Below are 115,343 nucleotides of genomic sequence, written 5' to 3' on the forward strand. Positions count from 1 at the left end.
CGGACTTGAGGTGGGCTTCGGTGGGGAGTCGGTCGGGGGAGTCGTGGGCTTCGGTGGGGAGTCGGTCGGGGGAGTCGAGGTCGGGGTGGGCTTCGGTCAACCCGCTGGCCAGGGTGGGGAGTTCGGTCGATCTGTGGGGGAGGGGGGTGGGTTCGGTCGGTCCGTGGGGCAGGGTGATGAGTTCGGTCGGTCCGTGGGGCGGGGTGATGAGTTCGGCCGGTCCGTGGGGCGGGGTGATGAGTTCGGTCAGTCCGTGGGGCAAGGCGATGAGTTCGGTCAACCTGTGGGGCAAAGCGATGAGTTCGGTCAACCTGTGTGGCAAAGCGATGAGTTCGGCCGGTCCATGGGGCAGGGGGGCGAGTTCGGTGAGGTGAGCGCCGCGCCGGTCCCGGGCGCGATGGATGCGGCACCGCAGGAAGACGTACCCCCGTCGCTCTTCCACGTGCACCTCGCCTTCGGCGGCGGCGACGGCAGCGGCGGACGCGCCGAGAGCGATGTGGGCGGCGGCGGTACCGGAGGCGGCTGTTGTCCCGACGGGCCCGGCGGTGCCGACGTGCTCGCGGTCGTCGCGGACGGCCGGATCACCATCGAGGAGCTGCGTGCCCGGCCCCCGCTTCCGCTGGACGACCTCGCGGCGCTCGCCGCCCGCATCGAGGGCCCGCTCAACGACGCGTTTCGCGGCCTGGTCGACCGGCACGGGGCCGCGGATTCGCTCTGCCGCGGCGGCGGTCCCGCCCAGGAGCCGCCCGGCGCCCGCCGGGGCCGCCCGTCCGCGCGACGCGGCAGCGCGGTGCGGAACGTCGCGGCGGACGCGTACCGCGGGGCGCTCGACGACGGCGAGGACCCCGTGCTCGCCGTGATGCGCGCGACGGGGCACAGCCGCCGCAAGTCGCTGCGGCTCATCGCGGGGGCGCGGGATGCCGGGCTCCTGATGCCGGGCCGCCACCGCCGCTAGGGGGCCGCGGCCGGGGGAGTCGGCCGCTGCGGGCCGCTGCTCCGCCCGCCCCCCCCCGCGGCAGCTGACCGACAGAGCGGCCGATCAGCCCTCGATCCTCAGCCGCCAGCCGCCAGCCGCCAGCCGCCAGCCGCCAGCCGCCAGCCGCCAGCCGCCAGCCGCCAGCCGCCAGCCGCCAGCCGCCAGCCGCCAGCCGTCAGCCGTCAGCCGTCAGCCGTCAGCCCTCCACCTCTCAACCCATCCCGCGCATCCGATTGATCTCACTCGTCTGCTGCGCGATGACATCGTTGGCCATCTCCTCGACCAGGAGGTTGTTGCCCTGGGAGAGCGCGTCGGTGGCCATCGTCACCGCGCCGGTGTGGTGGGTGATCATCAGCTTCAGGAACAGCTCGTCGAAGGCCGCGCCCTTGGCCGCGCGCAACTGCTTGAGCTGGGCGGGGGTCGCCATGCCCGGCATGCCCGCGTGGTCCTCGTGCCCGCCGTGTCCCGGCTTGCGGGACTCCGTCCCGGACCTGCCCTTCTTGGCGTGTACCTTCAACCACCGCTCCATCGCGCCGATTTCGGGCTTCTGGGCGGCGGTGATGCGGTCCGCGAGCCGCTTCACCTTGGTGGACTCCGCCCGCTTCGGGACGAGTTCGGTCATCTCCAGGGCCTGGCTGTGGTGCGGGATCATCTTCTCGACGTACTCGAAGTCGGCCGAGTTCGGGCTGTCGTCGTCGGTTCTCTTCTTCGTGGCGTCCTCGGCGGACATCGTCGCCGCCGTCTCGCCCGGCTTGCCCGGGGCGATCACCGAAGGCCCGGACGATGAGGGGGATGTGGCCCCCTTGTCCGACCCTGATCCGGATTCCGAGTCGCAGCCGCCGATGGCGAGGACGACGGCCGCGAGCAGCCCGGCCGTGGCGCAGGCGCGGACGGTGGACGTACGGGCGGCGGACGTACGGCGGTGGGGCACGGCGACCTCCTGTGGCACGCGGGGTGGTTGGGTACGTCCTAGCACGCCGATGAGCATCAGTGATCAGAAATGTTCATTACGACTGCGTTGCCGTCTGTTGTTTTGTACATGAGGAGCACGATACTGCGGGTGTCCGTGAACCGTTCGCCCCCGAACGGGCACAAGGGAGGACGCAGTGACCCTGTTGAACGAATCCAGAACGCGCCGCAGACGCCTGGGAGTTGTCGCGGCCGCTGCCGGGCTGCTGGCCGCGCTGCTGACCGCGGCGCCCGCCGGGGCGACCCCGGACCCGGGTGACACCCCCAAGGCCCCCAAGAAGGTGTCCAGGAGCGACGCCGCCGACACCAAGAAGGCGATATCCGACGGCAAGATTCCCGCGCCGGACGAGATCGTCCACTCCGACAACATCGAGCACCTGACGAACATCCCCAAGGACGCGCTGCCGGGCACGAACTCGGACCTCGCCTTCCAGGGCAAGTACGCCTTCGCGGGCAACTACGACGGCTTCCGCATCTTCGACATCAGCAACCCGAAGAAGCCGAAGACGGTCGCGCAGGTCCTGTGTCCCGGCTCGCAGAACGACGTGTCGGTCTCCGGCGACCTGCTGTTCCTGTCGACGGACTCCTCGCGCAGCGACAGCTCCTGCTCCAGCACCACGCAGCCCGCCACGGAGAAGTCCTCGTGGGAGGGCATGAAGGTCTTCGACATCAGCGACAAGAAGAACCCGCGGTACGTCGCCGCCGTCGAGACCGCCTGCGGCTCGCACACCCACACGCTGGTCCCCGAGCGCCGCAACGTCTACGTGTACGTCTCCTCGTACGCGCCGAGCGCCGCGTTCCCCGACTGCCAGCCGCCGCACGACGGCATCTCCGTCATCAAGGTGCCGCGCAAGGCCCCGCACAAGGCCGCGGTCGTCGGCTTCCCCGTGCTGTTCCCGGGCGAGGGCCCGGACGGCGGCGGCAACCCGGGCGGGCCCACCAACCCGGGCGTCTCCAAGACCACCGGCTGCCACGACATCACGGTCCTGCCCTCCAAGGACCTGGCGGCGGGCGCCTGCATGGGTGACGGCATCCTGTTCTCCATCAAGGACCCCGAACGCCCGAAGGTCATCGACCGCGTCCAGGACAATGTGAACTTCGCGTTCTGGCACTCGGCGACCTTCAACCAGCGGGCCGACAAGGTCGTGTTCACCGACGAGCTGGGCGGTGGCGGCGGCGCCACCTGCAACGCCGAGATCGGTCCGAACCGCGGCGCCGACGGCATCTACGAGATCAAGGGCTGGGGAGACAAGCGCAAGCTCGTCTTCAAGAGCTACTTCAAGATCCCGCGCCACCAGGCCGACACCGAGAACTGCGTGGCCCACAACGGCTCGCTGATCCCCGTCAAGGGCAAGGACCTCATGGTCCAGGCCTGGTACCAGGGCGGTGTCTCCGTGTGGGAGTTCACCGATTCGGCCAAGCCCAAGGAGATCGCGTACTTCGAGCGCGGTCCGATCTCCGCCGATCAACTCGTCGGCGGCGGCTCCTGGTCGGCGTACTACTACAACGGCCACATCTACTCGAACGACATGGTCAAGGGCTTCGACGTGCTGAAGCTCAACGACAAGCGCACCAAGCCCGCCGAGCGGGTCCGGATGCACGAACTGAACGTGCAGACGCAGCCGGAGTACTTCGGCTGGGACGACTGACACCCGGAACCCGTCCCGGCACCTTTGATCCGGAGGTGCCGGGACGGGTTCCCTGCTGTCACCGATGCCGTACGGGGGGCGCGAGGCCCGTCAGGGAACGCGTTCCGCGACCTTGGTCGCCCGCTGGAGCAGCGCCTCCAGCGGGCCGCGCCGGAAGAACCGCGCCCACAGCGCCGCGAACACGGTGACGCCCGCGACGAAGCCGAGGAGCACCAGCGTCGACTGCGGCAGTTCGTCCTCGCCGAGGAGGCGGATGGCGACGATGTGCAGGACGTACGCGGTCAGCGACATGCTGCCGACCGCGATCACCGGACCTGCCAGGCGTCGGAAACGCGGCAGCGCGTCGACGGCGAGCAGACAGGCGGCGAGCACGGCGACGGCCACACCGGTGTTCGCCACGATCGACAAGGTCGTCTCGCTGTGCGGCGCGGCGACGAACAGCCAGCCCCAGGTGTCCTCCTCGGGCCAGCCCGCGACGTCCGACCACCAGGCCGTGCCCGTCCCCCCGGCCTGGAAGCCCGCGTCGCGCAGGGCGTGCGCGGCGCCGGGCAGGTGGTGCAGCGCGAACCAGGACCCGCCGTAGCCGAGCACGGCCAGGCCCACGCCGGTGGCGGCGAGGCGGATCCGGACCGCGGTGTCCGCCAGGTCGAGCCGCGCCACGGCCATGCCCGCGATGACGAACGGCAGCCAGGACAGCGCCGGGTAGGAGCCGGTGAAGAGCAGCGAGACCAGGCCGTCCGCGGTGCGCGGCCAGGCCAGGGGGCCTGTGGCGCCGCCGCCGAGGGCACCGTCGTCGTAGACCGCTCGCACGATGAAGTACAGGAGTTGGGGGAGCACGAGCGCCGCCACCACGGCGATCTCGGCGAGCGTCCGTGCCGAGAGCCGGTACAGCGGCAGGACGAGCAGGAAGTACAGGCCGTAGAAGGCGAGGATCACCTCGACCGGCGTGCCGGTCATGGTGAGCGCGGTGCCGAGGGCGAGGAGCACGACGGCGCGGAGCGCGACCTTCGCCACGGCCTGGCGGCCCGCGCGGCCGGTCTTCGGCGCCCGGCGCCCCGTCATCAGGACGACGGAGAAGCCCGCGAGGAACGCGAAGAGCGCGGACGACCGGCCGTGCGCCAGTTCCATCACGAACCCCCGCACGCCGCCCGCCGTCGCGGGGTCGGGCCCCACATGGGCCGCGTACATGCCGAAGACAGCGAGGCCACGGGCGAGGTCGACGCCTATGAGACGGCCGGTCGACCGCGCGTCGGCCACCGGCGGCGCGGGCAGGGCCACGGCCGGTGCCACTGCGTTCTGTGTCATGCCCGCAAGCCTTGGCGGCGGGCGTCGCGCGCAGTATCCGGCAGTCGTCCGGCACCGCTCCGCCGCCTGGCCCGCCGCTCCCCCCGAACGGCTGGAACCCCCACGCCGGGTGGCTGCCGTACGGGGCCGCCCCCGTGCGCCGCCGACGCCGCCGCCTAGAGTCGTCCGGGGACGATCACGAGGGCGGTCCCCTCGCGGACGGCCGGTCGGCCGCCCCGCGGGACGACGACGGCGAGGCGGGACAGCGTGATCCGGGTAGTGGTGGTGGACGACGAGGCCCTGGTGCGGTCCGGGTTCGAGCTCATCCTCAACGCGGCCGACGACCTGCGTGTCGTCGCGACCGCCGCCGGGGGCAACGCCGTGGACACCGTGCGCCGCGAGCGCCCCGACGTCGTGCTCCTCGACATCCGCATGCCGGAGGTCGACGGCCTCACCGTCCTGCGGGAGCTGCGGGCGCTGCCCGAGGCACCCGTGGTGGCGATGCTGACCACCTTCGACACCGACGAGTACATCGTGACCGCGCTGCGCTCCGGGGCGGCCGGGTTCCTGCTCAAGGACACCGAGCCCGACCAGCTCGCCCAGCTGGTGCGCACCCTCGCCGCGGGCGGCGTCGTGATGTCGCCCAAGGCCTCGCGCTCCATGATGCGCGCCCATCCGGGGCCCGGCGGCGGCGCGTCCGGCGCCGACCGGTCCCGCGTGGAGCGCCTCACGGGCCGCGAGCGGGCCGTCCTCGTCCTCATCGCCGAGGGCCTCACCAACGCCGACATCGGCACCCGCCTCCACCTCAGCGCGGGCACCGTCAAGGACCATGTGAGCGCCATCCTCACCAAGCTCCGCGTCACCAGCCGCGTCCAGGCGGCCCTGCTCGCCGAGCGCGCGGGACTCCTGGACGCGGAGGGCCGGGCGGCGGACCCGCGGTGAGCGGGCGGGCGGACGACGAGGGGGCGTCGCGGCCGACGGCGGAGCCCGGGGCGGCGGCGGACGACGAGGAGGCGCCGCGCTCCACGGCGGACCGCCGGGCGTCGATCCCCGCGGCGGGCCGCCGGGCGTCACCGCCGTCGGCCGACCGGCCGGGAACGCTCGCGGCACTCAAGGCCACGTGGCCGCGCCGTCTCCCGCCCTCCCTCATCGACCTGGTCATCGTCGCCGGCGCGGTGATCGACATGGGGTTCACCACCGACTTCTACGACGAGACCCCGGAGGCCCTGACCGCGGCGGCGGTGGCCTGCGCCGCGCTGGTCCTGCGGCGCCGGTTCCCGCTCGCCGTCGTCCTGCTGACGCTGCCGTCCAGTCTGATGGTCGAGCTGACGGTGCCGCCGTTCGCCGCCCTGTTCACGCTGGCCGACCGGACGCGGGACCGCAGGCTCCTCGCGGCGTGTGCGACCCTGTCGGCCGCCGCGTCCGCCTTCCCCTGGCCGCCGGATTCGCTCACGTCCGACGACCAGACCGGAACCCTGATCTACTTCGTCTACACACTGACGACCGCGGCCGCCCCCGTGCTGCTCGGCCAGCTCACCCAGGCGCGCCGGGACCTCTCGCGGCGCCTGGCCGAGATCGACCAGGTGCGCGAGCACGAGCGGGCGCTGCACGCGCAGGCCGTGCTCGCCCGGGAGCGCGCGCAGCTGGCCCGCGAGATGCACGACGTCGTCTCGCACCAGGTGTCGCTGATCGCGGTGCGGGCGGGCGCCTGGCAGGTCGCCGCCAAGGACACCGACTCAAGGGAGGCGGCCCGCACGATCCGCTCCCTGAGCGTCAACACCCTCGACGAGCTGCGGCACATGGTCACGCTGCTGCGCGCGTCCGACGGCCGCGCCACCGAGCTCACGCCGCAGCCCACCCTCGCCGACCTCCGGGCCCTGGTCACCTCCAGCGGCATCGAGGCGGAGCTGACCGGCGCGCTCCCGCCGGACATCGCGACGCCCGCGCAGCGCACCCTGTACCGCACCGTGCAGGAGGCGCTCACCAACGTGCGCAAGCACGCGCCGGGCGCCCGCGCCCGCGTCCACCTGTGGGACGACGGCACGGAGTTCGGCGTCACGGTCACCAACGGCCCGCCCGCGCGCCCCTCCCTGCCCCTGCCCGGCTCCCAGCAGGGCCTCATCGGCCTGCGTGAGCGGGCGGACCTGCTGCACGGCACGTTCCACGCGGGCCCCACCCCGGACGGCGGCTACCGGGTCAGGCTCGGCGTCCCGAACACGGACGGCTGAGCCCGCCACGCCCGCACCCGTCGCCCGCTGAGACCGGGCCGACGGGCAGCCACCGCCATCGCGTACCCCGGTCGAGGCAGCTGGCGGCAGGGGGACGGGTCATCGGTCGCCGCCCGGCCGGAGCGTGCTGAACCAGCGCACCACCTCCGCCGTGGCCCGCACGTTCGAGCCGAGGTGCCGTGACTTCTGGTGGTCGACGGCGCCGAGGTCGACGACCGGCACCCGCATTCCGCTCTCTTGAAAGGCCGCGGCGCAGTTGGCCGTGTTCCGGACGGTCGCCTGCTCATCGCCTCGCGCCATGTAGAGCCGGGTCGGGGCCGCGGGTTTCCAGTCCTTGCACACGCTGTCGGTCGCCCGCAGCCCGGCCGCGAGGCCGCCCTTCGGGTGGGCCAGCAGGTCACGCCCGTACGGCGTCAGCAGTTCGGCCGGCGTGCGGGGCAGCGCGCTGATCATCTGCGGACCGGTGTGCATACCGTCGAACAGCTCCGCCACGGCGGGGTCGCGGAACACCTCGCCCGGGTTCTCGTACACGTCGTGGACGCGGTCGAAGGCGACCAGGGTGTACGCGGCATACACCACGCTCCACCTCGGCTCCAGCTCACCGTCACCCGCGAGCAGCGCCGGGATCTCCGCGCCCCCGAAGTCGTAGGCCCCGCTGATGGGGGCGAGGGCGCCGAGCCTGAAGTGCCGGTCCTCGCCTGCCTGGAGGGCCCTGCCGAGCCCGAGCGCGGCCGACGCGCCCTGCGAGAAGCCGGTGACGAGGACGTCGCGGTCCAGGGTGCGATCGGTGCGCGGGGCGAACCGGCGGGCGGCGCGGAGCAGATCCAGGGAGGCCGTGGTCTCGGACGGCACATCCATCCACGGGTGCTTGCCCGGGCCCGTGCCCATGCCGAGGTAGTCGGGTGCGACGGTGGCGAAGCCCGCGGCGGCGTACGTGATGGCGGGGCCGGTCAGGAACACCTTGCGCTGCATGGAGGGCGCGTCGACGCGGTGGACGCCGGTGCCGTGGGCGAACGAGACGGTGCGCAGACGTCCTTGGACCCCACGCGGGACGGTGAACAGCCCACTGGCGGTGGTGGGTCGGCCCTTCGTGTCGACGGTGCGGTAGACGAGGCGGTACGCGTCCACGCCATGGCGGGCGGCGCCGGGGTCGTACCCGGAGGCGGTGAGCTCGGCTGCGGAGTCCTTGGGCGACGTGAGGGTGTAGAGCAACTCGGCGGAGAGCAGGGTGCCGCGCTGGCGGGCGTGGGGTGCGGGTGCGGCGGACGTCGGTGCTGCGGGTCCGGCGTCGGCGACGCCCGCCCCGGCGAGGATCGCGACGGCGATGGCGGCGGCGGTGGTGACTTGGCGGCGACCGTGGCGGTGGCGATGCGGGGTCCGAGCGACTGGCATGGTGCGATCTCCCTGACGTCCTGCTGATCCGGAACGAGTTCAGCCTCGGTCGGGAGGGGGCCTTGACGCACTGGTGCACGCCCCCGGGCTTGGGGGAGTGGTAGGCCCCAAGCCCGGGTCGCGGTGGTTCACGCCTCGCGCTCGGTCACGCGCCGCTGCTTCATGTTCCCGCGTCCGACTTTCCGCGCAGTTTCACGGACGCCGTGCTCGCGTTCTTGATGGCCGTCTCGATCTGGGACATCGAGGAACTGGACGTGAGTCCCGGCACCTTCGCGGTGTTCAGGGCGTAGAGCGTGAACGTGTACGGGTGCGAGGAGCCGCCCGGGCACGGGCCGAAGTACTGACGGGAGTTGGCGCCGCTGCCCATGGCCTTCTGCTTCGCGCCGTCGAGGCCGGGGACGTCGAAGCCCGGCCCCAGTTTCTCGGGGAGCGCGGAACGGGCTGCGGGGACGTCCCAGAGGGCCCAGTGGAGCTTGTTGCCGTTGCCCGCGACGTCGGCGAAGACCACGGCGTAGGCCTTGGCGCCGGTGTCCCCCGCACCCCAGGCCAGCGGCGGTGAGGTGTCCTGGCCCGCCGAGCCGTCCCCGGCGCAGGTGTACTTGTCGGGGATGGTGGCGTTGTCGGCGAAGGCGGTGCTGGACAGCTTGAACGCGCCGGGCCCCGGGTCGGGCCCGCCGGAGTGGACGATGTCGATGAGCAGGATCCGGTCGTTGCCCGCCGTGCCGTCCTTGTCCGTGGACGTGGTCAGCCAGATGTCGCCGTCCGGATCGGCCTCCACGGTGCGCAGCCGGTCGTACGTCCCCTGGAAGTACGTCTTCTGCTCGACCAGGTTGGAGCCGGAGTCGATGCGCAGCCGGTAGACGCGCTCACCCTTGGTCGTGGCGACGAAGACGTGGTCGTTGATGATGGTCAGGCCGCTGGGGGAGGCGGACGCCACCGGCCAGGTCTTCTTCGGTGCGGTGTAGCCGGAGCAACTGCCGCTGGTGCCCTCGCAGTGCGGCCAGCCGTAGTTGCCGCCCCGCTGGATCAGGTTGACCTCGTCCATGGTGCCGTCGCCGAACTCCGCCTGCCAGAGGCGGCCCTTGGAGTCGAAGTCGAGGCCCTGCGGGTTGCGGTGGCCGATGGACCACACGGCGTTGCCGTACGGATTGTCCGAGGGGATCGATCCGTCCGGGTTGATGCGCAGGATCTTGCCGTTGAGGGAGTTCTTGTCCTGCGCGCGGGAGTCGTTCTGGGCGTCGCCCATCCCGGCGTACAGCTTGCCGTCGGGGCCGAAGCGCAGCCGCCCGCCGTTGTGGAAGCGGCTCTTGGCCATGCCGTCGAGCAGCACCTTGTAGCCGCTGAGCGTGTCGTTCTCCAGCGTCATCCGGGCGATGCGGTTGCCGTCGGACGAGGTGTGCAGGAAGTACACGTAGTGGTCGGTGGCGAAGCTGGGGGAGACCTCCACGCCCATCAGGCCGCCCTCGCCGCCCGTGGTCTGGGAGTCGGGCACCTTCCCGAGCTGCGTCTTCTGGCCGGACTTGGTCAGCCGGTGGACGTTGAAGGTGTTCCGCTCGGTGAAGATCCCGGAGCCGTCCGGCAGGAACGCCACGCCCCAGGCGACGTCCACGCCACTGGCGAGGGTCTTCACGGTGCCCGGGTCGGGCGTGCCGCCCGGCTGTGCACCGGCGGTGGTGACGCTGATCTCCGGGCCGAACGCCGACTTGTTGCCCTTGGCGTCGAAGGACCGGACCTTGAACGTGTACGTCGTGTCGGCCGTCAGGCCCGCGACGGTCGTGGCCGCGGTCTCCGAGGTGCCCGCGGCGGCGCCGTCGCGGTGGATCTCGTACCCCGTGACCCGCACGTTGTCCGTGGACGGCGTCCACGCCAGGTCGACGCTCGTCCCCGTCTTGCCCGTCGAACGCAGCCCCTCAGGGACGCTCGGCGGCTCGTCGTCGGGTGGCGCGGGCAGCGTGGCGACGGTGACCGCATTGCTGGCGTCGGAGACGTTGGAGGCGGCGTCGCGCGCGAAGACGGTCCAGTCGTAACTGGTCTCGGGCGTCAGGCCGGTGACCGTGGTGGCCAGCGTGGCGCCGTCGACCTGTTTCATGAGCTGGCCGTGCTGGTACACGTCGTAGCCGGTGACCTTCACGTTGTCGCTCGCCGCGGCCCAGGCCAGCGACACGGACGTGGTGGTCGGTTCCTTGTCCTTGCGCAGGTTCCCCGGGGCTGTCGGCTTCTCGGTGTCGGCCGGGCCCTGCGGGGTGACGGTCAGGCTGTCGAGGTTGGGGCCGTCCACGCCCGCGGTGGCGGCGCGGATCTTGTGGGGGCCCGAGGTCAGGTTCGTGGTGACACTGGCGGTCTTCCACGTGGTCCAGGCGCCGGTGCCGGGGAAGGAGAGGTTGTCGGCGGCCTGGGTGCCGTCGACCGTGATGTCGAGCGGCCGGTCGGCGGAAGTGCCGTTGGCGTACCGGAAGTCGAGTTTGGTCGGGCCGGGCCGTTCCGCCTCGACGGTGAACTCGACGTACGCGTCGGACACCACGTCGAAGTTCACGAAACCGGTGCCGGTGTGCCCGGTGTGGTTGGACTCCACCTTGCCCTTGACGACCTGGGCGGACTCGGCCTCGTAGGGGGCGGCGCGGGGCAGGGGAGCGGAGTGGGCGGCGGGCAGCGCCACGCAGAGCGCGGCGGTGGTGGCCACGGCAGCCAGGGCGCCGAGCGCCCTCGACGGCCGGGGGCGGATGCGTCTCACGGTGTCCTCCGGGGAGAGCGGGGGGTGCGGGGGAGAGGGCTCACGGGGAGGTGGCTCCGTACCTGGACCGTTAGGAAACTTTCCTGTCGAGCGAGAGAGCACGCTAAACCTCGGATGTGTACCTGTCAACGGATCGCGTGCGCCTCCGTGCTCGCGGTCGTGACGGCCCCTCATATGCCGGAACGCCCCGAGGAGTTGACCGACAGCGTCAGGCGCGGGTGGGTGGCGGGCCGGACACCGGGCGCGACCCACACGTCTTGACCGGCCCGCGCCGACACCCCGAGCTCACCCCCGCACCCGCACCGTCACCGAACGCACCACCGGGGCATGCGCGTTGTTGAACGCGCGGATCAGGAACGTGTGCCGCCCCGCCCGCAGCCGCGCCGTCGTCGTCCAGGGCGCCGCCGCCCTCCGCCTCGCCGACGACCGCCCCGAACTCGCCGCCGACGCACTGGCCGCGGGTGCCGCGTCCGGCCGGAACGTCCTCGCCTCCCTGGGCCGACTCGTCGCGGTCGTCGGCGACGAGTCGGCCGGTGGCGCACCCCACGAGTCCCTCCCGCACCTCTGCGCGGGCCTGGCCCGCCTCGGCTTCCCCGTCACCCGTACCGCCGAGGGCCGCCCCCGCCCCGTGCCCGGCGTCACCTCCGTGGTCGCGTACCGCATCGTGCAGGAGTCCCTGACGAACGCCATGCGGTACGCGGCCGGGGCGCCCGTCGCCGTACACCTGCGCGACGGCGCCCGTGAGCTGGCGATCACCGTGAGCAACGGACCGCCGCCGGGCGGGACATGGGTGGGCCGGGACGCCCCGCTGGGTTCGGGCCGGGGCCTCGCGGGCATGCGGGAACGGGCCGCGAGCGTGGGCGGCGGGCTGAGCGCCCGGCCGACCGGCGACGGCGGCTGGACCGTCGAGGCGACGCTGCCGATCCCCGGCGCCCACCCTCGGACCCGGGCCCCATCGCGGACGCGGCGGCCTTCGCTCTGTGCACCGTGCTGCCGCTGCTCCTCGCGACGACCTCACCGGACCCACTCCTGCCCGACCTCACACCCGCACAACGCGCCGCCCTGGCCGCCCTGTTGGCGGTCCACGCGGCCCCGCTGTTCCTGCGTCGGCGCGCCCCCGCCACGGCGCTCGCGGCGATGCTGACGGTGAGCCTCGGCTGGTCGGCGGCGGCCGCCCTGGGGCTCTTCGGCGTCGGCTGGCTCGGCCCGCTCGCCCTGGCGTGGACGGCGGAGCTGACGGGGCTGCACGCGGTCGGCGCGTACGGTCCCGTGCGTGTGACCTGGCCCGCCCCCGTGGCGGTCGGCCTCGCCGGCGGCCTCGCGGCCGGGCTCGCCGTGGCGGGCGATCCGGCGGAGTCGGCGGGCCCCGGCACGGTCGCGCTGCTCGCGGCCCTCGGGCTCGCCACCGTGCCCTGGCTGCTGCCCGTCTGGGCGCTCGGCCTCCTGACCCGGGCCCGGCGCGGGTGGCCCGTGGGAGCAGCGGCTGCTCGACACCGTCGCCGCGCGGGTCGGCGAGGCGGTGACGGGGGAACGGCGGCGCGTCGCGACGGGCCTGCACGCGACCGTCGTGGAGCACACGGTGGCGCTCGTCCGGCTCGCGGAGGCGGGTGTCGCCGGGGCGACGGACACGAGGGTGGCGCTGGAGGGCGTCACGGGGGCCGCGCGCAGGGCGCTCGCGGGGCTGCGGGAGTTGCTGGACGAGCTGGAGGAAATGGAGGAGCGGGGCGTTGCCCCGCCGAACGCCCCTGCTTCGCCCTGCCAGGAGCCCCGCGCCCCCACCCTGAAGGAGACACACGCATGACGGTTCGAGTGGTCGTGGTCGACGACCAGGCGGTGGTCCGTGCCGGGTTCGCGGCCGTCATCGACGCCGAACCCGACCTCACCGTGGCCGGTCAGGCGGCGGACGGTGCCGAGGCGTTGGAGCTGGTCCGGTCCTGTCGCCCCGACGTGGTCCTGATGGACATCCGCATGCCCGGCATGGACGGCCTGACGGCGACCCGCCTGCTGACCGAGCCGACCCGGGTGAAGCAGGAGGCCCGGGTGAACCGGGTGAACCAGGCGAACCGGGCCGACCGGCCGGACCCGGCCGACCCGCCCCCACGCGTCCTCGTGCTCACCACCTTCCGCCGCGACGAATACGTCTTCGCCGCCCTGCGCGGCGGCGCCTCCGCTTCCTGCTCAAGGACTGCGAACCCCAGGAACTCGTCGACGCCATCCGCACGGTCGCCGCCGGTGAGGCGCTGCTCGCCCCCGAGGTCACCCGCCGCCTCATCGACGCCTTCGCCACCGGCGCCGTCGTCCCGCGGGCGCGCCCCGACGGCCGCCTCGACGTCCTCACCGCGCGGGAGCGGGACATCCTGCGGGAGGTGGCCCGCGGCCTCAGCAACGCCGAGATCGCCGAAGCCCTCGGCATCGGCCGCTCCACCGTGAAGACGCACATGAACGCCCTGCTGGCCAAGCTGGCGCTGCGGGACCGCGCCCAGGCGATCATCTTCGCGTACGAAGTGGGCCTCGCGAGCCCGGACGGCACCGCATGACAGAGAGCGACCGAAGACGTCTGCGCCGTGCCCCGGACCCAGTGGCAGCCATGGGTCCGGGGCTGTCGAGCGCTCCCAGGCACGCGCTGACCCCGTCAGGTCAGGAGCGCGCCGCGAAGGGGGATCGGCCGACCGGCTACCGCATGGTCAAGAGGTGCTCCGAGGCGTACCGGCAGTGTCCCTGCGGTACTGCGCGGGCGACCCCTTCGTGCCCTCGTCCTCGTACGACCCGGCCTTCCCCCGGTCCACATGGAACGTCGTCAGCGTGCTGACCGGCGAGCGCGGGTCGCGGCGGTCGCCGATGACCCGCATGTGGGCGCTGAACCGCTCCGGCGTGACCTCGTACACGTCGTAGCCGTACCGGTTGCCCTCGAAGTACTTCAGGTGCGGATTGGCCTTGCCCATCACGGGGCCGTTGGCGGCGTTCCACTCGGGGGAGTAGGCGCCGGACGTCACCGAGTGGGCGGTGAACTCCGTCCCGACCAGCGGGGATTCGGGTTCGTCGAAGTCCGTGCGGACGTCGTCGACGAACGCCGAGTGCCAGTCGCCGGTGATGACGACCAAGTCCTCCAGGCCGCTCTTGTGCACGTGCCCGAGGACCTCCTTGCGCTCGGCGAGGAAGCCGTCCCACTGGTCGGTGAACATGTACGAGCCGCCCGGCTTGCCCCGCAACTGGCTCAGCATGATCGAGTTGGCCCAGACGTGCCAGGCGTCGGGGGCGCGGTCGACGGTCTTCTTCAGCCAGGACTTCTGCTCGGCGCCGAGGATCGTGCCGTCGGGCAGGTTCTGCGCCGAGCGGTACGAGCGCAGGTCGAGGACGGCCAGTTCGAGCAGGTCGCCCCAGCGGCGCACGCGGTGGATCTCCGGGTCGGGCAGGGCGGACCCGCCGAAGGAGTCGCGGTGCGGCATGTGCTCGAACCACGCCTGGTACGCGGCCGCGCGGCGCCGCATGAACGGCGCGCCGCCACCGGTGCCGCTGTAGTCGTTGACCACCTCGTGGTCGTCCCAGGTGAGGAACCACGGATGGGCGGCGTGCGCCTCCCGCAGCGACTTGTCCCCCTTGTACAGGGCGTGCCGCTTGCGGTAGTCGGCGAGGGTGAGGATCTCCGGGCCGTCGTGGTCGCGCACGTGCTTCTCGGGTACGCCGCCGACCTGGCCGTGCTCGTAGATGTAGTCGCCGAGGTGGACGACGAAGTCGACCTTCTCGCGGGCGATCCCGCGGTGCGCGGCGTAGAAGCCGTCGTGGAACGCCTGGCAGTTGGCGGCGGCGAAGGTCACCTTGGCGACCCGGCCGCGCGGCGCCGTCTTCGTACGCCCGACGCGGCTGGTCCTGCCGAGCGCCTTGAACGCGTACCAGTAGTGGCGGCCCGGCGCGAGGCCGCTGACCGGCACGTGCACGCTGTGGCCGAGCGTCGCGGACGCCGGTGCGGTGCCGCGGGCGACGACGCGCCGCAGCCCGGGGTCCTTGGCGACGACCCAGTCGACCTCGACGACCTCGGGAAGTCTCTGCTCCGCGGCGAGGGGTTCGGGCGCGAGTCTGGTCCACAGCACCACGGAGTGGGGCTGCGGATCACCGGAGGCGACACCGAGCGTGAACGGCGCCCGGTCGTACTCGGCGCCCAGGTTCTCGGCCGCCTCGCGGGCCTGCGCCGGAGTCAGGCCCGGGGCGAGCGGCCAGGCGAGGCTGAGCGCGCCGACGGCCGCGGCGGACTTGAGCAGGTCACGGCGGTTGACGGTCATCAGCGGCCTCCGGCGGGCGTCAGAGTGAGGGAAATGGCGTCCGCGTAGCCGTCGTTGGAGGTTCCGCCGCCGCTGCGGGTGAAGACGAGGAGGACCCGCGCCGAGCGGGCCGTGGGCGGCACGGCCGCCGCCGCCGTCCGCTCCAGGAGCCCCGTGCGGCCCTCGCGGTCGGCCTGGCCGACAGGACCGAGGACGCTGAGCGCGACGGGAGTGCCCTTGGCGTCGCGGAACTCCACGGAGAGACGGGCGCCGTCCTCCTGCGTCGCGAAGCCGCCGAGCCAGGCCGCCACGGTGTACCGCACCTTGCCCGCGTCGACGGCGCGCCGCCCCGTCGGGCCGCTCCGGGGCAGGGAGATGTCCTGGACCAGCGAGGTCCGCGGGCTGTTGCCGCCCGAGAAGAACCGGCTGCCGCGCCGGGCGGGGCCGGGGTCCGAGGCGGTCGGGTAGCCCCCGCCGAGGCTGTAGGCGATGAGCGCCGGGGCTCCCTGGGCGACCTTCCAGCCGCGGACCGTCGGGACGGGGTCGGCCGTGCCGCCCGCCCCGCTCTCCGCGTCGCCGTTGACGACGAGATTCACGCACGCCTCCTGTTGATCGGTGAGTTGAGCGCGGTCAGCCCACCAGCCCCGCATGAACCAGGAGAAGCGTTTCGGCAAATTCTGTTACCGGCCCGCCCCCGGTGCGGGGGGGCACCTCCGTTCCCGTGACGCCACGACCACAGCGGGCTAGGTTGAGGCGCCAAGGGGCCGACCGACCAGGGGGGAGTCGTCATGACGTACGACGTGTCGCTCATCAACAGCAACGTGCCGCACTCCGCGCGCATCTGGAACTACTGGCTCGGCGGCAAGGACTGCTACGAGGCCGACCGTCAGGTCGGCGACGAGATCCGGGCCGCCAACCCGGAGATCACGGAGATCGCCCGCGCCCAGCGCGGCTTCCTGGCGCGCGCCGTCACGTACCTCGTCGCCGAGGCCGGCATCCGCCAGTTCCTGGACGTCGGCACCGGACTGCCTACCGCGGACAACACCCACGAGGTCGCCCAGCGGGCCGCACCCGAGACCCGGATCGTCTACGTCGACCACGACCCGATCGTCCTCGCCCACGCCGCGGCGCTGCTCACCAGCTCCCCCGAGGGCGCGACGGACTACATCCAGGCCGACCTGCGCGACCCCGGCACCATCCTGGAACGCGCCGCCGCCACCCTGGACTTCACCCGGCCCATCGCCCTGATGCTGCTCGGCATCACCGCCCACCTCACCGACGACTCCGCGTACGCCGTCGTGGCCCGCCTGACCGACGCCCTGCCCGCCGGCAGCCACCTCGTCCTGTGCGACGACACCGAGGTGATCCGGCCCGAGCAGATGCGCCGGATGATCGAGCAGTGGAACGAGGCGGGCGACAATCCGCGCGTCAACCGCAGCCCCGAGGAACTCGCCCGCTTCTTCGACGGCCTGGAACTCGTCGAGCCCGGCCTGGTCTCCGTGTCCCGGTGGCGCCCGGCGCCCAGTGGCGCCGAGCCGCCCGCGGAGGTCGACGACTTCGGGGGCGTCGCCCGCAAGCCCTGACCCGCACCACGGGCACGCGGCAGCGCGGCCGGGTGCCGCGCGCCCGGGCCGGTCACTGCCGCGCGGCAATTTTCATCTTTCCCGCCCGCGCGTCAACCTGGCGCGCCCGAGATGACTCTTCCTTCGCAACGGCCCTCGCCTTGACCAACTGACCAGGGGGCCAGAACAAGGAGGGGAACTGTGCGTACGCACAGATGGAGAAACGCCGCCCTTGCGACGAGCATGGCCGGAGTACTCGCCGCCACCGGAGCGACCGCCGTCGCCGAGACGGGCAGTGCCCAGGCCACGCCGCAGGTGCCCGACCTGCGCGCCGACGTGAACCGTGACGGCACCGTCGACGTCGAGGGCACCGGCGACACCGCCGGCGAGAACACCTGGACGGCCGGCCGGGGCGCCATCGTCCTGCCGAACGTCGACGACGACGCCAAGCGCTGCCCCGTGAAGGACGCGCAGGGCAGGCCCCTGACGGACGCCAAGCTGGCCAAGTGCAACGACGCGTCGGACACCAAGGTCAACGGCGCGCGCGACGCCGCCGACCTGGCCCGCCTCAAGACCGTGCCGATGCCCAAGACCCCGGCGGGCAGCCACGGCACCGTCAAGACGGTCGGCACGGGCGCCAAGAAGGCACGCCTGTTCATCAAGCGCGACGGCCGCTGGTCCCTGCTGCGGCCCACCGACCGGCTCACCGCCAAGGAGCTGCGCACCGGCGTCGAGCTGGGCATCGAGGCCACCGACGTGGTGCGCGACGCCGCCAAGTGGGACGGGAAGGTGAAGGTCCGCTTCACCGTCACCAGCGGCGGCACGTCCACCGCCGACGACGTCGTGCTGCGCACCGCCCCCGTGCTCACCCACCACCACCTGCAGCGCGCCGAGGAAGTCCTCGTCACCGAGGTGCAGGGCGAAGGCCCCTACAGCCGCGCCCAGCAGAAGTTCGTCAAGGACTTCGCGAAGAAGGTGAAGGACGCCGGGATCAGCAAGCCCCTGACCAAGTTCACCAAGTACGCCGACCCCTGGGCGCAGGACTTCGTCGAACCGGCCTACGCGAGCGCGCCGGGCCCGGGCGGCAAGCAGCACACCATGCGGGTCCTCATCCGCTCCGCGCAGCCGGACCGGGACGCCGGACGCGAGCTGTTCGAGAAGCTGCGCGGACCGGACGTGGGCGTGGTGCAGGTCAGCGGGGTGCGCGACAGCGAGGAATGGACGCTCAACTCCATGGGCAACCTGGAGACCATTCCGCCGTACACCCTGAACGGCAAGAGCTACCCCGCCGGACGCATCATCCAGGGCTACCGGGCCGACTCCGGCTCCAAGCCCGCCAAGGCGATGCGCACGTTCCTGTCCTCCCAGGGCGTGCAGGCGCCGCTGCTGCTCGACACGTCCTGGCTGTCGGTCGGCCACGTGGACGAGTTCGTCCAGTTCCTGCCCGCCGACACCCCGCGCGGCTGGCGCGTCGGCGTCGCCGACCCGGCCCTCGGCGTGGAGCTCCTCGCCAAGGCCAAGCGGGACGGCCACGGCGCCAAGAAGATGTTCTCCGTGCCGCGTTCCCCCGACGTCCCGGCGCCCAAGGAGACCATCGACCAGGTCCTCGCCTCGTCGAAGTTCCAGGCCGACAACAAGCTGGCGGCCGACCGCATCAAGGCGAACCTCGCCATCCTCAAGCGCGAGACCGGCATCACCGACGACGAGATCGTCAAGGTGCCCGGCCTGTTCACACGCGACGGGGACGAGAGCGCCGCCGCCACCGGCAGCCGCAAGCTGCGCCGCATGGGCCCCGACCGGCTGCAGAAGTTCAACCAGCTGCGCGGCGCCGACGAGGCGAAGGACCGGGGCGGCCAGGGCTCCAGCCAGAATGACGGCGGCACCGCGCGCCAGGCTCCCACCCGTACGCACAGCGCGTACGTACCGGGCGCCGTCAACGGCGTCCTGCTCAGCCCGACCCGCTACCTGGCGCCCCAGCAGTGGGGCCCGGTCATCGGCGGCCGCGACATCTTCACCGACGCCGTGACCTCCGTGTACGCCAAGGCGGGCTTCACCACCACCTACATCGACGACTGGTACACGTACCACCTCGGTATGGGTGAGGTGCACTGCGGCACCAACACACTGCGCGACGCCACCGCGCCGTGGTGGCCCAAGGCGTAGGGCCGTCCCCGCGGGACCGGCGCGCCACCAGGGGTGCCGGTCCCGCCCCCGTCTCCGGCTCCCGGACCGCCTCTGCCGTCGGCGAATCTGCCGACGGCCGAGAAACAGGCCAGGTCACCGCGTCGCGATCCACAGTGGTCCCACCGACCGCACCACGACGAGGAGGCCGTGCGATGACATCGCCGTACACCCTGCCGCACCCGACCGGGACGGCGTCCCCACGCGCCGAGGACGGGGACACGCCCGCCAACCGGTTCGACGACCAGCTCGCCGCCCAACTCCTGGGCCAGCGCATCGTGTTCCTCGGCACCCAGGTCGACGAGGTCTCCGCGAACCGGGTCTGCGCCCAGCTCCTGCTGCTCTCCGCCGAGGACCCGCGCACCGACATCAGCCTGTACATCAACAGCCCCGGCGGCGGTGTGTACGCCGGGCTCGCGATCTTCGACACGATGCGGCTGATCCCGAACGACGTGTCCACGCTCGCCATGGGATTCGCCGCCAGCATGGGCCAGTTCCTGCTCACCGTCGGCACCCCCGGCAAGCGGTACGCGCTGCCGAACGCGCGCGTCATGATGCACCAGCCGTCGGCCGGTGTCGGCGGCAGCACCGCGGACATCGCGATCCAGGCGGAGAACCTGGAGTTCACCAAGCGGACCATCGAGCGGATCACCGCGGAGCACACCGGGCAGACCCCGGAGACCATCGCCCGCGACGGCGACCGCGACCGCTGGTTCACGGCCGAACAGGCCAAGGAGTACGGCATGGTCGACCACGTGGTGACGTCGCTCGCCGACGTCCGCCCGGCGGCCTCGAAGCGACGGATGGGACTCCAGTCATGAGCCAGTACACGATCCCGACCGTCGTCGAGCGCACCCCGCAGGGCGAGCGCGCGTACGACGTCTACAGCCGGCTGCTGTCCGAGCGCATCATCTTCCTCGGCACCGAGATCGACGACGGCGTCGCCAACGTCGTCATCGCCCAGCTCCTCCACCTGGAGTCGGCCGCCCCCGAGCACGAGATCGCGCTCTACATCAACTCGCCCGGCGGCTCCGTCACTTCCCTCATGGCGATCTACGACACCATGACCTTCGTCGGCGCGCCGATCTCGACGTTCTGCGTCGGCCAGGCCGCCTCCACCGCGGCCGTACTGCTCGCGGGCGGCGACCCCGGGCGGCGGTTCGTCCTGGAGCACGCCCGGGTGCTGCTCGGTCAGCCCGCCAGCGGCGGACAGCAGGGGACCGTGTCGGACCTGAGCCTGCACGCCAAGGAGATGGTCCGGATCCGCGCCCAGGTGGAGGAGGTCCTCGCCCGGCACACCCACCACGACGTGGCGACGCTGCGCGCGGACACCGACCGGGACAAGGTCTTCACCGCGCAGGAGGCGGTCGCCTACGGATTGGCCGACGAGGTCGTCAGCCGCCGTCGGGCGGTGGCGGTCTGAGGGGTGCGGCCGCCGCGTACCGGGTGACGACCGGCGCCAGATAGTCGGCGCCGGGACCGGTCAGCTCCGCCAGCTCGGCCCGGGAGCCGACGAGCGCGATCCGGTCCAGCTCCGGCTCGCGGCCCCCGGCCGTCTCGGCGGCCACCAGAGCCGCGAAGCGCTCCCGCAGCACCGAGGCCGGTCGGGGCGGGGCGAGGAACAGGACGCCGACGCCGCCGTGCGCCCCGCGCGTCACGAGCCACAGGCGGAGGTTCTCGGCACTCGTCTCGACGCCGGTCTCCTCGGCCAGCTCCCGGGCGGCGTGCCCGCGCAGCGCGTCCAGGTCGAGGGCCCGGCCCTCGGCGGGCGGTTCCACGCAGCCGCCCGGCAACTGCCAGCGGCCGGGCACGGACGTCGCCCGCCCCATCCGCCCCACGATCATGCGACCGTCCTGGGTCGGCTGCACCACGTCCACGAAGAAGGGGGACAGCCGCGCGGTGGCCCCCGGGACCCGGCGCAGCGCGTAGCGCCGGTACGTCGTCCTGGCCCAGGTGAGGACCAGTCCGCGCGGCCCGTCCGGGGCCAGCCCCGCGCCCGCCGCCACCGGCCCGTCGAAGAGGCTCGGATTGGCCCGGACCGCCTCGTCCCAGACACGGTCCATGGCCAGCCGCTCCCACGGCGGCAGTTCGGGCGCGGGGGTCTCGACGAGACGGACGCGGTGTACGTCGAAGAGCTCGACGCCGGACGGGGGCGAGACGGGTCCGGGCGTGCCGTCCGGGGTCGGGGGCACCTAGGCGGCGAGGCGGAGCCGGGCCCGGTGCGCGCCGTGGTTCGTGGCGCCGCGCGGAGCTGTGAGGGGGGTGGTGACCATCGACACCGCGCGCTGCTGGGGTGCCGCGGCCGGGTGCTGTCCGGTCGTCGCGGCCCGCCGGTCCCGGGCGTGCGGGCGCCGCGTGGCGACGAGCAGTTCGCCGTGGGCCAACGCCAGGAGGTCGGCGAGGCCGAGGCCCAGCGCGGCGGCGGCAGCGGCGAGCACCTCGGACGACGCCTCCTTGCGGCCGCGCTCCACCTCGGAGAGGTACGGCACCGAGATCCGCGCGGCGTCCGCGACGTCCTTCAGGGTGCGCTCCTGGGCACGGCGTTCGCGGCGCAGCACATTGCCGACGAGGTGGCGCCACAGGGGCTCTTTCGGCGCGGGTGCGGGGGCGGCGCCGGGTGCGGGGGCCGGGGTGGCTGCCGGTGTCGTGGCCTCGGGAACCTGGGCGGGGCGCGTGGGGCGCGCGGGCCGCAGGGGGATGACGCGGGCGGCGGTCCGGCCCGCCGGGCGCGGAGGGCTCGTGGGGGTCGCCGGATTCGTCGGGTTCGTCGCGTGGCTGCTCACGGCTTCAGAGTAGGAGGGGTGTTCCCGTGGTGGTCGGCGTTCTGCCGATGGCGTAGCGGGTTCTGCCGAGGGCGAAGTGGGGCGGCGGGGCGGGGGAGCTGTCCGGTGCGGGTGCGGGTGCGGGTGCGGGGCGGTGGCCCGTGGAGCGGTGGTCCAAGGCTCGGTGGTCCGAGGTCCGGTGGTCCATCGCGCGCAGGGAGGCGTACGGCACCGACACCGCTGGACGCGAACATCCGCCCCACGCCGGTGCGTGCGGACGGGAACCTAATCAATTCCCCCGCACGTTGAAGCGGTTGGCGCCCCGCGCGCCCACCACTCCCCGACCTCGAACCGATCCACGTACCACCTCCTCACGAACCATCCCCTCACGTACCAACCGCCGCCGACCGGACGCCCGCACATGACGCCCAGACGCCGCCCCGGCACCGACTCGACCAGGAGGCCCCGCGTGCCGTATCGCACCCGGTCGGCGCGCCTGGCCGCGTCCCTGCTCTCGGCCGTCGTCGCCGTCCTGGCGTTCGCCGTTCCCTCCCGCGCCGCCGCCGCGGCCACCGGGCCCGCCGTCCAGTCCTGGGTGACGGCGGCCGCCAAGACGAGCGGCCCGGCCACCGCCAACTCCGGGGGCCAGCAACGCCCCAAGGCGTACGGCCCGCAGGCCTCATCGCGCCACGACACCCCGCGCGCGGTCCACACGACCGTCGCGCACCTCCACCAGGCCCACGTCCCGCACCCGCCGTACCCCGGCGGCACCGGCCCCAGCGCCGACCGCGCGCCGCTCCGGGCCCTCGGCGGACCGGACGCGCACCCCCGCACCTCCACACCGTCCACACGGTTCACGGACGCCGCGCCCGAGCCGCGCGGCCCCCCGTCCCGACGGAGCTAACGACACCTCACCGGACGCCGCCCGCCAGGCCGGACCCGCCGGGGCGTGAGCCTGCCCCCGCCCGGACCGGACCCAGGCGCCGTCCGCCCTTCGTCATGCCTTCCTCGTGGACCTCACGAACTACGGACTCGTGGACATCACGGACCCATGGCCGCACGGACCCGTTGGCCTCATGGCCCCACAGGTCGCGTAGCCCCATGGATCCCGTGGCCCCACGAGCCTCGTAGCTGTGGATGTGGAGAACGCCCATGCCCCGCGCACCCTTGTGGCGGGCGATCGTCGCGCTCGTCGCCGTCGCCGCCTCGCTGTACCTCGCCCTCACCCAGTCACCCCGCCTCGGTCTCGACCTGAGAGGCGGCACGCAGATCGTCCTGCAGACCAAGGACTCACCCACCGTCGAAGCCGACGCCGACGCCACCCGCCGGGCCCTGGAGGTCCTGCGGCAGCGCGTCGACGCCCTCGGCGTGTCCGAGCCGAGCCTCGCGCAGGCCGGGGACCGGCGGATCGTCGTCGAACTGCCGGGGGTGCGCGACCCCCGCGAGGCCTCCGAAGTGATCGGCCGCACCGCGCAGCTGACCGTGCATCCGGTGACCGCCGAGACCGACCGGAAGGGTTCCGCCCGGCCCGCGACCGACGGCTCCCGCACCCTGCCCGACCCCGACCGGCCCGGCGGCTACGTCACGCTCGGGCCGACCGCGCTCACCGGCGAGGGCGTCAAGAACGCCGAGGCGGCCCTCGACCAGCAGTCCATGAACGGCTGGTACGTCACGCTCGACTTCCGCGGCAAGGCGGGCGGCGACTGGGCGCGCGTCACCGGCGAGGCCGCGTGCGCACCCCAGGGCGCGGCCGAACGGCGCGTCGCCATCGTCCTCGACGGCAAGGTCATCTCGGCGCCCGGCGTGAACGCGGACGTCCGCTGCGGGACCGGCATCACCGGCGGCAGCACCCAGATCACCGGCGGGTTCGACGAGGACGAGGCCAAGGACCTGGCCGCGCTCGTCAAGGGCGGCGCCCTGCCGGTGCCCGTCGACGTCGTCGAACAGCGCACCGTCGGCCCCACGCTCGGCGCCGATGCCATCGCCGCGAGCACCCAGGCCGCCCTCATCGGCCTGGCCCTGACCGCCCTGTTCATCACCGTCGTCTACCGGCTCCTCGGCGCCCTGGCCACCCTCGCGCTCGCCCTGTACGGACTCATGTCGTACGCGGCCCTCCTCGCCATCGGCGCCACGCTGACGCTGCCGGGGCTCGCCGGATTCGTGCTGGCCATCGGCATGGCGGTCGACGCCAACGTGCTGGTCTTCGAACGCGCCCGGGAGGAGTACCTCGGCGCCCGCGCGACCAACCCGGACGCCCGCGAGCGGGGCTCGGGTTCCAGAAGCCTCCCCAAGGCCCTGCACACCGGCTTCAGCAAGGCCTGGAGCGCCGTCATCGACTCCAACGTGACGACGCTGCTCGCCGCGGGCCTGCTGTTCTCCTTCGCCACCGGGCCGGTGAAGGGCTTCGGCGTGACGCTGTCCATCGGCGTCCTGGTGTCGATGGTGTCGGCGTTCGTCGTCACGCGGGTGCTCGCCGAGACCGCCGTGCGCCGCGGCTTCGTACGCCGTCGCCCGCGCCTCACCGGCCTCGCCACCACCGGCCGCCTCCGCACGCTCCTCGCGCGCCGCGAGCCGCGCGTCGTGCACCACCGGCGCCGCTGGCTGGGCGCGAGCACCCTGCTCGTCGCCGTGGCCGTCGCGGGCATCGCGCTGCGCGGGCTCGACCTGGGCGTGGAGTTCACCGGCGGGCGCCTCGTCGAGTACAGCACCAGCAAGCAGGTCGACGCCGACACCGCCCGCAAGGCCGTCGCCGACGCCGGTTTCCCGCGCGCGGTGGTGCAGGAGTCCGGCTCGGACGACATCACCGTACGCACCGGTGAACTCAGCGACGCCCAACAGGAGAAGATCAAGGAGGCCCTGGCCGAAGAGGGCGGCGGGCAGGCCACCGTCGAACGTGACGAGCGGATCGGCCCGAGCCTCGGCGACGAGCTCCGCCAGAAGGCGCTCATCGCCCTCGGCATCGCCGTGGCCGCCCAACTGGTCTATCTCACCGTCCGGTTCCGCTGGACCTTCGCGTCGGCGGCCGTCGTCGCGATGGTCCACGACGTGCTGCTGGTGGTGGGCCTGTTCGCGTGGCTCGGCAAGACCGTCGACAGCGTCTTCCTCGCCGCCGTGCTCACCGTGATCGGCTACTCCGTCAACGACACCGTGGTCGTCTTCGACCGCATCCGCGAGGCACGCCGCCGGGATCCGCGCGCCGACCTGGCCGGGACCGCCAACACCGCCGTGATCCGCACGCTGCCGCGCACGGTGAACACCGGCATGGGCGCCCTGTTCGTCCTGGCCGCCCTCGCCGTCCTCGGCGGCGACTCCCTCGCGGACTTCTCGGTGGCGCTGATCACGGGCGTCGTCGTCGGCGTGGCGTCGACGGTCTCGGTGGCGGTGCCCGTCGCCGTGTCCCTGGAACGCCGCAGGCCCGCACCGCCGCGCCGACGGCCCGCGGGGGAGCGGGACCGGCCCAAGGACGGCAGCCCGCTGGAGAAGCGGCGGCAGCGCGGAACGGGCGCGGTCGTCTGACGGCGCACACGTCGGACGGGACACCTGACTGACGGCACACACAGGGGTGCCCGCCGAGTTCGCCACTGGGGGGTGGCGGCCCGGCGGGCACCCTTGTCCGTCGACCGGTCAACCGGTCACGCGGCCGCGCGCCGCGTCAGCGCGCCACCCGCCACGTCAGCGACCCCTTGAGCAGCTTGCGCAGCTCCGGGTCGCGGACCGAGCGGGTCGGGTCCGTGGCCCGCACCGTGACCTTGTGCGCGCGGCCGTCGGCCGGTACGCCCAGGGACTTCGGCGTGATGGACCGGGCGTCGACGCCCTCCTTCACGGAGCGGCCGTCGAGGGACCAGCGCAGCTGGACGCCCTTGGCGGCGCGCACCTTGACGCGCTGGTCGCGCCGCACCTCGCGGTCCGTGGGCGTGACCGCGGAGACGGAGGAGGCGTGCCGGTGGAAGCCCGCGATCATCGCTTCGCGCCCGGGCGAGTTGAACTCGCGGCCGAGCGTGCGCATGATCGAGTTGTCCGTCGGGCGGTACAGGGCGCGCGGGTAGTAGCCGCCGCCCTCGTACGCGCCGACGGTGCCGCCGTCCGGTGAGGACTGGCCGATCCAGCGGTACCACTTCTTCTTCTGCGCGGTGAGCTGGGCGGCGGTCAGCTTGCTGATGTTCGACTCCCAGGGCTCGGCGCCCGTGTAGGTGCCGTACTCGTCGTACCAGTACTCGTCCGCGAGCTTGCCCAGCGAGTGCCCCGTCTCGTGCACGACGACCTGCGAGGACTGCTCGTTGTCGGAGGAGGCGGTGGCGATGCCGTCGTAGCCGGAGGGCGAGGTGATGTCGTTGTAGCCCGCGCCGCCGTACTTCGTGGAGTTCGACAGGACGATCACCAGGTCGGGGTCGGCGGCCTTGCTCGCGTACGCCTCGACCTTGTTGGTGTCGACGCACAGCAGCCGCTCGATGCCGTCGCAGTAGAACGCCGAGCCGAGCGCGGTGTCCTTGCGGACGTCGCTCGTCGGGTCGCCCGAGACGCCCGACTGGCGCGAGTGCGCGTCCACCGCCCACACGTTGAAGAGGTTCTTGTACGAGGCGTACGGCTCGACGGCCGACACCTCCGCCCACTTCGTCCGCACGTCGGCGTGGAAGTCCTCCTGCTGGGAGGCGGTGTAGCCGTCGCCGATGAAGACGACGTCGGCCTTGGAGCCGACCGGGCCGTTCTGCACGATCGGGACGACGGTGCCGTCGTCCGCGGCGGCCCGGCGCTCCTTGGCGGAGAGCGGGTCGGGGGCCGGCACCTCGGTGTGCCGGGGGTGGCCGCCCGGCCCGGTGAAGTACTCCACGTGCTGGGTGGAGTCGGCGCTCTTGGTGCCGGAGGAGCGCGGTTCCGGTTCCGCGGTCGCGCCCGCGGTGGCGGCCAGGGTCGCCGCCAGGGCGATCCCGGCGGCCGTGGCGATCTTGAGCGGCGTACGTCTGGCTATGCCGGACTTGCGTCTGCGCATGGTGGGGGTCCTTCCGAAGTCCGCCGTGTAAGTGGCGAGTTAAGCCCGTTTAAGGCGTCGCTCAACGTAGGGGCTTCGGGGGGTGTCAGGCAATGGTGAGGCACAAGATATGTATGAGCCAGGTGAGTTCACGCCAGGAGTGGTGGAGGACCGGTGCGGGAGTGGCGCCCGCGGCGGCGCGTGCGCCCGCTCACCGGACATCGGTTCCTGGTAGCCGTACCGTTGACAGATATCCGAATTCCCTCCGGCATCTATGCATGACCGCTGTCATCGACTTAGCTCAGGTCCTGACCTATGGAAGGGGAGAGGTGGCGGAGAACCATCCCGAGGGCGCCCGCTCCGAAGAAGCCGTCGAGATCGGTCGCCGCGTGCTGCGGCTCCGTACCGAACAGGGGCTCACGCAGCGACAGGTGGCCGAGCCCGCCTACACGGCCGCGTACGTCTCCACGCTGGAGTCGGGCAAGGTGCGGCCCTCGGAGGCCGCGTTGCGGCACCTCGCCGGACGCCTCGGCGTCGGCTACGAGGAGCTGGTCACGGGCCGCCCCGCCCACCTCGCCACGGACCTGCGGCTGCGCCTGACCGACGCGCGCCGCGCCCTGGCCACCGGCGCCCCCGAGGACGCGGCGGCGCTCTTCAGCGCCCTGCACGAGGAGGCCGTCGCGCACACCCTGGTCGAGGAGCAGGCCGCGGCCCTCCAGGGCCTCGGCGACTGCCTGCTCGAATCCGGCGAACTCACCGACGCCCGCGACTGCTTCGCCGCCACCGAACGCCTCCTCGCCGACCAGCCCCTGCCCGTCCGCGTCCCCGCCATCCGCGGCCGCGCCACCGCCCACCTCCTGACCGGCGAGCTGCGCTACTCCTGCTACCTGCTCGAAACCACCCTCGACGAACTCAACGCCTCAGGCCTGCACGACCCCGACGCCCTGCTGCTCCTCTATACGGCGTCCATCGCGCCGTACATGGACATGGGGGCGCACGCCCGTGCCGCGCACGCCGCCGAACTCGCCCTCGCGCTCGCCCCGAGCGTCAGCGATCCGGCCCTGGTGGCCCATATGCACCGCGGCGTCGCCCGCACCCTCATCGCCGAGGGCCGCACCGCGGAGGCCGACGCGTCCCTCGCCAAGGCCCAGGAGCTCTACCGGCACCTGCAGATCCGTACCGAACTCGCCCACTGCCACTGGATGCGCGGCTACGTCCACGCCCAGGACGGCGATCTGGAGGGTGCCGAGAGCGAGCTGCGCACGGCCCGCGACATGCTCGCCTCCAAGCGCGCCGCGCTGTTCACGGTGCAGGTCGAGGTCGAACTCGCGGACGTCCTGCGGCGGCGCGGCAAGGCCGACGAGGCGGAGGTGCTGCTGCGGCCGCTGCTCACCTCCGGTGCCGCCGGCGAGGACGACGGCGCCCTCGGCGCGGAGCGCGGCGCGGTGCACGCGGGCGGCGCCCACCGGCTGCTCGGCCTGATCGCCGAGGAGCGCGGCGACACCGACAGCGCCGAGGAGCACTACTGCGCCGCCCTCTCCCTGCTCGAACGCTCCAGCGCGGCGGGCGACGTGGCGGACCTGTGCCGCCTCCTGGGCGACCTGCTGCGCCGCACCGGCCGCGTCGAGGCGGCCCTGGACGCCTACCGCACCGGCCTCGGCCACCGCGCCGCCCCCGGCACCACGACCCTGGGCCCGGCCCCGGCGACGCCCCCGATGTGACGCCGGGGCGCCCCGTAGCCGGGCGCGGGCGTCAGCCGCGCGAGCTCCCCGGGACGCGGGCCACGCCCACGTGGAAACCGCTCAGCTCCCGCCGGGGGGCGGGCCCGTCCTTGAACCACTCGGTGGCCGTCACCAGACCGGGCTCGACGAGCTCCAGGCCGTCGAAGAACAGGGCGACCTCGGCGCGCGTTCGCATCCGCAACGGCACCCGGCCCTCCTTGTAGGCGGTCGACACGGACTGCTCCAGCTGCGGGTGCTCGTCGGCGGTGCCGTGCGAGAACATCAGGTAACTGCCGGACGGCAGCGCGTCGATGAGGGCGCGTGCCAGGCCGTAGGGGTCCTCGTCGTCCATGATGAAGTGCATCAGCGCGATCAGGGACAGCGCGACGGGCCTGTCGAAGTCCAGGAAGCCGCGGGCGTGTTCGAGGATCGCCCCCGGCTCGCGCACATCGGCCTGGATGTAGGTGGTGGCGCCCTCGGGCGCGCTCGCCAGGAGGGCCTCGGCGTGGCGCAGCACGATGGGGTCGTTGTCCGCGTACGCGACCCGGGTGGCGGGCGTGATCGCCTGCACGATCTGGTGCAGGTTCGGCTCCGTGGGAATGCCGGTGCCGATGTCCAGGAACTGGTCGATCCCCTGCCCGGCCAGCCAGGCCGCGGCGCGGTGCATGAACGCCCGGTTCCGGCGCGCGTTCTCCCGTGCCTGCGGCGGCAGCTTCTGTGCCAGCTCCTGGTCGACCAGGTAGTTGTCCTTGCCCCCGAGCAGCCAGTCGTAGACCCGCGCCGGGTGCGGCTTGCTGGTGTCGATCACGTGGGGGTCGGATGCTGCCGTCATACGTGACTCCAGTGCGGGTGGGGCCGGGAGGGGCGCGGCGCGGATGATCATGATTATGCCAGCGTGCGAGAGGCCGCACGACGTGTGTTCGGGCATCGAATACGTGCGGGGGAGTGGGCAGGTGCCGAGGTCACGGCTGTTCGGGCGTGCCCTGTACGTCGCCCAGCGTCGACGCGGCCACCGGGTCGCCCTCGGTGAAGTCGCACGGCGGGATGCCGGGGTGGTGGCCGGTGGTGGTGTCGGGCGGGGTGGCCGGGTCGAGGGCGAGGCGGGAGACGATGCGGTAGCGGTCGCCTCGGTAGAGGGAGTGGACGTACTCCACCGGCTGGTCCGTCGCGTCCGTGGTGAGGCGCTCGAAGAGGAGGGCGGGGGAGAGCTCGGGGACGTCGAGGAGGCGTGCCTCGGAGCGGGTGACGACGGTCGGCTCGATCGTCTGCGTCGCCTCGTGCACGTGTACGCCGTGCCGCTCGCGCAGGTGCGCGTACAGGTCGCCCGACTCCAGCTCGTGCGCGGCCAGGCCCGGCACGAGGTCGGCCTTGAGGTGCAGGTGCTCGACGGCCATCGGGGTGCCGTCGACGAGCCGCAGCCGGGCCACGTACACGATCCGGCCGGACGGTGACATCCGCAGCCGACGGCCCACGCGGGCACCCGCCGGGACCGTGGTGAACTCGAGCAGGCGGCTCGACCAGGCACCCGCCGCCTGGGGCACCGACATCGTCCCCCGCCCCGACACCAGCTCCTGGGTGATCTTCTCCGGCGCCACGAACATGCCGCGGCCGTGCTCACGTACGAGCAGGCCCGCCGCGACGAGTTCGTCGACCGCGGCCCGCAGCGTCGGCCGGGAGACGCCGAGGCGGGCGCACAGGGTGCGCTCGGAGGGGATGCCGTCACCGGCCTGCCGGGACTCGATGAGTTCCAGGACGAAGTCGCGCACACGCTCCCGTTTGAGCACCGTTCCCGGTGCGTCGGTCTCCATGACGTCCTCCGTCACCTCGCTGGTCAGGTGAAGTGTAGCCATGGGGTGGGTGTTCGAGACCTGTCAACTCGGCATGGGGGTGGGTGAGTTGGGGCCGGTGCGGGCTCGCGCGGCGAGGGTTGACGGGTCCCTGGTGTCGTGCCACCTTCATTCACCGGCAAGAGGTCAGCTGACCAGTTGCCCAACTGGTCAGTTCGAGGGTCGTCGGACCGGCACGCCGACCCGACCGGTTTCCCCCCACGGTTCCGGAGAGGAACACCCCGCCATGACCCAGCACTCGACGCCCGCCCCGGCGAGGCGCCCGCGCCCGCGTGCCGTCGCCGCCCTGGCCTGCGCCCTCGGCTGCGCCGCGCTTTCGGTCCTGCCTGCCGCGGCGTCCGCCGCCGGTTCCCCGCAGGGCGACTCCCGGCGGGCCGACGCGCGCGCCGCCGCCGACGCCGTCCTGTTCGACGACTTCACCTACACCGCCCACGACGACCCGCGCGTCTCCGCGCACGGTTGGAGCGTCCGCGCCAACTCCGGCGGCCCCGGCGTGCCCGGTGCCTCCTGGGTGCCGCGGAACGTCACGTTCCCGTCGAGCGGCGGCAACTCCGTCATGGACCTGGAGACGAAGACCGCGGGCACCGCCGCGAGCACCGAGCAGACCGAGATCCTCACCCGCTCGGCCAAGTTCAAGAACGGCACCTACGCGGCCCGCGTGAAGTTCAGTGACGCCCCGGCGTCCGGCCCCGACGGCGACCGCGTCGTCCAGACGTTCTTCACCATCAACGACCTCAAGGCCCCCATGGCCGACGACTACTCCGAGTACGACTTCGAGTACCTGCCCAACGGCGGCTGGGGCGAGGCCGGGAACATCCTGTACACGACGTCCTGGGAGACGTACGACCCTGACCCCTGGCAGGCCGTCAACCAGCACACCGAGCGCCGCGAGAGCTACGCGGGCTGGCACGACCTCGTCCTCACCATCGACGACCGGGCCGTCACGTACTACATCGACGGCCGGCACTTCGGCACCCACGACGCCGCGTACCTGCCCGAGCGCCCCATGTCGATCAACTTCAACCAGTGGTTGATCGACCTCGCGGGCCAGCCCGCCACCCAGCCCCGCTCGTACCACCAGCAGGTCGACTACGTCCTGCACGTCAAGGACCAGGTCCTCACCCCCGCGGAGGCGGCCCGGCGTGTGGCGGCGTACCGGGACGCGGGCACGGCCTTCGAGGACACGGTGCCGACGCCGTAGCGCGAGCACCGGACGGGGCCGCCCACGGGCAGCGGCGGGCCGCTGTGCTGGGATGACTCAGGACAGCACAGCGGCCTACGCCACCCCGGACGTCCCGGACGTGGCCCGCTTGCGGACCGACCCGGAGGCGTCATGGGTGTCACGTTGCGCGTGGGCGGTACGGGCGGGGCGCCCGGCATGGTGTTGCGGCCGTGGGAGGACGAGGATGCGGCGGCGCTGATCGACGCGTACCGCGATCCTGTGCTGCGGCAGTGGACGCGGATGCCTGTCCATGACCGCGCCGACGCCGCACGCTGGTTGGCGGTGCGGCGGCAGGGGTGGGAGGCGGGGGACTACCTCAGCTTCGCCGTCGAGGAGGACGGTGGGGAGGAGCGCGGGGGCGGCGGGCGTGGTGGGGGACGGCGGCTCGTGGCCAATGTCGCGGTCAAGGGGCCCCGGAACGCCACCGGGGTCGGTGAGGTCGGGTACTGGACGGTCGCCGGGGCGCGCGGCCGGGGTGTCGCGTCGCGGGCCCTTGACGTGCTCACGGACTGGGCGTTCGGGACGTTCGGCGACAGCGGACTGCACTGGCTGCGGCTGCTGCATCAGGTCGACAACGTCGCCTCGTGCCGGGTCGCGCGGAACACCGGCTACGAGCTGGACGCGGTGCTGCCGGTGAGGCCGCCGTTCCCGGCGCCGGGGCATCTGCACGTCAGACGGCGTGTCACGGAGGCGTGTCGCGGCGGAAGCCGACCGAAGCTGACGGACGCCAACGGACGCCAACGGACGCCAACGGACGCCAACGGACGCTGACGGAAGCCAACGGACGCTGACGGAAGCCAACGGACGCTGACGGAAGCCGCCGGGAGTTGGCAGGAGGGGAAATTCGCTGACGGCAAACGTCGTTAATCGGCCGTTGTCGCACCAGCGAATTCCACCCATTCTCGAAGCCTTCGGCCCTCGCCATTTCCGGCATTGAAAACGGTCACCGATGCAGCCTTTGCGGACCTCGGCGATCTGCGCTTGACTGCCGTGCGTCGGACGCCGAGACCAGCCGGGGGGACCTTCCTGTGGGGCACGCTCACACGCACCACGACGGGCACGATCACCAGGCGGGAGGCCATGGCGGACACAGCCACGGCGTCTCCGCCGACGCCGACCGGCGCTGGCTTTCGCTGGCGCTCGTATTGATTGGCGTTTTCATTTCGGTGGAGACGGCGATTGCCTTCATATCCGGTTCGCTGGCGCTGTTGTCCGACGCCGTGCACATGCTGACGGACGCTTTCTCCATCATCCTCGCCCTGGTCGCGATGCGGCTCGCGGCACGGCCCGCGAAGGGCACGTACACATTCGGACTCAAGCGCGTCGAGATACTCTCCGCGCAGGCCAACGGCCTCACCCTGCTGCTCGCCGCGGTGTGGCTCGCGTACGAGGCCGTCGTGCGGCTGCTGCACCCGCCGGAGGTCACCGGCTGGATGGTCCTCGCCACCGCGCTCACCGGCGTGGCCGTGAACCTCGGCGCGACCTGGTGCCTGTCCAAGGCCAACCGGGCCTCGCTGAACGTCGAGGGTGCCTACCAGCACATCCTCAACGACCTGTTCGCGTTCATCGGCACCGCCATCGCCGGTGTCGTCGTCATGACCACGGGCTTCGCCCGCGCCGACACCATCGCCACGCTCTTCGTCGTGGTCCTCATGGTCAAGGCGGGCTGCGGGCTGCTGCGCGACTCCGGGCGCATCCTGCTCGAAGCGGCGCCCGCGGGCCTCGACCCCGACACCATCGGCGACCGCCTCGCCGCCGCACCCGCGGTCGCGGAGGTCCACGACCTGCACATCTGGACCATCACCTCCGGCGAACCCGCCCTGTCCGCCCATGTGCTGGTGAACGCGGGCGGCGACTGCCACGCCGTACGCCGCGACCTCGACCACCTCCTCGCCGAGACGTACGGCCTCACCCACACCACGCTCCAGATCGACCACGAGGACCATGCGGCAGGCACCGCCACGTCCGAGCCCGCCGTCGGCGCGGGCGCGCCGCACTGCGCCAACGGCCACGGCCCCACGCACCGACGCGAACCGCACGCCCACTGACCGCCGACCGGCCTGCTCACACGTGGAGTTCGGGCGGCAGGCCGGTCCAGTGCGGCTCCGGCGGCAGATGGCCGGTGTCGTGGTGGAGGAGCAGGGAGTGGGTGACCACCAGCTCGTGGCGGGGCTCGTCGCCCGCGACGGGGCCGGTGAACCGGTCGAGGGCCGCCCGCGCGAGGGCGGGGCCCCGCTCCCGCTCCCGCTCGTCCGCGGGGAAGGCGGCGAGGCGGTCGAGCACGGCGTCGGGCGAGTCGTGCGGCAGCTCCTCCCGGGCGGCGGCTGCGGTCATCGGGGTACTCCCGGGTGAGGGGGCGGGATGGTTCCGGCGGGGGTCACGGGGCCGATACCAGCAGGTGGACGGCCAGGGCGACGATGAGGGCGCTGGACGTCAGCGCCGTGCCGAGGCGGCCCCGGCGCCCGGTGAGGGCCCGGCCGACGAGTGCGCCGCCTCCGGCGATCAGCAGTTGCCGGCTCGCGGACGCCACGAAGGCGGCGAGGGTGAACACCGCTTGGCCGAGGCGGTGCGGCGCCGCGTCGGTCTGGCTGCCGACGACGAGCGCGGCGAAGTAGAGGACGGTCATCGGGTTGAGGAGCGTGAGGGCGAGGAGGCTCGCGTACGCCCGGGCGGGCGTCACCGGGTCCTTCTCGCTCCGCCCGGCGGGGTGCGGGCGGCGGTACTCGGCGCGGGCCCGGGCGGCGGAGCGCACCGCGAGGGCGATGAGGACGCCCGCGGAGACCCGGCGCAGCGGGCCGGTCAGCGGGCGGACGACGGGTGCCGCCGCCGCGCCCGCGACCGTCGCGACCAGCGCGTACAGGCCGTCGGCCGTGGCCACCCCGAGCGCCGCGGCGGCGCCGGTCTGCAGCGAGGTGAGGGCGGTCAGCGCCATCATGTGGGCCGCGACCGCACCCACCGGGACGGCGATGCCGTACCCGGCGAGGAGGCCCGCGACCAGATACCCCGTCACCGACGCGGAAGCGGTGGCCCCCACGGTCGGCCGGGCTGCTGCTGGCGCTCCACCGGACGACCGGCGGAGGCGAGCGACAGTGGGGCGGCGTGGAGCGTGCTCAGGGGCACGCGCGGGATGGACGGCATGGGGAGAACGTGGTGCCGGGGCCGGTGCGCGGGCAAGCGATTTGGTGCGGGGCGGGCCGGACCCGCCCCGCACTCGGCGCGCCCTCAGCGCCAGCGACAGCCGTGGGGCCTCAGCGCGTCGCGTGGGCCAGCGCCGCGTCCGCCTTGGCCCGCGACGGCTTCCACCACGTGGTCACCGGCTCCCACACCCGTACGCCCTGGGGCAGGCCCAGCGCGTCGTCGGTGAACTGGCGGCCGCGGATCGAGGGGTCGCCCGCGACGGTCACGAAGTCCACCAGGCGGGCGTCGGTGTCGCCCGGGTCGGCGGCGGTGCGCACGGCGGCGTACGCGGTGCGGCCCGCGGCGACGCGGTACGGGGCGCTCTCGGTGGCCGGGACCGGCTGCGCCGCGCCGTCCAGCGTGCCGAAGGTGACCGTCGGGATGCGGTCGACGACGCAGGCCTTGGTGGTCTTGTTGGTGATGCTGATGCGGAGCACGCCGGGCTTGGCGGCGGCCGCCTTCACGGTGAGCGCGGACGCCTTGCAGGTCGTCGCGCGCTCGGCGGCGGCGGACGGCTGCGGGGCGGAGAGCGGCTGCGCCCCGGCCGCCGGGGCGAGCGCGACGAGTGCGGCCCCGGCGGTGGCGGTGAGCGCGAGGAGCGAGCGAGTACGCATGGTGCGGAATCCCTTGTTCGATACGTCGACGTGTGATTCGTCGACCGTCGGCAGGTGCGGTGGTGCGCATGGATGACCGACGGGAGGGCCGCCCGGTTGCATCGGCTCCGACATTCGGGTGACCCGGCGGGAGCAGGTGCTCAACCGGCGGGCACGAGGCCGGGTCTGACGCCGCGTCGGATGGGACCGGCGGCGCTCGCCCCGCAGCGCGTACCCGCCGCCTCCGCCCTGGCGCGATCCAGCCCGCTTTCCCCGCGCTCCCCTTGACATCCGCCCGCGCCGCCACGACGCTCCATCTCGCTCGTGTTAACGCTAACACCGGGCCGGGACGCACCCGGGAGAGCACCTGGGGGGCCATCCATGTCAGGCCGCACGCCCAGCACGCCGAGTTCACCTGGTACGCCCAGCACGTCCGCCGCGCCCACCGTCACCCGCCGCGCCCTCCTCACCGCCTCCCTGGCCACCGCCACCCTCGGCGCCTGCGCGACCGCCTGCGGCACCGCATCGGGCCAGCCCGCGGGGAAGGTCGCCGTGTTCGGGGACAGCGCGGCCTGGTCGGCGCCGATGGCGGCGGCGGGGGCGGCCATGAAGTCGGTCGCGGGCCTGCGGCTCGTCCCGGAGATCAACCCGTCGCTTGAGGCGTTCGAGCAGGTGGTGAAGTCCTCGCTGCGGACGAGCAAGACCCCGGACCTGCTCAAGTACTGGTCGGGCTACCGGCTCCAGGACCTGGCCCGCACCGGCGGCATCGCCGACCTGACCGACCAGTGGGACACCGCCGTCGGCCGGGGCTGGGCCGACCGGTCCCTGCGCGAGGCGTTCACGTACCGCGGCCGGGTGTATGGGCTGCCGATGAACCTCGCGTACTGGGTGTTCTTCCACAACCCCGAGGTGTTCGCGGAGCACGGCCTGAAACCCCCGACGACCTGGGCCGACTTCCTGCTCGCCGCCGACCGGCTGCAGCGCAACGGCATCACCCCGCTGCACGGCACGGCCGACGGCCGCTGGCCCTCGTTCATCTGGTTCCAGGAGATCCTCAGCCGCCAGGACCCCCAGTTCTACGACGACTTGATGAACGGCCGCGAGAAGTACACCGACCCGCGCGCCGAACGCGCCCTGCGCACCCTCGCCGGGTACGTCGACAAGGACTGGTTCACGCCGATGGACATGAACCACGTCGACGCCGCCGCGGCCGTCGTGCACGGCAAGGTCGGCATGCTGCCGTGCGGCACCTGGCTCGGCTCGACCCTCACGGCCGCGGGCGGCAAACCCGGCAAGAACATCGGCGCGTTCGTGCTGCCCATGGCGGACCCCGCGGCCCGGCCCGCCGTCATCTTCGAGTCCAGCGCCCTGGTCGCCACCGTCAAGGGCCCCGACCGCACCGAGGCGCTGAAGGCCACCGGGTACTGGCTGCACCCCACCGTCCTGAAGACGTTCTCGCACACCCTCCAGGACGGCTGCCCCAACCCGCGGGTCCCCGCCGCCAACCCCGTCATCGCCTCGCTGGCCGAGAAGGTGCGCGGTGACCGGCTGCGGCTGCTCAACCGGTTCTGGGAACAGGGCCCGCCCGAGCTGGTCGAGGCGACCGTCGACGACCTCGCGGGCTTCCTGCTGAACCCGTCCTCGTACCGGAAAGTGCTGCGCACCATGCAGGAGCGCGCGGACGACGCCTGGAAGGTGTGGCGGGAGGCGGCGCGGACATGACCGAGACCGTCACCCCCGCAGCGGCCACCTCGGCGGTCAAGGCGCGCGGCCGTCGCGTCCCCATCCGCCGTCGCGTCCCCACCCGCACGCCCCACCAGGCCGTCCGTCCCGGCACGCGCCTCGGCGGGCCGCTGGCCGCGCTGCCCTGGGCGCTGCCCGCGTTCGCTTTCGTCGGCGTCCTGCTGGTGTACCCGTTCTTCCGCAGCGTCTACGGCAGCTTCTTCGAGGACAACGGGTTCACGAGCAGCTACACCGGAATCGACAACTACACGCGGCTCGCCGACGACCCCATCTTCGGCCGCTCGCTGCTCAACACCCTGATGTGGGTGGCCGGGACGCTGCTCCTGCCCGTGCTCCTCGGCCTGCTGATCGCCGTCGCCACGCACCGGACGCGGTTCGGTGGCGCCGCGCGACTCATCATCGTGCTGCCGTTCGCGATCTCGACCGCCGCGACCGCCGTCCTGTGGAACTTCATGCTGACGTCCGACGGTGCCGTCAACCAGTTCCTGCGCTCCGTCGGCCTCGACTCCTGGGCGCAGACCTGGCTCCTGGAGTGGCCGCAGAACACGCTCGCCCTGATCGTCGCGTCCACCTGGCAGGCGACCGGCATCAACGTCGTGCTGTTCGCCATCGGCCTGCGCGCCATTCCCCGGGACATCGTCGAGGCCGCCCAACTGGACGGTGCGAGCGGCTGGCGGATGTTCCGGTACATCACACTTCCGCAGCTGAGGGCGGTGACCGTCGTGGTCGTGGGCATGGCCGTGGTGAACAGCCTGAAGGCGTTCGACATGATCTGGATCCTCACCAAGGGCGGCCCGTCGCGGTCCTCGGAGACCCTCGCCCTGACCATGTACCGCGAGACGTTCCGGCTCTTCCACGTGGGCTACGGCTCGGCGATCGCCCTGGTCCTCACCGTGATCGTCGTCGTCTCGTCCTGGGCGTACCTGCGCCACCAGATGCCCGACACCGGCTGGGCGAAGAGCTGAGGAGGGGGGTGGCCGTGGGACGCGTCGTACGTGATCTCTTCGTCGCCGGCTGCGTGGCGTTGTGGCTGATCCCGCTGTACCTGCTCATCGTCAACGCGCTGACGCCCGCCACCGCGTACGAGGGCAGGCCCGACTGGACCTTCCAGGGCTTCGACTTCGTCGACAACGCCCGCACCGCCTGGACCGAGGCGGGCATCGGGGACAGTTTCCAGGCCTCGCTCCTGTACTCCGTGGTGTGCGGCCTTCTCGCCGTGCTCGTCGCCGCGATGGCGGCCTTCGCCGTCGTCGTCCTGCCCATCCCCAGGCCCGCGTTCTGGTTCTGGCTGATCTACTCCGGCACGCTGTTCCCGCTGCAGATCTTCCTCGCGCCGCTCTTCGGCCTGTACGCCGACGCCAACCTGTACGACACCAGGCTCGGCCTGATGCTGGTGTACGTGGCCTGGGCGATCCCCTTCGCCTTCTTCCTGATCCGCAATCAGATGACCACGATGCCACCGGAGCTGACCGAGGCCGCCCTGATCGACGGGGCCTCCTTCGGGCGGATCTTCTGGCGCGTCCATGTGCCCCTGATGCGGGCCGGACTCGGCGCGGCCTTCATCTTCCAGTTCACCGCCGTCTGGAACGACCTGCTGCTCGGCATCACCCTCAGCCGCAGCGCCGACGTCCAGCCCGTGATGGCCGCCCTCACCACCCTCAACAACGCCTACTCCTCCGCGGGCCCGCCCGTGATCCTCGCGGGCGCGCTGATCGTGTCCGCGCCCACCCTCCTGCTCTTCCTGGTGTTCCGCGGCCTGTTCCTGCGCGGCATCACCGCCTCCGCCCGCTGACCCGCCCTCCCTGCCCCGCCGACTGCCCCGGGAGAGATCCGTATGACGACACGGGCCCTGGTCCGCACCACCGACTGGGACAACGACCGCATCCGCGCGAGCCTGCGCGCGTCCGTGGTCAGCGCCGAGGGAGCGCTGAACGGCCGCGTGCTGAGGCTCACCGAGGAGCCCCTGATGCGGCGCGCCGCCGACGGGACGCTGCTGCAGTCGCTGCGCGTCGAACCCGTCAACGGGGCGTCCGTACCGGAGGAGTTGGAGGTCCGCACCGAGTCGGGGTCCGCGCTGCGCACCGAACGCGTCCCCGGGCCCGGCCGCGCAGTGCGGCTGCTCGTGCCCGCCGTCACCGCGCCCACCCGCGTCACCGTCGCCCTGCCCGGCGGCGGCGAGGCCATCGGCGTATCGCTGACACCGCAGCGCCAGTGGACCATCCACCTGGTGCACCACTCGCACCTCGACATCGGGTACACCGACCCGCAGGGGCGGGTCCTGAACGAGCACCTGTCCTTCCTCGACTCCTGCCTGGAGCTGACGCGGACCACCGACGACTGGCCCGCCGAGTCCCGGTTCCGCTGGTGCGTCGAGTCCCTGTGGTCCTTCAAGCAGTGGGCGGACGCCCGTCCCGTGGAGCAGGTCGAGGAGCTGATACGCCGGGTGGGGGAGGGGCGCATCGAGCTGACGGCACTGCCGTTCAACCTGCACACCGAGACCTGCTCCACGGACGAGTTGCACGAACTCCTGCGCCTGGCACACGACGTCCGCGACCGCTACGGAGTGCGCTTCACCTCCGCGATGCAGACCGACGTGCCCGGCGCGGTGGTGGGCCTGGTCGACGCGCTCGCCGCGGCGGGCGTCAGCTATCTGTCCGTCGCGCACAACTGGGCGGGCCGCTCGGTGCCGCACCTGGTCGGCGGCGAGAAGCTGCCGAGGCTGTTCCGGTGGCGGGCGCCGAGCGGCAACAGCGTCCTGGTGTGGATGACCGACACCCCGCACGGACTCGCCTACATGGAAGGCCCGCTGCTCGGCTTCGACACCGCCTACACCGACGTCGACGACCTGCTGCCCGCCTACCTCACCTCCCTGGCCAGTCACCCCTACCCCTACCGCGGCGGCATCTTCGGCTGGGCCATGGACCAGGAGGACATCAAGCGCGAGCCCTACCCCTGGGACGTCCTGCACCTGCGCGTCCAGGGCAAGTTCGGCGACAACGCGCCGCCGCGCCGCATCATCGCCGACACCGTGCGGCGCTGGAACGAGACCTGGGCCCACCCCCGGCTTCGGCTCTCCCGCAACGAGGACTTCTTCCTCGACGCCGAGGCCAGGCTCGGCGACGAGATCGCCACCTTCGAAGGCGACTGGACCGACTGGTGGGTCGACGGGGTGGGCGCGGGGGCACAGCCGCTGTCCCTGGCCCGCACCGCCCAGTCCGCGGTCGCCGACGCCCAGACCATCGGCGCGTTCGCGTCCCTCCTCGACGCCACGGGGGCCGAGGACGACACGCGGGACGCCGCCGGGGTCTATGAAGCGGTGTCGCTCTTCGACGAGCACACCTGGGGCGCCGGCGACCCGTGGACCCACGGCGACGAGGGCGGCCACTCCGGTGAGCAGCAGTGGCACTGGAAGTACGGGCAGGCGCTGCGCGCCCACGACGACGGGACGTCGCTGCTGCACCGGGCGGGCGCCCGGCTCGGCCAGCGGCTCGCCGCCGCGCCGGGCGCCCTGGCGACGTACCACGTCGTCAACACCTGCTCCTGGCCGCGCACGGACGTCGTGCGGATCTTCCTGCCCGAGAGCAGCGTGCCGCTGGCGCACGCCGTGGCCGTTCGGGACGGCCGCAGCGGCCGGCGGCTCGCGCACGAGGAGCGGGCGCAGACCAACGAGGATCACCGGGACGCCGGGCGGTTCCTCGTCGTGCGGGTCGACGAGGTACCGCCCGCCGGTTCCGTACGCGTCGACGTCGTCGCCGCCGACACCGACCCCCACGACACCGCCGCGACCCCCGTCGTCAAGGCGGCCACCGGCTGGAACCCCACCGGCGGCACCGACCGCGAGAACCCCGCCGACACCGCCGCCCGGGCCCACGCCCACCCCCACCCGACGCTCATGGAGAACGAGCACCTCGCCGTCCGCGTCGACCTCGCGCACGCGTGCGTCGCCTCGGTCATCGACAAGTCGACCGGCCGTGAACTCGTCCGCACCGACCCCGTCGTCGGCTTCAACGGCTACTTCCACGACAGCTACACCACCTCCGGAGGGTTCAACCACAACTCCAGCCGCACCACCGCGTCCGACCGCCTCGAACACCTAGGGACCCGGGCCGTCGCCCCGCCCGCCGCCCTGATCGCCCGGCACTCCACGGCGACCGCCGAGACCCTCACCTACGAGACCCGCCCGGCCGGCGCCAACCGGCTGCGCACCACGCTGACCCTGCCGCGCGGCGTGCCCCGCCTCGACATCGAGAACCGCCTCGACAAGGACCGCACCCTGGGCAAGGAGAGCGCCTACTTCGCGTTCCCCTTCGCCTTCGACGACCCGGTCGTCCACATGGAGGCCTCCGGCGGCGTCACCGGCACCGGCCTGCCGGTGGTGCCGGGCTCCGCGCGCCACATGCGGGCCGTGCGCCGCTGGGTGACCCTCGCGGACGACGGGGGAGCGGTCGCCTGGTCCTCGCAGGACGCGCCGCTCGTCCAGTTCGGCAACGTCGCGCTGCCGTACGCGCCGTTTCCGAAGACCCTGGGTCACGACGAGCCCGCCACCGTCTTCTCCTGGATCCACAACAACCTGTGGGACACCAACTTCCCCAGCCAGCAGGGCTTCGAGTTCACCTTCCGCTACAGCGTCGCGTGCGCGCCCACGGCCGACGGGCTCGGGCCGCGCACCGCCGCCGCGTTCAGCCGTCCCCTGCGCGCGGTACGCGCCCGGGGCCGGGCCGGTGCCGCGGCGCCGGTGACGCACGCCTTCGTCGAGCTGGCCGACCCGCGGGTGCGCCTCGTCGGCGCGACGGTGCCGCGGCCCGGTGAGGTGCTGCTGCGCCTGCAGTCGTTCGCGCACGAGCCGGTGGACTGCCGCGTCCTGACCCGCTTCCCGGTGGCCGCCGCGTACCGGGCGGACTACCTCGGCACGAAGGGCGCCGCACTCGACCACGCCGACGGCGCGACGACACTCGCCGTCCGGCCCCTCGCGACGGCGGCCCTGCTCCTCGTACGGCCCTGAGATCACGGACCCACCGCACGAAGAACCACCGCAGGAACCACCGCACGAAGGAGAACGCGTGTACCGGCTCGACCCGCGGTACGGCCCGGCACCGGGGGCCGTGATGGCCGCCGGCTGGCGCGCCGTGGCCGCACACCTGCCCGCGGTCCCGTCGACGATCGCCGTCGACGGGCCGCCGTCCGTGGACTTCGCCCGCCTCGCCGCCCGCCTCACCGCCGAACTGGCCGCCACCGGCGTGCGGGTGGACACCCTCGACGTGACCGCCCACCACGCGCCGCCCGACGAGGTGCGCCGCCGCACCGACGACGGCACCGACGACCCCTACTACCGCGCCCTCGCGGACAACCCCCTCACCGACCTCTTCGACGCCCTCCCCTGGCCGGACCCGCCCGCGGACCGCCTGCTGCTGGTGCACGGCCCCGGCGCGGCGCTCGTCCCGCACGACCGCCTCTGGTACGCGGACGTGCCCAAGCGGCACGCGGAGGCCGCCGTCGCCGCGGGACACGGCCGGAACCTCGGGCTCCCCGGCGAACCGGCGGACCTCAGGCGCCTGTTCTACATCGACTGGCCCCTGCTCGACCGTCACCGCGACGCCCTCGCCCCGCGCGTCGACGCCTGGCTCGACCTGCAGCACCCGGACCACCCCGTCTACGTCGACGGGCCCGGCCTGCGTGCCACCCTCCGCGCCCTGGCCCGCCGCCCGGTCCGCACCCGCCCGTACTTCAACTCCACGCCATGGGGCGGACATTGGGCCCAGAAGGTCCTCGGCTTCAACCCCGGCGCCCGCAACACGGCACTCGGCTACGAACTCATCGCCCCCGAAGCGGGCGTCCTCATCGGCACCGGTCCCGACCTCCAGGCCGAGGTCCCCTTCCAGCTCCTGTGCGTCCTGCACCCCGACCAGCTGCTCGGCCCGGACGTGCACGCCCGCTTCGGCACGTCCTTCCCGATCCGCTTCGACTACCTGGACACCGTCGACGGCGGAAACCTGTCCGTGCACTGCCACCCCCGCGAGCGGTACATGCGCGAGCGGTTCGGCTGGCCCTACACCCAGCACGAGACGTACTACATGACACTCGGCGGGCCCGGCGGCCGCGTCTTCCTGGGGCTGCGCGAGGACACCGACGTGGACCTGTTCCGCAAGGAGGTCGAAGAAGCGGCGCGGGACGGCGTGCCGATGGACCCCGAGGACCACATCCAGACGTTCCCCGCCGCGCAGGGCCGCCTCTTCATGATCCCCGCGGGCACCCCGCATGCCAGCGGCGCCGGGAACCTCGTCCTGGAGATCAGCGCGACCCCCTACCTCTACAGCCTGCGCTTCTACGACTGGCTCCGCCCCGACGCCGACGGCAACGCCCGCCAACTCCCCTACGCACACGGCTTCGCGAACCTCGACACCGACCGCCGCGGCGAGACCGTCGCCCGTGACCTCGTCCAGGAACCCCGCCTCCTGCGCTCCGGCGACGGCTGGCAGGAGGACGTCATCGGCACGCTGGAAGAGATGTTCTACGAAGTACGGCGGTACGCCCTGGACCCGGGCGCCGTCGCCGACGACGACACGGCGGGCCGGTTCCACGTCCTGAACGTCGTGGAGGGCGAGGGCGTGGAGATACGGACGGCTGCGGGGGACCGGCACGCGCTCGCGTACGCGGAGACGCTGACGGTTCCCGCGGCCGTCGGCGCGTATCGGATCGCGGCGTGCGGCGGGGCGGCGAAGGTGGTGAAGGCGCTGGTGCGGCCGTTGGCGGCGGCGGGGCAGGCGTGCCGCCCCGGCCCGGCGCGCCGGGCCGGCGGCCGGTCCCGCCGGGACGCGGGCCGTTGACGCGGGCCGTCCTCGAGATCGGCGGCACGCACGTGACCGCCGCGCTGGTCGACCCCGGGCGGGCCCGCGTCCTGCGCCGGGCCCACCAGGGCCTCAACCCGCGCGGCACCGCCGAGCACGTCCTCGGCACGGTGGTGCGCTGCGCCACGCGGATCGACGCGTCCGCCGCCGAGCTGTGGGGCGTCGCCGTGCCCGGACCCTTCGACTACGACAACGGCATCGCACGCTTCGAAGGCGTCGGGAAGTTCGACGACCTGTACGGCATCGACGTGGGGTCGGTGCTCCTCGACGGCGTGTGGCCGCGCCCGCGCGGCGCCGTGTTCCTCAACGACGCGCACGCGTTCGCCCTCGGCGAGTGGTCGGCGGGCGCGGCCCGCGGTCACCGGCGCTGCGTGGGCGTCACCCTCGGCACGGGCGTGGGCTCGGCGTTCCTGGCGGACGGGCAGGTGTGCCGCGACGGGCCGGGGGTGCCGCCGCTCGGCCGCATCGACCTCGTGCGGGTGGCCGGGCGGCCGCTGGAGGACTCGGTGTCGCGGCGGGCCCTCCTCGCCCGGTACGGGGACCGCCGCGCGGAGGTGCACGACATCGCCGCGCGGGCACGGGCGGGCGAGGCGCACGCGGGCCACGTCCTCCACGAGGCCCTGACCGCTCTCGGCACGGCCCTCACCCCGTACGTGCGGGACTTCGAGGCCACGGCACTCGTCGTGGGCGGAGGCCTGGCCCGGTCCTGGGACCTCGTCGGGCCCTCGCTGCGCGGCGCGTTGGGAGATACTCCGGTCACCCTGTGCGCCGGGGCGCTGGGCGCGGACGCGGGGCTCGTGGGGGCTGCGGTGTACGCGGGGACGGGGTGACGGGGTGACGGGCGAGCCTTTGGGGGGAGGCAGGGAGGGAGCCGTCGGCACAGGTGAGGAGCGGCCGTCGGAGGACGTAGGAGAGGGACCGTGGGAGTCCGTGAGGAGCGGGCCGTCGGAGCACGGAAGGGACCGAGCGGTCGATGCGCGTGCGGAGCCACCCCGCCCGGGTACGCAAGGTCCGAGCCGCCGGAGCACAGGAAGCGCGAGCTGCCGGGGCCCGGCAGGAGCGAGAGGAACGCGAGCCCATGCCCGCACCACATGACTCCAGGACCGGGCAGCCCCCCACCCTGCGGGACGTCGCAGAGCGCGCCGAGGTCAGCGCGATGACGGCATCCCGGGTCCTGCGCGACGACCCGCGCGTGCTGCCCGCGACCCGCGACCGCGTCCGCGCGGCGGCCGCCGCCCTCGGCTACCGGCCCAACGAGGTGGCCCGCAGCCTCCGGCTGGGCCGCGGCACGGGCCTGGTCGGCCTGGTCGTCACCAACCTCGCCAACCCCTTCTACTCGCGGCTCGCCCTCGGCGTCGACTCCGTCGTGGCGGCCGACGGCCTGAAGACGGTCATCGGCAACACGGGCCAGGACCCGGACGTCGAACGGGACTTGGTCGCCGACCTGGTGGCCCGCCGCGTCGACGGCATCATCGCCGTGCCCGCGGGCTCCGGGCAGAGCCACCTCGCCGCGGCGGCGGCCGAGGGCGTACCGGTGGTCCTCGCCAGCCGCCCGCCCGAGGGCTTCGCCGCCGACTGCGTCCTGGTCGACGACTTCGGCGGCGCCCGCGCGGCCACGGCCCTCCTCCTCGCCCGCGGCCACCACCGCGTCGGCTTCCTCGGCTCACCGCCCGCCGTGTACACCGGCACCGAGCGGCTGCGCGGCTACCACGCCGCCCACGCCGCCGCGGGCCTGACTGCCGACCCCCGACTGGTCCGGCAGGGCCAGACCGAACCGGCCGAGGCCGAGCGCGCCGCCGCCGGCCTCCTCGCCCTGGCCGAGCCGCCGACCGCGCTGTTCTGCTCCAACAACCGCAACACCATAGGAGCCTTCCGGGCCGTCCGCGCCACCGGCACGGACACCGCCCTCGCGGGCTTCGACGACTTCGAACTCGCCGACGCGCTGGGGCTGCCGCTCACCCTCGTCACGTACGACAGCGACGAGTTGGGGCGCACGGCGGGGCGGCTCCTTGTGGAGCGGGTGCGGGAGCGGCGGGGTGGGGACGTGGGTGGCCACCGGCGGGTGGTGATGCCCACGGGCCTGGTGGAGTACGGGAGTTGAGTGCGTCGTACGGCCGGTGCGGCACTGTGGCCCTGGCCCTCCGGCCTCAGCACGCGAAGGTCGGCGCCGACCGGGACAGAATCGCCGACACGGGCTCGGCCTGCCAGATCGCGCGCAGCTCCGCCGACAGCGCGTCCGTCAGCTTCGCCACGTCCGCGGGGGCGGACTCGTGCAGCGCCTCGATGACGATCAGGACGTCCGACGTGCCGGCACGGACCGCCGAGTACCCGCTCTGCCGGTTCGTCCAGCGCCTGGCGTGAGCGCGGCGGGCCTCGTCGGCGAAGATCACCTCGCGGGGGTCGGGGTGCTCCTCGGCCCCGCCGAACGTCTCGTAGACCTCGTCCCCGTCGGCGTACCGGACTTCGAGGTCGCCGGAGATGAGGGTGAGGTCGAAGACTCCGACCGGGATGCCGTACGCGATCGACGCGGCGTTGCAGAGGTCGATCAGGGGGTGGATGCGGGGCAGGGAGCCCTCCTTGCGGAAGCGGCGCAGGAGGGACTCGGAGGCACAGCGGTACTGCGTCGGCTTGAGGCCCATCGCGCCGAAGGCGCGCCGCCAGGCCCGGACCTCGGGCAGGCCGCTCTCCTGGGTGCCGGAGAGCCGCTCGGCCGCCGCCGCGCCGAACGCGGCGACGGGCCGGTCGACCGACGCGTCGGCGGTGATGCCCCGAGTGCAGATCACCCCGGGGGCGAGCTGGGGGAAGTCCTGCCAGAGGTCGCTCGCATGCTGGAAGTGCACGGTGTTTCCGTTCGGGAGAAGGGCGGGGAAGGGGGCGGGGGCGTCGGGGGCGGGGGTGTTCGGGTGGCGGGGCGTACGGGGCCGGGTGTCGTCAGAGGAAGGCGAGCTTGACGCCGAGCGCGGCGAACGCGCCCGCGAAGACGCGCCGCAGCCACGCCAGCACCCGGGGGCGGCCCATGACGTGGTCGCGTACCGCTGCGGCGAAGACCCCGTACAGGGCGAACACCACCAGCGTCACGAGCATGAAGCAGGCACTGAGGTAGGTCATGCGCAGGACGGCGTGGGGCTCGCGCTTGTCGACGAACTGCGGCAGGAAGGCGAAGAAGAAAAGGGTGAGCTTCGGGTTGAGGAGGTTGAGCAGTACGGCCGAGACGATGACGTCGGCTGCCGAGCGCGGCGCGCCGTCCCGCTCGGCCGCGAGGTCGCTCTTGTCGCGCAGCGTCTTCCACGCCATGAAGAGCAGATACGCCACGCCCAGGTACTTGAGCGTCTGAAAGGCCAGCGCGCTGGCGTTGAGCAGCGCGGCGAGGCCCGTGAGCGCGGCCAGCATGTGCGGCACGATGCCCACGGTGCAGCCGACGGCCGCCACCACACCGGCACGGGTGCCCCGCGAGAGGCCGGCCGCGACGGTGAACAGCACGCCGGTGCCGGGCGTCACGGTCAGGACGAGCGTGGTCAGCAGGAACTCCATGACGTGACTCTCCCGCCATAATGGATCGATGAACAGGTCCAAAGGATCTCCCTCCGACAGGTCCATAACGCTGGTCGGCCGGACCGTGGCCGCGTCCGACTTCCTGCAGCTGAACCCCGCCGAGGCCCCCAGGGGCGGGATGTCGGACTGGCTGGCCCGGCAGATCCGGCGCGCCGTGGCCGAGGGCCTGCTCCCGGCCGGGAGCAGGCTGCCTGCCACCCGCGTGCTCGCCGATGAGCTGGGCGTGTCGCGTGGCGTGGTGACCGAGGCGTACCGGCGGCTGACGGAGGACGGGCACGTCGAGGGGCGGGGGAGGGCGGGGACCGTGGTGCTGGCCGCGCCCCTTGCCCGCCCGACGGAGGACCGCCCGACGGAGGGGCGTGCGTCGGAGGGTCGCGCGTCGGGGCAGGAGACGGCGGGGCGCCGTTCTGCGGGGCACCGGCCTGCGGGGCGCCGGACCGGTGCGCGTGACGGTGGGGCGGAGGAACGGGCGCTGTTCGGGGACCCGCTCGACACGGGCGTCTTCGACGCGCTGCGCGCCGCACCCGCCCGCGTGGACCTCTCGCCCGGTCTGCCGGACCTCGCCGCGTTCCCGCGTGCGGCGTGGCTGCGCGCCGAGCGTGCGGTGCTCGCCGGACTCGTACCGGCGGACTTCGGCTACGGCGACCCGCGCGGCACCCCGGCGCTGCGCCGCGCCGTCGCCCGCTGGCTCGCCCTGAACCGCGGGATCGCCGCCCACCCCGACGAGGTGCTGATCGTCGCGGGCACCGCCCAGGCGCTCGGCCTGCTCGCCCTGGTCCTCAAGGACGAGGGCGTCACGCGGGTCGCGCTGGAGGACCCCAGCTCCCTGGGCATCCGGCAGCACCTGCGCAACTCCGGCCTCCAGTCGCCGCCGGTGCCCGTCGACGAGCGGGGCGTCCGCGTCGACCTCCTGCGCGCCACCGGAGCCCGTGTCGCGCTGCTCACCCCCGCCCACCAGTTCCCCACCGGCGTCGTCCTCGACGGCGTCAGGCGGCGTGAACTCGCGGACTGGGCCCGGGACGGCGGACTGATCATCGAGGACGACTACGACGCCGAGCACCGCTACGACCGCCCGCCCGTGCCCGCCCTGCGCTCCACCCTCGCCGACCACGTCGCCTACGCGGGCAGCGTCTCCAAGCTCCTGGCGCCCGCCCTGCGCGTGGGCTGGTTGCTCGCCCCGCGCCGCTACCGGGACGCGCTCGTCGACGCCAAGCGCTTCGCCGACCTCGGCAACGCGGCCCTGCCCCAACTGGTCCTCGCCCACCTCATGGAGTCCGGCGAACTGGAGCGCCACCTGCGGTTCCTGCGCCGCCGCCACCGCGGTCGGCGCGACGCCATGATCGCGGCTCTCGCGGACCGGCTGCCGGGCGCCGTCGTCCACGGTGCCGCCGCGGGCCTGCACCTGACCGTGACCTTCGAGGGCGCCGCCGACGACATCGCCCTGGCCGCGGCGGCCCTGGAACGCGGCGTCAAGGTGCAGCCCCTGTCCTGGCACGCGCAGCGCCCGGGGCGGCCCGGCCTCGTCCTCGGCTACGCGGCGAGCACCCCGTCGGACATCCGGGAGGGCGTGGCGGTCCTAGGCGACCTGCTCCACTGAGCCGAAGCCGAAGCCGAAGCCGAAGCCGAAGCCGAAGCCGAAGCCGAAGCCGAAGCCGACACCGGTGCGGGCGGCAAACGTACGGACGCCTCTTCTGCCAGAAGCATTGACGAACCGTCACCCTCCTTCTACCTTCGACGCGTCCAAGTCGTACGTCATATATGAGACGTGATACGTGAGAGCCGAAAGGCAGGCATGACGTCCGCGCCCGTACCGATCCCCTCCCGCACCCAGTTCGTCCAGGACGCGATCAAACACCGCATCCTCACCGGGCAGTTGACGCCGGGACAGCCCCTGGTCGAGACCGAACTCGCCGCACAGTACGGGGTGTCCAAGACGCCGGTGCGCGAAGCGCTCAAGACACTGGCCGGTACCGGGCTCGTCGTGATGAACCAGTACAAGGGCGTCACGGTGCGCAGGGTGGACGCGGACATGGCGCGCGAGGTCTACGACGTACGGCTGCTGCTCGAACCGGAGGCACTGCGGCGCACCGTGCGCCGCGGCGCCTCCCTGGACGCCGCGGGCGAGGCGCTGACCCGCGCCGACGCGGCCGCCGACACCGCCGAACGCTCCCTCGCCAACCGGGAGTTCCACCGCGCGCTGTACCTGCCGTGCGGCAACCCGCTGCTCGGGCGGATGCTCGACGAGGTCCGGGACCAGGCCGCCCTGGTCTCGGCGGTCGCCTGGGCCGCCGAGCCGTCGTGGCGGCGGGAGGCCGCCGAGCACCGCGAGGTCCTGCGGCTCGCCCTGGCGGGCGACGGCGACGGCGCGGCGCGCGCCCTGCACGCGCACATCGCGTCGTTCGTGGAGCGGGCGTTTCCCGGGGGCGGGGCAGTCGAAGCCCTGGGCGCCGCCGTGTCCGCGGCTGCTGTGAAGAACGGGGACTAGCGGCCGATCTTGCGCTTGTTCCAGACGTCGAAGCCGACCGCCGCCAGCAGCACCAGACCCTTGATCACCTGCTGGTAGTCCGTGCCGATGCCGACCAGCGACATGCCGTTGTTGAGGACGCCGAGGACCAGGCCGCCGATGACGGCGCCCATCACGGTGCCGACGCCGCCGCTCATCGAGGCGCCGCCGATGAACGCCGCCGCGATCGCCTCCAGTTCGAAGTTCAGGCCCGCCTGCGGGGTGCCCGCGTTCAGCCGGGCCGCGTACACACAGCCCGCGAGCGCCGCGAGGACGCCCATGTTCACGAACACGAGAAACGTGACGCGCTGGTCCCGCACACCGGACAGCTTCGCCGCGGCCTTGTTGCCGCCGAGCGCGTACACATGACGGCCGACGACCGCATGGCGCATCACATAGCCGAGCAGGATCAGCAGCCCGCACATGATGAGCATGACGACCGGCACGCCGTGGAAGCTGGCGAGGGTGAGGGTGAAGGCCACGACGGCGGCCGTCATCGCCACGCACTTGGCCACCCACAGGCCCGTCGGCAGCAGGTCGAGGGCGTACGCCGACTGCCGCTCGCGGTCGCGCCACTCGCGCAGGAGCAGCAGCGCGATCGCGGCGAGTCCGAGCAGGAGCGTGGGGTTGTGGTACTGGGTGTAGGGGCCCGTCTCCGGGATGAAGCCCTTGGCGATGTTCTGGAAGCCGTCGGGGAACGGCGCGAGCGACTGGCCCTCCAGGACGATCTGGGTGAGCCCCCGGAACGCCAGCATCCCCGCGAGGGTGACGATGAACGACGGGATGCCGAGGTAGGCGATGAAGAAGCCCTGCCACGCCCCGGCGACGGCCCCGATGAGCAGGCACAGGACCAGGGCCGGCACCCACGGCATGTCGTGCTTGACCATCATCACCGCCGCCATGGCGCCGACGAAGGCGACCAGCGAGCCGACGGACAGGTCGATGTGGCCCGCGATGATGACGATCATCATGCCGATGGCCAGGATGAGGATGTAGCCGTTCTGCTGGATCAGGTTGGAGACGTTGTTCGGAAGCAGCAGCGTGCCGTCGGTCCAGATCTGGAAGAGGACGACGATGAAGGCAAGGGCGATGAGCATGCCGTACTGGCGCATGTTCGCGCGGGCGCTCTCCAGAAGCACCTCACGGGCCGAGCGTGCCGGTGGCGCCGACGCGGCGGAGTCCTTGGGCGGGTTGGTCGTGGTGGTCATGGCGGGCCTCAGCTTCTGTCCATGGTCATGTGGCGCATCAGCACTTCCTGGGTGGCCTCGCCGCGGCTGACCTCGCCGGTCAGGCGGCCCTCGGCCATGGTGTAGATCCGGTCGCACATGCCGAGGAGTTCGGGCAGCTCGGAGGAGATGAGCAGCACGGCCTTGCCGCGGGCGGCGAGCTGGTCGATGACGGTGTAGATCTCGTACTTCGCGCCGACGTCGATGCCGCGCGTCGGCTCGTCGAGGATCAGCACCTTGGGGTCGGAGTGGATCCACTTGCTCAGCACGACCTTCTGCTGATTGCCGCCCGAGAGACGGCCCACCTGCTCGAAGACGGTCGGCGCCTTGATGTTCATGGTGGTGCGGTAGCGCTCGGCGACGGCCCGCTCGTGGTGCTCGTCGACGAAGCCGCGCCCCCCGGGCCCCGGCGGCCGCATCCCGGGCAGCGAGGCCAGGGAGATGTTGCGGTTGATGGTGTCGACGAGGTTCAGGCCGTAGTGCTTGCGGTCCTCGGTGACGTACGCGAGCCCGGCCGCCACCGCGCGCGGCACGGTTCTCGTCACCGCCTCGCGCCCGTCGACGGCGACGCTGCCCGCGACGTGGTTGCCGTAGCTGCGCCCGAAGACGGACATGGCCAGCTCGGTGCGGCCCGCGCCCATCAGGCCCGCGATGCCCACGATCTCGCCGTGCCGCACGGTCAGCGACACGTCGTCGACGACCGTGCGCTGGTGGTCGACCGGATGGCGCACCGTCCAGCCGCGCACCTCCAGGGCGATGTCGCGGTGGCCCTCGAAGGGCGTGCGGTCGGGGAAGCGGTGGTCGAGGTCGCGGCCGACCATGGCGCGGATGATGCGGTCCTCCGACAGGCGGGGCTCGGCGGCGGGGGTGTCGCGGACGGTGAGGGTCTCGATGGTCCGGCCGTCGCGAAGGACGGTCACCGCGTCCGCGATCCGGCGGATCTCGCCCAGCTTGTGGGAGATGACGATGCAGGCGATGCCCTGCGCGCGCAGCTCCAGGATGAGGTCGAGGAGCTTCGTGCTGTCCTCGTCGTTGAGCGCGGCCGTCGGCTCGTCGAGGATGAGCAGCTTCACCTCCTTGGCCAGGGCCTTGGCGATCTCCACCAGTTGCTGCCTGCCCACGCCCAGGTCGGCGACGGGCGTCTGCGGCTTGTCGCGCAGGCCCACGCGGTTGAGGAGCCGGGCGGCCTCGCGCAGGGTGGTGTTCCAGTCGATCAGGCCGCGCGCCGTGGTCCGTTCGTTACCGAGGAAGACGTTCTCGGCGATGGACAGATACGGCACCAGGGCCAGCTCCTGGTGGATGATGACGATCCCGTGCCGCTCGGCGGCCCGGATGTCCTTCAGGGCCACCGGCTCGCCCTCGAAGCGGACCTCGCCGTCGTAACTGCCGTGCGGGTGCACGCCGCTGAGGATCTTCATGAGCGTCGACTTGCCCGCGCCGTTCTCGCCGCAGATCGCGTGGATCTCTCCGGAACGCACGGTCAGGTTCACGTCCGACAGCGCGGTGACGCCGGGAAACGTCTTCGTGATGGCGCGCATCTCCAGGACCGGGCCGCTCGCTTCGACCGCCCCACGCGTTCCAGTCGCCGCGTTCACTTGAGCTGTCCCGTCGTGAAGTACCCCTCGCGCACCAGCAGATCGGTGTTCTTCCGGTCGACGCTGACGGGCTTGAGGAGGAAGGCGGGCACGGTCTTCTTGCCGTTGTCGTAGTCCGTGGTGTTGTTGACCTTCGGCTTCCTGCCGTGGAGGACCGCGTCGCCCATCCGCACGGCCTGCGCGGCGAGCTTGCGGGTGTCCTTGAAGACGGTCTGGGTCTGCTCGCCGCGGATGACGGACTTCACCGACGCCAGCTCCGCGTCCTGCCCGGTGACGACCGGCAGGTCCTTTCCGGAGTAGCCCGCGCTCTTGAGGGCGGAGATGACGCCGATGGAGATCCCGTCGTACGGGGACAGGACCGCGTCGACCTCGCGGTCGCCGTAGTTCTTGCTGATGAGGTCGTCCATGCGCTTCTGCGCGGTGCCGCCGTCCCAGCGCAGCGTGGTGGCCTGGCTCATCCTCTTCTGCCCGCTGGGCACGACAATCTGGCCGGTGTCCAGATAGGGCTTCAGCACCTTCATGGCGCCGTTCCAGAAGTACTTGGTGTTGTTGTCGTCCGGTGAGCCCGCGAACAGCTCGACATTGAACGTCTCGTCCGTGCCCTTCTCCGGCTCACCGAGGCCGAGGCGGTCGACGATGTACCGGCCCTGCAGTTCGCCGACGCGCTCGTTGTCGAACGAGGCGTAGTAGTCGACGTTCGGGGTGCCGAGGATGAGGCGGTCGTACGAGATCACGGGGATGCCCGCCTCGTGCGCCCGGTCGAGGACGTCGGTGAGCGCCGAGCCGTCGATGGCGGCGACCACCAGGAGCCGGTGCCCCTTAGTGATCATGTTCTCGAGCTGGGCGACCTGGTTCTCGACCTTGTCGTCGCCGTACTGCAGGTCGGTCTCGTACCCGGCCTTCTTGAACTGCTCGGCCATGTTCTCGCCGTCGGCTATCCAGCGCTCCGAGGCCTTGGTGGGCATGGCGAGCCCGATGGTGCCGCCCTTGCCGTCGTCGGGCTTGTAGCGGCTGCCGCCCCTGGCCTCCTGGCCGCAGGCGGTGAGGCAGACGGCGAGCAGCACGGCGCTCGCGGAGGTGCGGAGGGTGCGGGTGCGCATGGGTCAGCTCCCTTCCGGGACGGGGAAGCGGCGCAGCTCGCCGGGCAGTCGGGAGCCGAGCGGCGACATCCCGCCGTCCGCGCCGTGCCGGGCCAGCAGGTCGAGGACGAGCCGGCCGCGCCGCACCCGCTCGCGCGCGCTGGCGAGGGTGTGCTCGCGCAGGTGGGCGCCGTAGGGGTAGACGCCGGGCGACTTGCTGAGCCCGAACTTGAGGTAGAGCGGGGCGCCGCGCCGGATCAGCTCGGCGGCCTCGTACATGCGCACGTAGCCGCCGAGGTCGTCGGGCGCCTCGACGTACATGTCCATGGGGGCGCGGCTGACCCGCCGGATCTCGGTGAGGTGGTCCACCGTGAGGTCGGAGGGCACATTGAGGGAGTCGGCGCCCAGATGCTCGTACACGGCGTACGCGGCGGGGTTGACCGGCCCCGTGAGCGCGGACAGCTTCAGCGTGGTGTCGGCGGACAGCAGGCCCTCGAGGCGCAGCCGGTGCAGCGTCCACAGCACGCCCTCGTCGGCGACCAGCAGACAGCGCACCCCCAGCCCGGCGGCGCGCAGGGCGTCCTCGACGCACCCGGCGAGCGCGTCGTGGCCCCGGGCGCGGAGCCCGGCGCCGCCGGAGTCGGTGCGGGTGGAGCCGCCGATGTCCCAGGTGCCGCGCGGTCCGGTGAACAGGCACAGCTCGATGTCCCGCTCGGCGCACGCGTCGACCATCTCGGTGATCTCGTCGTCGGTGAGCATCCAGACACCGCTGCCCTGGCTGATGCGGTGGACGGGCACATCGAACCGGGCGCTCGCCTTGAGCACGGCGGACAGCGCCTCCGGACCCTCCACGGACGGGACTTCGGTGCGCCAGGTGCCGCCGTCGGGGAACGCGTGCGGCGAGGCGTCGGCCGGTTCGACGCGGGGCGTGGGGTGGCCGATGCGGGCGAGTGCGTCGGCGCCGGGGCGCCGGGGTACGGACTGGGCGGTCACAGAACTCCTCAGTACGGTTCGAAATCTCGGACGTTGGTCGGAAGTGAGGGCGAAGAGGAGGCCCGTCCGGCGCTTGCGGACGAGCCCGCAGGGCGATCGGCGGCACGCGGGCCGGCGGTTGCGCGACACACTCCACGGGCCCGGTCGGCGGCCCTCAGGGACGCAGCAGCACCTTCCCCGTCTTCGGATCCCCGGAGCCGACCAGCGCGACGGCCTCGGCGAACCGCTCCAGGGGGAACTCGTGCGTGATGAGCGGCGCCGGGTCGAGCAGCCCGAGGCCGAACGCGCGGACCGCGTCCGACCAGGCCGAGGAGGGCGCCCCGAAGACGGAGCGCACCTCCAGCTGGCTCAGCGACAGATGCGCCGGATCGATCCCGGTCGCACCCGGGGTGAACATCCCCGTGAGCACGACCCGGCCGCCCCGGCGCGCGAGCAGACACGAGGACGCGGCCGTGGGCGGCGCCCCCGCGGTCTCCACCACCAGGTCGAAGCGGCCGTGCAGGGCCGCCGCCTCGTCCGGTACGAGGGACGCGCTCGCCCCGAACGTCAGGGCCTGCTCCCCGCGCGCGGCCCGCGGATCGACCACGACCAGCTCGGCCGGGTTCGACGCGGCGAGCAACTGCACCGTGAGCAGCCCCAGTGTGCCCGCGCCGACCACCGCGACGCGCTCCCCGGGCCGCGGCCGCCCGGCCCGCACCGCCGCGGCGATCACGGCGGCGGGTTCGAGCAGCGCCGCGGCCCGCAAGTCGGCGTCGTCCGGCAGCGGGTGCAACAGCCGCGCCGGAACGGTGAGATGGTCGGCGAACGCGCCCGGCTCGGTGAACCCGGTCTCGGCGTACCCACCGGTGCACAGGCTGGTCTCGCCGCTCCGGCAGCGCTCGCACACCCCGCACGCCCGGAACCCCTCGGCGACGGTCCTGCGGCCCACCAGCCCGGCGGCCACGCCCGCGCCGACCGCCTCGACCGTCCCGGACCACTCGTGGCCGGGGACGAGGGGGTAGCGGACGTACGCGGCATCGCGGTGACCGTCGTACACCTCGCGGTCGCTCCCGCAGATCCCGGCGGCGGCGACCCGGATCAGGACCTCGCCGGGGCCGGGCACGGGGACCTCGCCGTGGACGAGGAGGTGCGCGCCCGGCCGGGGTACGACGAGCGAGCGGCTGGCGCCCGCGGGGGGAAGGCCCGCTTCGGCGCCGGTCGCTCGCCGGGGCGCGGCGCCGTCGGTCGTGCGCGGGCCGCTCACTTCGGCGCCCTCTGCTCCCAGCCCTCGGCCCACAGGTCGAACCGGGCCTGCCGCTGCGGGAACTCGGCGGCCGCCTCGGCGTCGAACTCCACCCCGAGGCCGGGCGCGTGCGAGATCGCGAAGCAGCCCGTCTCCGGGTCGACCTCGGGCGCGCCGCGCACCACCTTCTTGATCTCCGCGTCGGCGAAGTCGTTGAAGTGCTCCAGGATCTTGAAGTTCGGGGTGCAGGCGGCGAGTTGGAGCGAGGCGGCGGTGAGCACCGAACCGCCGACGTTGTGCGGGGCCACCAGCGTGTAGTGGGTCTCGGCGGTCGCGGCGAGCTTGCGGGTCTCCAGGATGCCTCCGATGTGGCCGAGGTCGGGCTGGATGATGTCGGCGGCCTGGGACTCGAACAGCTCGCGGAACTCGATCCGGTCATGGATCCGCTCACCCGTCGCGATCGGCAGCTCGACCTGGTCCGCGACCTTCTTGAGGGCCTTGAGGTTCTCCGGCGGCACGGGTTCCTCCAGCCAGGCGGGCCGGAACGGCGCCAGCTCCCGGGCCAGGCGCACCGCCGTGGCCGGGCTGAACCGGCCGTGCATCTCCAGCATCAGCTCGGCGTCGGGCCCGATCGCGTCCCGCACGGCCTCGATCAGCGACACCGCGTAGCTGCTCTGCTCGTGGTCGAGCTCGAAGTGCCCGGTCCCGAACGGGTCGATCTTCAGGGCCCGGTAGCCGCGCGCCAGCACCTCCTTCGCCGCCCGGTGGTACGCCTCCGGGGTGCGCTCGGTGGTGTACCAGCCGTTCGCGTACGCCTTGACCCGGTCGGTGACCCTCCCGCCCAGCAACTGCCACACCGGCACGTCCAGGGCCTTGCCCTTGATGTCCCAGCAGGCCGTCTCGACGACCGCGATGCCGGACATCACGATCTCCCCGGCCCGCCCGTAGTCGCCGTACTTCATCCGGCGCACCAGGTCCTCGACCGCGAACGGGTCGGACCCGGCGATGTGGTTGGCCTCCGCCTCCCGGAGATACCCGATGAGCGCGTCGGTGCGCCCGAGCATGCGGGTCTCGCCGACCCCGGTGAGGCCTTCGTCGGTGTGGACGAGCACATAGGTCAGGTTGCGCCAGGGCGTCCCGACGACGTGAGTGCTGATTCCCGTGATGCGCACGGCAGTTGACCCCTAGCGTCTGTTCGAGATTTCGTCACGCGTTCGAAAAGGTGGCGTGACCGTATTCAGGCCATGCGGAGGGTGTCAATGGGTCGCGCGCCGCTCGATTGCGGCGGACCATTGTCCGGTCAATGAGGGTGTGGCTAGCCTGTGTTCGTGATGCCGGTCAGTGGCCGGAGTTTCGAACGACAAGGGGTGGGTGAGAACCATGGGGCGACTCGTTCCCGCGGTGACCAGGGCACTGGACGTACTCGAACTGTTCCTGGAGGGCGACGGCACGCTCTCGGCGCCGGACATCACCCGCAAGCTCCAACTGCCGCGCACGACCGTGCACGAGCTGGTCACCACGCTCGCCGCCCGCTCCTACCTGGTGTCCCTGCCGGAGCAGCCGGGCCGCTATCGCCTCGGCGTACGCGCCTACCAGCTCGGCAGCCGGTACGCGGAGCAGCTCGACCTCGCCGCCGAGGGCCAGCAGGTCGCCCGGGAGGTCGCCGAGACCTGCGACGAGACCGTGCACGTCGCGATCCTGGAGGACCTGGACGTCATCTACATCGCCAAGGTCGACTCCACCCACGCCGTCCGCATGGTCTCCGCCGCGGGCCGCAGGCTGCCCGCGCACTGCACCGCCGTCGGCAAGATGCTGCTCGCCTCGCTGCCGCCGGACGAGCTGGCCCTGCGGATGGCGGAGGAGGGCGAACTCGTCGCGATGACCCACCACAGCATCACGGACCCCGACGCGCTGCACGCCGCCCTCGCCGCCGTCCGCGAGCGGGGCGTCGCCACCGAGCACCGCGAGTCCAACCCGGACGTGAGCTGTGTCGCCGCCCCCGTGCGCGACAGCGCGGGCCGCGTCGTCGCCGCCCTGTCCATCTCGGTCCCCATGATCCGCTGGACCGAGGACCGCGAGAGGGAACTCGCCGACCTGGCCGCCAAGGGCGCCGGGGACCTCTCGGCCCGCCTCGGGCACCGGGGCGGCAGGCACTGAGGGCGAGTGGCGCGCCCCGGCCGCGCGAGGTCCCGCACGGGGCGACCGGTCGGGCGGGCGCGCCCTAGGACTCCTTGGTCGTGAAGACGCGCTCAAGGAGCGCGAACAGCGTGGCCCGTTCCTCGTCGTCGAGCGCGGCCAGGCCGGCCGTCGTCGCGTGCATGGTGGCGCGGATGGTGTCGATGGTCTGCTCGCCCTCGGGGGTGAGGACGACGTTCTTGACGCGGCGGTCGCCGGGGCTGGGCTCGCGGCGGACCAGGGCGCGCTTCTCCAGGCGGTCCACGATGCCCGTCATGTTGGAGGCGTCACAGGCCAGCGTCTCGGCGAGCACGCGCATGGCGGCGGGGCCGCGGCGCAGCACGGTGAGGGTCTTCGCCTGGCTCGCCGTGAGGTTCTCGCGGGCGGCCGCGGCCGTGAAATCGCCGTAGTAGGCGCCGAGCGACACCGAGAGCAGCTCCATGAGCCGGCCCGTGCCGATGCGGGGGTGTCCTGGCATGTGATCCACCTTACGCCCAGAAACTTGACCATCTCAAATATTGACGTCTACCGTAAAGGCATTACTTGAAGTTCTCAAGCTTCTAGGTTCTTAAGTAGTTGGGAAAGAGTTTCCGTGTCTCACGCACAGCACACGGCCCCGTCACGGGCATCCGGGCAGACCGCGGTCGTCCTGGTGCTCGGGCTCGCCGCCATGGTCGTCTCGATGATGCAGACGCTGGTCGTCCCGATCCTCGGGATCATCCAGAGCGAGCTGAACGCCACCACCGCCAACGTCAGCTGGGTGACCACGGCCACACTGCTGTCCGCCGCCGTGTTCACCCCCCTCCTGGGCCGCTTCGGCGACATGCACGGCAAGAAGCCGACCCTCGTCGGCGTGCTGCTCGTGATGATCGCGGGCTCGGTGCTCGCCGCCACCACCACCTCGCTGACCTGGCTCATCGTCGGCCGCGTGATGCAGGGCGCGGCGACCGCGATCTTCCCGCTCGCGCTGTCGGTGCTGCGTGAGGAGATCAAGCCGGAGAAGCTGCACGGCGCGATGGCCCTGGTCAGCGGCACGCTCGCGTTCGGCAGCGGCCTCGCCCTGGTCGGCGCGGGCCTGCTCACGCAGGGCTCCGACCCCGACTACCACCGGGTCTTCTGGCTCGCGGTCGTCCTCGCCGTGGTGGCGCTCGTCGGCGTCCTGTTCGTCGTGCCCGCCTCGCGCTCCAAGACGGGCGGCCGCACCGACTGGCTCGGCGCGCTCACCCTGGCGGCGCTCCTCGTGCTGCTGCTCCTGCCGATCTCGCAGGGCCACGAGTGGGGCTGGACGTCCGGCCGCGTGCTCGGCAGCTTCGCCGCCGCGATCGTGATGGCGGGCGTGTGGGTCTTCACCGAGAAGAAGGTGAAGGAGCCGATGGTGGACATGGAGATGTTCACGCACCGCCCCGTGCTCTTCACCAACCTGGCGGGCCTGCTGCTCGGCTTCGCGATGTTCGCCCAGTTCATCGGCGTCTCGTACCTGGTGCAGATGCCGGAGCAACTCGCCGGTTACGGCTTCGGCGCCTCGGTGCTCGACGCCTCCGTCGTCTACCTCCTGCCGACCACCCTCGTCTCGCTGGTCGGCGCCCAGTTCGGCGGCGTCCTGGTCCGCCGCATCGGGGCGCGCGTCACGCTGGCCATCGGTGCCGCCTTCGGAGTGCTCGGCTTCGCCTGGCTGACCCTGGCGCACGGCACCACCGCCTCGGTGATCGGCGCGGGCATGGTCGTCGGTCTGGCGATCAGCTTCGGGTACGCCGCCATGCCGGCGCTCATCGTCGCCAGCGTCCCGGCCCACCAGACCGGCATCGCCAACGGCATCAACTCGATCTCCCGCTCGGTCGGCAGCGCCATCGCGAGCGCCACGATCACCTCGCTGCTCGCGTCGAAGACGATCAAGCTCCCGGCCGGCATGCCCGCGCTGCCCGAGGAGAGCCAGTTCACGCTGAGCTTCGCCATCGCAGGAGCGGCGTTCGTCCTGGTTGTGGCGGTCTCCCTGCTCGGACTCAAGGCGGCACACGCGCCGCGTACGCCGATCCTGCAGAAGCGGGCGGAGTCGGAGACCCCCGAGCGCGTCGGGGTCTGAACCGGCCGGACCGGAATCGGCATGAGGCCCGGCCGCCTGTGGGTGGCCGGGCCTCATGCCGTCCGCTGCCCCCGCTACCCGGTCGCGCCGAGCGCGTCCGTGCGGGCCTCGATCGCCCGCAGCACCGCCACCATGTCCTGGTCGCCGTGCCCCAGCGCCACCGTGTCGGCGAACAGCGCGTGGCAGACGTCGAGCAACGGCGAGGCGACCCCGGAGGCCCGGGCCGCGTCCGCGACCAGCCGGTTGTTGAGGAGTACGTCCAGCGCCGCGGCCTGCACGCCGAAGTCCCCGGAGAGCAGCTTGGGCGCCTTCATCCGGGAGACTCCGCTCGCCATCGGCCCGGCGTCGAGGACGTCCAGGAACAGCTTCGTGTCCAGGCCCTGCCGCTCCGCGAAGTGGAACGACTCCGCGAAGCCCGTGACCGTCGTGATCAGGAACAGGTTCACCGCCAGTTTCATCAGCAGCGCGCCCGGCACCTGACCGCACCGGAACGTCTCCCGGCACATGGGCCCGACGAACGGCCGCACCTCGGCCACGTCCCGCTCCGCGCCCGCCAGCATCCCCACCAGCTGCCCCGCCTCGGCGGGCGCGCGCGACCCCGACACGGGCGCTTCGACGTACCGCCCGCCCGCTGCCCGCACCGCGGCGCCGAGACCGCGCGAGTACTCGGGCGACGTCGTCCCCATGTGCACGACCGTGTGCCCGGCGACCCGGGCGCCGAACGCCGGGGTGTCCCGGCCGAGCGCCGCGTCGATGGCGGCGCTGTTGGCCAGCATGAGGATGACGACGGGAGCCTTCTCGAACACCTCGTCCACGTCCGCCGCCACCCGCGCCCCGGCGTCGCGCAGGGGCGCGCACCGGGCGGCGGTGCGGTTCCAGACGATCAACTCCGCCCCGGATCGCGCCAGCCGCAGCGCCATGGGCTGCCCCATCACGCCCAGGCCGATGAACCCCACGTCCATCCCGAACTCCCGTCCCCGACTGTCGAGGCCGTACGGCCGAGGTCATCGGCCCGGCCGTCTATGACGGCTGTCATAGTAGCGGGGGAAGTACGGTGCGGCACAGCAGAGTTCGTGCGGCGTGCCGGTCATCGCGTACGCGGCGCCGGTCCCGCGCACGACGGGATGGCTTCCCGTACGAGGCGACGGCTTCGCGTGCGACGCGACGAGTGAGGTGGAGGCGACGACGTGACAGCGGGTGAGGCGTCCGGGCGGGGGCCGCGTGCGCGCATGGTGTTCAGCGCGGCCCAGTTGCTGCGCCGAGGGGGCGTCGGCGCCACCGGCATGCGGGACGTGGTCGAGCACGCGCGGGCGCCGCGCGGCTCGCTCCAGCACTACTTCCCCGGCGGCAAGGAGCAGTTGGTCAACGAGGCCGTGGAGTGGGCGGGGCAGTACGCGGCGGGGCGCGTCGCCCGGTTCGTGGCGGGGCTGCCCGAGCCGACGCCGAGCGGTCTGTTCGCCGCGATGGTGCGCCAGTGGACGGACGAGCTGGCGAGGGCGGGCGAGACGTCCGGCTGCCCGGTCGCCGCGGCCGTCGTGGACCGCGCCGACACGAGCGAGTCCACGCGGACGGCAGCGGCGGCGGCGTTCGCCACCTGGACCGGCCCGCTGGCCGGGGCGCTCACCGACATGGGAGTACCGGCCGCCCGCGCCGAAGCGCTCGCCACCGTCATGATCAGCGCGGTCGAGGGCGCGCTCCTGATCGCCCGCGCCGAGCGGGACGTACGCGCGCTGACGACGGTGGCACGGGAACTCGGGCCGCTCCTGGACGGGGCGGTCGTCCGGCACTGAGCCGACCCGCCGTGAACTCCGGCCCCAGCCCCCGGACGGCCCGGCCGCGTACCCGGCCCCCGCCCTACCCCCGCACCTCCGAAACCGCCGTCATCCGCCGGGCGCGCACCAGCGCCTCGATCACCACCGGATGGCCGAGATGGCGCGCGACAAGCACCAGATGGTCGCGTTCCGCGGCGGCCGGCACGTCCTCCCCGGGCAGCGCCCCGAGCAGCATGTCGGTGTCGGCGGGAGGCAGGCCGCGGCCGCGCGCGTCGGCGGCGTACAGCAGCGTCGCCGCCGCCTGCGCCGCCACGACGTCGAAGCCGACGAACCCGCGCCGGGCCAGCTGGTCCACGGCGCGGGCGGGGGCGCTGTTCATCCAGGGGCTCAGGCTGCGGGCGCCGTCCCGGATCTCGACGAGCCTGCGGGACAGGGCGATCCGGGTGTCCCAGCCGCCCCAGAGGAGGCCGGGCGCGAGGACGAGTTGGGGGTCGGCGCGCACGACGGTCTGCCACAGCGGGCGCAGCGCCTGGTAGTCGCGCCGCTCCTGCCTGCGCGCGAGGAACGACAGCCGCACCAGGCTGTAGTTGGCGACGAGACCGCTGACGGCGGTGGTCAGCCACGCGGCCTCGGCGACGCTGTCGAGCCGCTGGCCGCCCGCCGCTCCGATCATCGCCGCCAGGACACAGACGACATACGCCATGTCGAGGGCGACGGCCAGCGCGAACTCGACGACGCAGCGCCTCAGTTCGGGAGTGAGCCGGGGCCCTTGCGGTGCCAGCAGGGCACGGCACCGCCGCACGGTCGTCGTGACGATCGCGGCCAGCATGGCGAAGTACACGAGGTGGAACGCCACGACGTCCGGGGCGTGCACATAGTCGGGGGCGAGCAGCAGGGGCCGTGCCTCACCGCTGAGGTCGGCCCGGGCGTAGAGGACCGTCATGGCGACGATCGTGGCCGCGTAGAACGGGGCCCAGACGCGGACCGTGCGGCGCAGCGCGCCGCCGGTCCGGTGCTCGGGATGCCACAGCACCGACATCAGATGGGCGTGCCCGACGCACAGCAGCCCCACGGTGTTCGCGAGCAGGGCGGACAGATGGGGCGCGCCGGACGCGGTGTCGACGGCGCGGTACACGGCGGGCGTGGCCAGCAGGAAGATGACGCCCGCGAGGAACAGCGACGACGCGGCGACCTTGAGCGGGACCGCCGGTTCACGCCGGGCGGCGAGCGCCTTGCCGGTGGCCAGGTACAGGGCGATGGCGGCGGCGGTCAGGCTGACCGAGGTGAGGATCGCGTGCCACATCAGATGCCGGCGTGCCGGTTGGTGAAAGAGGCGAGCGGCCCGGTACGGCCGATGTCGTCATCGAGGGACAGCATCAGCATGCCGACGGTGGCGAACACCTCCGCCGACCACTCCTCGTCCTCCTCGTAGCCGGTGCGCAGTCGCACGGGCCGGGTCAGCACCTCCCGCACCACATCGGCGGGCAGGGAGGGCAACTGGTCGGCGACGAGGCGCGGGTCGAGGAGGTCGCAGACGGTGATGGCGTACGGATCGACGTCCGCGGGGCTGCCGCTGAGCAAGTGGTACAGCTCGTGCAACAGGACGTGCAGCCCTTGGCGTTCACTGGTGTTGGACGTGATGACGATGGTGTCCTCGGCTTCCCCCTGGACGCAGAACCCGCTGACGTGCGAGGGCAGGGGGAGCTTCTGGACGGTGATGGTCCGGCCGCGCTCGTGCGCGACGGTGTGGAGCAGCTCCTGCAGCCCCTGGCCGGGCCGCAGGCCGAGTTCGTCGTGGATGATGCGGATGGCCCGCCGGCGCGCCCGCGCCCAGGCGCGGCGCTTGCGTACGGCGGAGCGGATGCGGGTCGAGGCGTCGGCGACGCGCGCCCGGCCGGTGTGGTGCCACACGACGGGGGCGCCGACGGTCGGCACGGGTCAGCTCTCCCGGCTCGGCCCGGTGGCGGCCCGGGCGCGCCCGACGCCCGCTGGTGGCACGGCTCTTCGGGCTGGTCGGGCCCGTCGTGCCGGTTCCGTTCTTCGTTCCGGTTCCGCGAGACACAGGACCTGTGCCCGTGTGCTGGCGCCTCTCATAGGCCGTTCACGCTCCCCGCTCGCTACGTGACGGGCGTGTGCCCGCTGACCTGCGCAGGGACAGTATCAGGCTGGTGGCGGAACGGTTCGTCGGCACCCCGTGTCAGTCAACGGACAGCAACGGTCCGGAACTTGGTCCGCAGTGCTGGTCGGGCGGTGGATCTGACCGAAAGTCGAACACTGTACGGTCTGATTCCGTGTCAACAATTGAAGACAGCGCTGGCCGGGGACGGTTGAGGCGGATACTCTCAGGGCGCCCCAACGAGTTTCGTGGCCCATGGAGACCTTCAGGTGAACGCAGCCGACCACCAACCGGCGCCCGGACACGAGATCGCCCGTCTCCTCGCCGACGTGGACGCCTACGCCCTGCGTCTTGGCACCTCGCGCGGCCGCCTGCTGGATGTCGTGCTCATCTCCCGTGCGACCGGCATCGAGCCGGAGCGGGTGCGGGCCCTGCTCGCCGGTGAACTCCCCGAGGAGGAACCGCGGGAGAAGAACGCGCGGGAGGGCTTCCGCAAGGCGCTGTTCCAGCAGCGCCTCCGCTTCCTGCAGCGGACCCGCCTCAAGGAGACCCCCGCGGGCAAGGAGCCGTACGGGCTGCGGGAGATCTCGCGGGCCACGGGTATCTCGGCGCAGCACGTGTCGAACCTGCTGAACGGCGAACGCGGCGCGAACCACGACCACGCGGCCCGCCTCGAACTCTTCTTCCGGGCGCCGGAGGGCTTCTGCTCCCGCACCGAGGGCGCCGCGCTGATCGCGTACCTGCGCCGGATGGTGCACGAGGACCTGCCGAAGCTCGCCACGCGCGCGGTCCTGCAGGAGTTGGGCGCGCGCTCGGTGGCCCTGCGCAGCACGGCGGACGGCGCCCAGATCGACACGCTGCGGGACCTGCTCCCGGCCCTCGACGAGCTGGTCAAGGTGATTCAGGGGCGTAAAGCGGGCGGTGGCCCGGAGGGCGGCGGCGGGCGTCCGTGACGCGCGGGTGCTACGCGCGTTGTGGTGCACCGAAATTGCCGAGGCGGCACGTCCGCGGGTTCATTCCGGGCGCACGCCCATGACATGCATCGTTCTCAATCGTTGACACCGCCTGTGATAGTGCATCAGGATCTGTCTCACGCCAGGGCCGGGGGCAGGCCGGCTCTGACGGGGAAGGAAGCCTGCCCGGATGTTCCATTCGTCCGCATGACCTGATTTCGGGTATCCCGCGTGGGGGCGGGGGACGCCCGGCAGAGAGTCATCGGTCCTGCTCATGCCCCGACAGGCCTTCGTGCCGCGTCGCCGTACCGCTGGGTGCCCGCCCAACTGCGTCGGCGTTCTCCGGGGATTGGTCGGCCCCTGCGAATGGAACGAGCGTTTCGTCAGGTGATGCCAGGACTGTCGTGACCCGTACCGGGGTCACGGTGGGGCGGGGAGGAGCGATGAGCTGGTGACGACACCCTTCGGCACCCGGCGCTCCTTGGTGGTGCGGCCCGAGGAAAGACAGCGGTCACGGTCCCGAACGGGACGAGGGGAGCCCCTGCCCGGGGGATCCCGCCGCTGCCGGGAGCGAGCGATGCCCGTCCTCGCTCCCACTGGGCGGGGGTGGGGCCCCTGCTCGCCGAGCCACCTGATCCTGATGAGCCGTGCTCACGCCATGACGGGGCTAATTCAGGAAGATGCCATGGATGCTACTGCTACGTCCCTAGCCGCTTCGGCAGGGGCCATCATCGCCGATGAGCATGGCGATGTACTGATGGTGAACCCGATGTACACGGCCTACTGGAACCTTCCCGGCGGCCATGTCGAACCGGGGGAGAGCCCGAGCGCCGCCTGCGCCCGGGAAGTCCGTGCGGAGCTCGGTCTGGACGTCGAGATGGGGGACCTGCTCGTGGTCGCCTGGGTCGACTCCGACGGCTGGATGCCTCGCGTGTACTACATCTTCGACGCCGGAGAGGTCACCGCCGAGCAACGGCGGGCGATCACGCTGCGGGAGGACGGCGCGGGGCAGTACCGCTTCGCGTCCCCGGAACGGATCGACGCGTCGCTGATCCCGCCGTTCGTCAAGCCCATGTGGGAAGCAGCGCTCACCGCCCGCAAGGACAAGCGGCTGGTGTGCATCGAAGTGGAGGTGTGATCGGCTTGACCGCTCACGCCAGGTGAGCGGGGAGCGGGGGAGAGGACGGCAGGCGAACGAACGAGAAGCGCGGGAGAGATCCGAGCCGACCGGTCCCTGTCCCGATGCCTCACCCTCGCGCAGGACCAGGAGCCGCCGCCCCGCCCGGGCGGCGGCTCCGCCGCTGTGCCTCCGACGCCGTCGACGCCCTCGGTCCTGATCTTGACGTTTCCCGTCGACGGGACGAGCCGCCCTGCCTGCCGGGCCCGGCGCGCATGTGCGCCGGGCGCCCAACTTGGCCTGAGAACCGGTGGGTGCGCACCCCGGTCCGTGCCATCGTGGACCCATCGAATGGTATGGACCTGACAAGTCGCCACGGGTCGCGGGCCGCCACGGCGGGCGGTGTGCGCGGGCGGTGCCGACGAGGGGAGTACGCATGCGCGGGTCGACGGTCTTGCCCGGTACGAGCCAGGGAAACGGCAGCCACCCCGGTACGGGAGGCCTGCCGATCCACCGCCTCGAGGTGCCGATGCCCAACGCGCTGCCCTTCGCCATCGGCACCTTCGACACCATCGGCCCGATGTCCCGGGCCTCCTTCCCGCACCGGCACACCTTCCACGAGATCGTCCTCGTCACCGGCGGCACCGGCAGCCACGTCGTCGACCTGACGCGCTTCACCCTCCGCCCGCCGCACCTGTGCTTCATCGCCCCCGGGCAGGTGCACTACTGGGACGGTGTCCGGGGCCTGGAGGGCTGCGTCGTCGTGTTCACCGACGACTTCCTCATCGAGCACCCCGCCGACCGCGCCCTGCTGCGCCGGCTCGGCCGCCGCCCCTGGCTCGAACTGCCCGAGCGGGACGCGGACTGGGCCGCGCGCCTCGTCGCCGAGATGGACCACGAGTACCGCACCGGTGCCGAGGGCTTCGGCGGCGTCCTGCGCGCCCTGCTGCACATCCTCGTGGTGCGCGCCGGACGCCTCCCCGCCCCCGACCGGATCCACCCGTACGGCGCCCCGGCCCCCGAGGCCGCCCGCCCCGCCCCGGCGGCGGCCCGGTTCGTCGCCCTGGTGAGCACGCCCCGCGCCCTGCCCTGGTCCGTGCGGGACTGTGCCGGACACCTCGGTGTCTCGGTGAGCCACCTCAACGAGGCGGTGAAGGCCGCCATGGGCCGCACCCCGGGGGAGCTGCTCCGCCAGGCCCGGGTGCACGAGGCGAAACGCCTGCTCGCCTGCACGGAACTGACGGTACGTCAGGTCGCGGGCAGGGTGGGCTTCGCCGACCCCGCGTACTTCTGCCGCTTCTTCCGCCGCGAGACCGGCGCCACTCCCGGCGACTTCCGTCGCGGCGGTGGCGATATTCACCACGACCACCGCATTGCGTCCATCGCCCCGCCCGGGCCCGCCGCATAGCTTCTTAGCCGATCCCCACCCCCCCACCCCAGGAGGAGCGATGGACGGCGACACGCCCACCAACGGGCACGACATCAGCGAACAGCCCTCCGGGCCGCCGACCGGCGAGTCCGCGGACCCGGCCGCGCCCGCCGCGCGCAGGGGCCCGAGCCGCAAGACCGTGCTCCGCGCCGCCCTCGCCGCGGGTGTCGCGGCGCCGGTGGCGATGATGGGTGTACCGGCCCTCGCCCGCACCAGGGCGGGCACCGGCAAGGCCCCCGAGGTCACCCCGTCCTGCGACGACGGCGACGACCCGACCCCGCCCCAGACGGAGGGCCCGTACTTCAAACCCAACTCGCCCCGGCGCACCTCGCTCATAGAGCCCGGCACACAGGGCACCCGGCTGACCGTCACCGGCTATGTGTTCGGCCTGGCCTGCCTGCCGATCTCGCAGGTGCTCCTCGACTTCTGGCAGGCCGACGCCCGCGGCGCCTACGACAACGTGGGCTTCCGGATGCGCGGGCACCAGTTCACCGACGCCCGCGGCGCGTTCACCCTCACCACGATCTTCCCCGGCCTCTACCCCGGCCGCACCCGCCACCTGCACGTCAAGCTGCAGGCGCCAGGACGCCCGGTCCTCACCACCCAGCTCTACTTCCCGAACGAGCCGCGCAACAACACGGACCCGATCTTCGACGCCCGCCTCCTCATGAACGTGCGGGACGTCGGCAACACCAAGGACGCCGACTTCGACTTCGTCCTGCGGGTGCCCCAGACACCCTCGCCCACCGACCCTCCGACCCAGCCCCCGGGCGGAACCTGGGCCATCGGCACCGGCTACAGCGTCGGCGACCGCGTCACCCACGACGGCCGTGCCTACGTCTGCCTCCAGGGCCACACGGCCCAGCGGGGCTGGGAGCCGCCGTCGGCGCCGTCGCTGTGGCGGGCGGTGTGACGCCTGGCGTGACGTCTGGTGTGACGCTTGATGCGCCGCGCCCGCGTTGACGCCCGTCGGAGTGGGCCGGCGCCCGAGCGCTGAGGCGTACGGGAGCCGGCACCTGCGAGCGAGACGCGGCGGCCCGGGCACATCCACCCGGGCCGCCGCGTCCGTGGGCTCACCCCGGCGGGTCCACCTGCGCGCACAGCTCGCCGATCAGCCGCGCCACCGTCCCGGGCTCCCGCAGGGTGGGGAAGTGGTCGCAGTCGGCGAGCCGGACGAGTCGGCAGTCCGGGATGCGCGCGGCCATCTCCTCGTTGACCGCGATCACCGCGGGCTGGTCCCGCTCGCACAGGGCCAGGACGCACGGCGCCGCGACCTCCCCGAGACGGTCGTAGGCGGGCGGGTCCGCGACGTCGTGTGCGTACGTCGTGAACCACGCCGGGATCGCGCCCCGCAACTGCCGCGCCGGTGCCCCGTCGGGCGCGGGATCGGCCGAGGCCCACAGGCGCAGCGCCATCGCCACCAGGCCGTCCATGTCACCGGCCTTGGCGAGCTGCTCGATCTCCACCATGACCTCGGGCGGCTTCAGGCCCGACGCGCCGGTCACGCCGGGGGCGATCAGCGCGAGCCCGGCGACCCGGTCCGGCTCGGCAAGGGCCACGCTCAGGGAGGTGGCGCCGCCCATGCTCGACGCGGCCAGGACGGCCCGTTCGATCCCGAAGCGGTCGAGCACCGCGAGTGCGTCGCGCCGTTGGGAGTAGGACGTCGTGGGGGTCGGGGACCGTCCGAAGCCGCGGGCGTCATAGCGGATGACGCGGCGCCGCCCCGTGAGCGCGGGCACCACGCCGTCCCAGATCCGGGAGTCGCCGATGCCCGGATGCAGCAGCACCAGCGGCAGCCCCGGACCTGCCGGATCGCCCTCGTCCCGTGCCCACACCTCGCCGCCGTCGACGGCAACCGTCGTTTCCATGACGGCATTCGTACCCGGGCCGGGGCCCGGGACGCGTTCACGAGGCGGAGTGCCCCGATCCCCGGGGGCGCACGATGTCGCGTACGAGCGCGAAGGAGCGGAGGCGGTCGGGGGTGCTGTGGACCGGGGTGACGATCATCAGTTCGTCGGCTCCGGTGGACTCGGCGATGCGCGTGAGGGCGGCCTCGACCGTGTCGCGCGTGCCCCGGGCCTGCTCGCCGACGAACGCCCCGAGCGCCTGCTCCTCCTGCGCGGTGAACTGGTGGGCGGCCGCGGCGGCGAGCGTGGGGAACGGCTGCTCGCCCTGGCCCTTGAGCAGGCCGGCCTTGATGATGTCCATCGGCCTGGCCAGCTCCGCGGCCCGCTCCTCGGTGTCCGCGCACACCGTCTCGACGCACACCAGGACGCGCGGGGCGGCGCTCCAGCGCGAGGGCCGGAAGGCGTCCCGGTAGCGCTTGAGGGCCGCGAGGGTGTTGTCGGGCCGGATGTGGTGCGCGAACGCGATCGGCAGGCCGAGGGCGGCGGCGAGTTCGGCGCCCGCGTCGCTGGACGCGAGCAGCCAGGGCTCGGGGAGTTCACCGATGCCGACGTCGAGCAGGTGGTCCAGGGTCGCGGTGACGTCGCGGCGGTACTCGTCGTCGGTCGTGGGGTCGGCGCCGCGGCGCAGGGCGCGGGCCGTGGGCTCGTGGAAGGTGCCGGGGCCGCGGCCGATGCCCAGGTCGATGCGGTCGGGGTGCAGCGTGGCCAGGGTGGCGAACTGCTCGGCGATGGTGATCGGGGCGTGGTTCGGGGCGAGGACGCCGCCGGAGCCGAGCCGGAGGCCGGGCGTGGTGGCGGCGATGTGGGCGGCGAGGAGCACCGGGGGGAACGCGCCGATGGCGGGCGACTGGTGGTGCTCGGCGAACCACAGCCGGTCGTACCCGAGGCGGCTCAACTCCTGCGCCGTGCGCTGACAGTTGGCCAGCGCGTCGGCAGGGGTGGTGCCGGCTTCGACGATGGACACCTCTAGGGCGGAGAGCGGAAGATTGATCATCCGGCCAGGATATGCCGGGCGTTCGCAGGCCCCACGACGGTCGCCCGCGGGTGCCGGGGCGGTGGCCGCGCACGCCCTCGGGTGACACCGGCCGCACGGAAACCCGCCGCGCGCCGTACGCCCCGCCCGCGCGCCCGGCGCCGAACCGGGCCAAGCCCGCCACCGCGTGCACCCGCCGCGGTATGGCCATTTCCCGCCCGCACGGCGAGGATGCCTAGCCCCCGGCGCACCTCGCCGCACCCGGGGCGGAAAGTTGGAGGGCACCGCGATGGGCACACACGCAGCGCCGCGCACCCGCAGACCCGCACTCGTCGCCGCCGTGGGCGCCACGTTGCTGGCGGCCCTGCTCGGCATCCCGCGTGCGGACGGAGCGCCGCGCTCCGCCGACCTCTGCCGCACCACGGGAACCGGGCTGCCACGCGGCGACTGCGGCCCGTTCTGGCAGGTCCTCGCGGAGGACTTCGACGGCGACCGGGTGCCGCTCGGATCGTTCCGCGACTGCGACCACCACGTCGACACCTCCGCCGCGTACTGCGGCGGGCTGCGCGGCACGTACCGGGACAACTGGTGGGCGTATCCGACGGGTTGGCGCGACACCGCCAACGACCGCGATCGTGCCGTCGCCGGTGTCTACCACCCCGAGGACACGGTGAGCATCGGTCCTGCGCAGAACGGCGACGGCCGCATGCGCATCCGGATGTGGCGGCCCGACGACGGAGGGCCCGTCCACGCGGCGGCCGTCGTACCGCGTGCCGTGATGCAGATGAAGTACGGCAAGTACAGCGCGCGGATCAAGGTCACCGCGCTGTCACCCGGCTACAAGTCGGCGTGGCTGCACTACGGCGGCGGCTGCGAGATGGACCACCCCGAGGGCGAGTGGACAGGCTCCCTCAGTGCCTTCCACCACCCGTGCGGCGGCGGCGAACAGGGCTCGTTCGAGGGCGCCGACGACTGGACCGAGTGGCACACCGTGTCGACGGAGTGGACACCCGGCCACGTCCGCTTCTTCGTCGACGGCCGCCAGGTCGGCCACGACACCCGTGACGTCCCGGACCGCCCCCTGTCCTGGGTCCTCCAGAACGAGAGCGCCTTGGAGGGCCCGACGGCCGCACCCGGCAGCAGCGCGCAACTGGAGGTCACGTGGGTGGCGGCGTACGCGTACGGCTGGCGGTGAGGTCACGACGACGCCGCGGCCGACACGGAACCGCCCGCTCACTCCGCCGTGGAATCTCGACGGGGTGAGCGGGCAGGAACGTCGACCGCGGCGCGGACGGGGCCGGGTGCCGGTCAGTCCCAGCGGTAGCCGTCGCCGAAGTTGAGGGTGTGCTCCAGCACGTCCTCCAACGGGTCGTCGATCTGGCCGGTGTTGATCAGCCCGATGACGGGGGCGGTGTGGGAGCCGCTGTGGTGGGTCTCGTCGGCGTGTGCTGTGCCCGTCGACAGGGTGAGCGGCACGGCACACACCGCTGCCGCCAACACCCCACGCATGGCCTTGCGCGTCCAACTGCTCTTCACTGCGTGCTCCTTGATCCCTCGCCCTGTCGGGGTCGCGCGTCGCCCTGCGGCGCGCCCGGCACCCGGGAGAACAGCCGTTCCGGCCGCCTCGTGATGCTCAACATCGGACCAGGTCAGGAGGTCACCGACGATCATACGAACGTGTCTGTCCGACAAGCTCATTGATCATCGGTACGGGGGATGGGGGATGGTGGCACCCGGCACGGATGGCGTGAAGTCGCTGCTCCGTCCGTGCGGGCGGGGAGCGCGACGGCCCGCCGGAGCAGGGCGGAGCCTCAAACGGCGCGTTGCGGGGGCGCTGGGGAGAGCTGGCCGGGGCGCGGCAGGACGTGCCTGGGGGCGGGGCCGGGGAGCGCCGGGTGTGTGGGGGGCTTGGGTGCTCGGGCGACTGGGCGCCTTGGGGGACCGGCCGCGTGGGGGACCGGACGCATGGGGCGGTCGGGCGCCCGGGCAGAAGTGCGCGCCCGGACGGCGTTGACCGCCGGGCGCGGTGGACGGCTCGGCTCGGCTCGGCGTGGGCGACCGGCGCCCCGGCGTTCCGCCGTCGACGCCGACCGCCCCCGCGAGGCCTCAGTGGCCGTGCGGGATGAGCCGCCCCACCGCCTTCCAGGTCGCGAGGATGCCCCGGCGCTCGACACCGGGAGGCCCGGCCGGGGCGGGGACCTTCGGGGCGGGTTGGCGGAACGCGAGCGGTTCCCAGTCGCACGGCGGGGCGGGGCAGTGGTCGAACGCCCCGCCCCGGCCCGTGCGGTCGGCCACGGCACGGTCGTCGTCGTGTGCCTTGAGTCCGACGCTGACGAAGGTCAGCAGGAGGGCCACATCGATGTCGCAGTCGAGGAGCACGGTGATCCACGAGGCCCCGGGGCGCACCCGGATCGCAGTGCTGTGGGCCAGGTGCGGGCGCAGCCGGTCGACGGCCGCGCGGGTCAGGCACACGTCGGCCGCTCCGTCGGAGTGGAAGTGGACGACTTCGTAGCGCATCGCTCCCGGCGTCCCCACGATCCCGAAGGAGCGTCCGACAGCGCACCGGGAAGAGCCACTTACCAGGTTCGGCCACGACTCCAGCTGGGTCATGGCGCGTTGTGCCGCGGTCATAGGTGCCATCGTCGCGCGGATTTCACCCTGCCAACTACCCCTGTTCACGCTTCGCTTGGTGACGAACGCGCTTCTCGGCCACCCCATCTCAAATGAAGATCTACGAGGTCATGTCATCACCCGGACCCGGCGCGCCGGCAGGGGGAGCGCGCCGTGGCCGGGCGCGCGCCGACGCCCCGACGCGTGACGCACGTTACAGAGCCCACCGGGAACTCACCCCCCTCCCTGCTCGACCCTTGGACCGGCCAGGTCACCACCCGACCGGCCCCGCACCACCGTCCGGCACCCAGGAGAGCTCGACATGCCCGCCGCACCCACCGCCCCCACCCCCGTCGAGGGGCCACCGGCCCCACCGCCGGACCCCTCCCCACGGCGCTTCGCCCTGGGCCCGCTCCGGCCGCTGGTGCGGCGGCTGCACTTCTACGCGGGTGTGCTCATCGCGCCGTTCCTGCTGGTCGCCGCGGTGACGGGGCTGCTGTACGCGGGTTCGTACACGGTCGAGAAGATGGTGTACGCCGATGAGTTGACCGTGCCCGTCGGCGACCGGAAGCTGCCCGTGGCCCGGCAGGTCGCCGCCGCCCGCGAGGCCCACCCGGAGGGCGAGGTGAGCGCGGTCCGGCCGGCGCCCGGGGACGAGGACACCACCCGCGTCCTGCTGTCCGGCGTCCCCGGCGTCGACCCCGAGCGCACCCTCGCCGTGTTCGTGAACCCCTACACCGGTGACGTGCGCGGCGCCCTGGAGCAGTACGGCTCCAGCGGAGCGCTGCCGCTGCGCACCTGGGTGGCCGAACTGCACCGAGATCTGCACCTGGGCGAGCCGGGCCGTCTCTACAGTGAAATCGCCGCGAGCTGGCTGTGGGTGCTCGCCGGTGGCGGCCTGGTGCTGTGGTTCGGGCGGCGCCGGGCCCGGCGCAAGGTGCGGGGCGCGGCGGGCCGCCGCCGCACGCTGTCCCTGCACGGAACGGTGGGCGTATGGACGGCCGCCGGGCTGATCTTCCTGTCGGCCACGGGGCTCACCTGGTCGACGTACGCGGGACAGAGCATCGGGGACCTGCGGGAGGCCGTCGGCCAGACGACGCCGGCGGTGTCGACGAGCCTGGCGCCCGCGGGGGAGTCCGGTGGCCCGGCCGCGCGGGAGCACGCCGAGCACGGCGGGGGCGCGTCCGGCGGGCAGGGGTCGAAGGGCGGAGCGGAGGACGTCGGCGTCGACGCCGTGCTCGCGGCGGCCCGTGCTCAGGGGGTCGCCGGGCCGGTGGAGGTCGTGCCGCCCGCCGACGCCTCGTCCGCGTACCTCGTCAAGGAGATCCAGCGGAGCTGGCCCGAGAAGCAGGACTCGGCGGCCGTCGATCCGGCGACCGGGAAGGTCGTCGACGTACTGAGGTTCGACGACTATCCGGTGCTCGCCAAGCTGACGCGGTGGGGGATCGACGCGCACAGCGGCACCCTGTTCGGCCTGGCGAACCAGGTCGTCCTCGCCGGCGTCGCCTTCGGTCTGATCCTGCTGATCGTGTGGGGCTACCGGATGTGGTGGCAGCGCGGGCGCGGCAGTGCCTTCGGCCGTCCGCTGCCGCGCGGGGCCTGGCAGCACGTTCCGGCGTACGTCCTGGTGCCGCTGATGGCGGCGGTCGCGGTGCTCGGCTACTTCGTACCGCTCCTGGGGATTCCGCTGGTGGCGTTCCTGGCCGTGGATATCGCGCTCGGGGAGATCGCCTACCGGCGCGGGAAGCGGAGTTACGGCCCCGCCGGGGTCTGAACCCGCACGGCGGCGGAGGCGCACAGGCGCCGGAACCCGTGAAGCGTCGGCGGCCGTCAGGGGCCGCCGACGCTTCTGCGCGCGTGCTGCTCAGCAGCTCAGGTTGGAGCCGGGGTCCACGCCGAGGACCTGGCTGAACTGCTTGTACTTGTCGATGCGGCTCTGCACCTGGCCCGGATTGCCGCCGTTGCACTCCAGGCTGCCGTTGATGGAGCGGATGGTCTCGCCGAATCCGGCGCCGTTGACCATGGCGTTGTGCGGGGTCATGGTGCCCGGGCCGTTCTGGGTGTTCCAGTACCAGAGGCCCGTCTTCCAGGCGACGGCCGCGTCGTTCTGCACCAGGTCGGGGTTGTGGAGCAGGTCGATGCCGAGTGCGTCGCCCGCGGCCTTGTAGTTGAAGTTCCAGCTGAGCTGGATGGGGCCGCGGCCGTAGTACTTGTCGTTGCCCGCCGGGCAGCCGTAGGGCTGGGTCTTGTCGCAGTAGTGCGGGTAGTTCGCCGTGTTCTGCTCCACGACGTGGACCAGACCGCCGGTCTCGTGGCTGACGTTGGCGAGGAAGGCGGCGGCCTCCTGCTTGCGGACGGTGTCGCTGCCGGTGTTCGTGAACCCGGGGTACGCGCTGAGGGCCGCCGTGAGGCCGTTGTACGTGTAGAAGGAATTCCGGCTCGGGAACATCTGGTTGAACTGGGACTCGCTGACGATGAATGCCGCGGCCGCCTTGCCGGACGAGGGCTTGCCGGAACTGTCCGCCTTGTCGGCCGATGCCGGCGACGCGAGCGTCAGCAGTGTGGCGGCGGAGATGGTGGCGGTCAGTATTCCGAGTATGCGAGATCGCATGGCTCACTCCATGGGGGGACGCCGAAGAACGGCGGTGCGAAGTACGGATGTGGGTGTCGGTCCGCGCGTCGGAGCGCGGACCGCCGCAAGCCGGACGGTGGGGATGGGCAGCCAAGTGCCCGCCGGACAGCGGGATTCCGCTTCGTTGGACTAGACCATACCGATGGCTGTGTTCGCGTCAAGGGTGTGAACGGTGCGGCCTGCGGCGGCCATTGAGGCGGCAGGGGGCTGTCGGTGGACGGCGCGCGGTCGCGGTGACGGGTGGGGTGTCGGGGTCGGGGGCGGGTGTGCGGCCGGGCTCGTGCCGCGCCACTCCCGGTGCGTAACTCTGCATGCGGGTCGGATAGTTGAATCGCCCTGTGCGGCGCAGAAGGTCACGCACCGCCCGTGGACAGCGCGGTGAGGTGACCCTCAAGATGGTGCGCGACCACGGATGAAGGAGAAGTTCACATGCGTAGACGACATGTGCTCGTGGGCGGCACCGCCCTGACCGCCGCCGCGCTCGCGTCACCGTGGCGGACCACCGCCGCCCTGGCGGCCGACGCCCCCGCGCACCCGGCGCCCGCCGACCGCGCGGCCCCCGCCCCCGCACTGCCGCCCAGGGACGCGATCATCCGCGTACTGCGCCGCGTCGCCGACCACTGGATCGGCGCCCACACCGACCCCGGTGACAACGGCTGGGCCAACGCCACCTTCTTCAGCGGCCTCCTCGCCCTGCACCGCCTGACCGGCGCCGCGCCCTACCGCACGTACGCCCGCCACTGGGCGGAGAAGCACGCGTACGGACTCAAGGGCGGCGTCACCACCCGGCACGCCGACAACCAGTGCGCGGGCCAGGCCTACCTCGACCTGTACGAACTCGAACCCGAGGCGGGCAAGCTCACCGCGATCGAGACCTGTCTGCGGCGCATGACGCTCACGGACCAGCCGGCCAAGAACGACGACTGGTGGTGGGACGACGCCCTGCACATGGCCATGCCGCCGTTCGCCCGTCTCGGCGCCCTGCGCGAGGACCCGCGCTATTGGGACAAGATGTCTGCCCTGTATCACCACACCAGGACAACCGAGGGCGGTCCCGGCCTGTACGACGCGGGCACGTCGGGGCTCTGGTACCGGGACAAGCGGTTCCTGCCCGGCGGGATCCTCTCGCCCGGCGGCAAGGCGGTCCTCTGGTCGCGCGGCAACGGCTGGGTGGCGGGCGGCCACGTCAAGACGCTCAAGGCGCTGCCCGCGAGCGAGCGCCACACCGCCGAGTACCGCGCCACGCTCACCCGCTTGGTCAGGGCGGTGGCGAAGGTCCAGCGCCCGGACGGCTTCTGGAACGTCAACCTCGCCGACCCGGCCCATCTGCCCGGGCCCGAGACGAGCGGCACGTCCTTCTTCGTGTACGGCACGGCGTACGCGGTGGCGGCGCGGCTCGTCGACGCGGCGACGCATGTGCCGGTGGCCGCGCGGGCGTGGAACGGGATGGTCGCCACGGCGGTGCACCCCGACGGCTTCCTCGGCCATGTGCAGAAGGTCGGCGACCGGCCGGAGTCGAGCCAGCCCATCACGTACGAGAGCACCGCGGACTTCGGCGTGGGTGCTTTCCTGCTGGCGGGGACGGAGTTGGCCCGGCTCGCGCGCTGACGGGGCGCCGGGCCGACGCGGGGCGGTGGCGCGGGGCGCCGACAGCGCGATCGCCGGGCGTGCGTGGATCCACGCACGCCCGGCGACCGGTGAGAGAGCGCTACTGCCGAGTGATCAGATCACGTCGACGGCGTCGCCGGTGGCCTTCACCTCGGACGTCGTCGAGTTCCCGGCGAAGGTCCAGCGGTAGGAGCCGTCGACGGAGGCCTTGACCGTGGTCTTCAGGTTGCCCTTGTTGTCGGTCTTCACGGTCTTCACCGCGGTGTAGGCCGTGGCGCCCTTCTTCTTGAACTCCAGCTTCGCGGACTGGCCGGAGTAGCCCGCGTACTTGCTGGTCTCCCAGTTGGCGCGGGTCAGCGCGCCGGTCACGGTGAGCGTCTTGCCCTTCTTGATCGGCTCCGGCGAGGCGTTCACCGTCAGCTTGGCCTGGCGCTGGACCTTAAAGGAACCGGACTTCTCCGCCAGGATGGTGTCGATGTCGTTCGCCGTCACCAGCGCGTCGACGTACCAGACACCGGCCGGGCCGTTGTCGAAGAAGTCCGTGTCCGGGTCGAGCGTGAACTTCGCCGTGCACGTCGACGTCGTCGTGCTCTCCGCCACGCACTTCGGGTTGCCCGTCGGCAGGGCGTGGCCGGCGCCGCCGCCGAACAGCGTGATGTCGGCCGTTTCGATGCCCGAGTCGTCCGACGCGGTCACGGAGACGGTGAAGGTCTTGCCGGCGGTGGTGCCGAGCACGACCGGCTTGCCGCCGTTCACGATGACCTTGTCGATGGTGACGTCGCCGGACGGCGCGGCCACGGCGCCGGGCGCGGCGAAGCCGGCCGCGGCGACGGCCAGGGCCGAGCCGAGCATGGCGACGCGGGTGCGGTGTCGCATGGATCCCCCCACGGGATGATGCCGGGTCAGAAGTGGTGCCCGGCGAGAGATGTGAACGCGATGACAATACGGTCTTCACGCCATCTCCATCATTGTGTTGATCGCCACGCGCGTGGCGTGCAACCTTTCGGGCCCCGGAATGTCAAAACTCGAAGGAGTTTTCGGACTGTCGCCCGAAGTGATCATTCCGCCCGCGCGGCACCCGGTGGGGGCACCGGAGCCCGCCCGCGAGCATTGTGCGGCGCGCCCATCAGGAGGATCGTCGGCGTCCACGGCGCGGGAGGTTGGCCTCCACGGCGCAAGAGCGCGCGGCCGTTCGAGGACCGAGAGGGTGACGAGAGGGTGAGGGGAATTAGTGCCCGCGAGGCACGGCGTTCCGGTACGTGAGACGAGCCACCAGAACCCCGACCGAGCAGACCGCCGCGCGGGCGGTGGGCGCCGCCCTGCAGTCCGCGCCGTGGCCCCTCCTGCTCGCCGGGGTCGACGGGCGCGTCCGGTGGGTCAACACGGCGGCGACCGCCCTGCTCCCCGGCGTGGACGCCGGAACTCCCTTGGCGCGGCACGCCCCGTCCTGGCTCGCCGACGCGCACGCCCGCCGCGACCGGCAGGCCGCCGGTGCGATTGCCGGGCGGGCCCTCCGGGCCGAGGCCGCCGCGGCGGACGACACCGCGGGCGTGCTGTGGTGGCTGCGCGAAGAGTCCGACGAGGGGTCTGCACCGCACGTGCCGCGGACCGAGCGCGAGCGCGCCCGCTTTCTCGCGGACGTCTCCGACGCGCTGCTCGCCTGCACCGACCCCCGGGAGTGCAGGGGGAGTACGGCGCTGTTGGCGGTGCGGCACCTCGCCGACGCGGTGGTGGTCGTCGGGGCGGGGCGGGGTGCCCGGCCGCCGGTGGCCGCCGCGTGGCGCGGTGGGGAGGTGGTGCACGGGCGGCTCGCGGGGAACGCCGCCGAGGTGCCGGGGCTCGCGGAGGCGTTGCAGGGGTTTCCGCCGGTTCCCTCGCGGTGGCTGGATGCGGCGGCGCTGCCTTCGTGGATGCTGCCCGAGGCGTTCGGGGGGTCGGGCCCGGACACTGGTTCCGATGCGCTCGGCGGCTCGGGGGCGAGTGGCGGCGCCGAGTCCCTCGACGGTCCGGGCTCGGACGGCGGCTCCGGCGTGCGCGGTGGTCCGCACTCCGCCGGTGCTCCCGACTCGGCCGACGCGCCCAGCGGTTTCGGTGACCCCGGCGCACTCATGGTCACACCCCTGCCGGGTCGCGGCACCCCCATCGGCGCGCTGGTCCTCATACGGCGAGCGGGAGCCGAGCCCTTCACCGAGGACGACGAGTCCCTCGCCCGCCTCTTCGCGGTGCGCGCCGCGGCCGCCCTGTCCGCCGCGACGCTGCACACCGAGCAGGCGGCCGTCGCCGAGCTGCTGACCCGGGACACGCTCCGGCCCGGGCTGCGGTGCGTCGACGGCGTCGAGTACGCGGTCGGGCACCGCCCCGCCGACGGCGAACTCGGCGTCGGTGGCGACTTCTTCGACATCGGCCCCGCATCCGAGGCGGGCGGCGAGACCCACGTCGTCCTCGGCGACGTGTGCGGCAAGGGCCTGGAGGCCGCCGCCCTGACCGGGAGGATCCGCACCGCGCTGCGCGCCCTGCACCTGCTCGAACCGGACCACCAGCGGCTGTTGCGCGTGTTGAACGCAGCCCTGCTCGGCACGGACCACAGCCGCTTCGCGACGCTCGTGCTCGCCTCCGTCAGCCGTCGCGGCGATGCCGTCGCCGTCCGGCTGACCAGCGCCGGACATCCGCCGCCGCTCATCGTGCGCCGCGGCGGGGGCATCCTCGCCGCCCCGACCCACGGCACCCTCATCGGCGCCCTGCCGGAGGTGTCGGCGCGGACGTACGAGACGACGCTGCGCCCCGGAGAGGCCTGCCTGCTGTACTCGGACGGCGTCACCGAGGCCAAGGGCGGCCCGCTCGGTACCGACCGGTTCGGCGAGGAACGGCTGCGCGCGGCCCTCGCGGAGTGCGCCGGGCAGCCGCCGGAGGCGATCGCCGAACGCGTGCAGATGCTTGTCGCCGACTGGCTGGGCGGGCGGCGCCACGACGACATCGGCCTGGTGGTCATCGCCGTACCGCGCCGTCAAGGACCGCCGTGGTGACCGTGCCCCACTGCCGGGCCCCTGGGACCAGTGCTCCCTGTGGCACCGCTGTGACAGGAGGAGTGGCTTCCGCCACAGCCTGCCCGGTGGGGGCCTGGTGGGGTGGCCCCATGTGTACCGCCCCGCTCCCTCAGCTGTCCCCGCCGGACCAGGGAACAGCCGCCCTGCCTGCTCAAGAGAGGGGGTGACGCGCGTGCTGTTGGATTCAGGTGTCCCCGCGGTGTGCGCCCTCGGTGCGCTGATCTCCGCGGTGGGCGTCGCCGCGATGGCGTTTCCGGGTCGGCCCGAGCCCTGGCCGGTGCACCTGCTGCGCCGTGCGGCGGCGATGGCGGCCTGTGCGGCCGGGGCGGTCTACTCCCTGGGATTCTTCGCCGTTCTGACGGCCGACCTGGCGGTCGGCGACGGCGCGGACTCGACGCCCGCAACGGCCTGCCGGGAGGGCTTCGACGCGGACACGGTCCGGGGTCTCTCGCACAGTCGGTACTCGCTCCTGCCCTTGCGCTTCGACTGCGTACGCGACGACGGCAGCGTCTACTCCAGCGATCCCGACTACGTGTGGATGAACTGGGGGGCGCTGGCTCTCGCGCTGTCCGCGGTGCTGCTCGCCGTGGCGGCGGGCTGTGCGGCGGAGTTCCGGGCCCGGAAGGCCGCCGTGACGCCATGATGCCGTCGCGACGTGCGGAAACGTTGCGGCACGCTAAGCGGAAGAGGCCGTACCGTCGGACATGAATTCGACGGGTCCTCCATGAGGGGATGGTCGGGGTGGACCGTGTCCGGCGGGTCGAAACTGTCGGCATGCAGTGGACGCATGGAGATGCGGCGGCCCAGTGCTCGGTAGAGGTTCACGCCGACGAGAGACGTGGTGTGCGGGTGGTGGCTGTGGTCGGGGAGATGGACGTCGAGTACGAGCCGGACATCGAACTCGCCGTGGAGGCGGTTCCCTTGACGCTCCGCCTGGTCCTGGACGTGACCCGGCTCGAATTCGCGGATTCCACGATGCTCAACATCCTGATCCGCACCCACCGCCGCCGAGACCTGCGGATCCTCGGCCCGATCCCCGCCCAGCTGCGCACCCTGCTGCAACTGACGGGCATCCTCGGGCACTTCCAGGTGTGCGGCTCCCTGGAGGAGGCGTGCGCGCCATGACCCAGTTCCCGGACGTGACCGTGTACGACGCGACCCGCGGCATCATGATGTCGTGCCCGCTGTGCGACCGGGCGACGGTGCGCGGAACATGGCGCCCCACGGCCGGGGACCATCCCGCCCTGCTGACGGTCGACGCCGAGGACTGCGGCATTGGCGGGGCCCGCAGGGCCGCCCGCGCCTACGCCGCCGTGCGCTGCCCCGCCGTCGACGCTGCCGACGTGGCGCTCGTCGTGTCGGAGCTGTGCGCCAACTCCTTCCGGCACGCCACGGGTTGGTGGCGCCTGCGCCTCCACGGGCACCCCGACGGCCTGGTCGCCGACATCGACGATGCCAGCGAACAGCCGCCCGTGCCGCGCCTCCCCGACACCCAGGACGGCACCGGCGGCATGGGCATGCTGCTCGCCGCCACGCTGACGACGACGCTCGACGTGTACGTGTACTCCGGCGGCAAGACCGTACGCGTCACCTGGAAGGCCCCTCGCGACTGACGCGCGCCCCGCGCCGTGCCCGCACCCGGCACCATCCCCCGGACCCAACCCGCCAGGCCCCGGCGCACAGCCACCCCCGCTGGAGGTCCCCATGACACCCACGGCCACCGCCCCCGACGGACGAGCCGCCCCCTGGGCCGCCGCCCTGTGGCACGCGGTCGTGGCGGGCGACGAGTCCACCGCCGCCGACACCGGCCTCGCCGCACTCGAAGACGGCCTCGACGCCGAATGCGTCCTCCTGGACGTGATCGGCGCCGTGCAACGCCGCGTCGGCGAGGAATGGGCCGTCAACAAGCTGACCGTCGCCCAGGAACACGCCGCCACCGCCATCAACGAACGCGTCATCGCGGCGCTCTCCCGGCCACCCGGCGGGACACCACCCACCCCGCGCCCGGACGCCCCGCCGGGCGCCCGAGTACGGCCCGGCACCCAGGCGCTGTCCGGCTCCCGGGCCCCGTCCGGCACCCTCGGGCCATCCCGCATCACCGTCGCCTGCGTGGACGGCGAGTGGCACGCCCTGCCTGCCCGGCTCCTCGCCGAAGTCCTCGCCCTGCGCGGCTGGCGCGTCGACTTCCTGGGCGCCCAGGTCCCCACCGCGCACCTCATCGCCCATCTGCGCCACACCGGCGCCGACGCGGTGGCCCTGTCCGGCTCCCTCGTGACCCGGCTGCCCACCGCCCACGCCGCGATATCCGCCTGCCGGGCCGCCGGTGTACCCGTCCTGGCGGGCGGCGCCGCCTTCGGCCCCGGCGGACGCCACGCCGAACTGCTCGGCGCCGACCTCTGGGCCGGTGACGCCCGCACCGCCGCCGCGCGGCTCACCGAGGGCCCACCGCGACGTCCCGTCGGCCCCCCGTTCGCCGACGAACCGCTGAAGCACCTCCTCGACCAGGAGTACACGCTGGTCAGCCGCTCGGCACCGCAACTCGTCCGGGCCACCCTCAACGGCCTTCGCGCCCGGTTCCCCGCCCTCCTCGACTACACCGAATCCCAACAGCAGCACACCGCCGAGGACGTCTCCCAGATCGTCGCCTTCCTCGGCGCGGCCCTGTACGTCGACGACTCCGGCCTGTTCGCCTCCTTCGGGCGCTGGACCGCCGCCGTCCTCGCCGCACGCCACGTACCGGTGGAGTCGCTGCTGCACGCACTGGACCTCCTCAGCGCCGAGGTCCGGGACTTCCCGCGCGCCGCCGCGATGATCCGCGAGGGGCACGAGGCCGTGCGGACCTGGCAGGGCGGGACGGGGGAGTGACGACGGTGTCCGGCACACGGCGGACGCTTCCGGAGTACAGCCATCCGCCATCCGCCATCGGGCATCCGCTATCCGGCGCCCGGCAGTCGGCGGCGTCGGTCTGCGGTGTACTGCCTCCGGCCTCCGGCATCCGACGCCCCGCGGACGAGCACCAAACGGAGCCCACACCCCCAGCCGCACGCCCCTAGCCACCGTGCCCCCGGACGAGCATGCTGCCCCACAGCACCCGCCACCGGTTCCACGGCGACCACCACCGGCTCGGGGGAACGCATGAGCAGTTCCGAGCACGACCCGGAGAGCGCCCGGCCCCGCTGGGCGATCCAGTTCGACGCGGACGGCACCGAGGCGGACGCGGAGCAGTGCGCACGCGTGGCGGACGCCGCACGGGCGGCGGGCATCCGGCACCTGGTGCTCCTCGCGCACACCGCCCACAACGACGCCGACACGACCGCTGACGTCGACGCCCGCTTCCGCGCCCTGTTCACCGGCGGGACCGAGGCGGACGGTGTGGGCTTCGTGAGCGTGCACTGGCCCGGCATGCGGTTCGCGCCGGAGCCGCGGCTCACCGACGCCACCGAGTCCGCGCTCCACCGGACGTTCCCCGGCCGGGACCACCTCATCGCGGACCTGTGCTCCCTCGTGGGCGAACGACCGCGGCGGTTCGGCGCCGTCGACGACGTGGGCATGATGCTCCGGCGCCTCGTCGAGGCACCCCTGCACGCCCACATCGCCGCCTACGCCACCGACCTGGGCGACGAACTGCTGCCCCAGTCCGACCCGGCGATGCTGTTCGACAGCACCGCCCACGTCTGCGAAGGCTTCGCCCGCGCCCTGGCACAGGCCCACGAGGAGGCCGAACGCGCGGAGCAGCGCCCCGAGCGGATCCAGCGGCCGGGCCGGGGCACCGAGGCACCCACGGTCTCGAGGTCCGGAACGCTGACCGAGGCCGGGACCGCGGGCCCGCGCCCGGCCGACGCCCCCACCGACTGGCTCGCCCGGCCCGACCCGCTCGCCCCCAGCCCTCGCCCCTTCGGGTCCGCGGAGTCCGAGCGCGCCCTCGACCGGCTGTGGGACGGCGCGCACCAACTCCTCTGCCAGGCCACCTCGTACGCCATCAGGCGGCGCGCCGGACTGATCGGCGAGACCGGGCTCGCCCCCGCCCTCGGACGGCTCGCCGAGGCCCTGCCGGACACGCGGATCCACCTCGTCGGCCACGGCGCCGGGGCCCGGCTCGTCGCGTACGCCGCCCGGGGGCACAAGACGGAGGCGGGCAGGCCCGCCTCCATGACGTTGCTTCAGGCCGCCCTGTCCCATTTCGCGTTCGCCGCCCACCTGCCGCAGCAGATGCGCGGCGGGGGTGCGCTGGCCGGGGTGGCACAGAGTGTCGCGGGGCCGGTGGTGTGCGCGTACTCGCACCACGACCTGGAACTGGGCCTGCTGTTCCCGCTCGCCACCCGCATGATCGGCGAGTCGCCCTCCCTGGTCGGGGCCGACCGGCTCTGGGGCGCGCTCGGCTACGACGGGGTGCAGGGCGTCGACCACTGCCCCACCCTCACCCTGGCCGACGCGCTCGCCGAAGACGCCCTCCCGAGCTCGGGTTACGTCAGCGTCGACGCCTCGGCCGTCGTCCGCGACGGAGTGCCGCCGCAGGGCGCGCACTTCGACGTGTTCCACCCCGAACTCGCGCGCCTGGTCCTGGCCGCGGGCCAGGTCAGGAGGTAGCTGAAGGGTGAACGCGAGACTCAATTCCGGATCGTGAGGTGTGGGACCGGGAGCGAGGGGCAGACGCGTCTTGAGTCCCCGGAACGTGACACGGGGTGCCGTCGAGAGAAGGGTGGATGGTGTGGCTGCCGCGATGGGTGCACGCAGGCCGACAGTGTCCGGGATCCGGTCGACGAGGGCCGAGGCCTGCGTGGAGGGAGAACTGCCACTGATCGAAGCACCGTCGACCGTGGAGCCGCACAACGCGCGCGTTCTCTCCCGGCAGTTCTTCGACCGCCTCGCCGTCCTCGAAGAGGGCACGTGGGACTACCAGTACGTGCGGAACACGCTGATCGAAATGAACCTCTCGCTCGTGCGCTACGCCGCCTCGCGCTACCGGGGCCGCGGCGACGACATGGAGGACATCGTCCAGGTCGGCACGATCGGCCTGATCAAGGCCATCGACCGGTTCGACCTGTCGCGCGAGGTGGAGTTCGCCACCTTCGCCGTGCCGTACATCGTCGGCGAGATAAAGCGCTTCTTCCGCGACACGAGCTGGGCCGTGCACGTCCCGCGCCGCCTCCAGGAAGCCCGCATCGAACTGGTCAAGGCCACCGAGGAGTTGGCGACCCGCCTCGACCGGGACCCGACCACGGCCGAGCTGGCCGAGCTGATGTCCCTGTCCGAGGAAGAGGTCATCGAGGCCCGCAAGGCCTCCAACGGCTACACCTCCACGTCCCTCAACGCCGCGCTGCTCATGGGCGGCGGCAGCGACGACGGCGAGGCGGCCCTCGCCGACTTCATCGGCGAGGAGGACGCCGCGTACGAACTCGTCGAGGACTTCAACAGCCTCGCCCCTCTCATCGGCGCACTCTCCGACCGTGACCGGGAGATCATCCACATGCGCTTCGTGGAGGAACTCACCCAGGCCGAGATCGGCGAGCAGCTCGGCGTCTCCCAGATGCAGGTGTCCCGCCTCCTCAAGCGCATCCTCAGCCGCCTGCGCGCGGGCCTGGTCCCTGCCGGAGTCTGACCCGCCGCATACCTCCCGCTCATCCGGGAAACCCGGCCCGAGGCGAGTTCCCGGCCGGGCTGCTCCCGGGAGTTCGGAGGTGAGCTCCCTGCCGCTGCCCCCGCAGCCGGACGCGCGGGGGCAGCGGCACAGCCGGGTCGGGTCCCACCCCTCGTCAGCCCCCCGGCTGCGGCACCGTCGCCCACACGTTCTTGCCGCCGGCGCGCCACTCCACCTCCACGCCCTCGGTGAGGCCCCGCACCAGGTGCAGGCCGAAGCCGCCGGGGCGGTCCGGTTCGAGGGGGCGGGGGCGGGGTGGCCGGTCGCCGGCGTCGTGGACCGAGACGGTGAGGCCTCGGGGGTGGTGGCTGAGGCGGAGGCCCGTCACCCCGCGGGCGTGCCGCAGGGCGTTGGTCACCAGCTCGGACACGACGAGCAGGACGGCCTCGCGGTGTCTCTCGTCGTCGTATCCGGCGGCTGTCATGAAGTCCCGTGCCAGCGCACGGGCTTGCGCCGCCGACGTCGGCGCGTCCCGCCTCCACTCCCGGCACACCCGCTGCTTCCCTGGGGACTGCACCACGGCAACCTCCCGTCGCTCTGCGGCCCCTGGACACCGTTCGCTTGCCCGGATCCGGGGCCGGTACGCGGGTTTCACCCAAGTGGCCGACAGTGGACGACGCGAGGGGTGGGGCTAGCCGCAGTCGGACCGGGGCGTCGGTGGGGTCGTGTTGCCCGAGTCCGCCTCCTGCGACGTCAGTACCTGGACCCGCAGGAAGCACTCGACCTGCTTCACGGTGTGGAAGAGGACCATGTCGTCCGGCCCTGTCGGGTTCTGTTTGCCACCGGCGACGAACAGCCCGACGAGCAACGCGCCGTGCACCGGGTGTCCGTCGATCACCGTGTCGATCGGTACGAACACCGGCGCTCCCGAGTCGCCGAAGTCCGAGATCTTCTGGCCGCCCTTCACCGCGCGGACGAGCCCCTTGGTGCACCGCTTCGGCGGATTCTCCTCGCACTCCACGCCGTCGCTGAGGTGCTGGACCGTGATGTCGCACACCAGCTTCGTGATGTTCCCGCTGATACACACGCTGGACCCCCGGGCCGGAGCGTCGACCTTGCCGAGCACCCGGCGGGCGACCGGTGAACCGGCCGGGCCGCCGTCCGTCCAGAGGGTGGGCGCGTACGTCTGCGGACTGTCCGCCGTGCCGGTGAGCAGCCCGAGGTCCGCCTTCTCCTCGAAGGCGGCCTTGAGGAACGAGCCGTACGCGTACTGGCCGGACGTCGCCTTCACCCCGGTCACGGCGTTGGAGCAGTGTCCGGCCGTGACCATGGCGCGCTTGCCGCCGTCCCACTGGCGCACCGTGAACCCCGACGTACAGCCGTAGTCGCCGTTGCTGCGGTGGACGACGAGGTCGGCACCGCCGCGGTGCGGCTGCGGGTCGTTGGCCCGGCTCGCGGGCGCGCCCGATGTGGGTGTCGACCAGGCGAGGGCCAGCACCAGTGCGGCCACGCAGGCCGTGAGCGCCTGTCTGCGCATCCTGGTCTCCTAGAGTTCGAAGTCGAGTCGGCCGAGCAGGCCGACGGTCAGGCCGAAGTAGTCGGCGTGCACCAGGCGGCGGGCCGCGGACACGGGCCGGCCGTTCACGGTGACGGTGTCCGTGGCGGTGTCCTTGTCGGTGCGGTACAGCTCGTACTCCTGCACGAGCAGTCGGTAGAGCGTCAGCAGCTGACCGCCGGTCGCGGCGGGGCCGCCGCTCCAGACGAAGCCGCCCCCCTCGGCCCGGCAGGCGAGGTCCACCGGGGCTGTGGCCTGCTTCCAGTCCATGTCGTCCTCGCCGAGGCTCGCCCTGCTCTGCAGGGTCACCACGACGCGGCGGCTCGCCGCGGCCGCGGCGGTGCCGGTGCCGCTGATCTCGCCGAGTTCGTTGACCGTCGCGGGGCCCGTCAGTTTGATGTCGAGGCGCTCGCCCTCCCGGTGACCGGTGAGGGTGCGGGGCGGGACGACCTGCGCGAACTCCGCGAGCTCCACCTTCGACAGGTGCAGCGGATCGACCGAGTACGGCTGGTACCGAGCCAGGGCGAGCCGCAGATACGGGAAGTACGCCGCCGCACCGGCGCCCGCGCCGAAGTCCACATCGATGTCCACGTACCAGAGCTGCCGCTCCTTGTGGAACTTCGGCGTGAAGGCCACCGCGTCGACCAGGACGGGCGCGCTGTCCGGCGATTCGGCGAGGCGCAGTCCGGTGGGCCGCCGCTCCGCGTTCGGGAAGTGCGCGGCCGTCGGCCTCGGCAGCGGCGGGGTGCCGGACCAGACGGGGTCGATGCCCCAGCGGGTGGCGAGGTGGTCCTTGAGGCCGGTGCCCGGGTCGAGGACCACGGCGAGCATCTCGTCGTCGCCCGAGGAGAACCAGGGACGGTTCAGATAGACCCGCAGCCCGGCCGAGGCGCGCCGTTGGGTGACTGTGAGCCGCTGGTGGTCGACGGTCCGCTCGCGGCGGAACGTTGGCACGATGTACGCCACGACCGGCGGCTCCGGCCTGCGGGAACTGGGCACCGGCAGCGCGGCGTTCGTCGGGCCGACGCGGATGACCTTGTTCCGGTCCTGCGTGATGCTGGGGTGGAAGTACTCGCGGAAGCGGGTGACGGCGGTCGGCGTGTAGCGGACGTTGCGGTGCCGGGTGTCGCCGAACTCGTGCGTGCGGCGGACCTGTTCCACGTCGTCGGTGTACTCCAGGGTGATGTCCTCCAGGTGCGTGTGGCCGTCGATGCGGCTGGGCGCGGTCTGGGTGACGTCGTCCAGCCACTCGCTCCAGTGCGCGTCCAGCTCGACATGGCCGCTGCTCTCCGCGTGGCTGGTGAGCCGGCCGGTGAGCCGGGCGGCCGTCTGCTCGGCCTCGCGGACGGATCCCAGGTCGCTCAGCTCGGGCGGGTGCACGGGCTTCTCCACCGCGTGCACCAGGGTCAGTTCGACCCAGGGCGTGAGCATCCAGTTCTCGCCGTCGGCACTGGCCCGCGTCACGAAGGTCTTGTCCCGCTCCGGCAGGTCCGTCCAGAACCGCGACCCGGTCAGCAGGTTCCACTGCCGCAGCAGGGGCAGCTTCGCCGCGTCGAGATAGCAGCTCAGCCGGACCTTGGCGATCTCAGCCTTGGGCAGGAACACCTCAAGGACCCGTTCGATCAGGCCGTCGTGCCAGTGTGGCTCGCCCGTGCCCTCCAGGATGCGCAGCTTGAACGGCTTCGCCTGCGGCCACGGCCCGGGGAAGGGGATCTTGCGGTTCTCCCGGTCGCCGGGCAGGCCGCGCAGCATCACGCCCTCGGCGAGGACGTCCGGGAGGTAGGGCAGGATCAGCTGGTCGGAGTCGTGCACCACGAACTCGCCCTGCCGCAGCCCCGCACCGCGCCGGGCGAGCGGCAACGGCGTGACGGGCAGCGGGTCGTGCACGTCGTGCTTGGCGATGTGGATGCTGTCCTCGCGCAGCAGATCGTGCTCCCGGTACGGCCACTCGGGGTCGCGCACCACGGTGTCCAGGAAGGACCCGGACTCGCGGGAGGCCACGGTGTAGTACTCCTTGCGCAGCCGATCGGGCTTGCCCGCGCCGAAGGCGGCGTCGAACACGCCGTGCTCCTCGGCCATCTGCAGGGCGGTCTTGGGCGGCGCCAGATGGCGTTCGGCGATCGCCTTGTACTGCCGGTCCAGGCCGTCCACGTCGGAGTGCGGCTCGTGGTCGGGGACGTCCGAGCGCCGCAGGACGTACTCGTCGGTGGAGATCTCCCGGCCGTCGTCGGTCACGGTGCTGCGGATGACGAGCCGTTCGGTGGACTCGCCCTCGTTGAACGGAAGCAGCGGGAGCACCACCGGTTGCGGCACCGGCTCCCAGCGGCCGTACGTGATCGCGTCCGACTGCACGGCGTCCGGCGTACCGGCCGTGTGGTCGAGGCCGTTGCCCGCGAGGTCGACGACCCGCGCCCGCATCCGGTACGTCCGGCCGTAGCGCAGCGCGGGCAGGGAGCCCGGCTCGGCGGTGAACTTGGTGTCCAGCGGCACATCCGGGGAGACCGGCGGCTTCGGCTCCTGAGGCGCGTCGTCCAGGCCGATGGTGCGGCCCGGACGGGGCGCCGCGAGGCTCCAGCCGTGCCAGCCGAACACGGCCTGGTGTCCGTAGAGCTGCCGGTCGTCGGCACCGTCCGTGGTGACCACGCTCGCCCGTACGGTGCCCTCGTCGGGGCGGACCTGGATCTCGACGGGCGGCTGCCCCGGCCGCCGGATCACGTAGCGGCCCCGGCGCCGCAGCAGCGACCGCCACTGCGTCACCAGGCCGGTGGCCGGGTCGACGGCGCCGATGTCCACCCGATAGCCGCGCACCAGGTTCTCGGCGGTCAGGTCGACGTCCGCGGCGGACGTGCGACGGCGCAGGTCGGCGCCGATCAGCCCGGCCAGCTGCCGGTCCCGGTCGGTGTGCAGCAGCGTGATGCCGGAGCCCCGGGCGGCGGGGGTGCCGGTGCCCGTCACCTCCTGGGCGACCGAGCCGATGCCGGTGGGCAGGTCGCTGTCGTGCAGGGTGTCGATGGAGGCGGCGTAGTCGAGGTGCTTGAGGGCCGCGCCGTCCACGTCGAGTTCCGTGAGGTGCCAGGACTCGGGATCGCCCAGGTTCAGGACCCGGCCGGTGAGCGCCCCCGGGGTCTCCTCGGCCGCTTCGAAGACGCTGCCGCGGACGAACCGGATCTTCGTCCAGGGGCGTCGGCCCGGGGTGTTGAGCTGGGCGTCGCCGGTGAGGCTCTCGTCGAACAGCACCCGGACCTTCGCCCCGTCGGCCACCCCCGAAGGCATCGTGAAGCGCAGGTCGACGACGAGACCGAACCGGCGCTGCAGCTCCGGGTAGTCGCCGATGAGGCCGCACGCCTCGTGGAAGTCCACCCGGTGCGGCGGCTCCTCGGCGAACCCGGCGGGTTCCTTGCCGCGTTCGTAGAAGCGGGCGGCCTCCGCGAGGGGCAGCATCCGCCGCTTCTCCTCGTCGGTGTACACGTCGCTCGTCCGGTCCATGAAGCGGGGCTCGTGCTCGGGCGCCGCGGCGGACCGCGGGCCGTCACCGTGGGGTTCGAGTGCCTCCTCCACGGCCGCGAACCCGGTCTCCACCTTCCGGCCCAGTTCCAGGACCTGGGACGAGATGATGTCCGCCATGCGGTACTTCGACGGGAGCTCCCAGCCGCGGTGGTCCGTGGGCGGCTCCTCGCACAGCATCCGCTCCTCGCGGGCCCACTCCGCGCTGAGCCTGGACCGGGTCGTGGACACCGCGACTGCCTCGTACACCCCGGTCACCTCGTCGTGCACGAGCTTGCCCGGATACGACCGCAGCGTGCGGCGCCCGGCCGCCGCGAACGTGGACGGCGCCTGCGGCCGCCGGACGAAGGTGGTGGGTGTGAACAGGGTCGTCCACAGCGTCGAGTCGGCCGCCGGATAGCGGCCGGTGGGCTGCCACTGCTTGACGACGGTGCCCTGCGGGCTGTCGAACTCCAGCCACAGGGCGGGCAGCAGCCGGGCGAGTTTCTCCGGCCAGTTCACGAAGTACGCGGAGCCGTCGAGCTGGTCGATCCCGGTCAGGCTGGGGCTGACGAGGACGGACAGCCGTACCGCGTCGCCCTCCACCACGCCGTCCGGGAGCACCGTCCATCGGATGCTGTCCATGGTCAGGCCACCTCCGCGAAGGCCGTGCAGTAGTCGAAGACGGGGTCGACGCGGGCTCCGGTCACCGGGTCCGTGTACGGGGACATCAGATCGGTGAACGTCGGCGGGGCGATGGCCGGGGCGGCCGCCGCACCGGCGAGCGCGAAGGACGCGCTGCTCCCGGCGAACTGCTTCTCGCAGCGGATCGTCACCGACGTCTCGAAGAAGCCGATCTCGATGCTGATGGTCAGGCTGGCCCGGCCGACCGCGTAGCCGTCCTCGTAGCCCAGTTCCAGATACAGCTCGATGGACGCCGAGACGATGCCGAGGACGTCGACCTCGCCGCGCGCCCGCAGATAGCCGACGAGCTTGACCTTGTTCCGGGGGGAGCCGGGGCCGCCGGTCAGTTCGAGCCGGAAGTAGATGCCGGCCATCACCGACAGGCTGCCGCTGGCCACGCCGAAGTTCATGGACACGGCGGCCCCGAACTCCAGGGCGACGTCCAGGACGGCGATCTCCTTGGGGCTCAGCACGATCCCGAAGTAGCCGCCGCCGCCCAGCATCGACACGGTCAGCCGGAACGGCGCCTCGCGACGGCAGAAGGAGAACCCGGCCTGCAGCGGCGTGTCCCCGATGAACGGCACCGAGAGCGCGGCGTTCAGGGAGAGGTTCTCCAGGCTGAAGACGCCGACGGCGGCATTCGGGAGCTGCATCGAGAAGTTCGCGTGGATGCCCGAACCGTCGACGGTGAGGGCAGGCGGGTCGCTGAAGCCGTCGAGCGGGATGATGTTGCGCAGGGTCTGGACGAACGCCAGGTTCCCCACGAAGTCGATGCCGCCGAACTTCACCTCGACGTCGGGCTTCTGCCCGGCGCGCATGCTGAACCGGATCCGGTCGAAGGACAGCACGATGGCGTCGAAGTCGGGCACCATGCGCAGCTGGAACTTGTCCAGCGTGCAGGAGACGTCCGCGGCCTGGGGCACGTCCGGGCGCAGCGAGCCGCGCAGGTCGGCGACCAGCGTCAGCTTGCCGAACGGCCAGAACACGGCGTGCTCGGGGTCGGTGGGTGTCGGCTTGTTCGGCGTCCACGGCTTGATGTCGGGCTGCCACTCCAGGCGGGAGTTGACGACGTCCGGCAGCTTCGCGCCGAGGGCGGCGGCTTCGATCGCCTTCTTCAGCGCGAGCGCCTGACCGACGGCGTTGTCCCAGGTGGCGGCCTGCTCGGCGATGCGGGTCAGCAACTGCCGTACGCCGGTGTCCACGGCGGCGGGCAGGGCGACGCGCAGCGCGGTCAGCGCCTCGGAGAACGCGTTGAAGGCGTTCTCCACCTCGCGGATGGGGATCGGGTCGGGGTCCTGTTCCAGATGGCTGGTGATGAACGCGACGAGGGTCTCCGCGAACAGCGCCGCGGCGTCCGTCACGCGGATGACCTGGTCGGCGATCTCCGGGAACTGCTCCTCGACCGAGGTGAGCAGATCGCGCAGCCCGCGCAGGTCGTTGAGGAAGCCCGTGACCGCGTTGACCGTCGCCGTGAAGAAGTTCGGCGCCTTCAGGTTGTCCAGACCGATCTCGCTCATGATCTCGGTGAGCGGGAACATCCCGAACAGCTTCGCCCCGGACAGCGCGGAGAAGTAGTCCAGCGGGTTGAACCGGCCCTGGGCGAGCTTGGCCCACTTGTCGACGGCGGGCGCGGCGCCCGCCTCGGCGCCGGGGGGAGGGGCGGGGGTCGCGGCGACCGGCCCGGTGCGCCGGGAGAGCCCCGCCACCGGGAAGTTGGGCTGGGCGAGCGCCCCCGCCGTCTGGCCACCGTTGCTGAAGGTCAGGTCGACGGGCCGCGCCAGCTCGATGAACAGCTGTGCCTTGTTCGCCTCGGTGAAGGCGTTGGTCACGTACGGCTCGGGATGGAACACCGACTGCGTCTGGTCGCCGCCGGAGCCGGTGGTGAACTGGCTCAGCGCGGGGATGACGGCCCGCGCCCAGCGCACCGTCGGCAGGAAGCGGGGGTGGTCGGTGGGGTCGAGGGCGAGGATCGACGGCGTGGTGACGGCGTCCCAGACGATCTGGGCGGTGGACAGCGTCGTGTCGTCGGGCTTGTGGCTCGGCGCGTACGCGACGGACTGGCCGCGTACGTCCGCGACGACCCGGCGGACATCGGCGCTTGCCAGGTCCGGTGGCTCCGGCCGCCGCGCGTCGTCGATCAGCCCGTGATAGTGCCGGATGATCGTCTCGACGTCGGCGGCGTTGCCGTGCACCCGCTGGCCCACGAACGCCATGGGCGTGGCGAATTCGAGGACGCGCCCGTCGACGTCGACCATGCTCACCTGGAACCGGAACGGGTCCTCCGTCAGCGTCACCGGGAAGAAGGCGAGCTTGTGGTGGGGGTCGCCGCCGACCGGGGACAGGCCGGGGATCGGCGTGGGCGGCAGCAGGTCGGGCGTGACCAGGGTGAGCAGCCGGACGCTGGTGAAGGGGAAGAGTCTGCGCAGCCGCTTCTGGTCGTCGTTGTCCGCCGGGGAGCCGTAGGCGCGCACCGGCTCGCGGACCATGATGAAGAACCGCTGGTTGAGGTAGGCCGCGTTGTCCGGGCGGTCGTGGTCGAACTTCCGCTCGGTGACCTTGACCAGGTCGGCGAGGTGGCCGAAGGGGAAGAGCCGCCCCCGGTACATGACGCGTACGTAGTGGTCGCGGCCCATGGAGGCGCGGTGCCGCCACTGGGTGACGTCGAATCCGACGGGCGGGCGCTCCCAGGTGCCGAGGGAGTCGAGCCAGCCGCCGAGGGACGACAGGATGAGGTTGTCGACCTGCACGGGTCGGGGAGCGAAGCCGCCCGACAGGTTGGTGTTGGAGCTCAGATGCACCACGGAGGAACGATCGCCGCTGGTCAGCGCCATCGTGAATTCGCTCGGGCCGTCCAGCGGATGCGGGTCGGCGGGGTTGAAGCCGGTGTCGCGCGTCCAGATGGCGCGGGCGGGGCCCGCCGGCATCCGGGTGTGCCACAGCTCGATGCGGCCGTCGGGGTCGGGGAGTTCGGTGCTGTGCGTCCAGGTCGCCGTCTGCGGCGGGGAGAGGAGCAGCCGGTAGGGGAGTTCGATGCCGGTACGCGGGTTGGCGGGGTCGGCCAGGGGGTTCTCGGGGCCGGGGCCGGCGGCGGCTCCGACGGCGGGCTGCCCGGGCGGCTCCGCCGGGGTGGGCGCGCTGCGGAGTCCTGCGGCGACGGGGCCGTCCGGGCCGTGCCGCGCGGAGAGTTCCGCCACGGTCCGGGCCAGCCGCAGCGCCTGGAAGACGTCGTCGGGCCGACTGGCCACGGCCTGCCGCAGCCCTGCCGCCATCGCGGGTTCCCGTGCGGCGTCCACGACCCGCAGGGGGAGCGTCCGCATGGCGGTGAGCAGCCCGGATTCCGTGTACGGGATGACGTCCTGGGCGCCGACGGTGAAGACGAGCACGCTGCGGCCGCCGATGCGCGACGCGACGGGCGGCGGCTTGTGCGGCTCGCTGCCACCGGGCGGGGGCGCGGCGGTCGGTGTGCCCGATGCGTCCGGTGTGCCTGGTGCGGCCGGGGCGTTCGGTGGCTCGGGTTCGGGGATGCCGGGGCTCACCTCGAAGAAGGCCTGTTCGGCGACGTGCTGGGGGCCGAACGTGACGACGAGGTAGGCCGGTTGGGCGGGGTCCTTGCGGATCAGGCGGCGGGGCCCGATGAGGGGGCGGTCCAGCCGGAGCCCCTGGAAGAGGAAGTGAAGGTCGAGCAGGTCGGTGGCGCGCAGGAGCCGATAGGGCTGGGGTGACGGTGGCACGGACATGCGATTCCCCCGTGGGACATGGGACATGGGACGTGGGACGTCGGCCGGGCCGGGGCCCACTTGAACCAGGTGTCGGGCTGGGAACGTGCGACGGACGTGGTCGGAGAGCTGTCTCAGGGGGACGGCGAAGGTGCCGACTGCCGTACCGCGGTGAGACGTGCGGGCGCGGAGCCGCGATGACGGGCACGGTCATGCGGGTGCGCGGACGCGTGGTGAGTGGGAGGCCGCCGGAGCGGACGTGAGGTGAGGCGGGTCCCGTGCGGGAGGACCGGCCCTGTGACGGGTGGTTCCCTTTTCTGCAACACGCTTTCTATCGCACGCGCGGGGCTATCGTCTCCGCCGGTTTCGGCCGACTCGCGCGGTGCGGAATGCGTGCGACCGGGGACGTCGGGCACCCGGGCACCGGGGCGACCGGCAGCGCGTGCGCGGCACGGACGAGCCGTGTCCCGCCGCGTTCGGCAACCGCTTGCCACATGTCTGCCCCCTCCCCGTTACGGGTCAATCCCAGGCTCCCTGACACCACGGGGCGCATGTCTACAGCTGGCCTCGCATGTCACCCCATCGGGTGAACTTGCGGATTGGCTGGGTTCCGACGGTGTGCGGTCGTTTGGCGAGGTCCCCGGTGCGGTCGCCGGGTGCGGTCGTCAACGCCCGCCGGATGCGGTTGTCCGCGCCCGCCGAGCGCGGGCGCGGACACCGCCAGGTGCGGCCTAATCAGCGCTGGGCGCGCCCGAGTTCGGCCAGCCGGGCCAGGGCGGGCAGGGCCTCGGCGATGGACTGCCGCTGCTCCGGGGTCAATTGGGCGATCAGGGGCGCGAGGTGGCGGGTCCGGTCCGCGTGCCGGGACCGGCCGATGCTGCGGCCCGCCTCGGTGATGTGGACGAGGACGGCGCGGCCGTCGCTCGGGTCGGGGCGGCGCTCCACCAGGCCGTCGCGTTCGAGGCGGGTGACGAGCTGGGTGATGCCGGGCTGGCTGACCTGTTCGGTGCGGGCCAGGTCGCTCAGGCGCATCGGGCCGTCCCCGAAGGCGAGGGTGTCCAGGACCGACAGCGTGGTGAAGGGCAGCTTCTCCAGCATCGGCAGGCGGATGTAGAAGCGGTTGAAGTTCTCGAGCGCCGAGGTGAAGGCGTCCACGTCCAGGCCGCCGTCGGCGCCGCTTCCCGCGGTGTTCTTCATGCTGTCGTCCACTCCAAAAATATATCGCACACTTAATTAAGTTGCTTATGATGTTCTCGTCGGCGCCCCGAGCTCTGCCGCGAGGGACGCCGCACGCCTCGTAGACGCAAGAAAGGGACAGCCCCATGACTGTGCGCATAGGCATCAACGGCTTCGGCCGGATCGGCCGCAATGTCTTCCGGGCGGCGGCCGCGCGCGGCGCGGATCTGGAGATCGTCGCCGTCAACGACCTCGGTGACGTGGCCACCATGGCCCATCTGCTCGCGTACGACTCGGTGCTGGGCCGCTACCCCGGTGCGGTCGCCGCGGAGCCCGGCGTGATCCGTGTCGGTGACGCGGCCGTGCGGGTCCTGGCCGAACGCGACCCCGCCGCGTTGGCCTGGGGAGATCTGGGCGTGGACGTGGTGATCGAGTCCACCGGCGTGTTCACCGACGCGGCGAAGGCGCGGGCGCACGTCGACGGCGGCGCGAAGAAGGTCATCATCGCCGCCCCGGCCGACGGCGAGGACGTGACGGTCGTGCTCGGCGTGAACGAGGACGCGTACGACCCCGAGCGCCACACCGTCCTGTCGAACGCCTCCTGCACCACCAACTGCCTCGCCGTACTGGCCAAGGTGCTGCACGACGCCGTCGGCATCGAATCCGGGATGATGACCACCGTCCACGCCTACACCCAGGACCAGAACCTCCAGGACGCCCCGCACAAGGACCCGCGCCGGGCCCGCGCGGCGGCCCTCAACATCATCCCCACCTCCAGCGGCGCCGCCAAGGCCATCGGCCTGGTCCTCCCCGAACTCCAGGGCCGCCTCGACGCGTTCGCGCTGCGGGTGCCCGTCCCCACCGGTTCGGTCACCGACCTGACCGTCACGTCCGCGCGCGCCACCACGGTCGAGGAGATCAACGCCGCGTACGCCGAAGCCGCCGCGGGCCCCCTCAAGGGCCTGCTCTCCGCCAGCAGAGCCCCGCTCGTCAGCACCGACATCGCGGGCGACCCCGCCTCCTGTGTCTTCGACGCCGGGCTCACGCGCGTCCTGGGCCCGCAGGTGAAGGTGGTCGGCTGGTACGACAACGAGTGGGGGTACGCGAACCGGCTGGTCGACCTGGCGCTGCTGGTGGGCGGCCGACTCTGACCGCTCTGCGGGTGCCTGGCGGTCCGCGGACGAGAACGGGCTCCGGCCCGCCGCTGGGGGCAGCGGACCGGAGCGGCTCCGTGCGGGTCGTTCAGTTCCAGGGGTTGGCGGGCTGGTCGTTGATCGCCGTCCAGAAGCGGGTGCCCGCGGGCACGTCGCCCTTGGCCCAGTAGCTCCAGCCACCGGAGCTCTCCAGGTTCGGGCCGTACCGGCCGTCGTGGAACTCGGCCATCCGCCAGCCCGCGCCGAAGGAGTTCGCGCAGACGCCGTCGGCGACGGCGCGGCTGGTCAGGCGGGTGCCGCGGAGGGGACTGCTCGCGGCGACGGTGCCGCGGGCCCAACCGGCGTAGAAACTGGGGGTGATGCCCGTGGGGGCGGAACTGTTGTCGATCTTCAGGCACAGCACCGGCAGGGCGGTGGTGACGGCCGTGTCGCCGGTGTACGCGTTGCTGAGCGGGCCGCCGCCCACCTGAACCGTGCCGCTGGGGCCGTCGGCCAACAGCGTCCAGGTCATCGCCTTTCCGTTGTTGTCCGGCGCGGCCGCGGCGGGGCTCGCGGCGCCGGCGGCCACCAACAGGGCGGCGCCGCCGAGGGACAGGGCCAACTTGATCGGACGCAAGGCTTCTCCTCACGGATGTCACACGAGTTACATGCCGGGACGGACACGGATTCTTCACGTTCTTCAGATTTTCTCCAAGGGTGAGAATGCGACATCCGTGACGTCGGGAACCGGGCACAATGGGCTGGCGGCACGGTGCCCGGCGCGTCGGGGAGCGGGCTCCGATGCGCGGCTGGGGGGCGTCCATGACCATGTACCCGGTCCGGCCCGGTGGGGCTGGGCCCAACGGAGCCGGGCTCGCCACCGCGCCCGACGGCGCCGAAACGGGCGCGGTCGGCGGCCTGTTCGGCGCGCGTCATCCGACCGGATTGCGGACCGGACATGGCCGGGTCCGGTGACGCACGCCGCTGGAACGGCCGACTGGCGATGTCGGCCGTGGTGGGCGCCCAGGTCCTCGCGGGCGCGGCCGTCAACCTCCTCACCAGCTCGTGGAACTGGCTGGTGCTGTGCTTCCTCGTGGCGACCGTCGTCTGCTGGACCGTCCTTGAGGTCCGGCGCGCGGACCCGCTCCCGGAGCCCCCTCCGCCCGGCGGCCCCGTCACGGGCTCCCTGGTGCCGCCCTGGGGACTGCGGCCGCGCCGCATCCGCGGACGGCACCTCACCGTGGGCCAACTCGCCCGGCTGACCACCGCACCCGACGGCTGCTTCCATGTGCTGTACGGACTCGGCGGCTGCGGCAAGACCGCCATCGCCCTGGAGACCTGCGCCCGGGCCCGCGCCCGCGGCCTGCCGACCTGGTGGCTGCGCGTCCCCGACGGCGCCGCGCTCGACACCGCGCTGATCGCCCTGGCCCGGGGACTCGGAGCGGACGACGGGCGGATCGACCAGGCGCGGCTGAGCACGCAACGCCTGCTCGACCTGGTCTGGGCGCTCCTGGACGACGCGTCCGGCTGGGTGCTCGTCTTCGACAACGTGGACGCCCCCGAGGCACTGACCACGACCGACGTACCGATCCGGGACGGCAACGGCGTCATCCGGGGCTCGCTCAGCGGCCTCGTCCTGGTGACCAGCCGTCAGGGCGACCCCCTCCTGTGGGGCGACGGCGCGGTCCTGCACGCCGTCGAGCCCCTCACCGAAGCCGACGGCGCACAGGTGCTCCTCGACGACGCGGGCGCGGAGGCCGGGGACGCCGAAGCGGCGGCCGTCCTCTCCCGGCGGCTCGGCGGACTGCCGCTGGGCCTGCGCGCCGCGGGCCGGTACCTGGCCTCCACCCGGGCCGCACTCGACGGCGTCTCCTCCTTCGCCGCCTACGCCGACGCCCTGGAGACCAGGTTCGGCCAGCTCTTCCCCGCCGACGTCGCCGGTGCCCGGCCGCAGGAAGTGGTCACCGCGACCTGGGAGTTGTCCCTGGACCTGCTGGCCGCGCGCGGACTGCCCGCCGCCCGGCCGCTGCTCCGCCTGATCACCGCGTTCGCCGCCGCGCCGGTCCCGGTCGCCCTGCTCGAACCGTCCGTGCTGCGCCGCCGCCGGGTGCTCGGCCGCGGCCGCCCCGGGAGCCGCCACCGACTGGTACCCGCAGGCCCGGCGCGGGGGCGGACCGTGGTCACCGCCGAGGCCGAGACGCAGGACGTCCTCGCGGGCCTCGCGGCCCTCGGACTCGTCTCCCTCACCGTCTACCGCGCCTCCCAGCCGGGCACGGCCCCCGTACCGTGCCTGTTCGTCCACCCCCTGCTGGTCGACGTCAACCGGCACCGGATGCGCGCCGACGACGCCCACCGCGACACCTTGGCGCTGGTGGCCCACCTCCTCACCGACGTCTGCCGGGAGCGTGCCGGGGACGACCCCGCCGAGGCGCCCTGGTGGATCCTCGTGGCACCGCACTTCACGTCGGTGCTGGCGAGCCGGACCCTGCCGCGCCCCGCCTCGGCCGACCTCCTCCCCGGCGCGATGAAGGCCGTGGAGGGGCTGCGGACCGCCGGGAGCTACGCGGCCGCACACGACCTGGCCCGCGTGGTGCTCGCCGTCAGCGCGGAGGTGCTCGGCGACCGGCACGTGGACACCCTGCGCAGCCGGAACAACCTCGCCGAAGTGCTCTACGCCCAGGGCAGGTGGCGCGAGTCGGAGGCCGAACACCGCACCACGCTCAGGATCAGGCAGGAAGCGCTCGGCCCGCTGAACCCCGACACGCTGCGCAGCCGCAACAACCTCGCCGAGGTCCTGTACGCGCAGGGCAAATGGCAGGAGTCGGAGGTCGAGCACCGCAACACCCTGTTCGCCCGGCGCGAGGTGCTGGGCGCCGACGCCCCGGACACCCTGCGCAGCCGGGCGAACTTCGCCTGGGTGCTGAAGGACCTGAGACGCTTCGACGAGGCCGAGGCCGAATGCCGGGAGGTGCTGAGAGCCAGCCGCCGCGTCTGCGGCGCCGACCACCCCGACACCCTCACCATCCACAGCGACCTGGCCTGGATCCTGCGCGAACAGGGCCGTGCCGCGGAGGCCGAGTCCGAGGGCCGCGCCGTCCTCGCCGACCGCACCAGGCTGCTCGGCCCGGACCACCCGGACACCCTCGGTTCCCGCAGCAACCTCGCCGTGGCGCTGCGGGACCTGGGCCGCCTCGCCGAGGCCGAGTGCGAGAGCGACGCGGTCCTGCGAGCACGGGCCCGCGTACTCGGCGAGGACCACCCCGACACGCTCACCAGCCGCAGCAACCACGCCGCGATCCTCCTCGACCAGGGCCGGGCGGACGAGGCCAGGGCCGAGAACGAGGCGGTGCTCGTCGCCCGCTGCCGCACGCTCGGCCCCGACCATCCGCGGGTGGCCACGAGCCGCCGGAACCTGGGCCTCGCCCAGCGGCGCTGCGCGGGCGGCCGGGACGTCGAAGCCGCCGACGTCACCGGCTACTGATCGCGCACCGGCCACGGCCAGGGGCGGTGCCGAGCCGGTGTCGCGGCGGCCGACGGCCGGTGACCACCCGGCGCCGAGGCCCGGTGGTCACCGCCCGCCGAGGACGCCTGGTCGGCGCCCGGCCGCGGGCATTCGCCTACCGTGCGCCGAAGTTCTGCGTCCACCACGGTCCGCCGGAGCCCTTCACGATGCCCACCCCCAGCTCCTTGAAGGAGCAGTTGAGGATGTTCGCGCGGTGGCCCTCGCTGTTCATCCAGGAGGTCATCACCGACTTGGCGGTCTGCTGGCCGCGGGCGATGTTCTCGCCGTAGGTGCTCCACCGGTAGCCCGCCGCGGTGATGCGTTGGCCCGGGTCGGTGCCGTCGGGGGAGGTGTGCGAGAAGTAGTTGCGGGCCTTCATGTCGGCGGAGTGCCGCTGCGCCGCCGTGGCGAGCTTGCTGTTGTTGGTCAGCGGGCGGCAACCGGCCTGCTGGCGTTCGGCGTTGACCAGGGTGAGGACCTGCTGGGCGGTCGAGCCGGAAGCCGAGCCCGCATCCGAGGGGGCCTTGGGCGTCGGTGTCGGTGTCGGGGTCGGACGGCTCGTCTTCGGGGGCGCCGGGGGCTTCGGCTTCGCAGGCTCGGCCGCCGGTGTCTTCGCGGACTTCTTCGAGGGCTTCGCCGACTCGGACTTCTTCGGCTCGGCGGACTTCGATGGCTTCGCGGACTTGGACTTCTCCGCCTCCGGCGTGGGCGACGGCGCCTCGCTCGACGGCGTGGACTCGTCCGTCTCCATGGCCGCGGCCGCGGTCTTCTCCGGGGTGTCGGAGCCGTCCGTGCCCCACTGCATGACGGCGGTCAGCGCCGCGATCGCCGCGATGCCCGCGCCCGCCGCGATCGCCTGCCGACGCCGGCGCGTGGTGCGCCGCTGACGCAGCTCGGCACGGGAACCAGGGGTGCCGGATCCGGGCGGGGATATCGACGTGACGCCGTCGGCGAGGTGCGCGTTGGCGCCGTACCGCGAGGGGTACGCCTGCCCCGGGCCGGTGCTCGGGTCGTACGCGTACGGGTCGGGGTGGTGGGGGTAGGGGCCGCCGGGCGCCGTGGGGTCGGCGGGGTGCGGGTGGGACAGCGGGTCTGCCGGATCTTGTGGGTTCATGGTGTGGGGGAACGCCTCGGTGTGGTCGGAACGGGATGCGGACGGGGGTACGAGCCGGTCGGCGTGGTCGGGGGACGGGACGCCGTGGTCCCGGTGCGGGGCGGGGTCGGTGGGCCGGGCGCGGGGCAGGTGCTCGGCGTGTCGGGTGGGCTGGGTGCCGTGGGTGCCGTGGGTGCTGGAGCTGCTGCGCGCGTGCCGCAGGGGCGGTCGCGCCGGGGTCGGTCGGATCGGTCGGATCGGTCAGGGGGATGGTGCCCGCCGTCAGCGGCCGTACGAGTGCGAGGCCGGTCGGGAGGCCCTCCGCGGGAGTGCGGAGCACTCCGTGCCCCGTGCGCGCGGCGCACGCGCGGGTGCTTGCGCCGCAGCGCCGACGGCCTGCCGTCCCACGGCGCGGCCGGGTCGTGCCGTGCCCGCGGGTTCCCGGTCCCGGCGACGATGGCCGGCGCGGTCGGCTCCCTGCCGTCCACCTGCTCGGGGTGCCGCCGCTCCTGCTCCATCACGCTCCTCCTGTCCTGGTTCCTGTGTGCCCCCGCTGTGTGGGAGATCCTGCGCGCTGGGGGTCGATAACAGAAAGCCGGACGAAGGCTTTGAGAGCCGGGTCACGTTTTTCGGGTGAGCGGCCCGGGACATGATCTCGACGGAGGGGTACCGCTGAAACGGGAGGTATGCGCATGCGAATGGCGACGACGGCTGTGGTGACGACCTTTGCTCTCACGGCGGGTTCGGCCCTCACCGCGGGAGCGGCGACAGCGGTCGCGCCAGCGAAGACCTCACCGGCAGCGGCCAGAGCGGAGCCACCGACATCCGGTTTGTGGCGTACGGATGGCTATGGAACGGTGTGGTCGATTCGCGACGGAGTGCTTCAGGGGTACGAGACCACGGCCGTGAGCTGCCTCAAGGGCGACGTCGCGAAGCGGACGGGCCCCGGGGAGTACACCACGGAGTTCGGCAGCGTCCTGACCGTGCGCTCGGTGCCGGGCCCCGGCCGGGCGACCATGAGTCTGGACGGCTCTGTGGGCCACCGGGACCTGCGGCGTGTCGGGAAGCTCCCCGCCACCTGCACGCGACCGGCACCGGAGGGCCCCGTGGCCGCCTTCGACACCTTCTGGCAGACGTACGAGGAGAACTATCCGTTCTTCGCCGCCCGGGGCGTCGACTGGCACGCGACGCGGGACCGGTACCGGCCCCAGGTGCACGCCGACACCACCCGCGAGGAGTTGCTCGCGCTCTTCTCCAAGATGGTCGGCCCGCTCGAGGACATGCACGTGGGGGTCGGCTACGGCGACCAGTTCTTCAACCGGGGCCGGTCCGGAACGGTGCCGCCCTCCGAGGAACTGGACGCCCGGGTCAAGAAGTTCGTGCTGGCGCGCGACCTGAAGGGGGCCGAGCACGTACAGGACTTCGCCAACGGGCGCATCACGTACGCCGACCTGCCCGGCGGCCAGGGCTATCTGCGGATCTCCGGGTTCGGCGGGTACGCGGCCGACGGCGCCCCGCACAGCGCGCAGCTCGCCGAACTGGACCGGGCACTGGGCATCGTCTTCACCAAGGAGCGCACACGGGACCTGCGCGGCCTCATCATCGACCTGCGGATCAACGGCGGCGGCTCGGACGAGCTGGGCCTGCGCGTCGCCGGACGCCTCACCGACAGCGGCTACGTCGCGTACACCAAGCGGGCCCGCAACGACCCCGCCGACCCCGCCCGGCACACCCGCCCGCAGCCCCTCCACGTCACGCCCGCCGAGGCACCGCGCTACACCGGCCCCGTCGCCGTGCTCACCGGCGGGTCGACGGTCAGCGCGGGCGAGACCTTCACTCAGGCCCTGATCGACCGGCCCGGCTCGACCGTGCGGATCGGGCAGCCCACACAGGGCGTGTTCTCGGACATCCTCCCGCGCAGGCTGCCGTTCGGCGGCATGGGGACGTGGCTGCCGAACGAGGAGCTCCTGACGCGGTCCGGGACCACCTTCGACGGCCCCGGAATTCCCCCGCACCTGACCGAACCGGTCTTCACGGACGAGGAGTTCGAGAAGAACCGGGACTCGGCCTTCGACAAGGCCCGCGAGATCCTGGGGAGTTAGGGCCTGTCCGACCTGGGGCCTCGCGAGCGTGCCCCGCAATTCCGTTGAGCCCCGCGCCCGCGCCCCCGTACGTTCGGCGCATGACGGTATCCGCGACGCCCCGGGACCGGGCTCCCGACCTCCCCACCGAGCTGCCGGACCTGGTGCTCCGGGAGCTGACCGTCGACGACGCCGACGCGTACTACGCGCTCCTGGACCGCAACCGACAGCACCTGAGCCGCCTCGGCGACTACCGGGCGGAGAGCCGCGCCACCCCCGCCTGGGCGCGCGGCCAACTGGCGGCCGACCCCGCCCCCGATCTGCGCTACGGCATCCGGCTCGGCGGCGAACTGATCGGCCGCGTCGACCTCATCGCCGTCGACCCGCCGCGCTACGGCACCGGCTACTGGCTCGACGAGGCCCACCAGGGCGCGGGCCGCGCCACGGCCGCGTGCGCGGCGCTGTACGGATACGCGGCACACGAGCTCGCGGCGACGGACATCTACGCCGGGGTGACGCGCGGGAACGAGCGGAGCGTGGCGCTGCTCGGGCGCCTCGGCTTCGAGCGGGTGGCGGAGTTCGCGGACTGCACGCGGTTCCATCTGGCTCTGGAGGGGAGCTGAAGGGCGGGGCGGCGGACGGCGCGTGCTTCGCCGTCCGCCACCCCGCCCCGCCGGGCCGTCGTCAGCGGCTCCCGGTCTCGGGGACCCCTGCCTCCGGGGCCCCGCCGGACGTCTCGGCCGCCCCGCCCTCGGCGTCCTCTTCGAAGCCCGTCCGCACCTGCCGCAGCAGCACCATCGCCGCCACCGCGAGCACCGCCACGACGGCGCCCGCGACCCCGGCGGCGACGTTGAGGCCGCCGGTGAAGGCATCCGGGCGGGTTCGAGCAGCTGCCGGCCCAGGGGGTCGGGGAGTTCGCGGGCTGCGGCGTCCGCGTTGGCGAGGGTGTCGCGGGCCGCGTGCGCGGCGTCGTCGGGGAGGGCGGGGCAGCAGCAGCGGCGCGGCCACCAGCAGTACGGCCATGACGGGCACGCCCAGCAGGAACACCGCACCCCACCAGAACCACTCCAGGAGCACACCGCCGAGGACCGGGCCGACGGCGATGCCCACGGAGAAGCAGGTGACCCACACGCTGATGACCACCCCGCGCTGCCGCGGGTCCTTGAACATGTTGCTGATCAGCGCCAGCGTCGACGGCATCAGCGTGGCGCCCGTGATGCCGAGGCGGCTTGAAGCGGGCCCCGACCCCGACCCCGACCAAAGGCTGACCGCCCCGGCGCGCTGCCGAGGCGGTCCACTCGTCGGGGGGCGGGCCACCGACTGAGGCGGCCCACCTGCCCACTCACACCTTCGCGTCCGCCTCCGCACCCGCCACCGGCGCCGCAGCCGCAGGCCAGCTGATCCGTGCCGCGAACACCGACACCAGCGACGCCGAGACCGCCACCGCCGCCATGCCCCAGACCAGGCTCGTGCCGTGGGCGAGGAAACCGATGAGCGGCGGCCCGGCGAGCAGCCCCGTCGTACCCATCGCGGCGACCAGGGCCAGCGCCTCCGAACCCTGCCGCGCCGCCGCCACGTACACGCACGGCGTGACCGCCGCGATGCCGAGGCCCATGCAGGCGAAGCCGATCAGGGCCGGTACGACGCCACCGGCAAGGAGGGCGAACGCGAGGCCCGCGGCGGCCAGGAGGCTGCCGACGCGCACGACGCGGGCGTCGCCGAACCGGGTGCGCCAGCCGTCGGCGAAGAGCCGGGCGAGCACCATCATGACGGAGACCACGGCGATGCCGAGCGGCGCGAGGCGCGCCGACGCGTCGGCGACCTCCTTCATGTACAGCGCCGACCAGTCGTTCATGGCGCCCTCCGCGACGGTGCCGCACACCATGGCGCCGCCCATCCACAGCGTCACGCGGGCGGGCAGGCTCCAGCCGCGCTTGGTCTTCTGCCGGGATGCGTCGGCGTCCTGCTCGGCGGCCCCGTCGGCACCCGCGTCGGCGGGCTTCTCGTCCTGAAGGAGTGCCGGTTGCGCGAACAGCGTGAGCAACAGGACCAGCACCGTCGCGACACCGAAATGCAGTGCCACCGACGAGCTCAGCGCGCTCATGCCGGAGGCGAGGAGCGCGGCGCCCAGCGATCCGGCGCTGAACGTCGCGTGCAACTGCGACATGGCGGTCCGCTCGTGCCGGGCCTCCAGCGCGGCGCCCTGCGCGTTCATGGCGACGTTCAGACAGCCGACGCCCACGCCGTCGGCGCACATGACGACGAGGGCGACCGGGTAGTTCGGCGCGGCGGCCAGGGCGAGCAGGAGCACGCCGAGGAACAGGGCCGACACCAGCGCGAGGCGCCGCGAGCCCCAGCGTCTGGTGAGCGCGGCGACCAGCGGGAAGGACGCCGCCGCGCCCACCCCGCAGGCCATCAGGAGCAGCCCGAGCTCGGCCTCGGACAGGTCGAGCTCGGACTTGAGCGCGGGCAGCCGCGCCGCCCACGTGGCGTACTGGAAGCCCAGGACGCAGAACAGCGCCGCGATGGCCAGTTGTGCGCGCCGGAACTCATCGCGAACGAGTGATCTTTGCATCAGCGTCTTCAGCCTCTTCGTCCTTCCGGCACCGCCGCGGACATGTAGACCGCGTCCGTGCCGTAGCTGCCCGGGAGCGGGATCTCCCGATGGGCCCGGTACCCCTGCGCCGACCAGAAGGTCTCGCTCCCCGCGACGGCGACCAGGGAGATCTGCTCGTACGTCTGCGCCCGCGCCGTCGTCGCCAGGTGCCGCAGGAGCCGCCGGGCGAGCCCGCGCCCACGGAAGTCCTCGGCGACGACGAGGTCGTGCAGGTGCAGGTTGTCCGAGGGGAAGGCGGGGGGAGCGGATGCCCCGGGGGCGCCTGCGGGCGCGGACTCCTCCGCCCGCGCCAGGTCCGGCGACTCGAACGGCGGGTACGGCAGCGCGAGCAGATACCCCGCCGGGCCCTCGGCGCAGTCCAGCACGAAGCAGGTGCTCGGCGAGGCGCGCGCCCGCGACTCCAGGGCGGTCCGGCCCTCCGAGAGCCCGAGCGGCGTGTACACCGCAGCCTCCAGGGCCGCGATGCCGTCCCAGTCGCCGTCGGCGATGTGCCGCAGCCGGACGTGTACGTCGTGGGTCATCCGGCGCGCCCTCCCGCCGAGGACACGACGGGCGGGGCGGCGTCGCCCTCGCCGCGTATCCACGTATAGGGCAGCGGGCCGAAGCCGTTGAAGCCCTGAGTGGTGTAGCTCGTCGCGTACGCGCCGCAGGAGAGGATCCACACCGGGTCGCCCGACGCGACGTTCCTCGGCACGTGCACCAGGCTGCCCTCGTGGCTGTACGCGTCGTCGCTGTCGCAGGTGGGGCCCGCGACGACGGCCGGGACATAGTCGCTGCCCCGGTACTCCGGGAAGACCAGCGTGTACTGCAGCGCGTCCATCTCGTACAGGCCGTTGAACTTGCCGCAACTCAGGTACAGCCAGTGCTGGCGCTCACCCGTGATCTGTTCGCGCGCGGAGAGCCGCGACACATGGGCGCGGACGGCGCCGTGGTCGGCGACCAGATAGCGGCCCGGCTCGATGACGAAGTCCAGCGGGGTCCCGGTCACCGCCCGGAGCCGCTGCATGCCCTCGCGGATCACGGCGAAGATCTTGTCCAGGGGCGGGTCGAGGGGCCTGCCGTACCGGTCCCGGTAGCCGAGGGCGGGCAGGCCGCCGCCCAGGTTGATGTGGTCGAGGCGGATGCCGCGCCGCTCCAGGGCCGCGAGCACGTCGGCCATGCGGTCGAACGCGTCGCACCAGGACTCCGCGGTCATCTGCTGGGAGCCGACGTGCACGGACAGGCCCGACGGCGTCAGGCCCGACGCCCGCGCCGTCGAGAGCACCCGCAGGGCGTCGGCGGGGGAGCAGCCGAACTTGTGGCTGAGACCCCACAGGGCGCCCGCGCCGTCGGTGGCGAGGCGGCAGAACACGCGGGAGCCGGGGGCGAGTGCCGCGATCGCGCGGACGTCCTCCACGCTGTCCGTCGCGAAGTCCCTGATGCCGAGGTCGTACGCCTCGGCGATGTGCCGGTCGGACTTGATGGTGTTGCCGTAGTGGATCCGGTCCGTCGACGCGCCGGTCCCGAGGGCCTGCGCGATCTCGTGCGGGCTCGCCGCGTCGAAACCGGCGCCCCGCCCGGCGAGGCAGGAGAGCACCTCGTCGACCGGGCAGGCCTTCATCGCGAACCGGACGGCCACGCCCGGCAGTTCACGCACCAGGGAGTCGTGGCGCTCCGCGATGCCGGGCAGGTCGTAGACGATCTGGTCCTCCGTGGCGGCCGCCAGGGCCGCCCGCAGGTTGGTCGTTTCGTACATGGTGGATGCCCTGTTCCGCTACGCGTGCAGTCGGCTGAGGCTCGTGGACCCGCTCGCCCGGACCAGCGCCGCCCAGGTCTCGATGAGCAGCGCGAAGTCCTCCATGTCCTGCCGTGCCTCGTCGAGCAGCCGCCCGCGCCGGGGCGCCAGGGCGTCGGCGAACTCGGCGTACTTGCCGCCGAGTCTGCGGTAGGAACGATCGAGGGCGTCGAGCCGCGCCACGTTCTCCGCCGTGTCCAACCGGGTGCTCTCCCGGACGAGTTCGGCGATCCGCCCCACGCGCACCTCGTGGTGCTCGTCGAGCAGCGCGGACCCGGCCTCCGTCATCTCGCGGTAGACATGGTTCAGATACAGCATCGACAGGAAGAACTTCACGAATCTGTTCTGATATGCGACGAAGCCGGACTCGGTCCTGCGCTCGCCCGTGTAGAAGTTCACGATGTTGCGGTTGTGCACGACTCCGGGCAGCGTGGCGTCGTACACCAGATGCAGCAGGAAGTAGTCGCTGCCGATGGTGTCGGTCGCCGGGGGCAGCGGCACCTGCTCGTGCACCCGGTGGAAGCTGATGTTGCACATGTCGACCCGCATCGGGTCGACCAGGGTCAGGTCCGCCCGGTCGCCGGTGAACGGGTCGTGCCCGGCGCCCCGGAAGGACTCGTCGACCAGCTCCCGCTTCTGCTCCGTGGTCCAGTCCGACGGCGCCCACAGGCTGACGACGTCGTGGTAGACCTCGCGGTCCAGGTCGCGCATCTCGCCGATGTCCACAGACAGTTCACCGATGAACGACGAGCCCACGAGCACCACGGGCTTGTCCGCGTGCGCCGCCGCGAGGTCGGTCCCGGTGACACCGCCGACCGCGTCGGCCGCGCGCTTGCCGAGGGACATCAGCTCGTGGTGGACGGGGTAGACGGGCTCGCCGTTCAGGACCTGGTAGTCGCTGTCGGAGTCCCTGCGGTGCACCGACGCGCAGCCGAGCGCGGCGGCGATGAGGAACGCCCGGTTGGTGCAGGCGCCGTACGACACGGCGGCGGGCAGCATCAGGTCGAGCAGCAGGTCCTGCTTCACGGCGCCGGAGGCGTCGATCACCTCCCGCAGGAAGTCCCGCTGTGCCTCCTCGCCGAGGTGGTGGACCACGACCCCGGCGGCGGGCGCCGTCCGGGCGGCGCGGGCGTGCTCGGCGAAGGTGGCGGGGCCGGAGGAGTCGAGGATCAGTACGTGCACCTCGACGTCGAACGTCCGGGTCGCGTACGCCGCCTCCTGGAGCAGGGCCACGATCATCGCGGTGCACGCCCGGTTGGTGGGCAGGGTCAGGCAGATCTTGCGCATGGCGGTTCTCCGCTTCACCACTAGGCGTTGTCGGCGTGCCAGGAACTGAGGCCGAGGAGCTTCTCGCCCAGCTCGGTGAGTTCGGCCGTGCCGTAGCGCTCCGACTCGTGCCGCGTGGCGTCACCGACGAGCGTCGCGTTCCAGTCCGGTGTGGAGAGGTTCCGCCAGGACTCGACCCGTGACTTGCGCAGGATGTGGCTCGACTCCAGCGCAGGCATCATGGAGAGGTACTGCACCGAACGGACACCGTCGGCAGAGGTGTTGGGGGCGACGCCGTGCGCCAGCATGCCGTTCCAGATCAGCAGGTCGCCCGCCTTCAACTCGGGCCGGACCACCGGGAACTCGGCGCGGTCGGCGTTGGGGCGGATCGGGTCGCGGTCCGCGGGCTGGTCGAGCTTCCACCGGTCGAACCGGTGGAACAGCTCCGGTGAGCACTGGAACCCGCCCAGCTCGGGCTGGGTGTCGTGGAGCGCGATGATGCCCTGCACCCGCTGCGGCAGCACCCCGCGCGTGGAGTCGACGTCCCAGTGCAGCTCGATGTCGAAGCCCTCTTCCGTGGGCGCGATCAGCGCGCGGTCACGGTTCTTGACGTTCGGCGGATTGAGGTTGAGCCGGTCGAGGGTCACCCACAGCTCCTCGCAGTCCCACACGTCCACGAACGCGTCGTAGACCCGCTGCGTCTGGCGGCTGTCCCAGATCAGCTGGTGGTGGTACGCCTCCACGAAGCCGTAGATGTAGAGGTCCCGCTCCAGGTCGGTGCTGAACTCCCGCTCCTCGTACCAGGTGTCGGGCCGGGACCGGTCAAGTCCCTGGAACTCCCAGGTGAAGTCGAGCAGGCGGCCCGCGGCCTCGGCGGATATCGCCTCCTCCACCACGACGTAGCCGTAGTCCTGCCAGGAGGCGAACTGCTCCTCGGTGAGGACGCGCAGGGCGTGTGTCTTCTTGATCTCGTTGAGGGAGAACTGCGCCAGGTACGTCTCGCCGTCCGAGCTGAAATACGGGCGGTCCGACGCTGCGCGGTGCAGGAATTCGTACGGGGTGGACATGCGGGGTCCTCCAAGGCTGCTGGGACGCGGTGAAGCGGCACTTGTGGGCGCGGCGAAAGGGCAGGGGGGCCGCGGCTCGGTGTTCCGCGCGTGGGGGGAGGCCTCGCTGGAGAGGCGGCGACGAGAACGGCCGAGGCGCTGCCGTCGTCGCGGTCCGGGGGCAGCGCTGCCCGCCGGGCCGGCGGAGGTACCGGGGCGGCACTCGCCGCGACGGACGCGGGCGTCCGGTCGCGGGGGCGTCGCGAACGACGTGCCCCGGTCTGTCCGAGGTCTCGGTGCGTGCGGGTTCGTATCCCGCCCGCCGCATGGTGCGCGGGGTGCGGGGGGAGGGGCGGACGGTCGGTGCGCTGCCGTGGCGTGGGGGTGGTCGGTCCGGGGCCACGGTGGTGGCATGGCGTGCGGAACGTGACGGCGGATCGCGGTCCAAGGGTGCTCGACCGTGATGCGCGGGCCGCGCGCTCGGCGAGGTGCGTCCGGGGCGAGCGGCATGGCGGGGGAGGGGCAGCGGGCTTGCGGGCTGCGGGGCACTGTCGTGCCGGTGGCGCGGGCGCCGTGGTGCTCGGGGTCGACAGAGCCGGTGGTGCTACCTCCTCGTACTCGACGCCGCTCCCGGGGCAAGAGGCCGCGGTGGGCGCGCGACGCGGGCCGTGCCACTCCTCGGCGGGGTTCGCACCGGACTCCTGGGCCCGGCGCCCGCCTCCCGTAGTGGACTAGACCAGCTTCGGTTTCCACCAAAGATGGACTAGACCAAGGGCGAAGTCAACCCCCGCCCGAACCGGGTGCGTTAGCGCGTCAGTGACCAGGCGCGCGACCCCTGGATGTGCCCTTTGGGCTGCCCGAAAGGGCATCACGAACTGCCCCCGAGGGCCGCGCGGAGTGCCTGGGACGGGCCTGGTTGCGGGCTGCCTTGCGGACGGCTGCGGGGCGGCCCGTGGCCGGGCCGCCCCGGCGCTCAGGAGGCGCCGACGAGCACCTCGGCGACGGCGATGCCGGAGACCCGGGTGGCGCCGTACGTCGTGAGATGGACCGCGCCGACCTGTTCGCCCGCGGGAACTCCCATCTCCACCACCAGGGCGTCCGGGCGGCGCCGCACCAGGCCCTGGAGCGCCTGGGACATCCAGGGGTGCCGGGCCGCGTCCCGGACGACGACGATCAGGTCCCGGCCGTTCGCGGGGGCCAGCGCGACGCGGTCGAGGAGGTCGTCCTGGCCGGTCAGCTCGGACTCGGAGATGCGCACCGACGTCGTGCCCGGACGCAGCGCGCGCAGCGGCTCGCCGACGCCCCACGGGGTGGCGCCGTCGACGGCGAGGCTCATGGTGGGGGAGAGCTCGACGACGTGTGGGTCGGCCGTGAGCGGGAGTCCGGCGCCGTTGCCGCTGCGATGCACCCGCACGGCGCGGCGGGCGGCGACCAGGCCGATGTCCGACGTGTCCGCGTCGGGGTCCGCCTGCCGCGCGAGGGCGGCCGACCAGGTGGCGAACTCGCCCACGCGCGCGGCCGCTTCGGTCAGGCGCTCCTCGGGCAGGGTGCCGTCGAGCACCGCGCGCACCAGGGCGTCGGCGAGGTCCACGGTGGTGGACTCCTCGGCGCTCTCGCCGCCGACGCACACCGCGTCCACGCCGGCGGCGACCGCCCGGACGGTGGCGCCGGTGATGCCGTACGGGCCGGTCACGGCGCCCATCTCGATGCCGTCGGTGACGACCAGGCCGGTGAAGCCGAGCTGCTCGCGCAGCAGGCCGTTGATGATCGGGCCGCTGAGCGTGGCGGGCAGTTCGCTGTCGTGCGCCGGGACGAGCATGTGCGCGGTCATGACGGCGCGGACGCCCGCGTCCATCGCGGCGGCGAACGGCGGCAGGGCGGTCCGGGCGATCTCGTCGGCGTCGGCCGTGAACCGCGGCAGGCCGTGGTGGGAGTCGACGTCGGTGTCGCCGTGGCCGGGGAAGTGCTTGGCGCAGGCGGCGACGCCGACGGACTGCAGGCCGCGGATCCAGGCGGCGGTCTGCCGGGCCACCACGTCCGTGCTCGCGCCGAAGGAGCGGACCCCGATGACCGGGTTCATCGCGTTGGAGTTCACGTCGGCGCTGGGCGCGAAGTCCAACGACACGCCGATCGCCCGGAGATGGCGGCCGATGTCGCGGGCGACCTGCTCGGTGAGGTCGGGGTCGTCGATGGCGCCGAGCGCGAGGTTCCCCGGCCAGGAGGCGCCGGTGCGGGCGCCGATGCGGGTGACGTCGCCGGCCTCCTCGTCGATGGCGACGATCAGGTCGGGGTTCTCCGCGCGGAGGGCCGCGGTGAGCGCGGCGACCTGCTCGGGGCTCTCGATGTTGCGGCCGAAGAGCACGACGGACGCGAGCCCGTCGGCGATCCGGCGGCGCACCCAGTCCGGGGCGGTGGTGCCCGCGAAGCCCGGTTGGAGCACGGAGTTGGCCAGCCGGGTGAGGCGCGGGTGGCTGTCGCTTGCCATGAGGGACCTCCGGAGGAGCGGGGTGCGGGATCGGCGGATCGGTCGACCGCGGCGAAAGCGGTGCGAACGAGGTGGATATTGGCCTATACCAATCAACCGCGTCAAGGAGTGGTTCCATGCCGGTGTGTGCTCAAATGTGCTGCACAGGCAGGGGTTTCGGGATGGTCGCGGAGTGAGTCTGGCCGGTATTGGCCCTCGCCTCACGTGCCCCGGGCGTCGATCATTGGCCTAGACCTTTTAGGTGGGGCGCAGGTGAAGCCGACTGCCTGTCTCCCGTGCATCGGACATCCGGATTGCCCGGGTCAGCCAAAGGATGTACCCGAATGTCGTTCAGGCTGTCGATCCCGCTCCGCCGGCCGCGGCGGAGCATGAAAGGAGATCCCGGACTGAAGGCGGTGGCACGATGCTGCACGACGGACTTCCCTCCCTGCTCGACGAACTGGCCAGGCTCGCCGAATTGCCCCTGGAGCGCGGTGAGACGCTCCCCGCCCGGGCCTACACCAGCGCGGACTTCCACGAGCTGGAGAAGGACCGCATCTTCCGGAGCGACTGGCTGTGCGTCGGCCATGTCTCCCAGGTCTCCCGCCCCGGCGACTATGTGCGCGTCGACGACCTGGGCGTCCCCCTCGTCATCACGCGCGACGAGCACGGCGACCTGCACGCCCTGTCGAGGGTGTGCAGGCACCGCTTCATGGACGTACTGCCGCCCGAGACGACCCCCGACCAGGGCTCCCTCAAACGGATCACCTGCCCTTACCACACCTGGACGTACCGACTGAACGGCGAGTTCGCGGGACAGCTCGCGGGCGCCCCGCTGATGAACAAGGTCGAATTCGACCGCGCCGCCTGCCGACTCCCGCAGTACCGCCTGGAGGTGTGGCACGGCCTGCTGATGGTGAGCGCGGACCCGGACGCGGCACCGCTCGCCCCGCAGTTGACCGCGCTGGACGCCACCCTGGCGCCGTACCGCCTCGACGACCTGGTCGTCGCGTACACGGCCCGCTGGGACGGCGTCCCCGCGAACTGGAAGGTTGCGTTCGAGAACGGCTCGGAGAACTACCACCACATGGGCTCACACGCGAACACCCTCGACCGGATCGTCCCCGGCAAGGACACCGTCGTCGACGAGTGCGAGGGGCGCGGGTTCAGCATGTACACCCCGTTCGCCCCCGACATGGAGATCCCCCAGGGACCGGACGGCAGGGAGCTGGTCGGCACCCTCATCCCCGGCCTCGGCCTGCGCCAGCTCTCCGGCATGACGGTCGCGGGCGTCTTCCCGAACATGGCGATGGCCCTGCTGCCCGACAGCGTGACCTTCGTGCGCTGGGTCCCCACGGGCCCCCTCACCCACGACGCGCTCGTCACCGTACTGGCCCCGGCGGAGGCCAGGCAGCGCCCCGGCTTCGACGCCTATGTGGAGGCGTCCCGGCAGCAGTTCGAGATCATCCAGGCGGAGGACCTGGT

At 72.8% G+C, this 115,343-nt stretch carries 91 protein-coding genes and 4 pseudogenes (1 of these 95 cut by a window edge); 48 read left to right on the forward strand and 47 right to left on the reverse strand.

Annotation, left to right across the window (positions count from 1 at the left end):
* Positions 1–262, reverse strand: a 262-nt coding sequence (locus tag IE274_RS39535; RefSeq protein ID WP_229909664.1) for a hypothetical protein, incomplete at its 3' end; no start/stop codon positions are given.
* Between the two features lie 51 nt (positions 263–313).
* Between IE274_RS39535 and IE274_RS19810 the strand changes: the two genes are divergently transcribed.
* Positions 314–955: a DUF6214 family protein gene (locus tag IE274_RS19810; protein ID WP_229909665.1), complete on the forward strand. Its 642-nt coding sequence runs from the start codon at positions 314–316 to the stop codon at positions 953–955.
* A 232-nt stretch (positions 956–1,187) separates the two neighbouring features.
* On the opposite strand, the gene IE274_RS19815 is transcribed toward IE274_RS19810, so the two are convergent.
* Positions 1,188–1,907: a DUF305 domain-containing protein gene (locus IE274_RS19815; protein WP_229909666.1), complete on the reverse strand. Its 720-nt coding sequence runs from the start codon at positions 1,905–1,907 to the stop codon at positions 1,188–1,190.
* A 175-nt stretch (positions 1,908–2,082) separates the two neighbouring features.
* Here IE274_RS19815 and IE274_RS19820 point away from each other — a divergent pair, with 175 nt between their 5' ends.
* Positions 2,083–3,594 (forward strand): LVIVD repeat-containing protein, encoded by a 1,512-nt coding sequence (locus IE274_RS19820; RefSeq protein ID WP_190117171.1) that lies wholly within the window; start codon positions 2,083–2,085, stop codon positions 3,592–3,594.
* Between the two features lie 90 nt (positions 3,595–3,684).
* Here the strand turns inward: IE274_RS19820 and IE274_RS19825 are convergent, their stop codons facing one another.
* A complete protein-coding gene (locus tag IE274_RS19825) occupies positions 3,685–4,899 on the reverse strand; it encodes a DUF418 domain-containing protein (RefSeq protein ID WP_190117172.1) in 1,215 nt (404 codons plus the stop codon).
* Between the two features lie 246 nt (positions 4,900–5,145).
* Between IE274_RS19825 and IE274_RS19830 the strand changes: the two genes are divergently transcribed.
* A complete protein-coding gene (locus IE274_RS19830; protein ID WP_229909667.1) occupies positions 5,146–5,820 on the forward strand; it encodes a response regulator in 675 nt (224 codons plus the stop codon).
* 242 nt (positions 5,821–6,062) lie between these two features.
* Positions 6,063–7,106: a sensor histidine kinase gene (locus tag IE274_RS19835; RefSeq protein ID WP_190117450.1), complete on the forward strand. Its 1,044-nt coding sequence runs from the start codon at positions 6,063–6,065 to the stop codon at positions 7,104–7,106.
* Positions 7,107–7,205: 99 nt separating this feature from the next.
* Here IE274_RS19835 and IE274_RS19840 read toward each other — a convergent pair whose 3' ends face one another.
* A complete protein-coding gene (locus IE274_RS19840; RefSeq protein ID WP_229909668.1) occupies positions 7,206–8,498 on the reverse strand; it encodes an alpha/beta hydrolase family protein in 1,293 nt (430 codons plus the stop codon).
* A 160-nt stretch (positions 8,499–8,658) separates the two neighbouring features.
* Positions 8,659–11,070, reverse strand: a complete 2,412-nt coding sequence (locus tag IE274_RS19845) for a PQQ-dependent sugar dehydrogenase (RefSeq protein ID WP_229909702.1) — start codon at positions 11,068–11,070, stop codon at positions 8,659–8,661.
* A gap of 517 nt (positions 11,071–11,587) precedes the next feature.
* Here IE274_RS19845 and IE274_RS19850 point away from each other — a divergent pair.
* From IE274_RS19850 to IE274_RS19860, 3 genes and pseudogenes are all read left to right on the forward strand, one after another.
* Positions 11,588–12,373: a sensor histidine kinase gene (locus IE274_RS19850; RefSeq protein ID WP_190117173.1), complete on the forward strand. Its 786-nt coding sequence runs from the start codon at positions 11,588–11,590 to the stop codon at positions 12,371–12,373.
* 375 nt (positions 12,374–12,748) lie between these two features.
* Positions 12,749–13,030, forward strand: coding sequence for a hypothetical protein (locus IE274_RS19855; RefSeq protein ID WP_190117174.1), 282 nt, complete (start codon positions 12,749–12,751; stop codon positions 13,028–13,030).
* Positions 13,027–13,766, forward strand: a pseudogene (locus tag IE274_RS19860) (response regulator). Before IE274_RS19855 ends, IE274_RS19860 begins: the two are co-directional and overlap by 4 nt.
* Positions 13,767–13,913: 147 nt before the next feature.
* Here IE274_RS19860 and IE274_RS19865 read toward each other — a convergent pair.
* The gene (locus tag IE274_RS19865) at positions 13,914–15,506 is read right to left on the reverse strand and encodes an alkaline phosphatase D family protein (protein ID WP_190117175.1); all 1,593 of its coding nucleotides are present in this window, start codon (positions 15,504–15,506) and stop codon (positions 13,914–13,916) included.
* Positions 15,506–16,081: a phosphoesterase gene (locus tag IE274_RS19870; protein ID WP_190117176.1), complete on the reverse strand. Its 576-nt coding sequence runs from the start codon at positions 16,079–16,081 to the stop codon at positions 15,506–15,508. Before IE274_RS19870 ends, IE274_RS19865 begins: the two co-directional genes overlap by 1 nt.
* A gap of 192 nt (positions 16,082–16,273) precedes the next feature.
* Between IE274_RS19870 and IE274_RS19875 the strand changes: the two genes are divergently transcribed.
* The 4 genes from IE274_RS19875 to IE274_RS19890 all read left to right on the forward strand — a co-directional run bounded on the left by IE274_RS19875 (position 16,274) and on the right by IE274_RS19890 (position 20,651).
* Positions 16,274–17,068, forward strand: coding sequence for an SAM-dependent methyltransferase (locus IE274_RS19875; RefSeq protein WP_190117177.1), 795 nt, complete (start codon positions 16,274–16,276; stop codon positions 17,066–17,068).
* A 222-nt stretch (positions 17,069–17,290) separates the two neighbouring features.
* Positions 17,291–19,210 (forward strand): protein-arginine deiminase domain-containing protein, encoded by a 1,920-nt coding sequence (locus IE274_RS19880; protein WP_190117453.1) that lies wholly within the window; start codon positions 17,291–17,293, stop codon positions 19,208–19,210.
* Positions 19,211–19,383: 173 nt separating this feature from the next.
* Positions 19,384–20,049: a ClpP family protease gene (locus tag IE274_RS19885; protein WP_190117178.1), complete on the forward strand. Its 666-nt coding sequence runs from the start codon at positions 19,384–19,386 to the stop codon at positions 20,047–20,049.
* Positions 20,046–20,651 (forward strand): ClpP family protease, encoded by a 606-nt coding sequence (locus IE274_RS19890; RefSeq protein WP_190117179.1) that lies wholly within the window; start codon positions 20,046–20,048, stop codon positions 20,649–20,651. Before IE274_RS19885 ends, IE274_RS19890 begins: the two co-directional genes overlap by 4 nt.
* On the opposite strand, the gene IE274_RS19895 is transcribed toward IE274_RS19890, so the two are convergent.
* Both IE274_RS19895 and IE274_RS19900 read right to left on the reverse strand, forming a co-directional pair.
* Complete coding sequence (locus IE274_RS19895; protein ID WP_229909669.1) at positions 20,623–21,420, reverse strand: NUDIX hydrolase; 798 nt, start codon at positions 21,418–21,420, stop codon at positions 20,623–20,625. The two genes, IE274_RS19890 and IE274_RS19895, sit on opposite strands and share 29 nt — an antisense overlap.
* Positions 21,421–21,927 (reverse strand): helix-turn-helix domain-containing protein, encoded by a 507-nt coding sequence (locus tag IE274_RS19900; protein WP_229909703.1) that lies wholly within the window; start codon positions 21,925–21,927, stop codon positions 21,421–21,423.
* 532 nt (positions 21,928–22,459) lie between these two features.
* On the opposite strand from IE274_RS19900, the gene IE274_RS19905 reads away from it, so the two are divergent.
* Positions 22,460–22,894, forward strand: a complete 435-nt coding sequence (locus tag IE274_RS19905) for a hypothetical protein (protein ID WP_190117180.1) — start codon at positions 22,460–22,462, stop codon at positions 22,892–22,894.
* A 248-nt stretch (positions 22,895–23,142) separates the two neighbouring features.
* The gene (gene secD, locus IE274_RS19910) at positions 23,143–25,506 is read left to right on the forward strand and encodes a protein translocase subunit SecD (protein ID WP_190117181.1); all 2,364 of its coding nucleotides are present in this window, start codon (positions 23,143–23,145) and stop codon (positions 25,504–25,506) included.
* A 136-nt stretch (positions 25,507–25,642) separates the two neighbouring features.
* Here secD and IE274_RS19915 read toward each other — a convergent pair whose 3' ends face one another.
* Positions 25,643–26,977: a M64 family metallopeptidase gene (locus IE274_RS19915; RefSeq protein ID WP_190117182.1), complete on the reverse strand. Its 1,335-nt coding sequence runs from the start codon at positions 26,975–26,977 to the stop codon at positions 25,643–25,645.
* A 257-nt stretch (positions 26,978–27,234) separates the two neighbouring features.
* Between IE274_RS19915 and IE274_RS19920 the strand changes: the two genes are divergently transcribed.
* Positions 27,235–28,677 (forward strand): helix-turn-helix domain-containing protein, encoded by a 1,443-nt coding sequence (locus tag IE274_RS19920; protein WP_229909670.1) that lies wholly within the window; start codon positions 27,235–27,237, stop codon positions 28,675–28,677.
* A 31-nt stretch (positions 28,678–28,708) separates the two neighbouring features.
* Here the strand turns inward: IE274_RS19920 and IE274_RS19925 are convergent, their stop codons facing one another.
* Both IE274_RS19925 and IE274_RS19930 read right to left on the reverse strand, forming a co-directional pair.
* Complete coding sequence (locus tag IE274_RS19925; RefSeq protein ID WP_190117183.1) at positions 28,709–29,509, reverse strand: SAM-dependent methyltransferase; 801 nt, start codon at positions 29,507–29,509, stop codon at positions 28,709–28,711.
* 130 nt (positions 29,510–29,639) lie between these two features.
* The gene (locus tag IE274_RS19930) at positions 29,640–30,485 is read right to left on the reverse strand and encodes a GntR family transcriptional regulator (RefSeq protein ID WP_190117457.1); all 846 of its coding nucleotides are present in this window, start codon (positions 30,483–30,485) and stop codon (positions 29,640–29,642) included.
* A gap of 439 nt (positions 30,486–30,924) precedes the next feature.
* Between IE274_RS19930 and IE274_RS19935 the strand changes: the two are divergent.
* From IE274_RS19935 to IE274_RS19945, 3 genes and pseudogenes are all read left to right on the forward strand, one after another.
* A pseudogene (locus IE274_RS19935) lies at positions 30,925–31,725 on the forward strand (glycoside hydrolase family 16 protein); the annotation flags it as partial.
* A gap of 132 nt (positions 31,726–31,857) precedes the next feature.
* Positions 31,858–32,517, forward strand: a complete 660-nt coding sequence (locus tag IE274_RS19940; protein ID WP_190117184.1) for a GNAT family N-acetyltransferase — start codon at positions 31,858–31,860, stop codon at positions 32,515–32,517.
* A gap of 257 nt (positions 32,518–32,774) precedes the next feature.
* The gene (locus IE274_RS19945; protein WP_190117185.1) at positions 32,775–33,794 is read left to right on the forward strand and encodes a cation diffusion facilitator family transporter; all 1,020 of its coding nucleotides are present in this window, start codon (positions 32,775–32,777) and stop codon (positions 33,792–33,794) included.
* Positions 33,795–33,810: 16 nt separating this feature from the next.
* Here the strand turns inward: IE274_RS19945 and IE274_RS19950 are convergent.
* The 3 genes and pseudogenes from IE274_RS19950 to IE274_RS19960 all read right to left on the reverse strand — a co-directional run.
* A pseudogene (locus IE274_RS19950) lies at positions 33,811–34,062 on the reverse strand (histidine phosphatase family protein); the annotation flags it as partial.
* A gap of 61 nt (positions 34,063–34,123) precedes the next feature.
* A complete protein-coding gene (locus IE274_RS19955) occupies positions 34,124–34,780 on the reverse strand; it encodes a LysE family transporter (RefSeq protein WP_229909671.1) in 657 nt (218 codons plus the stop codon).
* A 214-nt stretch (positions 34,781–34,994) separates the two neighbouring features.
* Positions 34,995–35,537 (reverse strand): DUF4232 domain-containing protein, encoded by a 543-nt coding sequence (locus IE274_RS19960; protein WP_190117186.1) that lies wholly within the window; start codon positions 35,535–35,537, stop codon positions 34,995–34,997.
* A 360-nt stretch (positions 35,538–35,897) separates the two neighbouring features.
* Between IE274_RS19960 and IE274_RS19965 the strand changes: the two genes are divergently transcribed.
* The 7 genes from IE274_RS19965 (at position 35,898) to IE274_RS19995 (ending at position 46,205) form a co-directional block, all read left to right on the forward strand.
* Positions 35,898–37,238: an ABC transporter substrate-binding protein gene (locus IE274_RS19965; RefSeq protein ID WP_190117187.1), complete on the forward strand. Its 1,341-nt coding sequence runs from the start codon at positions 35,898–35,900 to the stop codon at positions 37,236–37,238.
* Positions 37,235–38,224, forward strand: coding sequence for a carbohydrate ABC transporter permease (locus IE274_RS19970; RefSeq protein ID WP_190117188.1), 990 nt, complete (start codon positions 37,235–37,237; stop codon positions 38,222–38,224). The genes IE274_RS19965 and IE274_RS19970 overlap by 4 nt, the downstream gene beginning before the upstream one ends.
* Positions 38,225–38,238: 14 nt before the next feature.
* Positions 38,239–39,051: a carbohydrate ABC transporter permease gene (locus tag IE274_RS19975; protein WP_190117189.1), complete on the forward strand. Its 813-nt coding sequence runs from the start codon at positions 38,239–38,241 to the stop codon at positions 39,049–39,051.
* 42 nt (positions 39,052–39,093) lie between these two features.
* Complete coding sequence (locus tag IE274_RS19980; protein ID WP_190117190.1) at positions 39,094–42,261, forward strand: glycoside hydrolase family 38 N-terminal domain-containing protein; 3,168 nt, start codon at positions 39,094–39,096, stop codon at positions 42,259–42,261.
* A 58-nt stretch (positions 42,262–42,319) separates the two neighbouring features.
* Positions 42,320–44,083, forward strand: coding sequence for a class I mannose-6-phosphate isomerase (locus IE274_RS19985; protein WP_229909672.1), 1,764 nt, complete (start codon positions 42,320–42,322; stop codon positions 44,081–44,083).
* Complete coding sequence (locus IE274_RS19990; protein ID WP_190117191.1) at positions 44,080–44,934, forward strand: ROK family protein; 855 nt, start codon at positions 44,080–44,082, stop codon at positions 44,932–44,934. Before IE274_RS19985 ends, IE274_RS19990 begins: the two co-directional genes overlap by 4 nt.
* 248 nt (positions 44,935–45,182) lie before the next feature.
* Positions 45,183–46,205, forward strand: coding sequence for a LacI family DNA-binding transcriptional regulator (locus tag IE274_RS19995; protein ID WP_190117192.1), 1,023 nt, complete (start codon positions 45,183–45,185; stop codon positions 46,203–46,205).
* A 46-nt stretch (positions 46,206–46,251) separates the two neighbouring features.
* Here IE274_RS19995 and IE274_RS20000 read toward each other — a convergent pair whose 3' ends face one another.
* Both IE274_RS20000 and IE274_RS20005 read right to left on the reverse strand, forming a co-directional pair.
* Entirely contained in the window at positions 46,252–46,944 is a 693-nt protein-coding gene (locus IE274_RS20000; RefSeq protein WP_190117193.1) for a B3/B4 domain-containing protein, read from the reverse strand.
* Positions 46,945–47,035: 91 nt separating this feature from the next.
* Positions 47,036–47,635, reverse strand: coding sequence for a LysE family translocator (locus IE274_RS20005; RefSeq protein WP_190117460.1), 600 nt, complete (start codon positions 47,633–47,635; stop codon positions 47,036–47,038).
* A gap of 28 nt (positions 47,636–47,663) precedes the next feature.
* Here IE274_RS20005 and pdxR point away from each other — a divergent pair, with 28 nt between their 5' ends.
* Both pdxR and IE274_RS20015 read left to right on the forward strand, forming a co-directional pair.
* Entirely contained in the window at positions 47,664–49,253 is a 1,590-nt protein-coding gene (gene pdxR, locus IE274_RS20010) for a MocR-like pyridoxine biosynthesis transcription factor PdxR (protein ID WP_190117194.1), read from the forward strand.
* Positions 49,254–49,448: 195 nt separating this feature from the next.
* Positions 49,449–50,141, forward strand: a complete 693-nt coding sequence (locus IE274_RS20015) for a GntR family transcriptional regulator (RefSeq protein ID WP_190117195.1) — start codon at positions 49,449–49,451, stop codon at positions 50,139–50,141.
* Here IE274_RS20015 and mmsB read toward each other — a convergent pair.
* The 6 genes from mmsB to IE274_RS20045 form a co-directional block, all read right to left on the reverse strand.
* The gene (gene mmsB, locus IE274_RS20020) at positions 50,138–51,367 is read right to left on the reverse strand and encodes a multiple monosaccharide ABC transporter permease (RefSeq protein ID WP_190117196.1); all 1,230 of its coding nucleotides are present in this window, start codon (positions 51,365–51,367) and stop codon (positions 50,138–50,140) included. The genes IE274_RS20015 and mmsB overlap by 4 nt on opposite strands.
* 8 nt (positions 51,368–51,375) lie before the next feature.
* Entirely contained in the window at positions 51,376–52,923 is a 1,548-nt protein-coding gene (gene mmsA, locus IE274_RS20025) for a multiple monosaccharide ABC transporter ATP-binding protein (protein ID WP_190117197.1), read from the reverse strand.
* A 53-nt stretch (positions 52,924–52,976) separates the two neighbouring features.
* Complete coding sequence (chvE, locus tag IE274_RS20030) at positions 52,977–54,080, reverse strand: multiple monosaccharide ABC transporter substrate-binding protein (protein ID WP_190117198.1); 1,104 nt, start codon at positions 54,078–54,080, stop codon at positions 52,977–52,979.
* 3 nt (positions 54,081–54,083) lie between these two features.
* Positions 54,084–55,052, reverse strand: a complete 969-nt coding sequence (locus tag IE274_RS20035) for a hypothetical protein (protein WP_190117199.1) — start codon at positions 55,050–55,052, stop codon at positions 54,084–54,086.
* 154 nt (positions 55,053–55,206) lie between these two features.
* Positions 55,207–56,295: a zinc-dependent alcohol dehydrogenase gene (locus tag IE274_RS20040; protein WP_229909673.1), complete on the reverse strand. Its 1,089-nt coding sequence runs from the start codon at positions 56,293–56,295 to the stop codon at positions 55,207–55,209.
* Entirely contained in the window at positions 56,292–57,446 is a 1,155-nt protein-coding gene (locus IE274_RS20045) for a mandelate racemase/muconate lactonizing enzyme family protein (RefSeq protein WP_190117201.1), read from the reverse strand. Before IE274_RS20045 ends, IE274_RS20040 begins: the two co-directional genes overlap by 4 nt.
* A 208-nt stretch (positions 57,447–57,654) precedes the next feature.
* Here IE274_RS20045 and IE274_RS20050 point away from each other — a divergent pair, with 208 nt between their 5' ends.
* A complete protein-coding gene (locus IE274_RS20050; protein ID WP_190117202.1) occupies positions 57,655–58,431 on the forward strand; it encodes an IclR family transcriptional regulator in 777 nt (258 codons plus the stop codon).
* 64 nt (positions 58,432–58,495) lie between these two features.
* Here the strand turns inward: IE274_RS20050 and IE274_RS20055 are convergent, their stop codons facing one another.
* On the reverse strand, positions 58,496–58,927 hold the full coding sequence (locus IE274_RS20055) for a MarR family winged helix-turn-helix transcriptional regulator (RefSeq protein WP_229909674.1): 432 nt from the start codon (positions 58,925–58,927) through the stop codon (positions 58,496–58,498).
* 114 nt (positions 58,928–59,041) lie between these two features.
* Between IE274_RS20055 and IE274_RS20060 the strand changes: the two genes are divergently transcribed.
* Positions 59,042–60,529, forward strand: a complete 1,488-nt coding sequence (locus tag IE274_RS20060; RefSeq protein WP_190117203.1) for an MFS transporter — start codon at positions 59,042–59,044, stop codon at positions 60,527–60,529.
* A gap of 74 nt (positions 60,530–60,603) precedes the next feature.
* Here IE274_RS20060 and IE274_RS20065 read toward each other — a convergent pair whose 3' ends face one another.
* Positions 60,604–61,491 (reverse strand): NAD(P)-dependent oxidoreductase, encoded by an 888-nt coding sequence (locus tag IE274_RS20065; RefSeq protein WP_190117204.1) that lies wholly within the window; start codon positions 61,489–61,491, stop codon positions 60,604–60,606.
* A 267-nt stretch (positions 61,492–61,758) separates the two neighbouring features.
* On the opposite strand from IE274_RS20065, the gene IE274_RS20070 reads away from it, so the two are divergent.
* Positions 61,759–62,319: a TetR/AcrR family transcriptional regulator gene (locus IE274_RS20070; RefSeq protein ID WP_190117462.1), complete on the forward strand. Its 561-nt coding sequence runs from the start codon at positions 61,759–61,761 to the stop codon at positions 62,317–62,319.
* 64 nt (positions 62,320–62,383) lie between these two features.
* Here IE274_RS20070 and IE274_RS20075 read toward each other — a convergent pair whose 3' ends face one another.
* Complete coding sequence (locus IE274_RS20075; protein WP_190117205.1) at positions 62,384–63,604, reverse strand: MAB_1171c family putative transporter; 1,221 nt, start codon at positions 63,602–63,604, stop codon at positions 62,384–62,386.
* Positions 63,604–64,236, reverse strand: coding sequence for a hypothetical protein (locus IE274_RS20080; protein WP_190117206.1), 633 nt, complete (start codon positions 64,234–64,236; stop codon positions 63,604–63,606). Before IE274_RS20080 ends, IE274_RS20075 begins: the two co-directional genes overlap by 1 nt.
* Before the next feature lie 450 nt (positions 64,237–64,686).
* Between IE274_RS20080 and IE274_RS20085 the strand changes: the two genes are divergently transcribed.
* The 4 genes from IE274_RS20085 (at position 64,687) to IE274_RS20100 (ending at position 68,829) form a co-directional block, all read left to right on the forward strand.
* Positions 64,687–65,370, forward strand: coding sequence for a helix-turn-helix domain-containing protein (locus IE274_RS20085; RefSeq protein ID WP_190117207.1), 684 nt, complete (start codon positions 64,687–64,689; stop codon positions 65,368–65,370).
* Positions 65,371–66,055: 685 nt separating this feature from the next.
* Entirely contained in the window at positions 66,056–66,508 is a 453-nt protein-coding gene (locus tag IE274_RS20090; protein ID WP_190117208.1) for an NUDIX domain-containing protein, read from the forward strand.
* A 415-nt stretch (positions 66,509–66,923) separates the two neighbouring features.
* Positions 66,924–67,895 carry a helix-turn-helix transcriptional regulator gene (locus tag IE274_RS20095; RefSeq protein WP_190117209.1) on the forward strand — a complete coding sequence of 324 codons (972 nt, stop codon included), beginning with the start codon at positions 66,924–66,926 and terminating at the stop codon, positions 67,893–67,895.
* A 40-nt stretch (positions 67,896–67,935) separates the two neighbouring features.
* Positions 67,936–68,829, forward strand: coding sequence for a dioxygenase family protein (locus IE274_RS20100; RefSeq protein WP_190117210.1), 894 nt, complete (start codon positions 67,936–67,938; stop codon positions 68,827–68,829).
* A 160-nt stretch (positions 68,830–68,989) separates the two neighbouring features.
* On the opposite strand, the gene IE274_RS20105 is transcribed toward IE274_RS20100, so the two are convergent.
* Entirely contained in the window at positions 68,990–69,784 is a 795-nt protein-coding gene (locus IE274_RS20105; protein WP_190117211.1) for an alpha/beta fold hydrolase, read from the reverse strand.
* Between the two features lie 37 nt (positions 69,785–69,821).
* Positions 69,822–70,817, reverse strand: a complete 996-nt coding sequence (locus IE274_RS20110; protein WP_190117212.1) for an MsnO8 family LLM class oxidoreductase — start codon at positions 70,815–70,817, stop codon at positions 69,822–69,824.
* A 268-nt stretch (positions 70,818–71,085) separates the two neighbouring features.
* On the opposite strand from IE274_RS20110, the gene IE274_RS20115 reads away from it, so the two are divergent.
* Complete coding sequence (locus IE274_RS20115) at positions 71,086–71,991, forward strand: glycoside hydrolase family 16 protein (RefSeq protein WP_190117213.1); 906 nt, start codon at positions 71,086–71,088, stop codon at positions 71,989–71,991.
* Between the two features lie 113 nt (positions 71,992–72,104).
* On the opposite strand, the gene IE274_RS20120 is transcribed toward IE274_RS20115, so the two are convergent.
* Both IE274_RS20120 and IE274_RS20125 read right to left on the reverse strand, forming a co-directional pair.
* A complete protein-coding gene (locus IE274_RS20120; protein ID WP_190117463.1) occupies positions 72,105–72,305 on the reverse strand; it encodes a hypothetical protein in 201 nt (66 codons plus the stop codon).
* Between the two features lie 597 nt (positions 72,306–72,902).
* Positions 72,903–73,313 (reverse strand): luciferase domain-containing protein, encoded by a 411-nt coding sequence (locus tag IE274_RS20125; RefSeq protein ID WP_443732147.1) that lies wholly within the window; start codon positions 73,311–73,313, stop codon positions 72,903–72,905.
* Between the two features lie 415 nt (positions 73,314–73,728).
* Here IE274_RS20125 and IE274_RS20130 point away from each other — a divergent pair, with 415 nt between their 5' ends.
* Positions 73,729–75,180, forward strand: coding sequence for a PepSY-associated TM helix domain-containing protein (locus IE274_RS20130; protein ID WP_190117215.1), 1,452 nt, complete (start codon positions 73,729–73,731; stop codon positions 75,178–75,180).
* A gap of 90 nt (positions 75,181–75,270) precedes the next feature.
* Here IE274_RS20130 and IE274_RS20135 read toward each other — a convergent pair whose 3' ends face one another.
* Positions 75,271–76,017, reverse strand: a complete 747-nt coding sequence (locus IE274_RS20135) for a chitinase (RefSeq protein ID WP_190117216.1) — start codon at positions 76,015–76,017, stop codon at positions 75,271–75,273.
* A 450-nt stretch (positions 76,018–76,467) separates the two neighbouring features.
* On the opposite strand from IE274_RS20135, the gene IE274_RS20140 reads away from it, so the two are divergent.
* On the forward strand, positions 76,468–77,646 hold the full coding sequence (locus tag IE274_RS20140) for a glycoside hydrolase family 88 protein (protein ID WP_190117217.1): 1,179 nt from the start codon (positions 76,468–76,470) through the stop codon (positions 77,644–77,646).
* Positions 77,647–77,760: 114 nt separating this feature from the next.
* On the opposite strand, the gene IE274_RS20145 is transcribed toward IE274_RS20140, so the two are convergent.
* Positions 77,761–78,522, reverse strand: a complete 762-nt coding sequence (locus tag IE274_RS20145) for a calcium-binding protein (RefSeq protein ID WP_190117218.1) — start codon at positions 78,520–78,522, stop codon at positions 77,761–77,763.
* A 383-nt stretch (positions 78,523–78,905) separates the two neighbouring features.
* On the opposite strand from IE274_RS20145, the gene IE274_RS39545 reads away from it, so the two are divergent.
* The 7 genes from IE274_RS39545 (at position 78,906) to IE274_RS20180 (ending at position 86,289) form a co-directional block, all read left to right on the forward strand.
* Positions 78,906–80,669, forward strand: a complete 1,764-nt coding sequence (locus IE274_RS39545) for a PP2C family protein-serine/threonine phosphatase (protein WP_229909676.1) — start codon at positions 78,906–78,908, stop codon at positions 80,667–80,669.
* 193 nt (positions 80,670–80,862) lie between these two features.
* On the forward strand, positions 80,863–81,333 hold the full coding sequence (locus IE274_RS20155) for a hypothetical protein (protein WP_190117219.1): 471 nt from the start codon (positions 80,863–80,865) through the stop codon (positions 81,331–81,333).
* A 131-nt stretch (positions 81,334–81,464) separates the two neighbouring features.
* On the forward strand, positions 81,465–81,815 hold the full coding sequence (locus IE274_RS20160) for an STAS domain-containing protein (protein WP_372447103.1): 351 nt from the start codon (positions 81,465–81,467) through the stop codon (positions 81,813–81,815).
* On the forward strand, positions 81,812–82,303 hold the full coding sequence (locus IE274_RS20165; protein WP_190117221.1) for an ATP-binding protein: 492 nt from the start codon (positions 81,812–81,814) through the stop codon (positions 82,301–82,303). Before IE274_RS20160 ends, IE274_RS20165 begins: the two co-directional genes overlap by 4 nt.
* Before the next feature lie 91 nt (positions 82,304–82,394).
* The gene (locus IE274_RS20170; protein WP_190117222.1) at positions 82,395–83,555 is read left to right on the forward strand and encodes a cobalamin B12-binding domain-containing protein; all 1,161 of its coding nucleotides are present in this window, start codon (positions 82,395–82,397) and stop codon (positions 83,553–83,555) included.
* Positions 83,556–83,825: 270 nt separating this feature from the next.
* Positions 83,826–85,277, forward strand: a complete 1,452-nt coding sequence (locus IE274_RS20175) for a hypothetical protein (protein ID WP_190117223.1) — start codon at positions 83,826–83,828, stop codon at positions 85,275–85,277.
* 133 nt (positions 85,278–85,410) lie between these two features.
* Positions 85,411–86,289: an RNA polymerase sigma factor SigF gene (locus IE274_RS20180; protein ID WP_229909677.1), complete on the forward strand. Its 879-nt coding sequence runs from the start codon at positions 85,411–85,413 to the stop codon at positions 86,287–86,289.
* 154 nt (positions 86,290–86,443) lie between these two features.
* Here IE274_RS20180 and IE274_RS20185 read toward each other — a convergent pair whose 3' ends face one another.
* The 5 genes from IE274_RS20185 to IE274_RS20205 form a co-directional block, all read right to left on the reverse strand.
* On the reverse strand, positions 86,444–86,848 hold the full coding sequence (locus tag IE274_RS20185) for an ATP-binding protein (protein ID WP_229909678.1): 405 nt from the start codon (positions 86,846–86,848) through the stop codon (positions 86,444–86,446).
* Positions 86,849–86,959: 111 nt separating this feature from the next.
* Positions 86,960–87,805 (reverse strand): chymotrypsin family serine protease, encoded by an 846-nt coding sequence (locus IE274_RS20190; RefSeq protein ID WP_190117224.1) that lies wholly within the window; start codon positions 87,803–87,805, stop codon positions 86,960–86,962.
* Between the two features lie 9 nt (positions 87,806–87,814).
* Positions 87,815–91,951: a P-loop NTPase family protein gene (locus tag IE274_RS20195; RefSeq protein ID WP_190117225.1), complete on the reverse strand. Its 4,137-nt coding sequence runs from the start codon at positions 91,949–91,951 to the stop codon at positions 87,815–87,817.
* Between the two features lie 2 nt (positions 91,952–91,953).
* Positions 91,954–95,727: a hypothetical protein gene (locus IE274_RS20200; RefSeq protein ID WP_190117226.1), complete on the reverse strand. Its 3,774-nt coding sequence runs from the start codon at positions 95,725–95,727 to the stop codon at positions 91,954–91,956.
* Positions 95,728–96,441: 714 nt separating this feature from the next.
* Complete coding sequence (locus IE274_RS20205; protein ID WP_229909679.1) at positions 96,442–96,915, reverse strand: MarR family winged helix-turn-helix transcriptional regulator; 474 nt, start codon at positions 96,913–96,915, stop codon at positions 96,442–96,444.
* 113 nt (positions 96,916–97,028) lie between these two features.
* On the opposite strand from IE274_RS20205, the gene gap reads away from it, so the two are divergent.
* A complete protein-coding gene (gene gap / locus IE274_RS20210) occupies positions 97,029–98,033 on the forward strand; it encodes a type I glyceraldehyde-3-phosphate dehydrogenase (RefSeq protein WP_190117227.1) in 1,005 nt (334 codons plus the stop codon).
* Positions 98,034–98,124: 91 nt separating this feature from the next.
* Here the strand turns inward: gap and IE274_RS20215 are convergent, their stop codons facing one another.
* Positions 98,125–98,652 carry a hypothetical protein gene (locus IE274_RS20215; RefSeq protein ID WP_198897833.1) on the reverse strand — a complete coding sequence of 176 codons (528 nt, stop codon included), beginning with the start codon at positions 98,650–98,652 and terminating at the stop codon, positions 98,125–98,127.
* 321 nt (positions 98,653–98,973) lie between these two features.
* Here IE274_RS20215 and fxsT point away from each other — a divergent pair, with 321 nt between their 5' ends.
* The gene (fxsT, locus tag IE274_RS20220) at positions 98,974–101,496 is read left to right on the forward strand and encodes an FxSxx-COOH system tetratricopeptide repeat protein (RefSeq protein ID WP_190117228.1); all 2,523 of its coding nucleotides are present in this window, start codon (positions 98,974–98,976) and stop codon (positions 101,494–101,496) included.
* Positions 101,497–101,632: 136 nt separating this feature from the next.
* Here fxsT and IE274_RS20225 read toward each other — a convergent pair whose 3' ends face one another.
* Positions 101,633–102,631: a CAP domain-containing protein gene (locus IE274_RS20225; protein ID WP_190117229.1), complete on the reverse strand. Its 999-nt coding sequence runs from the start codon at positions 102,629–102,631 to the stop codon at positions 101,633–101,635.
* A 671-nt stretch (positions 102,632–103,302) separates the two neighbouring features.
* Here IE274_RS20225 and IE274_RS20230 point away from each other — a divergent pair.
* Together IE274_RS20230 and IE274_RS20235 are read left to right on the forward strand one after the other, a co-directional pair.
* A complete protein-coding gene (locus IE274_RS20230; RefSeq protein WP_372447104.1) occupies positions 103,303–104,712 on the forward strand; it encodes a S41 family peptidase in 1,410 nt (469 codons plus the stop codon).
* Positions 104,713–104,792: 80 nt separating this feature from the next.
* Positions 104,793–105,314 (forward strand): GNAT family N-acetyltransferase, encoded by a 522-nt coding sequence (locus tag IE274_RS20235; protein WP_190117230.1) that lies wholly within the window; start codon positions 104,793–104,795, stop codon positions 105,312–105,314.
* 61 nt (positions 105,315–105,375) lie between these two features.
* On the opposite strand, the pseudogene IE274_RS20240 reads toward IE274_RS20235, so the two are convergent.
* The 7 genes and pseudogenes from IE274_RS20240 to IE274_RS20270 form a co-directional block, all read right to left on the reverse strand.
* Positions 105,376–105,915, reverse strand: a pseudogene (locus IE274_RS20240) (MFS transporter); the annotation flags it as partial.
* 118 nt (positions 105,916–106,033) lie between these two features.
* Positions 106,034–107,266 (reverse strand): MFS transporter, encoded by a 1,233-nt coding sequence (locus IE274_RS20245; protein WP_190117232.1) that lies wholly within the window; start codon positions 107,264–107,266, stop codon positions 106,034–106,036.
* 8 nt (positions 107,267–107,274) lie between these two features.
* Complete coding sequence (locus IE274_RS20250) at positions 107,275–107,829, reverse strand: GNAT family N-acetyltransferase (protein WP_190117233.1); 555 nt, start codon at positions 107,827–107,829, stop codon at positions 107,275–107,277.
* Complete coding sequence (locus IE274_RS20255; protein WP_190117234.1) at positions 107,826–109,043, reverse strand: type III PLP-dependent enzyme; 1,218 nt, start codon at positions 109,041–109,043, stop codon at positions 107,826–107,828. The genes IE274_RS20250 and IE274_RS20255 overlap by 4 nt, the downstream gene beginning before the upstream one ends.
* Before the next feature lie 18 nt (positions 109,044–109,061).
* A complete protein-coding gene (locus IE274_RS20260) occupies positions 109,062–110,369 on the reverse strand; it encodes a DUF6271 family protein (RefSeq protein WP_190117235.1) in 1,308 nt (435 codons plus the stop codon).
* 20 nt (positions 110,370–110,389) lie between these two features.
* A complete protein-coding gene (locus IE274_RS20265) occupies positions 110,390–111,415 on the reverse strand; it encodes a YbiU family protein (protein WP_190117236.1) in 1,026 nt (341 codons plus the stop codon).
* 952 nt (positions 111,416–112,367) lie between these two features.
* Positions 112,368–113,879: a glycoside hydrolase family 3 protein gene (locus IE274_RS20270; protein ID WP_190117237.1), complete on the reverse strand. Its 1,512-nt coding sequence runs from the start codon at positions 113,877–113,879 to the stop codon at positions 112,368–112,370.
* 403 nt (positions 113,880–114,282) lie between these two features.
* On the opposite strand from IE274_RS20270, the gene IE274_RS20275 reads away from it, so the two are divergent.
* On the forward strand, positions 114,283–115,343 hold the 5' portion of the coding sequence (locus IE274_RS20275; protein ID WP_190117238.1) for an aromatic ring-hydroxylating oxygenase subunit alpha. 142 nt of this gene lie beyond the right edge of the window; only the first 1,061 of its 1,203 coding nucleotides appear in the window; the start codon lies at positions 114,283–114,285; its stop codon lies off the right edge, out of view.

Origin of the sequence: Streptomyces flavofungini, from assembly GCF_014650815.1 — a bacterium.
Taxonomy (GTDB): domain Bacteria; phylum Actinomycetota; class Actinomycetes; order Streptomycetales; family Streptomycetaceae; genus Streptomyces; species Streptomyces flavofungini.

Excerpts from the sequence above, each read along its gene's own strand:
- IE274_RS20015 (WP_190117195.1), top strand. The coding sequence starts at position 49,449 with ATGACGTCCGCGCCCGTACCGATCCCCTCCCGCACCCAGTTCGTCCAG.
- IE274_RS19825 (WP_190117172.1), bottom strand. The coding sequence starts at position 4,899 with ATGACACAGAACGCAGTGGCACCGGCCGTGGCCCTGCCCGCGCCGCCG.
- fxsT (WP_190117228.1), top strand. The coding sequence starts at position 98,974 with ATGGCCGGGTCCGGTGACGCACGCCGCTGGAACGGCCGACTGGCGATG.
- IE274_RS19880 (WP_190117453.1), top strand. The coding sequence starts at position 17,291 with ATGGCCGGAGTACTCGCCGCCACCGGAGCGACCGCCGTCGCCGAGACG.
- IE274_RS19915 (WP_190117182.1), bottom strand. The coding sequence starts at position 26,977 with ATGCGCAGACGCAAGTCCGGCATAGCCAGACGTACGCCGCTCAAGATC.
- IE274_RS20005 (WP_190117460.1), bottom strand. The coding sequence starts at position 47,635 with ATGGAGTTCCTGCTGACCACGCTCGTCCTGACCGTGACGCCCGGCACC.
- IE274_RS20170 (WP_190117222.1), top strand. The coding sequence starts at position 82,395 with ATGACACCCACGGCCACCGCCCCCGACGGACGAGCCGCCCCCTGGGCC.
- IE274_RS20160 (WP_372447103.1), top strand. The coding sequence starts at position 81,465 with ATGCAGTGGACGCATGGAGATGCGGCGGCCCAGTGCTCGGTAGAGGTT.
- IE274_RS20270 (WP_190117237.1), bottom strand. The coding sequence starts at position 113,879 with ATGGCAAGCGACAGCCACCCGCGCCTCACCCGGCTGGCCAACTCCGTG.
- IE274_RS20140 (WP_190117217.1), top strand. The coding sequence starts at position 76,468 with ATGCGTAGACGACATGTGCTCGTGGGCGGCACCGCCCTGACCGCCGCC.
- IE274_RS19930 (WP_190117457.1), bottom strand. The coding sequence starts at position 30,485 with ATGGAGACCGACGCACCGGGAACGGTGCTCAAACGGGAGCGTGTGCGC.
- IE274_RS20125 (WP_443732147.1), bottom strand. The coding sequence starts at position 73,313 with ATGCGCTACGAAGTCGTCCACTTCCACTCCGACGGAGCGGCCGACGTG.
- IE274_RS20100 (WP_190117210.1), top strand. The coding sequence starts at position 67,936 with ATGGACGGCGACACGCCCACCAACGGGCACGACATCAGCGAACAGCCC.
- IE274_RS19885 (WP_190117178.1), top strand. The coding sequence starts at position 19,384 with ATGACATCGCCGTACACCCTGCCGCACCCGACCGGGACGGCGTCCCCA.
- IE274_RS20245 (WP_190117232.1), bottom strand. The coding sequence starts at position 107,266 with ATGCAAAGATCACTCGTTCGCGATGAGTTCCGGCGCGCACAACTGGCC.
- IE274_RS20180 (WP_229909677.1), top strand. The coding sequence starts at position 85,411 with ATGGGTGCACGCAGGCCGACAGTGTCCGGGATCCGGTCGACGAGGGCC.
- IE274_RS20095 (WP_190117209.1), top strand. The coding sequence starts at position 66,924 with ATGCGCGGGTCGACGGTCTTGCCCGGTACGAGCCAGGGAAACGGCAGC.
- IE274_RS20255 (WP_190117234.1), bottom strand. The coding sequence starts at position 109,043 with ATGTACGAAACGACCAACCTGCGGGCGGCCCTGGCGGCCGCCACGGAG.
- IE274_RS19965 (WP_190117187.1), top strand. The coding sequence starts at position 35,898 with ATGTCAGGCCGCACGCCCAGCACGCCGAGTTCACCTGGTACGCCCAGC.
- IE274_RS20070 (WP_190117462.1), top strand. The coding sequence starts at position 61,759 with ATGGTGTTCAGCGCGGCCCAGTTGCTGCGCCGAGGGGGCGTCGGCGCC.
- IE274_RS20195 (WP_190117225.1), bottom strand. The coding sequence starts at position 91,951 with ATGGACAGCATCCGATGGACGGTGCTCCCGGACGGCGTGGTGGAGGGC.
- IE274_RS19995 (WP_190117192.1), top strand. The coding sequence starts at position 45,183 with ATGCCCGCACCACATGACTCCAGGACCGGGCAGCCCCCCACCCTGCGG.
- IE274_RS20050 (WP_190117202.1), top strand. The coding sequence starts at position 57,655 with ATGGGGCGACTCGTTCCCGCGGTGACCAGGGCACTGGACGTACTCGAA.
- IE274_RS20175 (WP_190117223.1), top strand. The coding sequence starts at position 83,826 with ATGAGCAGTTCCGAGCACGACCCGGAGAGCGCCCGGCCCCGCTGGGCG.
- mmsA (WP_190117197.1), bottom strand. The coding sequence starts at position 52,923 with ATGCGCGCCATCACGAAGACGTTTCCCGGCGTCACCGCGCTGTCGGAC.
- pdxR (WP_190117194.1), top strand. The coding sequence starts at position 47,664 with ATGAACAGGTCCAAAGGATCTCCCTCCGACAGGTCCATAACGCTGGTC.
- IE274_RS20115 (WP_190117213.1), top strand. The coding sequence starts at position 71,086 with ATGGGCACACACGCAGCGCCGCGCACCCGCAGACCCGCACTCGTCGCC.
- IE274_RS19970 (WP_190117188.1), top strand. The coding sequence starts at position 37,235 with ATGACCGAGACCGTCACCCCCGCAGCGGCCACCTCGGCGGTCAAGGCG.
- IE274_RS20055 (WP_229909674.1), bottom strand. The coding sequence starts at position 58,927 with ATGCCAGGACACCCCCGCATCGGCACGGGCCGGCTCATGGAGCTGCTC.
- IE274_RS19840 (WP_229909668.1), bottom strand. The coding sequence starts at position 8,498 with ATGCCAGTCGCTCGGACCCCGCATCGCCACCGCCACGGTCGCCGCCAA.
- IE274_RS19865 (WP_190117175.1), bottom strand. The coding sequence starts at position 15,506 with ATGACCGTCAACCGCCGTGACCTGCTCAAGTCCGCCGCGGCCGTCGGC.
- IE274_RS20260 (WP_190117235.1), bottom strand. The coding sequence starts at position 110,369 with ATGCGCAAGATCTGCCTGACCCTGCCCACCAACCGGGCGTGCACCGCG.
- IE274_RS20230 (WP_372447104.1), top strand. The coding sequence starts at position 103,303 with ATGCGAATGGCGACGACGGCTGTGGTGACGACCTTTGCTCTCACGGCG.
- IE274_RS19890 (WP_190117179.1), top strand. The coding sequence starts at position 20,046 with ATGAGCCAGTACACGATCCCGACCGTCGTCGAGCGCACCCCGCAGGGC.
- IE274_RS20090 (WP_190117208.1), top strand. The coding sequence starts at position 66,056 with ATGGATGCTACTGCTACGTCCCTAGCCGCTTCGGCAGGGGCCATCATC.
- IE274_RS19920 (WP_229909670.1), top strand. The coding sequence starts at position 27,235 with ATGACCGCTGTCATCGACTTAGCTCAGGTCCTGACCTATGGAAGGGGA.
- IE274_RS20190 (WP_190117224.1), bottom strand. The coding sequence starts at position 87,805 with ATGCGCAGACAGGCGCTCACGGCCTGCGTGGCCGCACTGGTGCTGGCC.
- IE274_RS20200 (WP_190117226.1), bottom strand. The coding sequence starts at position 95,727 with ATGTCCGTGCCACCGTCACCCCAGCCCTATCGGCTCCTGCGCGCCACC.
- IE274_RS20265 (WP_190117236.1), bottom strand. The coding sequence starts at position 111,415 with ATGTCCACCCCGTACGAATTCCTGCACCGCGCAGCGTCGGACCGCCCG.
- IE274_RS20225 (WP_190117229.1), bottom strand. The coding sequence starts at position 102,631 with ATGAACCCACAAGATCCGGCAGACCCGCTGTCCCACCCGCACCCCGCC.
- gap (WP_190117227.1), top strand. The coding sequence starts at position 97,029 with ATGACTGTGCGCATAGGCATCAACGGCTTCGGCCGGATCGGCCGCAAT.
- IE274_RS20110 (WP_190117212.1), bottom strand. The coding sequence starts at position 70,817 with ATGATCAATCTTCCGCTCTCCGCCCTAGAGGTGTCCATCGTCGAAGCC.
- IE274_RS20105 (WP_190117211.1), bottom strand. The coding sequence starts at position 69,784 with ATGGAAACGACGGTTGCCGTCGACGGCGGCGAGGTGTGGGCACGGGAC.
- IE274_RS20075 (WP_190117205.1), bottom strand. The coding sequence starts at position 63,604 with ATGTGGCACGCGATCCTCACCTCGGTCAGCCTGACCGCCGCCGCCATC.
- IE274_RS20235 (WP_190117230.1), top strand. The coding sequence starts at position 104,793 with ATGACGGTATCCGCGACGCCCCGGGACCGGGCTCCCGACCTCCCCACC.
- IE274_RS20065 (WP_190117204.1), bottom strand. The coding sequence starts at position 61,491 with ATGGACGTGGGGTTCATCGGCCTGGGCGTGATGGGGCAGCCCATGGCG.
- IE274_RS20250 (WP_190117233.1), bottom strand. The coding sequence starts at position 107,829 with ATGACCCACGACGTACACGTCCGGCTGCGGCACATCGCCGACGGCGAC.
- IE274_RS19925 (WP_190117183.1), bottom strand. The coding sequence starts at position 29,509 with ATGACGGCAGCATCCGACCCCCACGTGATCGACACCAGCAAGCCGCAC.
- IE274_RS19960 (WP_190117186.1), bottom strand. The coding sequence starts at position 35,537 with ATGCGTACTCGCTCGCTCCTCGCGCTCACCGCCACCGCCGGGGCCGCA.
- chvE (WP_190117198.1), bottom strand. The coding sequence starts at position 54,080 with ATGCGCACCCGCACCCTCCGCACCTCCGCGAGCGCCGTGCTGCTCGCC.
- IE274_RS20120 (WP_190117463.1), bottom strand. The coding sequence starts at position 72,305 with ATGCGTGGGGTGTTGGCGGCAGCGGTGTGTGCCGTGCCGCTCACCCTG.
- IE274_RS20165 (WP_190117221.1), top strand. The coding sequence starts at position 81,812 with ATGACCCAGTTCCCGGACGTGACCGTGTACGACGCGACCCGCGGCATC.
- IE274_RS20145 (WP_190117218.1), bottom strand. The coding sequence starts at position 78,522 with ATGCGACACCGCACCCGCGTCGCCATGCTCGGCTCGGCCCTGGCCGTC.
- secD (WP_190117181.1), top strand. The coding sequence starts at position 23,143 with ATGCCCCGCGCACCCTTGTGGCGGGCGATCGTCGCGCTCGTCGCCGTC.
- mmsB (WP_190117196.1), bottom strand. The coding sequence starts at position 51,367 with ATGACCACCACGACCAACCCGCCCAAGGACTCCGCCGCGTCGGCGCCA.
- IE274_RS19980 (WP_190117190.1), top strand. The coding sequence starts at position 39,094 with ATGACGACACGGGCCCTGGTCCGCACCACCGACTGGGACAACGACCGC.
- IE274_RS19940 (WP_190117184.1), top strand. The coding sequence starts at position 31,858 with ATGGGTGTCACGTTGCGCGTGGGCGGTACGGGCGGGGCGCCCGGCATG.
- IE274_RS20130 (WP_190117215.1), top strand. The coding sequence starts at position 73,729 with ATGCCCGCCGCACCCACCGCCCCCACCCCCGTCGAGGGGCCACCGGCC.
- IE274_RS19835 (WP_190117450.1), top strand. The coding sequence starts at position 6,063 with ATGGGGTTCACCACCGACTTCTACGACGAGACCCCGGAGGCCCTGACC.
- IE274_RS19875 (WP_190117177.1), top strand. The coding sequence starts at position 16,274 with ATGACGTACGACGTGTCGCTCATCAACAGCAACGTGCCGCACTCCGCG.
- IE274_RS20135 (WP_190117216.1), bottom strand. The coding sequence starts at position 76,017 with ATGCGATCTCGCATACTCGGAATACTGACCGCCACCATCTCCGCCGCC.